Source organism: Devosia sp. BK (genome assembly GCF_032907385.1).
Classification (GTDB): domain Bacteria; phylum Pseudomonadota; class Alphaproteobacteria; order Rhizobiales; family Devosiaceae; genus Devosia.
Genome location: NZ_JAIMBX010000001.1, coordinates 2218375 through 2331287, shown reverse-complemented (window position 1 = coordinate 2331287; position 112913 = coordinate 2218375). Strand labels below are relative to the sequence as shown.

The window sequence follows — 112913 nt, the reverse complement described above, 5'->3', positions numbered from 1 at the left end:
GCTGGCCCCATTGCGCAACGACCTCGGTCTTGCCAGTTTCCTCGTTGAGAATGGGCAGGCTCAAAACCTTGCCATCGGGATCGATGGCTTCGACGACGAGATAATAATTGGTCGCGTCGGTGTTAATTTCCGGAAAGGTCCAAAAGCCCGATTGAACGTCGGAGCGATTGACGACCTGCACCACGTATTCCTGGCGGAGTTGATCGCGTAGTGCCGTAAGCCGCGCGACGATATCTTCGGCGCCAGTGCGATTGCCTTCGGCCGCAAAAGCCTTGCCGCGGCTGACGAGGCTATCGGCCTGCACGACGGCCTGCTGCACCTTGGTCTCATCGAATATGGTCTTGTAGAGAGCATCCATCTGGGCCGGTAGGCCCTCGCTCAGTTCCACCTGATCCTGATGAGCGCGACCTTCCGCGAAGGGTCGCACGACCCCGAAATAGCCAATGGCAAGGACTACAATCACGCCCACGACGATAAGGGCAGGGCGCCCCCAGCGCTTGCGGCTGACATAGAGGCGCGCCAGCGTCGTCTTGAAGCTTGGCGATGGCGGGTCATAGGCAAAGCGGCTTTCGGCCAGCGCCTCGACGCCTTGCTTGAGGATGTGATCGGGCACTTCGATGCCCTGCTGGCGATAGATCTCGCGCAGGCGTTCGATTAGCTGCGCTTCGCGCGCCGCGCCGTCGAGTTCGCGCACAGCCAGATCCTGTCGATGGCGCAGTGTGTCCACCACGTCCATCGCCAGCATGACTTCATCGAGAGGGGCAGCCGTCTTGGCCGTCGCGTCACTCATCCTCTGGGCCTATGTCTCCACCGGGCCCGATCAGTTCTTGGTTTCAAGCAGCAGGGCATTGCCCTCGGCCGCTAGCGTTGCGAGTCGGCGCTTGCCATCCTCGACGGCATCGCGGATTTCGGCCGAATTCTTGGTCGAAGCCACGCGCATCTCGTTGATGATCGTGCGGCTCTTTTCTTGGAAATTGACGACGCTATCGACGAGCTTTTTCACCGCGTCAGCGCGCACCGTCGGACCATAGCCAGCCCGAACCGCTTCTTCCTGTACCTTGTCGCCGATCTCGGAAAGCGTTTCCAGGCTCTTCGACATCCCTTCCTTCATCGCGTTCAGCGTCGCGGTCGATTCATGGAGACCAAACATGCCGGTGAACGAGGCGGAGAGGGCGGTGAGAACGGTTTCGTTGGTCGAAAAGAACGAGATCGACTGCTGATAGACGCGTTCCTTGGCATTGGTCGTCTGCATCAGCCGCGCCATCACCACTTCCGAGGTATTGTAGGAAATAGTCAGGTTGTCCGAGAGGTCCTTAGCAATCTGATAGCGCTTTTCTTCATTCTGCATGTCGCGCAGCTTTTCGTCGCGCGCCATTTCAAGACGGGCGCGATCAGCCGGCGCCGTCCCTGCAAAACCCGTCACTTCGTTCGACGCGGCCTGGAGAATGTTCTTTTTTTCCTCAAGGCGCTTTTCAGCGACCGCAAGCACTTCAAGCGCCATGACTTCCGACTGCTTCAGTGCCCCGCGGAAATCGCGATAGGCTTCCAAAATCGTCTGTTCGCGATCGATCTGATCCTTGGTGTCCTTGGTGACATCGAGATAGGTGTCGCGGATCTTGTTGAAGCGCGTCGCGATATCGCCGCGGCTGACCTTCATCCAGACGTTCGATGCGCGCTCGAGCAGGTCGAGCTTGTTGTCTTCCAACTGGTCGACCATGCCCTTGGCGTCGTCGCGAATGGAATCAAAACCCTTGGTGATCTCTTCGTAGCGCTCGCCGATCTTCATGGCGGCGACCTGTTCGCGCACCACTTCGTTGAAGGCGCTCGCCTGGGAGAGCGTGCGGCCGATCAGGATGACGCGCGTTTCGTCGAGTTCGGTAATCTGTTGCAAGAGGCCCGTGATCGGCTGCTCGCCCTGATTTTCCGGCCAGATGCCGAGGTCGCGGATGGCGTTGACGGCCTTGTCCAGATACTGCAGCGGCCGTTCCGTCACGGCACTGGTCGTGGTCTGCGGCGCGGTGGTCACTTGGTCGGTCATCGATCGCTCCCTGTGCATTTGGCGGCCCATCGAGGCCGTGGGGTGCCCATGCACCCTAGATTGCGCGGGAAGCCTCCGCTGACAATTGCATCGCCTCGCTCCCGCAACTATTTAGTCCATATTGGTGCGAAAAAGCCGCACGTAAAGACTGGGGTCCGCGACGATGATTTTGCCCAATTCTGCCAATCCACAAAAACGTCTTCGCGACGCGGTTTCTGCCTGATGGAGTTCGGTGGCCGCTATCTCATGTCCGCCCCGCGCAACCGCATCTGGGAGGCGCTGAACGACCCCGCCATGCTCAAGGCCGCCATTCCCGGCTGTAGCTACATCGACTGGTCCGGCGAAAACGCGCTCGACCTCGAGATCAAGGTCAATCTTGGCGTCATGCACCCAACCTTCAAAGGCGAGCTGACCCTTTCCAATATCGCCCCGGCGGAGAGCTATACCCTCTCGGGTCGTGGCAAGGGAGGTTTCATGGGTCTCGCCGAAGGCAGCGCCGATGTCACGCTCGCCGATGACGGCCCCAACACCATCCTCACCTTCACCGCCAATGGCGGCGCTTCGGGGCAGATCATGAAGCTCGGCAAGGCGCTGATCGGCAATTCGGCCCAGCGCATCATCGATGGCTTCTTCGAGCGGTTCGGTGCTGCGGCTGGCGTCGAGGTCACCCCGCTGCCGCGCGCTTAACGCGGCATTTACCCTAAGATTTGATTGCCGCCGCGCAGCCACAATCCAGCCCCGGCCCGTGCGTTAGAGACACGCCCATCAACCATTTGCAATTTGTCTCAAAATGAATATGACCAGCCAAACGCGTGACGGCATCGCGCTTTATCTCATTGCCGCAGTGGCCGTTCTCTGCGTGCTTTATGCCGATGTCGATCTCGGCACCCTGTTCCACGCGATCCTTGCGCGGTGGTAGTCATTTCCTCGTCGCGCTTGGGTGACAGAATATGTCCCCGAGAATTTTGACCATCCGGAAAAATAATAGCCGATCCCTCTTGCGGGGCGGGTCATTCAACGATTTTATTCTTTGTTAGGACATTGGGACTGGCCCCGAGGGGGTGCCAGGCCACACGATGTCAGACAGGGAGACTAAATCCATGAATTTCTCGACCCTCACTAAGGCTCTGTCCGGTGGTCTTGCTCTCAGCGCGATCCTGACCGGTGTGGCCTTGGCCGATCCGGCCGTGATCTATGACCTCGGCGGTAAGTTCGACAAGTCGTTCAACGAAGCGGCCTATAACGGCGCCGAAGCATGGAAGGCCGCTACCGGTGGCAGCTTCCTCGATCTCGAACTGCAGAACGACGCGCAGCGCGAACAGGCCCTCCGCCGCTTTGCCGGCCAGGGTGCAAATCCGATCGTAATGGCCGGCTTCTCCTGGACTGCCGCGCTGACCGCCGTGGCGCCGGAATTCCCCGATACCAATTTCGTCGTGATCGATACCGTCGTCGACGCGCCAAACGTGCAGTCGATCCTCTTTGACGAGCACACCGGCTCGTTCCTCGTCGGCGTTCTGGCCGCCATGAAGTCCGAAACCGGCACGGTCGGCTTTGTCGGCGGCATGGACGTTCCGCTGATCCACAAGTTCTATTGCGGCTATGCCCAGGGCGCCAAGGCTGCGAACCCGGATATCAAGCTGATCGAAAACTACACCGGCACCACGCCTGCCGCCTGGAATGACCCGGTCACCGCCGGCGAACTCGCCAAGGCTGCCGTCGATGCCGGCGCCGACGTCGTCTACGCAGCAGCCGGTGGTTCGGGCCTCGGTGTGCTCCAGGCCATGAAGGATGCTGGCAAGTTCTCGATCGGTGTCGATTCCAATCAGAACTACCTCCAGCCCGGTTCGGTCCTGACCTCGATGCTCAAGCGCGTCGACGTTGCCGTCCAGAACGCGCTGACCGAAGCTGCAGACGACGCAACCTTCAAGCCAGGCCTCACCGTTCTCGGCCTTGCCAATGACGGCGTCGGCTATGCGGTCGACGATAACAACAAGGACCTGCTCACGCCCGAAATGCTGGCCGCGGCCGAAGACTACAAGGCCAAGATCATCGCCGGTGAAGTCACCGTCCACGACTACACCACCGACTCGGCTTGCCCGCTCTAAGCGCTCGGCATGAGTGAGAACACCATGAACACGCAGCGGCCGGAAACGGCCGCTGTACCTCAACCGGCCAATGGCTGGGCGATCGAGCTTGAAAAGATCAACAAGCGGTTCGGCGCGGTTCACGCCAACAAGGACATCGATCTGAAAATTGCACGCGGCACCATCCACGGCATCGTGGGTGAGAATGGCGCTGGCAAATCCACGCTCATGTCCATCCTCTATGGCTTCTACACGGCCGACAGCGGCACGATCCGTGTCAATGGCGCCGAAGCCAATATCGCCGACAGCCGGCAGGCGCTCGCGCTCGGCATCGGCATGGTGCACCAGCATTTCATGCTGGTCGATAATTTCTCGGTCCTCGAAAACATCGTCCTCGGCGCCGAAGATTCCGGCTTCCTCAAGCCCAGCCTCAATCGCGCCCGCCAGGAGCTCGACCGGCTCGAAAAGGAATATGCGCTCGAAGTCGATCCCGATGCCATTATCGAGGATATTTCCGTCGGCCAGCAGCAGCGCGTCGAAATCCTGAAGGCGCTCTATCGCGGTGCCGAAACGCTCATTCTCGACGAGCCGACCGGCGTCCTGACGCCCAAGGAAGCCGACGACCTTTTCCGCGTCCTCGAAACGCTGCGCGCTCAGGGCAAGACGGTGATCCTCATCACCCACAAGCTGCGCGAGATCATGGCCATTACCGACAATGTCTCGGTCATGCGCCAGGGCGAAATGGTCGCGACCGTCAAGACAAGCGAAACCAGCCCCGAAGAACTGGCCGAACTCATGGTCGGCCGCCGCGTGCTTCTCCGCGTCGACAAGACCGCCGCCAATCCAGGCAAGACCCTCCTCGAAGTCCAGAATCTCGTCGTCGCCGACGATATGGGTGTCACCCGCGTCAAGGATGTCAGCTTTGCCATTCGTGCCGGCGAAATCGTCGGCATTGCCGGCGTCTCCGGCAATGGCCAGTCCGAATTGCTCGAATCCATCACCGGCATGCGCGATCAGAAATCGGGCACCGTCATCCTCAACGGCAAGCCGCTCTCGCTCGAGGGCGATGACGGTGCGGCCCGCGCCCGCCAGGCCGGCCTCGCTCACGTGCCCGAAGACCGCCAGCGCATGGGCCTCGTCACGACATTCCAGGAATGGGAAAACGCCATTCTCGGCTATCACGACAAGCCCGCCTATGGCTCCGGCGCCTTCCTCGATATCGCCGCCGCCAAGAAGGCCGCCGCCGATCAGGTCAAACTTTTCGACGTCCGCCCAGCCAATATCAATCTGAAGTCATCGCTCTTTTCCGGCGGCAATCAGCAAAAGATCGTCCTTGCCCGCGAAATGGAGCAGGACCCCGATGTGCTGATCATCGGCCAGCCGACCCGCGGCGTCGATATCGGGGCCATCGAATTCATCCACAATGAAATCATCAAGATGCGCGACGAGGGCAAGGCGATCCTCCTCGTCTCTGTCGAGCTCGATGAAATCCGCTCCCTCGCCGATCGCATCCTCGTCATGTTCGATGGCGTCATCGTCGGCGAAGCCGATCCAGCCACGGCCACCGAAGGCGAACTCGGCCTGATGATGGCCGGCATCAACAAGACCGCGCCCCGCACCATCGGCATTGCCGAACAGGGACCTCTTCCATGAGCGCAAGTAGACCTCTCCCGCGCTGGGCCGATATCGCCCTCCTGCCGGCCCTAAATCTTCTTCTCGCCTTCCTCGTCTCGGGCCTTGTCGTGCTGCTGGTCGGCGAAAATCCGTTCCATGCCATTCAGGTCATCCTTTATGGCGCCTTTGGCTATGGCGATGGTTTTGGCTACACACTCTATTATGCCACCAATTTCATCTTCACGGGGCTTGCGGTGGCTGTCGCCGCCCATGCCGGGCTCTTCAATATCGGTGGCGATGGCCAGGCCTATGTGGCCGGCCTCGGCGCCGTGGTCGTTGCGCTGGCGCTCGACCAGACCCATTGGCTCATCGCCATGCCGCTCGCCGTCATCGCGGCCGGCGCGGTCGGTGGCTTCTGGGCTTTCGTGCCCGGCTGGCTCCAGGCCAAGCGCGGCAGCCACGTCGTCATAACCACCATCATGTTCAATTTCATCGCCTCGGCACTGATGGTCTACATGGTCAATCGCGTGCTCAAGCCCGCCTCGACCATGGCTCCGGAATCCGAAACCATCGAAGTCGCCGGCCGCGTGCCGCAGCTTCGCCAGTTCTTCTCCTTCTTTGGCTATTCGCCAGTCAATCTCTCGATCGTCATCGCCATTGCGGCTCTGATCGGGGTCTATATCCTGATCTGGCACACCAAGTTCGGCTATGCCATGCGCGTCCTTGGCGCCAATCCGACGGCCTCGCGCTATGCCGGTATTTCAAATTCGAAGATGATCATGATCACTATGACCATTTCCGGCGCCCTCGCCGGCATGGTGGCGATCAATGAAGTCATGGGCGTGCAAAATCGTCTCGTGCTCGATTTCGTCGCCGGTGCAGGCTTTGTCGGTATCGCCGTCGCGCTTATGGGCCGCAATCACCCGATCGGCATTGCGCTCGCCGCCATTCTTTTTGGCGCGCTTTATCAGGGCGGGCAGGAATTGCAGTTCGTCATTCCCGGCATTACCCGCGAAATGATCGTCGTGATCCAGGCCTTGGTCATTCTCTTTACCGGCGCCATGGAAGGGCTTTTCCGCCCCTCGCTCGAGCGCGCCTTCATGCTGCTCTCGCCCGAGCAGAAATCCGAAGCCATTGCGGTCTCGACCGCCAAGCCGGAGAGCTGAGATGGATCTCGCCGTCATTCTCTCCGTCCTCGATGCCACGATCCGTCTCTCGACGCCGCTCCTCCTCGCCTGCTTGGCGGGGCTCTATTCGGAACGAGCCGGCATTTTCGATATTGGCCTCGAAGGCAAGATGCTCGCCGCGGCCTTTGCGGCCGGCGCCGTCGCCGCCATTTCCGGCTCCGCTTGGCTCGGCCTCATGGCCGGCATGGCCGTTTCGCTAGCAACGACGCTCTTGCAGGGTGCAGCCGCCATCACGCTCAAGGGCAATCAGTTGATTGCGGGCGTCGCCATTAACATGCTCGCGGCCGGCATGACGACCTTCCTCGGTCAGACATGGTTCAGCCAGGGCGGCCGCACGCCAGCACTCTCCGAAGGCGGCCGCTTCTCGCCCATCACGTTGCCCTTCGCCAATGAAGTCGCGGGCGTTCCCATTCTCGGCCCGATCTATTCCGAGCTGATTTCGGGCCATTACCTTCTGGTCTATATCGCCTTCATCATGGTCGCGGTGACAGCCTTCGTGCTCTACCGCACCCGCTTCGGCCTCCGCCTCCGCGCCGTCGGCGAAAACCCCAAAGCCGTCGACACCGCTGGCATTTCGGTGGTCAAGCAGCGCTATCAGGCCATCATCATCACCGGCCTTCTCTGCGGTCTCGCCGGAGCCTATTTCTCGATCGCGCAGGGCTCCGGCTTTGGCAACAACATGACAGCCGGCAAGGGCTATATCGCCCTCGCGGCGCTCATCTTTGCCAAGTGGAAGCCGGTCCCCGCCATGTTCACCTGTCTCCTCTTCGGCTTCCTCGATGCCCTGCAAATCCGCCTGCAGAATTTCGAGCTGCCGGTCATCGGCGTCGTCCCCGTCCAGGCCATCCAGGCTCTGCCCTATGTACTCACGGTCGTGCTCCTCGCCGGCTTCATCGGCAAGGCAGTCGGCCCCAAGGCAGGCGGCGTGCCGTACACGAAGGAGCGCTGAGGGAGGCTGGGGCGCACTTCACCTCTCCCTTGGGGGAGAGGTCGCCGCAAAGCGGCGGGTGAGAGGGCCTTAGGCACCCACATCGAAAGGCCCCCTCACCCGGTTTGCTTCGCAACCCGACCTCTCCCCCAAAGGGAGAGGTGAAAAAGCAGCAGAGGAGAACAAACAAATGACCACCACCAACGAATCCCTCTTCGCCGCCGCCGAAGCCATCCGCGCCAAGGCCTATGCGCCTTATTCCAATTTCCATGTTGGCGCCGCCATCCTCGCCGATGACGGCAAGATCTATTCCGGCTGTAACATCGAAAACGCCGCCTATCCGCAGGGCAATTGCGCTGAGACCTCAGCCATCGCCGCCATGATCGCCGGCGGCGCCCGCCGCATTACCCGCATCTATGTCACCGGCCCCGGCCAAAGCCCCGTCACCCCCTGCGGCGGCTGCCGCCAACGCATCCGCGAATTCGCCGATCTCGATGTGGAAGTGATCTCGCACGGCGTGGATGGATCGCCGCTGGTGCAGACGCTGGGGCAGCTCTTGCCGCACAGCTTTGGGCCGGAGTTTTTGGGCTTAGAGCCGGCCGCAGGCAAATTCACTCCGGTGGAGTGAATTTAGGCGAGAAGGCCGCGAGCGCTATGCGCGAGTGGCGGGGTAAACAAGCTATGCCAAAGAAGAAAGCCGAGAGGCAAAAATGACCAAAGCCGCCAAAACCATTCGCAAGATCGCCGGTGAAGAACCCATTGTCGCCGCGCTGACCCTTGGCTCTGGCCTCTCGGCCATTGGTGATCTGCTCGAAGACAAGGTCACCATTCCCTATTCCGAGCTCAAGGATTTCCCGGGTGCCGGCGTCTCCGGCCACGGCCGTGATCTCTTGATCGGCACCATGAGCGGCAAGCGCATCGCCATCCTCACCGGCCGCGAACACTATTATGAGCATGGCAATGCCGCCGCCATGCGTCCCGCGCTCGAAACCATGGCCGAGCTGGGCGCCAAGACGCTGCTCCTCACCAATTCCGCCGGTTCTCTCGACGAAAATCTGCGTCCCGGCGATCTCATGCTGATCTCTGATCACATCAACTATGCCGGCATGAACCCGCTGATCGGCGAGCCGACCGACCGCCGTTTTGTGAACATGGTCGATTGCTACAATTGCGATCTGCGCGCCAAGGCCAAGGCGGCGGGCGAAAAGCTCGGTATCAAGGTCGGGGAGGGGATCTACCTCTGGTATTCCGGCCCGAGCTTTGAAACCATCGCCGAAATTCAGATGGCCATCCGCCTCGGCGCCAATGCCGTGGGCATGTCGACCGCTCCGGAAGTGATCCTCGGGCGCTTCTTGGGGCTAAAAGTCTGGGCCTGTTCGTCCATCACCAATATGGGCGCCGGCCTTTCGAACGAAAACATCAGCCATGAGCATACCAAGACCATGGCGGTGCAAGGGGCGGCCAAGCTGCAAAAGCTGATCCCGGCCCTCGTGGAGGAGCTATGAGTCTCAAGGTCGTCGACAATAGCGGGAGCAGCCACGCGCCCGCGCACAAGCGTAATCCGGGCTACCCGCTCGATCTCGATTGGGTTGAACGCGTCCGCATGAACCGCTCGGCCCTCGAACGCCGCGCCGGCTCCATCGGCGCGCGCCGCACGGTCAAGAAGGACTACCAGCTCGCCTGGCTCCTCAAAGCCATCACGCTGATCGACCTGACGACGCTCAATGCCGACGATACACCCGGCCGCGTAGAGCGCCTCTGCGCCAAGGCGCGCAATCCGCTCCGCGCTGAAATCGTCGACAAGCTCGGGGTCGGTGATCTGCGCATCCTTCCCGGCGCCGTCTGCGTCTACCACACCTTCGTCAAGACCGCGGTCGACGCGTTGGAAGGGACCGGAATTCCAGTCGCCGCCGTCTCGACTGCCTTCCCCCACGGCCTCGCTCCCGTCGACACCAAGATCGCCGAAATCGAAGCCTCGGTAAGAGACGGCGCTCAGGAAATCGACATTGTCATCGAGCGCGGCATGGTCCTGCGCGGCGATTGGCAGGCGCTTTACGATCAGGTCCGCGCCTTCCGCAAGGCCTGCGGCGACGCGCATATCAAGACCATTTTGGGCACGGGCGAACTCGCCACCCAGACCAATATCGCCAAAGCCTCGCTCGTCTGCATGCTGGCCGGCGCCGATTTCATCAAGACCTCGACCGGCAAGGAAAAGGTCAACGCCAATCTCGTCACCTCGCTGACCATGATCCGCATGATCCGCTGGTTCAATGAAGAGACCGGCATCGAGATCGGCTACAAACCAGCCGGCGGTATCGCGACCGCGGGCGACGCGCTCAAATATATGGCGCTGATGAAAGAGGAACTGGGGACCCATTACCTGAATCCCCATTTATTCCGTTTCGGCGCTAGCGGATTGTTAACGGATATAGAACGTCAACTCGAGCACGGGTTAACCGGCCACTACGCCGCCGACTACCGCCAGCCGATGGTGTGAGGCCACAAATGAACAAGATCGCACAAATCTTCGAAACCCTCGAATACGGCCCCGCACCCGAAACTGCTGACCAGGCAAATGCCTGGCTCGACAGCAAAAATCGGACTTTTGGCCACTTCATCGACGGCGCCTGGACCGCCCGCGGCAAGACCTTTGCCTCGACCAATCCGGCAACAGGCGAAAAACTGGCCGACATCACCGACGGCACCTCTGCCGACGTCGATTCAGCTGTAGCTGCCGCCCGCGCCGCCTTCCCATTGTGGAGTGGTCTAAGTGGTTATGAGCGCGGGAAATTTCTCTATTCCATCGCCCGCATGATCCAGAAGCACAGCCGCCTCTTCGCCGTGCTCGAAACCATGGACAACGGCAAGCCAATCCGCGAAAGCCGCGACGCCGATATCCCCTTGGTAGCACGGCATTTTTATCACCACGCCGGCTGGGCCACACATCTCGAACGTGAATTCCCCGACCATGTCCCCTATGGTGTCTGCGGCCAGATCATCCCGTGGAATTTCCCGCTGCTGATGCTGGCCTGGAAGATCGCACCGGCTCTCGCCGCCGGCAATACGGTGGTCCTCAAACCCGCCGAATTCACGTCGCTCACTGCGCTACTTTTCGCTGAAATCTGTGAGCGCGTCGGCCTTCCCAAGGGCGTCGTCAACATAGTCACGGGCGAAGGCGAGACGGGCGCGGCCCTGGTAAACCATTCCGACGTCGACAAAATCGCCTTCACCGGTTCGACCGAAGTGGGAAAAATCATTCGCGCCGCCACGGCCGGAACCGGCAAGGGCCTGTCGCTCGAACTCGGCGGCAAATCGCCCTACATCGTCTTCGAAGATGCCGATCTCGACTCGGCGGTTGAAGGTTTGGTGGAAGCGATATGGTTCAACCAGGGCCAGGTGTGCTGCGCCGGCTCGCGCCTTCTGGTCCAAGAATCCATCGAGGAACGCTTCATCGCCAAGGTGAAGAAGCGCATGGTAAATCTCCGCGTCGGTGATCCCCTTGATAAATCAGTCGATATCGGCGCGCTGGTTGCCCCGGTGCAGGTCGACCGCATCCGCGACCTGATGAAAAAGGGCGTTGCCGAAGGCGCGGTGGTCTACGAGCCCGATGGCACAGTACCGGCCAATGGCTGCTTCCTGAAACCGGCCCTCGTCACCAATGTCTCCCCCGCTAACACTCTTGTGGCAGAAGAGATTTTTGGCCCCGTTCTGGTCGCCATGAGCTTCCGCACGCCCGAGGAAGCCGTGGCTCTCGCGAACAATACGCGCTATGGCCTCGCCGCGACGCTCTGGAGCGAGAACATCAATCTCGCGCTCGATATCGCACCCAAGCTCAAGGCCGGCGTCGTCTGGATCAACGGCACCAACCAGTTCGATGCAGCCGTCGGTTTCGGCGGATATAAAGAATCCGGTTTCGGTCGCGAAGGTGGCCGCGAGGGGATGGGCGCTTACTTGAAACCCAAGTGGGAAAAGGCGCTCCACCCGGCTCCTGCGGCGACGTCGGTTCCTGCCAAGGCGGCAAACCCGCTCGATGCCGAACATCTCGACCAGACAGCCAAGATGTATATCGGCGGCAAGCAGGCACGGCCCGATAGCGGCTATAATCGGCCGGTCCATGGCACTGACGGCGCGCTCGTCGGCGAAGTCGGCGATGGCAATCGCAAGGATATTCGCAATGCCGTCGAAGCGGCTCGCGCCGCGCTTGGCTGGGGCACGACTGCAGCGCATTCCCGCGCGCAGATCCTCTATTTCCTTGCCGAAAATCTCGACTATCGCCGGGACGAATTCGCGGCGCGCATCAAGGTGCAGACCGGCGATGACGGCTCCAAGGAAGTCGCTCAGTCCGTCGAGCGCCTGTTCGCCTTTGCTGGCTGGGCCGACAAATATGATGGGGCGGTGCACAACCCGCCCATGCGCGCCGTTGCCGCCGCCATGGTCGAGCCGCTTGGCGTGATCGGCGTGGTTGCTCCAACCTCGCGCCCGCTGCTCGGCTCGATCGCGCTGATCGCTCCAGCGCTCGCCATGGGGAATACCGTCGTGCTAGTGCCTTCGGAGGGCTCGCCGCTGTCGATGACCGATTTTTACCAGGTGCTCGAAACCTCCGACATGCCTTCTGGCGTCGTCAACATCGTCACCGGTGAAAGTGTCAGCCTTGCCAAGACCTTGGCTGAGCACGATGGTGTCGATGGGCTCTGGTTCGCCGGTTCTGCCGAAGGCTCTGCCATGGTCGAAAAGGCGTCGGTGAGCAATCTCAAGCAGACCTGGACGAGCCGCGGGCTCTACTATGATCTTGCCGATCAGCGCTTTGCCGGGGACTATTTCCTCGGTAAGGCGACGCAGGTGAAGAACGTCTGGATTCCATACGGGGCGTGAGCCCAAGTCACCCCCTCCCAGCCTCCCCCTGATAGGGGGAGGGGCGCGTCGGTTCTTGCCGAACCATCGAGACGACCTCTAGGCTATTCCTCCCCTAGTAGGGGGAGGTTAGGTGGGGGTAATTCTTCAGAGCTGAAAGCCATCCAATGGTCTTCCTCCCCCAAGAAGTGATCCTGAAAAAGCGCAATGGCGAGAAACTTCCCAAGGAAGACATCGCCCGCTTCATCGTCGGCTTTGCCGAAGGGACGGTGTCCCATGCGCAGGCGGCCGCTTTTGCCATGGCGGTCTATTTTCGGGATATGAGCATGGATGAGCGCGTCGCGCTGACGCTCGCCATGCGCGATTCCGGAAGCGTGCTCGATTGGTCCGATCTCGATGGTCCGGTCGCGGACAAGCATTCGACCGGCGGTGTGGGCGACAATGTTTCGCTGATGCTTGCGCCGATCCTTGCCGCCATCGGCATCTATGTGCCGATGATTTCCGGCCGCGGCCTGGGCCACACGGGCGGTACGCTCGATAAATTCGATTCCATTCCCGGCTATCAGACCCAGCCCGACAATACGCTCTTCCGCAACGCGGTGCAGCAGGCCGGCTGCGCCATTATCGGCCAGACCGCCGATCTCGCGCCAGCCGACAAGACGCTTTACGCCATTCGCGACGTGACCGGAACGGTCGAATCCATCTCCCTGATCACCGCATCGATCCTGTCGAAGAAACTGGCTGCAGGCCTTGGAGCATTGGTGCTCGACGTCAAGACGGGTTCTGGCGCCTTCATGCCGACCCTCGAAGCATCCCGCGATCTCGCCAAAAGCCTGGTGGATGTGGCCAATGGTGCCGGCCTCAAGACCGGCGCTTTGATTACCGATATGAACCAGCCTCTGGCGAGTGCTGCGGGCAATGGCCTCGAGATGCGCAATGCCGTCGAATTTCTGACGGGTAAGCACCAGGACCGGCGCCTTCGCGAAGTGACACTTGCCTTGTCGGCGGAAATTTCCCTGATGACCGGAATGGCGGAAACGTCTGCCGCCGCTCGCAAAAAAGTGGAAGTCGCCCTCGATAGCGGCAAGGCGACGGAGCACTTTTCGAAAATGGTTTCTGTGCTGGGTGGCCCGGCCGATTTCGTCGAGCGCATGGATGAGCATCTGCAGCCGGCGCCGATCGTTCGCGACGTTCTCGCGGGAGGCCGCGGCACGATCGCCGAGATCAATACGCGCGGCGTCGGCATGGCGGTTGTCGCCCTTGGTGGCGGTCGGGCAACGCCGACGGACGCCATCGATCATCGGGTGGGGTTCGATCGCCTGCTTGGTCTTGGCGCGGAAGTCGAACCAACTACCCCGATCGCCCGCATCCACGCCGCCGATGAAGCTTCGGCAGCCGATGCCGAAGCGCGTCTGCGCTCTGCCTATTTCGTCGGCTCCGGCGCGCCAAAATTCGCATTGATCGCCGACCGCATCACCGCCACGGAGTAAGCCCATGCCACGCGCAATTGTCTGCCTTCTCGACAGTGTCGGCATTGGCGGCTCGCCTGATGCCAATCAATATGGCGACCAGGGCGCCAATACGGTCGGCCATATCGCCGAATGGGCCGCCGAGGGCAGGGCGGACAGAGCCGGCCTCCGTTCCGGTTCGCTCAATGTGCCGAACATGGACGCCATGGGCCTTGGGGCAGCGATCAAACTGTCCACGGGCAGCCTGCCACCCAATCTCAGCGATGTGCCAAAGGGCGGCCGGTTCGGCGTTGGTCGTGAGATCTCGCGCGGCAAGGATACGCCATCGGGGCATTGGGAAATCGCCGGCGTGCCGGTGCCTTTCGATTGGGGCTATTTTCCACAATCCGAACCAACCTTTCCGCCGCACCTGATCGAAGAATTTGTTCGACGCGCTGAGCTCCCCGGCATTTTGGGCGACAAGCATGCTTCGGGTACGGACATCATCGCTGCGCTCGGCGAAGAGCATATCCGCACCGGCAAGCCGATCTGCTACACCTCGATCGATAGCGTCTTCCAGATAGCGGCGCATGAAAGCCACTTTGGGCTCGAGCGGCTCTACGAGATCTGCAGACAAGCCTTCGAACTGACGGCGCCGCTCAATATCGGTCGCGTCATCGCTCGGCCGTTCGTTGGCGACACCCCGGACACGTTCAAGCGCACCGGCAATCGTCGTGATTTCGCCATTCCGCCACCAGAACCAACATTGCTTGATCGCAATCAGGCGGCCGGCAATCAGGTCTATGCGGTTGGGAAAATTTCGGACATTTATGCCGGTTCCGGCGTGACCCACAAGATCAAGGGGACCGGGATTCCGCAGTTGTTCGACAAGACGCTCGACGCCATGGAAATGGCCGCAGACCGCGCTTTCATAATGACCAATTTCGTCGATTTCGATTCTGAGTATGGTCATCGCCGGGATGTGCCGGGTTATGCCGCGGCACTCGAATTGTTCGATGCGCGGCTGCCCGAACTGATCGCCAAGATGCGTTACGACGATCTGCTCGTCCTGACGGCTGACCACGGCAATGATCCGACGTGGCCGGGCACCGATCACACGCGCGAACAGGTGCCGATCCTCGTCTTTTCCCCAGCCCTCCCCAAAGGAGAGATTGGCATTCGCTCCACCTTCGCAGATATTGGGGAAAGCATAGCCGCATGGCTCGGGCTGGCGCCCGGCCGCCACGGCAGGTCCTTCCTGTAACCGAGAGAGATGATCGATATGAGCAAAGTCGTGGGCAATGTCACAGTCATCGATCACCCGCTGATCCAGCACAAGCTGACGATCATGCGCAACAAGGAGACCTCCATCGCCGGTTTCCGGCGGCTGCTGCGCGAGATTGCTCACCTGATGTGCTATGAAGTGACGCGCGATCTGGAGCTTGAAATGATTCCGATCGACACGCCCATGGCGACGATGGATTCGCCTGCCATCAAGGGCAAGAAGCTGGTTTTCGCCTCAATCCTGCGCGCCGGTAACGGTCTTCTCGATGGCATGCTCGATCTCGTCCCAGCCGCGCGCGTCGCCCATATCGGCATCTATCGCGACCACGAGACGCTCGAGCCGGTCGAATACTACTTCAAGGCGCCATCCAACCTTGAAGACCGCCTGATCATCGTCGTCGATCCCATGCTGGCGACCGGCAATTCGGCCACGGCCGCGATCGAAAAGCTCAAGGAGCGCGGCGCCAACAATATCCGCTTTCTTTGCCTGCTCGCTGCGCCCGAAGGCATCGTCAATTTTGAGAAGGCACATCCGGATGTGCCGGTTTATACAGCCTCGATCGACAGCCATCTCAACGAGAAGGGCTATATCATTCCTGGTCTTGGCGACGCCGGCGACCGCATGTACGGCACGCGATAAGCTATGGCAAAACTCGCACATTCGATGATCCGCGTGCTCGATGAAGCGCGGTCTGTGGATTTTTATCGCCGCGCCTTTGGGCTCGAAATCGTCAACCGGATCGAATTTGCCGAATTCACGCTGGTCTATATGGCCCATGAACTCGATGGCTTCGAGCTGGAACTGACCATCAATCACGGCCGCGCCGAGCCCTATAATCTCGGCGACGGCTATGGGCATCTCGCAGTCGTCGTGGACAATCTGCAGGCCGAGCACGAGCTGTTCACGGCCGAAGGATTTACTGTCGGCAAGGTGGTGGATTTCAAGAACGGCAATGTGCCCGTCGCGCGCTTCTTCTTCGCGACCGACCCCGACGGCTACAAGATTGAAGTGATCCAGAAGGGTGGTCGCTTCCAATAAACGCCACAGATGAAAAACCCCGGATCGCTCCGGGGTTTCTTGTTATTTGGCCTTGAGCGGCAAGCCGAGGGCGATTAGCTCGGCGCGGAGGGCGACGGGATCCTTGAAGTGGATGCCGTGCATGCCGAACTTGCGGGCGGCGACGATATTGGGCTCGCTATCGTCGATGAAGACGCAGGAATCTGGCGCAAAGCCGTAGCGTTCGCAGAATACGCGATAGATGCGCGGATCGGGTTTAACGAGGCCTTCGAGGCCCGAAACGATGACGCCGTCGAATTTTTCGAGGAACGGCCATTCGCCAAGGCAGCTCACCCATTTTTCCCAGGAGAAATTGGTGATGGCGAAGGTTGGGACATCCTGCTCGATCAGCTCGTTGTGGATGTCGATCGTGCCGTGGATAAAGTCGCCGAGCGTTTCTTTCCAGCGGAGATCAAAGGCCTGGATTTCGCGCCAATATTTCGGAAACCGCGTGATCAGCTTGGCGACGCCTTCGGCGTAGATTTCGCCAGCGTCGAATTCGAGATTCCAATCGCCGGTGCAAATATTCTGGTGAAACCACAGCGCATCCTCCTCGCTCTCGAAGAGCTTGCGGAACAGATACATAGGGTTCCAGTCGACGAAAACGCCGCCCAGGTCGAAGACGGGGATAATTGTGTCGTTCATGCTCTTGATCGGTTCGAGGTGAAGCTCACCGCTTCTGGCATGTCGCGCTTGGGTCGGCAACCGCAGCCTGTCGGATCGAGCCTAGCTCAGATCGATCTTGCCGCCGAAGCGGGGCATGAAGAGGGCCGAGCGATTGAGATCGAAGGTGTCTTTGAAGACGATGCCGAGCAAGGGCTTATAGGCATAGCGCGCTTCAGAAGCGATCACCGTCTGACCCTTGGCAATGGCGACGGTTTCCGCCGGCAGCGTATAGGGCTGTCCCTTGGGGTGCTCGGCCACTGTCCCCGAATACTTGCCGTCGGCAAAACGAACCGACCAGAGGACCGTCGTCTGTCCGGTTGAAGAGACGGAAACCGCCGTTACCGTCTGCGTCAGGCCACTTATAACATAGGGCGACATGATGCTGGTCGCAGCGTCGAAATAGTCCTTCAACTGGTCGCTTGTGATCGTCTTATTGGCGCGCGCAACGAGGTCGCCCATGGCGCCAGACACCGTCTGGACCTTGCGATCGGCCGTAAGAAGGGACGCTGCCTCCGAGCAACCGACATAAAGCGTCAGCATAAGTGGCACGACCAGCGCAAATTCCACCGCCGCCGTGCCGGTCTCTTTGCGCCAGAAGTGCTGCAAATATCGGGTTAGCTTACCCATCAGAACGGCTCATTTCTGAAAACCGTCGCAGCGCCCATCAGCAGCCGGCCATCACCCAGCCGGTTATTGGCAAGCGGTGTCTGTAGGATAGAGGGGTAGCGATAGTAGACCTGAACCATGACGACGCCCGAAGCGCCCCCAGGCTGCCATTCGTCCGATTTGCTCCACTTGCAATTGGTTTTGCAATTGCGGTCGAGCGGCACCTCGTAATCAGCGGATTGGAAGGTATCGATCTGCCGGACGCTGACATACATGTCCGAACAATTGCCAAAGAGCCCGAACAATCGGCCGCATACATCTTTCTTGTAATCGGCAACGGTCCAGTTGCGGCGCTGCGCTTCGCCGGTGCGGATCAATCGGCTCGTATCCTGGACGCCGCTTTCGAGCACTTGTGCTGCAAGATAAGCGACCGAGGTTTCGAGAGTCGCTCCCAACAAGGCAAAGAAGATCGGCGCGAGCAGGGCGAATTCAACCGCGGTTGCGCCGCGCGAATCGCCAAAGAAGGATTTGCGTCGAAGACGTGTCATGCCTTTTCCACCCGGGCAAGCGGACATTTTCCGCTATGCGCTCTAAGTGAACCGGTTATGGCTAAAGCGTCGTTAGGATTGGTGAACCCAAACGCCGAATTCAGCTTCAGGGTTAAGCAGGGCTAAATCTAATTGCCAGTTGTCTGGATCAGTTGCGACGACGCGAGCGCCTGGGTTGTGAAGGCATTGTCATCGCCGAGCATGACCGTCGGCTGGCAAACGGGGGCGCAGCTCAGAGTAGTGCGCGACTGCCCATGATAGACCGTGGTCACACCGGCCTGCATCTGCACCACATCGATGAGTGTGTCGGCGATTGGTTCGCCATAAGCATCAAGAACGATGAGATTGGTCTGGCCATAGCTCTTGCCGGTCAGGATCAAGGTCTGCGGATCCTGGATGGTGACGTCCGCAATCCCAGGATTTCCAACGATCACCGTGGCGGCCGGTGCGCTCATGCGCAGAACGCGCGCCATGTTCACCTTCACGTCGATCGGCGCATTATCCGTGGCAAGGGTTGGCACTGCCATCGCGAGCAGGATTGAGAAGCCTGTAAAGGCAATTTTGCGGAACATGGCACTCATCCGGCTTGAACTATGCACAACACCATCTGACGGAATGGTAAATACTTGGCAAACAGCGGTTGTTTTCCTGCTTGGATGTGCCGATGCGCTCCGCTCAAGTCGTTGATAGACGTAACAAATTGATGGCAAGTAGATCGCGGTGATGAAGGGTGTCTAAAATGCGATGTAATTCTTCAACATGTTGAAAACCATCACTTATTTTAGCCGAAAACCATGCGTTCTGAGGGGCTCGATTAACGCAATGGCAATGAGTGGGGGCTAGCTTTGCCATATCTTCGCTGTGACCGGCCGTGAGGCGTCACGAGGACGTGTAAAAGGAGCCTGGGACATGAATATTTTGGCACGCTTCGCGCAGGACGAATCCGGCGCAACTGCAATCGAATACGGCCTCATCGCCGCACTGATCTCGGTCGTCATCATCGGCGCGGTAACGACTTTGGGTGGCACGCTCAACGGTGTGTTTGAAACCATCAACTCCAAGTTGGCACCAACGCCATAATTCTAATTGTTTCTCTATCGAGAGACCGATCGAAGGGCCCGTTGGGGCCCTTCTTTTTTGGGCAATGTTTACCTCTTTGCGGCAAATTGCGTTCACAGGATGGGGTGAGATGCAGAAAAGCACCAGGCAAGGTTTTGGCAGGTTATTGCAAGATAACAACGGTGCCACTGCGATTGAGTACGGCCTGATCGCGTCTCTCATCGCGGTTGTGATTATCGGCGCCTTGATGCTCGTTAACGGCAGTATGACCGACATGTATGAGCAAATCCGGGCGGCGATCGTACCTGCTATCAGCGGAAATTGAGGGAAGCAACCATGACCAATTTTGCCGTCTTTTTGTTCCCAGCGCTGATGGCGTTTGCGGCCTCATCCGATCTACTGACCATGAAGATATCCAACGGACTGGTCCTTACGGTAACGGTCAGTTTTTTTGTTGTCGCTATCGCCGTTGGACTTCCCCTTGATCAGATTGCTATGCATGTATTCTGCGCGCTGGTTGTGCTTGCCGTCGCCTTTTTTATGTTTGCGGTAAACTGGATCGGTGGTGGCGATGCCAAACTTGCAGCGGGCACAACGCTATGGCTCGGTTTCGGTGTGACGCTCCCCTACCTGCTCTACACAGGTATGCTCGGAGGCGCCCTTACGCTTGCAGTATTGGCTTTGCGGAGTGTGCCCCTGAACCCGCTAATTTCCCGGATGCGTTGGCTTTCCCGACTTCACGATCGCAAATCTGGTGTTCCATACGGAATCGCGATGTCGATTGCAGGAATCATCGTTTACTCAAACACTTTGGTTTTCGAACGTCTGATCGGCTAAATATTGGTAAGTCCTTATTAACCTCCTCCCGTAAGGCTCGATTAACCAAACTTTGACCCTTTGATCGCATAGTTACCCGGTGGAATTGGGCATTTGCCCAGCGTAACCGGAGTGGGTCATGAGACCAGCACGTATCATCCTGGTGGTAGTGGCCCTGGTCGCTGGCGGGCTCGCCGCTATCCTTGTTCTGCGTGGCGGACAGGCACCGTCGACGACCGAAGTCGTCACGCAGGTGGTCGAGGAAGCCAAGACACAGATCCTCGTTGCCAAAGCACCGATCGGCGTCGGTGAAAGGCTCAAGCCGGAAAATGTCGAGTGGCAGGATTGGCCCGAAGGCGCCATTCGTCCCGAATATGTGACTGTCTCATCGATGCCGGATGCGCCCGCGACGCTGACCGGCGCTGTGGCGCGTTTTGAATTTTTCCCCGGCGAACCCATTCGCGAGCAGAAGCTCGTCAAATCCGATCAGGGGTATCTCTCTGCCGTTCTGGCGTCCGGCATGCGCGGCGTGTCGGTTGGCGTCACCGCCGTCTCGAGTGCCGGTGGGTTCGTCGTACCAAACGATCATGTGGACGTTGTCCTGACGACAGCGACCAATGGCGGGCAGCAGTCCGAGGTCGTCCTTTCCAATGTCCGCGTGCTCGCGATCGGCAAGCGCCTCGGCGAACTCGGTATGAGCGGCGGCGACGAGACGGGCGAGGCCGAAACTCCGGCGCCAGAGCCGTTCGACAACAGCACGATCGCGACCCTTGAACTGACCCCGCCCCAGGCTGAAACACTGATCAACGCCTCTATGCGCGGCCAATTGAGCCTCAGCCTTCGCTCGATCGTAGATTTCGGCAAGACTGCCGACGCCCAGCGGCCGGCGAGCGCCAGCCAATCGGTGCGGGTCATTCGTGCCGGCAAGGAACAGAGCGTGCTCGCAGGGGCGCTGTCGAGCAGTACGCCAATCGAAACGCAGCCGCCCGATCAGTTCGTGGCGACGGAGACAACTGCGCCCGCACTGCCTGAAATTCAGGTTGAAACCGCCCAGCCGCAGCTGATGCCGCAGTGAGGGAGAGATGGAAATGATCGCCAAATCAACGAGACTATCTCGATCCCTGCGCCATTGGCTCGTTGCCAGCGCCGTCGGCAGCTTGTCACTTGCAGCTGCGGCTCCTGCCCTGGCCCAGGCACAGATCAATGTTTCTTCGACGTCCTATGGCGGGCAGCGCGATATCGATCTTGAATTGAACAAATCGATGATCGTCGATCTCCCTGCCGGCGTTGCCGAGGTGATCGTCTCGCAGCCATCGGTGGCCGCTGCGATCATGCGCACGCGCACTCGTGCGATCGTGCAGGGCATCGGCGGTGGCGACACCAATATTTTCTTCATCGATGATGCCGGCCGCACCATTCAGGTGCTCGATCTGCGCGTGATCAAGGAGCCATCCCAGGTCGGCAATGCGCTCGAAGAGGCGCTGGCCAGGGTCATCCCCGGTTCTCATATTCGGGTGGAATCCGTCACCCTCAACGACTCGACGAACCGGGTCGTCTTGACCGGCACCGTACTGTCTTCCGACGATAAGGATCGTGCCGCCCAGGTGGCCATCCAGTTCGCGGGCGACCCGGAAAATGTTGCCAATATCATCGAGGTTGCTGGTGGGCAGCAGGTCATGCTGCAGGTCACTGTTTCGGAAATTCGTCGCACCGTCGCGCAGCAGCTCGGCATCAATCTATCGGGCACCGTCACCATCGGCTCGGCCAGTCTGGGCCTCAATAATTCAGTGACGCCAAGCACCTCGACCAATGGCTTCTCGGGCAATTTTCCGATCGGCAATACCCAGATCAACGCCTCGCTGCGGGCGCTCGAACAGCGCGGCGCACTGCGTCTGCTGGCCCAGCCGACCCTCACTGCCGTCTCGGGCCAGGCCGCGGAATTTCTCGTCGGTGGTGAATTCCCGGTCCCAACGACGAATAGCAATGGCAGCACTTCGGTCGAGTACAAGCCTTATGGCGTCGAACTGCAGTTCACGCCCACGGTGCGCTCCAATGGCGTGATCGCGCTGACGGTCAAAACCGGTGTGTCGGAAGTGCAGACCGGCAGCTATGCGTTGACACGGCGTGATGTGAACACCAGCGTCGAGCTTGGTGTCGGGTCGACGCTCGCCATCGGCGGGCTGCTCTCGGAAAACACCACGCAGAATATCGATCAGCTTCCGGGCTTGGGCAATATCCCGATCCTTGGCGCCCTGTTCCGCAGCCGCGAATTCCGCAGCGAGGAAACCGAACTGGTCGTTCTGGTGACCCCCTACCTGGTCAATCCCCCCCCGGTGAACACCATTCCCGTGCCGACCGACTATTCCGTGCCTGCGAGCGACGCCGAGGGCATTTTCCTCGGCAAGCTCGAAAAGCAATACGGCGTCGGCCCCGGCGGCATGCGCGGCAGTTTCAACGGCTCTGTCGGCTTCGCGCTCGATTGATGATGGCGGCAGGAGAAAAGTAATGAAGAGTTTCCTCAACCCCGAAGAGCCAGCTAAGCAGGAAGAGGCCGCAGCCGATATCTCGCCCGGCGCGCGTCTTGTTCCGCGCATCACCATCCAGGCATTTTGTGAGCATTCCCAGACTGCGCAACTGGTCGAAAGCGCCGTGCATGATCGGCGTATGTCCAAGGTTGCGCTGACGACGCATAACGGCGGCATCGACGGTGCGGTCGAAACCTACAAGACCAACCCAACGCCGAACCTGATCATTGTCGAGACCTCGCTGCCGCCTGAAGAGGTGCCGCAGGCGCTGGGGCGTCTCGCCGATGTGTGCGACGCGACCACGCGCGTGATCGTCCTCGGCCACGTCAATGACGTGCTGCTCTACCGTGAGCTGATCCGCTCAGGGATTTCCGAATATATCGTCCTGCCCGCGACCGCGCAGATCATCGTCAATTCCATCACTGACCTCTTTGCGGGTGAAGGCGCGGCGGCCATCGGGCGCACGATCGGCTTTGTCTCGGCCAAAGGCGGAGCAGGTGGCTCGACTGTCGCCCACAATGTTGCCTGGGCGATTGCCACTGGCCTCCGGCAGGATTGCCTGATCCTCGATATGGATCTCGGCTTCGGCACGGCCGGGTTGAATTTCAACCAGGACCCGCCGCATGGCATTGCCGATGCTCTGCTCGCCAACCAGAAGGTGGATCAGACCATGCTGGACCGGCTGATGAGCAAGGCGGCAAATCATATCAACCTGCTGACGGCCCCGGCAACGCTCGATCGCACCTGGGATTTTGAAGAGCGCGAATTCGAGCAGATCGTCGAGATTTGCCAGAAATCCATGCCGGTCATCATTCTCGATATTCCCCATTCGTGGAATGCCTGGGTGCGGCACACGCTCTCGACCATCGATGAAGTGGTGATCGTCGCCGAGCCCGATCTGGCCAATCTGCGCAATGCCAAGAACCTGGCTGACACGATCAAGGCACTGCGGCCGACGGAAAAAGCGCCGAACCTTGTGATCAACAAGCAGGGTATCGCCCGCCGCCCCGAGATCAGCGCGGCCGAATTCGCCGCCTCGGTCGAATGCACCTTGATCGGACAAATCGGCTTTGACGCCGCGCTCTTCGGCACGGCCGCGAACAATGGCCAGATGATCGCCGAGGTTTCGGCGAGCAATAAGGTCAACGACGTCTATCGCAATATCGGCATGCAGGTCACCGGCCGGCAGGTCGCGCATGGCGCAGGCAAGGCGGCGGGGCTGATGAAGCTGCCCTCCTTCCTCAAGAAGCGGGCCTAGCTCCAAGAGCTCGGCGCGAAAAATAAGAGAACAACATGTTTGGCAAGCGGACGACATTTGGCGGAAATACACCGGGCGTGGCGGAGATCGCTCGCCCTGTGCCCAGCCCAACGCGCCCTGAGCCAGCTGCCGCACCGCAACGCCGCGCTTCCGACACGGACAGCATGGCCACGCGCCAGCGAACGACGGACGAAGTGCTCGATGTGCGCAATCCCGTCGATGCGCAGCGTGATCGCGAATATTTCCAGACCAAGTCCGCGATTTTCAACGCGCTGATAGACTCCATCGATCTCAGCCAGCTCGCGACGATGGAAAGCCAGGCTGCGCGCGAGGAAATCCGCGACATCGTCGGCGAAATCATCGCGCTCAAATCAATCGTCATGTCGATTTCCGAGCAGGAAGATCTGCTTGAGGATATCTGCAACGATGTCCTCGGTTATGGGCCGCTCGAGCCGCTCCTCGCCCGCGACGACATCGCCGATATCATGGTGAACGGCAGCCAGAAGTGCTACATCGAAGTCGGTGGCAAGGTGCGCCTCACCAATGTGCGCTTCCGCGACGATGCGCATTTGATGAATGTCTGCCAGCGCATCGTGTCCCAAGTTGGCCGCCGCGTCGACGAAGGCTCACCTATCTGCGACGCACGTCTCCCCGATGGCTCGCGCGTCAACGTCATCGCTCCGCCGCTCGCCATCGATGGCGCTGCGCTCACCATCCGTAAGTTCAAGAAGGACAAGCTGACCCTGCAGCAGCTTGTCAAATACGGTTCGATTTCGCCTGAGGGCGCGGAAGTTCTCCGTATTCTCGGCCGCGTCCGGGCCAATGTGCTGATCTCGGGCGGTACCGGCTCGGGCAAGACGACGCTGCTCAATTGCCTGACGGCCTTCATCGAAAAGGATGAGCGCGTCATCACCTGCGAAGACTCTGCCGAACTTCAGCTTCAGCAGCCCCATGTGGTGCGTTTGGAAACACGCCCGCCCAACCTCGAGGGCGAGGGCGAGATCACCATGCGCGATCTTATCAAGAACTGCCTCCGTATGCGTCCTGAACGGATCATCGTCGGCGAAGTCCGCGGCCCGGAGAGTTTCGACCTTCTCCAGGCCATGAATACGGGTCACGACGGCTCCATGGGCACGCTCCACGCCAATAGCCCGCGTGAAGCCCTGTCGCGTCTTGAATCCATGATCACCATGGGCGGCTATTCCCTGCCGAGCCGCACGATCCGCGAAATGATCGTTTCCTCGATCGACGTCATCGTCCAGGCCGCGCGTCTCCGAGATGGTTCGCGCCGCATCACCCACATTTCCGAAGTGCTCGGGATGGAAGGCGATGTCATCGTGACCCAGGATATTTTCGTCTATGACATCATGGGCGAAGACGCCAATGGCATGCTGATGGGCAAGCATCGCTCGACCGGTATCACCAAGCCGCAATTCACCGAGCGCGCCCGCTACTTCAACGAAGAAGCCAACCTCGTAGAGGCGCTCGAAAAGTCCAATACCGAGCAGCACGAACTGATGGGACGCTGACCATGCTCATGCCTATCCTGCTTGTGGTTTTGGCGGTCGTGGCGGTTGGTGCAGCTGGCTTTGCGCTCGTGCCATCGGCCCTTGGCAGCAGCCGTGCGCAGAAGCGTTTGAAAACCTATCGCGGCGACATTCGCGCCAATCGCCGGGAGCTCGATGCCAATCGCACGCGCGATGCGCGCCGCAAGACGGTGCAATCGGCGCTCAAGGCCCAGTCCGATGAGCTCAATGCCAAGAAGCGCTTGACCGTATCGGACATGATCTTCCAGGCCGGTATGACGATCACGCCAGCCGCTTTTATCCGCAATAGCGTCATCTTTGGCGTCGTGCTCTTCCTCATTCTGCTCATCACGCAGGTGCCATATTATTTCGCGGCGATTTTTGCCGTCGCGGGAGGATATCTGCTGCCGCGCATTTATGTGATGCGCAAGCGCAAGCAGTATCAGAACAAGTTTCTCGACGAGCTGCCGAACGCCGTCGAAGCCATTGTGCGCGGCGTCAAGACGGGGCTTCCGCTCAACGATTCCATGCGCGTCGTTGCCAAGGATACCAAGGAGCCGGTGAAGTCAGAATTCCAGCGCGTGCTCGATCAGCAGGCGTTCGGTTTTTCGATGACGGAAGCCGTGCAAGTGTTGCTCCAGCGCGTGCCGCTCCCTGAAGTCAACTTCTTCGTCGTTGTCATCTCTGTGCAGCAGCAGGCGGGTGGTAACCTTTCGGAAGCCCTTGGAAACCTCGCGCGCGTGCTGCGCAACCGCAAGAAGATGAAGCAGAAGGTGGCCGCGATGTCGTCGGAAGCGAAGGCCTCCGCGGGCATTATCGGCTCCTTGCCTATCGTCGTCGCCATCATGGTTTCGGTCGTGTCGCCCCAATATCTGTCACCGCTGATCACGACGCCATTGGGCCAGATCTGGCTGGGTGCCGCAGCGATCATGATGTGCCTTGGCGTTTTCGTCATGAACCGCATGGTTCAGTTCGAGTTTTAGGGCAGGGCATCGCACATGGTCGAAATGCTGACATCGCGCGAATTCCTGATTGCCGTTCTGGCAGCGATTTCGGCCGCCGCCGTGGTGTTCACCTTCGGCTCTTCGATGATCGTCAAGCAGGACATGAAGACCCGCGTCAAACGCGTCGCGCTTGAGCGCGATCGGATGCGGGCCGAGGAAATGGCGCGTCTGCGGGGCGGGGGGGCGATCGATAGCCGCTCGAGCATGCGGCGCACCAAGGAAGCGCGCTCCTATATGAAGACCGCGGTGGAGCGCTTCGACCTCAAGAAGGCATTCCAAGACGACAACACCGTCGACAAGCTCGCAATGGGCGGTTACCGCGGCCAGGGGCACCTGACGTCGTTCCTCTTCCAGCGCTTCGCCACGCCCTTTGGCGTGTTCATCATCGCAGCGTTTTATCTGCTGATCGTTATTCCCGGTGACCGGCCGGTTTTCCTGAATTTGGTGTACGCGATCGGCGCTGCGCTCGTCGGGTCCTATCTACCCGTGCTGATGCTTCGGAACGCGACACAGAAGCGCCAGCAATCCATTCGTCGTTCCTGGCCTGATTGTCTCGATCTCTTGCTGCTTTGCGTCGAAGCCGGCATGTCGATGGAACACGCGTTCAAGCGCGTGGCCCGCGAAATCGGCCAGCAGAGCGCCGAACTGGCTGAAGAGCTGACCCTCACGACGGCCGAACTGTCATTCCTCGAAGACCGCACGCGCGCCTATGAAAATCTTGGCCGCCGGACCGGTCTCGATAATGTTCGCGCTGTCATGACCGCACTTATTCAGGCTGACCGCTATGGCACCTCGGTCGGTCAGGCACTTCGCGTCATGGCCGAAGAAGGCCGTGAATCGCGCATGATGGAAGCGGAAAAGAAGGCTGCGGCCTTGCCGCCGAAGCTGACCGTGCCACTGATCTTGTTCTTCCTGCCGGTGCTCTTCATCGTCATCATGGCGCCCGCCATCATCAAGGTGATGGGCAACGGCATGATGAGCGGCGGCTAACCGTCAAACAGTTGCAAGCTTCGGTTCAGCCGTTGGGAATGAGATCCCAGCGATTCTGCTGGGTCAGCATAGCCCGCACATAAGTCATGTTGGCTTCGACCTGCTCCGGCGGCAATTCTGCGGCATAGATCGCGCGCGCTTCATCGAAGCGTCCCTGGAGACCGACGACAAGGGCAAGGTTCTGGCGCGTCTGGCTTGTTGCGCCACGCATCTGCACCGCGCGCCGCAAATGCTGCTCAGCCGAAGCCAGATCGGAGGTCATTGCATAGGAGAGGCCCATATTGGCTTCGATCGCCGCCTCGCCAGGTGCAACGGTCGCCGCCTGCGCGTAGAGCGCACGAGCCTCGGCATTGCGGCCCATCTGGTCGAAGGCCGCGCCTTTGACGAGAAGGGCATTCCAGTCTGGTGCATCTGGCTGCAACGTGCGGTCGATAACGGCTACTGACTGCTCAAAGCTGCCCATCGAGACCAGAGCCTTGGCATAGGCGACGGACAATTCGACATCGTTGGGATAGAGCCCGATCGCTTGCTCGAGCGCGGCTGCGGCCTGTTGCGGCTGGCCGGCTGCGCGCAGGGCCGCGGCATAAAGAATGACGGTATCGCGGTCGCGCGGATTGGATTTGTAGCGCCCGGTCAGTTCCGCAAGCGTCTGCTGGCGCTGTTCGGCAGGAAGGCTCGAATAATCGGTCGCGCCAAGCTGTCCGCGATTGGAAGCGCAAGCCGATAGCGCGAGAGCCGCAACGCCGGCCAGCAGCAGCGCGCGCCAGGTCCGATTGGTAGCAACGACACGCTGCACGGCACGACTCCTCGGGGGACTTTCCCCTCATGCCAAGCAATAAATCATTAACCCTAATAGGCGGTTAAAGATCGCTGCCCCAGTCGTTGCGCAAGCGAGGCGAGGGGACTACGTATGGTGGCGACCACACCCCGGAGTTGCCCATGTCCGCCTCGACCACCACCCCAGTTTATCTCGTTGGCGAAGGAGGGTTGGGAGCTTTGGGCCTATCGGGAGCACAAAAGGGCTGGGCGGAAGCCAATGGCTTTTCCGGCCAGCGCGGCAAGCTGTTGCCGCTCCCGAGCGCAGGCGGTGGGCTTGATGGATATCTCTTCGGTGTCGGGTCTGCGGATGGCCGCTCCGTCTTTGTCGCCGGCCTCGCCGCCGTCTCGCTTCCAGCGGCCCACTATCGTCTCGAAGGCGATATTGGCGACGCAACGCTCGCTTCTATCGCATTCCGTCTCGGCGCCTATCGCTTTGATCGCTATCGCGACGCCAAGGCGACGCCAACACTCGAACTGCCGAGTGGCGCGGACAGCGCCGAAGTCGACCGCCAGGTGGCGGCTGCAAGCCTTGCCCGCGACCTCATCAACACGCCCTCGAGCGATCTCGGCCCGGACAATCTCCATAAGGAGATCGAACGTTTTGCGGCCGAACGCAGCATGGAATTCAAGGCCATCGTCGGAGACGATCTGCTCAAGCAGAATTTTCCAATGATCCATGCCGTTGGCCGCGCCAGCACCCAGAAGCCGCGCCTGCTTGACCTCTCATGGGGCAAGGCGAGCGATCCCAAGGTGACCTTGGTCGGCAAGGGCGTCACCTTCGATACCGGCGGCCTCGATATCAAAACGGCGGCGGGCATGCTGATGATGAAGAAGGATATGGGCGGCGCCGCGAATATCCTTGGTCTGGCCAGCGCCATCGTCTCGGCCAAACTGCCGGTGCGTCTGCGCGTGCTCATCCCCGTCGTGGAAAACGCCATCGCGGGCGACGCCTTTCGGCCCGGCGATGTCCTTCATTCACGCAAGGGTATTACGGTCGAAATCGGCAATACCGATGCCGAAGGGCGCCTGATCCTCGCCGATGCCCTGGCGCTCGCCGATGAAGAATCGCCCGAGTTGATTGTCGATATGGCGACTCTAACCGGCGCTGCCCGCGTGGCGCTTGGGCCTGAACTGCCGCCGCTCTATTCGACCGATGATGCCTTTGCCAAGACCATCACCGAAGCCGGACTTCGGGCCGAGGACCCCTTCTGGCAGATGCCGCTCTGGTCTTCTTACGATGGTCAATTAGCGTCAAAGATTGCCGACATGAACAATACCGGCGCAGGTGGCTATGCCGGTTCGGTCATTGCGGCGCTCTTTCTCAAGCGCTTCGTCAGCAATGCAAAGGCTTGGGTCCATCTCGACATTCTCGCCTGGGCGCCAGAAGCGCGACCGGGCCGGCCGGTCGGCGCAACGGACCAGGGCATCCGCGCTGTTTTTGCGGCGATCAAACAGCGGTTCGCATAAAGACAGACGGCTCCGGCAATCAGCGTGATGGCTGCCGGAGCTAAGCTCGAGAAGTGCTCCTAACCCTCTGGGTTCGGATCGACGATCTCGGCGTGGTTGGGTGTCTGGTCGATTACTGCGTCTGATTTTGGAAACAGCAGTGGCGCCATGGCAAAACCCACAATGACCAGAACGATCATGCCCCAGCCGGCCCATTTCTTGTGCCTTTCGATGAACTCGCCAGCGATAGGCCCGAAAAAGTAGAAGAGACCACAGGGCACAAAGTAGCGAAGACCCCGACCGATTAGGCCGTAGACGACGAAGGTCCAAATATCGAGCCCGGCAACGCCGCTCGTAATGGTGATGACCTTATAGGGGATGGGAGACAGCGCGCCGATCAGGATCATCAGCGGCCCATTTTCATTGAAACTCTGGCGCAGCGAGTCAAAGCCGTTGCCTGCCCCATAGAAATCGATGATGCCGCGGCCAAGCGTATCGAAGAGAAAGTAACCGATCGCATAGCCTGCAAGACCGCCGGTGACGGAGGCCACGGTGCAGATCGCCGCCAGCCGCCACGCCCGCATGCGATCGGCAATGATCATTGGCGCAAGCATGATTTCGGGGAAGATCGGCAGGATCATCGCCTCGAGAAAGCACAGCAGGGCCAGGATGGGCTCGGCCAGGCGATGTCTCGTGGCGAGCTTGAGACGGTCATAAAAGCTGAGCTTTGCAGCGGGCGCGGTGTCGGTCATTGGTCTCTTTTGTCTGGGCAGTGCAATGGCACCATTATGCGGAAAACTTTGTCAGGCCAGTGAAATTTGCGTCAGTAACCGCGATTGCGATCGACGACGTTGATCAGGGGCTTTCCGGCGCGATGATCGGCAATAATCTTTGAGAAATAGCGCACGCCGCTTTTTTCGTCTGAAATCGCCGCGATATGCGGGGTGATATAACAGTTCTCGATATCCCAGAGCGGGCTCTCCTGCGGCAGCGGTTCCTGCTCGAAAACATCGAGGCTCGCTGCGCCAAGCGTGCCATCCGCCAAAGCTTTGACGATATCGGCCTCGCGCTGATGCCCGCCGCGTGCGGCATTGATGATCACGGGGCCACCCTGGAGATTGCCACGCCGCAGCTTGGCAAAATTCTCGTAGTTGAGAATGCCCGTCGTTTCCGGGGTCAACGGCAGAAGGTTGACCAGAATGTCGGTGCCCGAAAGAAACGCATCGAGGTCTTCATCTCCCGCAAAGCAGGCGACGCCCTCGACTTCCTTGCGCGTGCGGCTCCAGCTTCGGAGCGTAAACCCAAGCGGCGCCAATCGGCGCGCAGCATCCTGGCCCAGAACGCCCATGCCCATGATCCCGACAGTGCTTTCGGCGGCAGAGGGGGGATAAAACTGGCTCCAGCGGCGCGCCTTTTGATCGGCGCGGAACCGGGTATAGACCCGGTGATGCATGGTGACATGGGCAACCACATAATCGCTCATTCGCTGGCTGAGGTCGCTGTCGACAAAGCGCACCAGAGGTGCATCGGGCAGTTTTGGATGCTTGATCAAGGCATCGACGCCTGCACCAAGCGACAAAACCGCCTCCAGCCCTGTCAGCCCATCAAAGGCGTCGGGCTTGGGCTTCCACACAAAGACATAGCGGATATCAGCGGAATCGAAATCATCGCCGCGCCCCACCACGGGATAGGGGTGAAGCGCCTTGGCAAAGGCTTCGGCCCAACTAGCTTCGTTGACGTCATTGAGATGGAGAAGGAGCATGGGCGGATGATCTTTCAATAAAAAAGCCGCGCCTTGGGGCGCGGCTCATCAATGCCTTATCGAAACCAGCTCAGTTGCCGGTGGTCGGGGCAGTTGTCGGTGTGGTCGCCGGTGTTGCAGGCGCAACCTGGGTGGCGTCTCCGCCAGCGGCCGGGGTGCCTTCGACGGCGGTTTCGGACTCGGTCGTGGTCGGCGTTTCGTTCTGTGCGGCTGGTGCGGTCTGCGTTGCGTCCGACGCCGGCGCGGTTACTTCAGCGGGGGCAACGGCGCCATCGGGAGCGGCTTCAACCGGCGTACCGGCTTCTTCCGCCGTCGCTGGCGCTTCTTCGGCAGTCGGGAACGGAACAGGGTTCGACGACAGTGTCTGGAGATAGGCCAGGATGTCGGCGCGTTCTTCGGGCGAACGGACACCGGCAAAGGTCATCTTGGTGCCCGGCGCATAGGCCTTGGGATTGGTCAGGAACGCATTGAGGTTCTCATAGGACCAGACCTGACCTTCGGCCTTTTGCTGCTGCAGAATGTCCGAATAGGCAAAGCCTTCCATATGGGCCTTGGTATTGTTCACGATATTATAAAGGTTCGGACCCTGCTTGGCCGCCTCGCCTTCGCCAAAGCTGTGGCAGGACTGGCACTTGCGCACTGCGGCAGCGCCACGGTCAACGCTCGCGCTGGCCAGCAGCGTGGCAAGCGGCACTTCCGGTGCGGCATCAGCGGCAGCGCCAGCTTCCGCGACTTCCGGCGCGGGCAGGGCATAGCCCGGACCATTGTCCTCTTTCGGGTGGTAGATGGCCTCAGCCAGAAAGCCCACGCCCATGACAAACATAAGTGTGCCAAGGACGGCGCCCATGATCTTGTTTAGCTCAAACGAATCCATTTGGTCTCTCTGCCGGTCCATCCCCGGTGGACAATAAACGAACTGGGCCCAACAATCGGTTTCCGAGGGAAACCTGCCTCAACTGACCCGGTTCGACGCGCGCGGAAGATAGTATTACGCCTCGTAGGGTGCAACAGGACAATCCCTCTTGGCGACAATTCCCCCAATCTCATGTCGTTTTAGCCCCAGAAACCTCTGATTGACACCCTTTGGTGCCGCGTCTAAAGCCCGCAGCAGGCAGATGAACGGACCTCCCATGAGCATGAAGATAGCCTTTCAAGGTGAACCTGGCGCATTCAGCCATGCGGCAGCGGCCAATGTTTTTCCCGGCGAAGAGTTCGTGGGCTGCGTGACCTTCGAAGAAACGCTCAATGCAGTTCAGTCCGGCAAGGCGGATTTCGCGGTCGTTCCCGTCGAAAATTCGCTCTATGGGCGCATCACCGACATTCATCACCTTTTGCCCGAAAGCGGTCTCTTCATCATCGGCGAGACCTATCTTCGCGTCGAAATGAACCTGCTTGGCGTGCCCGGCGCGACGCTTGACGATATCAAGGCCGTCCAGTCGCTCTCGGTCGCACTTGGCCAGTGCCGCCGCTTCATCTCCGAAAACGGCTATCGCACCATCAATGCCGTCGATACCGCTGGCTCGGCGCGCGAAATTGCGCAAAAGGCCGACAAGTCCGTTGCAGCCATCGCGTCGCGCTTTGCCGGCGAGATTTATGGTCTCAACGTTCTCGCGAGCAATATCGAGGACGCCGACCACAATACGACGCGCTTCCTCGTGCTTTCGACCACCGAAAAACTGGCGCCTCAGGCCGGTAAGGTGAAAACGACCTTCATCTTCCGCGTGCGCAACGTGCCTGCCGCGCTCTATAAGGCCATGGGCGGCTTTGCGACAAATGGCGTCAACATGACCAAGCTCGAGAGCTACATGGTCGGCGGCGCTTTCACGGCCACGCAGTTCTATGCAGATATCGAAGGGCATCCCGATGATGTCGGGGTGCAGCACGCTTTTGACGAGCTGAAATTCTTCACCGACCGGTTCCAGATCCTCGGGGTCTATCCTGCCTCCGAGCAGGTCTGATCCCAGGTCCTCGCTCCGAAGCGATTGGTAATACATCTCGGCTAATGTGCCGAAAGTGCATGTCTGCCAGCCCTTAGCGGTGCTGTCCGATTCGGTGCATTCGTGTTGTCATATCTGCGGCTTAATAGTCTGCACCCGTCGGATCCAGGGGTCTATCGTTGGAACATTTCGATCTCATCGTCATCGGTTCTGGGCCAGCCGGCCGTCGCGCTGCCGTGCAGGCAGCCAAGCTCGGCCGGTCCGTTCTCGTGGTAGAAAATCGCCTGCGTCTCGGCGGCGTTTCCGTCCACACCGGTACGATCCCCTCCAAGACCCTGCGCGAAACCGTTCTTAACCTCTCTGGCTGGCGTGAACGCGGCTTCTATGGCCTCTCCTATCGCGTCAAAAAGGACATCGAGGGCAAGGATCTCGGCGCCCGCCTGCGGATGACGCTGAACCACGAAATCGAAGTTCTCGAACACCAGTTCAACCGCAACGGCGTGCGCACCTTTGGCGGCATGGCGCGCTTTATCGATCAGAACCACATTGCCGTCGTGGCGCCCGATGGCGACGAGACGCGGTTTGGGTTTGACCATGCGGTCATCGCGGTGGGCACCGCGCCCTATCGACCCGCCAATATTCCGTTCAACGACCACTCGGTTCTCGATAGCGATAGCCTCGTTTCCGAGCCACGTGTGCCGCGCAGCCTGACGGTTGTAGGTGCAGGCGTTATCGGCATCGAATATGCGACGATCTTTTCGGCACTCGACGTGCCCGTCACCATCGTTGAACCCAAAGACACCATCCTCGATTTCATCGATCGCGAAATCATCGAAGAATTCACTCACGATCTGCGCCAGCGCGGTGTGACGTTGCGGCTCGGCACCAAGGTCGAAAAAGTCGAGATCGACGAGCAGGGGTGGGCTGTTTCCATCCTCGCCGATGGTCGGCGTATCCGCACCGATATGCTGCTCTATGCGGCCGGCCGCTCCGGCGCGACCGCCAATCTCGGCCTTGAAAATGCCGGCCTGACGCCGGTTGATCGTGGCCGTCTCAAGGTCGATCCAGTGACGTTTCAAACCGAGGTGCGCAACATTTACGCAGCGGGCGACGTCATCGGTTGGCCGTCGCTCGCTTCGACCTCGATGGAACAGGGCCGCATCGCCGCGCTCCATGCGTGTGGCGCGCAGATGCCACCGGCGCCCGAATTCTTCCCCTATGGCATTTATGCCGTTCCGGAGATTTCGACCGTTGGCCTGACGGAGCAACAGGTCAGGGCGCAGAACATTCCCTACGAAGCCGGCATTGCCCGCTTCCGCGAGACGTCGCGCGGTCACATCATGGGCCTCCAGTCGGGCATGATGAAGATGATCTTTGCGCTCGATACGCGCAAACTGCTCGGCGTCCACATCGTCGGCGAAGGCGCGACCGAACTGATCCATATTGGCCAGGCCGTGCTGAACTTGGGCGGCACGCTCGACTATTTTGTCGAAAATGCCTTTAACTATCCGACACTTGCCGAAGCCTATAAGATCGCCGCGCTCGACGCCTGGAATCGTATGCCGCGAACCAAGCCGATCGCTCCGACTGTTGAAGAGACGGTTGTTGAACTTCCGTCACTCAAGGTTGGTACAGCAAAAGGCTGATGCGATCAGTCCCGTTGTTGCAAACGGGGCCGGTACTCGAAATTAAGATAATTTTCGACGGCCTCTTGCTCTTAACCTAAGTTTGGAATTACCTCCGGAACGGGAAGATATTTCCCGGGGGACTATCATGAACAAGACTGTGGCAGGCCTTGCGCTTGTCTTTTTGGCCGCCAGCGTCGTGAACGCTTCGGCGCTGGATCGTCGCGTCCAGATCAATAATAAATCGTCATACGACATCGTCGAATTCTATGCCTCGAACACGGGCACAAATTCGTGGGAAGAAGATATCCTGGGCAAGGACATCCTGCCCGCAGGCCATAGCGTCATGATCAACATCGATGACGGCTCTGGTTACTGCAAATATGACTTCCTGGCTGTGTTCGAAGATGGCGATAAGGTCACCTCGACAGACAACAATGTCTGCGAACTGGCCGATTTCAGCTTTACCGACTGATCAAGACTATTGCGGGATCGCGCCATGAGCGCGGTCTCGCCTGGCCTGGCTAAGATCAAACTTGCCATGCTGGGTTATGAGGCGGCAACGCGTTTGCGGCTGCGCCGTTATGGGAAGCCTCCTCTTTCATAGGGCTTCCATGTCCAAATCCAGTTTTTTCGGCGCCAAGCCGACCGCTGCAGGCACCCATTTCAGACTTTGGGCGCCCGAAAAAAGCCGCGCGGCCGTCGATGTCGAGGGCGCGGGGAGTTTTGCGCTAACCCCTGAAGAAAAGGGCTATTTCAGCGCCCTTGTGCCCAATGTTGGCGTGGGCGCAAAATACAAATTTCGGCTCGACGATGGCTTGCCCATGCCGGACCTCGGCTCGCGCTGGCAGCCTGAGGGTAGCGATGGCGTATCAGTCGTCGTGTCGCCAGAGTATATCTGGACGGATGCGGGCTGGGCGGGGCCGGTGGCGCAGGATCAGGTTATATACGAACTCCATGTCGGCACCTTCACATCCGAGGGGACATGGAATGCCGCGCGCGAAAAGCTTCGGCATTTGAAAGACTTGGGCGTGACCGTGATCCAGGTCATGCCGGTTGGGTGCTTTAAAGGAACATTCGGCTGGGGCTACGACACGACGCTTCCTTATGCACCCTATGCCCCCTACGGAACGCCGGACGACCTTCGCGGCTTTGTCGACGCGGCGCACGGATTGGGGATCGGAGTCATCCTCGATGTCGTCTACAACCACACCGGCATGGGTGACTATTACCATGCCTATAGCGAGCACTTTTTTACCCACACGCATGAGAATGAGTGGGGCAGCGGATTCAACTATGACGGCGAAAATTCACGCGCCGTCAGAGATTTCATGATCGGCAACGCTGTCTACTGGATCGAGGATTTTCATCTCGATGGACTTCGGATCGATGCGGCGCAAGCCATGTTCGACACGAGCGAAACGCACATCATCGCCGAACTGACCGACGCTGTCCGCGAAGCAGCCAAACCGCGGCGCGCCTATATGGTGGTCGAGAACCAGCCGCAGGAACGGCGGATGATTGCTGACCGAGAAGAGGGCGGTTTTGGGCTCGATGGCATGTATAGCGACGACTTCCAGCACGCCATACGAGTGGCGGCGACCGGGCATAACGACTTCTATTATCGAGACTATTTGGGTTCGCCGCAGGAGATCGTCTCGGCCCTGAAATACGGATTTTTGTATCAGGGTCAGCGCTCGGACATGCGCGATAAGGCCTATGGCACATATAACCTTGAAACGCCCGCAGAGCATTTCGTGCATTTCCTCGAGAACCACGACCAAGTTGCCAATTCGGCCAAGGGCTTACGGCTTTCCGAGCTTATGTCGCCAGCGCGGCTGCGGGCGATAACACCGCTACTACTGCTTGGACCGCAGACGCCGTGTCTGTTTCAGGGGCAAGAGTTCGGATCGCGCAAGCCATTCCTCTATTTTGCCGGACGCACGGGCGAAGAAGCCGAGGCGGTGGCGGAGGGCCGGAAGAAGGGATTGATGGACTTTCCATCGGTCACCGACCCAGAAATGCAGGCAACGCTGGCGCGACCCGATGCCCCCAAAACCTTTGAACTCAGCAAGCTCGACTGGTTGGAAATGTCGAGCAATTCTGGCATCTTGGCGCTGCACAAGGACCTGCTAGCGCTCCGCAGAACCGACGCCGCCTTCTCGCAAAATTCCGTGCGGCGGGTGGATGGCGCAGTGATCGGCGAGGGTGCTTTTGTGCTGCGTTTTTTCATGGCTGACCCGAGCCAACACCGGCTTCTGCTCTGCAATCTTGGACGCGACTTGCATATGGCCGTGACGCCTGAACCGCTGCTGGCGCCACCCGACGGGCAGCGCTGGGCGCTCCAATGGTCGAGCGAGCACCCTAAATATGGCGGGGCAGGGCGGCGTCCGGTGGAGCCGGAAAAGTTCTGGATCCTGCCCGGTGATTGTACTCTGGTGTTGCGCCCGGAGAGCCGCAATCCGGCGTGACTTCGGTAGCATTCCGGTAACATCGAGCGCGGGTTAGGGCATTATTCGTCATCGTCCTGCGGGAGCGGCTCGTCGTCCCGTGCGGGGATGACATAGGAGCCGGTCAGCCAGCGGTTGAGGTCGACATCGGCGCAGCGTTTCGAGCAGAACGGCTTAAACTTATCTACGGTCGGTTTTCCGCAGATCGGGCATTTGCGTTCGGGCGCCATCAGACCCCCGACAGGCTCGACTGATTGAGCCAGTTGAAGTGAACCGGATAGCCTTCGCCCGCGAGAAGTTGCGTCACTTCGTGAAGCGGCAGGCCGACGACGCTCGGGTAGGAGCCGACAAGCTTGACGACAAAGGAACCGGCAATGCCCTGAATGGCGTAGCCACCTGCCTTGTCGCGCCATTCGGCGCTGGCGAGATAGGCTTCCATCTCGCGCGTCGAGAGGCGCTTGAAGCGGATGCGTGTCTCAACGATCCGATGCCGCTTGGCGCCGGACGGGGTGAGCAGGGTGACGCCGGTATAGACGCGATGCGCACGGCCCGAGAGAAGGCGGAGACATTCGGATGCCTCTTCCATGGTCTCGGCCTTGGGCAGGATGCGCCGGCCAACGGCGACGACCGTATCGGCAGCCAGAACCAGAGCCTCTTCGCCAAAGCCGGCGACGCGCGCCTTGTGCTGGGCGGTAAGGGCTTTCAGTTCAGAGAGGCGGCCAGCAAGCTTGCGCGGCAATTCGCCCTTCTCGGGCGTTTCATCGACATGAGCGGGCACCAAATGCTGGGGCTCGATGCCGATCTGATTAAGCAGTGCAAGCCGACGCGGCGAGGCGGAGGCCAGGATCAGGTCCGGACGGCTGGCCATAGCTATTTACTTGAAACGATAGGTGATGCGACCCTTGGTCAGGTCGTAGGGAGTCATTTCACACAGCACCTTATCGCCGGCGAGAACACGGATACGGTTCTTGCGCATGCGACCAGCAGTGTGAGCGATGATCTCGTGTTCGTTTTCCAGCTTGACCCTGAAGGTCGCGTTGGGAAGCAATTCGGTGACCACGCCCGGGAATTCGAGCACTTCTTCTTTGGCCATACTTTCTCCTGGGAAGACCCCCGCGTGCGAAATTGCTCGGCGGTGGCCGTAAATTTTGGCGGAACCTACTGCAAATCAGTGGCTTTGTGAACTACCGGAAACCAGTGGTTCCAAACGATTACGAACGCGGCGCCTGAGGCCATCGCGAAGCTCGCGATAGGCCGACAGAACCACGTCCCGACTTCCCTCGACAAGTGAGGGATCCGTAACCGTCCATTGTTCGACTTCGCCAGCCTCAAGACCCTTACGGGCCACAGCCTCCGGTGCATCGTCGGACAGGGTAATAACGAGATCGAAGCGGTTGGCCACGAGCTCATCGAGAATATGGGGCGTATGGACGCTCATATCAATCCCGATTTCTTCCATGACCTCATGGACGAACTGATCGGCCTTGCCGCCATTCACCCCGACCGACCGCGCAATGATGCGGCCGGGGAAAGCCTGGCGGGCGAGGGCCGCGGCCATGGGCGAGCGCACCGAATTCATCGAGCAGACGAACAGCACCGTCGGCAATTCGCTCGTCGCCTCGTCGATGCGGCTGGCATAGGGTTGCACGGCGCAGATGAGGGTGAAAAGACGGCGGGCGGTATTGAGATCGATGATGATCTTGTTGTTGAGCCGGGTGCGGAGGAGTTCGGCCGCCTCATTGTGGAGGCCGCGCCGCGCCATATCGACGGTTTCGATCTGGAAGGGTTGGGCCGAGCGGATCGCTTCATAATAGGCGTCGCGAATGCGGAAATAATCGCGGATCAGGCGGCGAAACGGCGTCAGCGACAGATAATGTGCCGCGATCGGCTGGAAGGTTTCGGGGTGCCGGACGTCGAGCACGATGAAATTGCCGATGATCGAAACGTGGAGCGCATAGGGCCCTTCGGCGCTGACGCGAGCGGGGCGGAAAGTGTTGTTTTCAAGGAGGTCATAAATGGCGATCCGCCATTCATGCACCTCGTCGGGATTGATCGAGGTGATGGTATTGGGGTCGAGCGTGACGGTCACCAGGCGATTGGTGCTGGGCGCCGCCTGTTCGGTCCCCATGGTGATACTCACCGATTAAGCCGAATCGAAATCGAGCGGCCATGCCCATCGAGCGCTTCCACTTCGGCGATGGTCACCGCCGCATCGGCCAGCGCGGACAGCGAGGACGGCGTGCATCCCAGGATCGAGGTGCGCTTGACGAAATCGAGGACGCCGAGGCCTGAGGCAAAGCGTGCCGAGCGGGCCGTGGGCAGGACGTGGTTGGAGCCGCCGACATAATCGCCAATGGCTTCGGGCGTGTGGTGGCCGAGGAAAATAGCGCCAGCGTGGCGAATGGCCGGCACCATCGCCTGCGGATCATCGACGGCAAGTTCGACATGCTCGGAGGCGATGCGATTGGCGAGGGCCGTGGCGGTGTCGAGCGTATCGACGGTGATGATGGCGCCGAATTCGTCCCAGCCTTCGCGAGCAATGGATTCTTTGGGGAGGAGGCTGAGCTGCCGATCAACTTCGGCTTCGACAGCGTCCGCGATGGACTCTTCGGTCGTGACGAGGATCGACTGCGCGCCGCCGCCATGCTCGGCCTGGGCGATGAGATCGGCGGCGATCCAGGCGGGGTTGGCGGAGCGATCGGCAATGACGAGGACCTCAGAGGGGCCAGCGATGAGGTCGATACCGACCTGACCGAAGACCTGGCGCTTGGCGGCGGCAACGAAGGCGTTGCCGGGGCCCATGATCTTGTCGACGCGCGGAATGGCCGCGGTGCCATAGGCGAGAGCGGCAACGGCCTGAGCGCCACCGACGCGGTAGATTTCGGTGACGCCGGCAATCTGGGCGGCACAGAGAATGGCGGCAGCAAGCTGGCCATTGGGGGTCGGGACGACCATGGCGATACGGCTAACGCCCGCGACCTTGGCCGGCACGGCATTCATCAGCACCGAGGAAGGATAGGAGGCAAGGCCGCCGGGCACATAGATGCCGACGGCGTCGATGGCCGTCCAGCGCGAACCAAGGGTGACACCGAGGGCATCGGTATAGAGATCATCTTTGGGCATCTGCCGCTCGTGGTGCGACTTGATGCGATCATGGGCGGTCTGGAGGGCTTCGCGGACTTCGGGCGAGACGCGGGCGGCAGCGTCAGCGATTTCCTCAGACGAAAAGCGCAGGGTTTGCGGGGTGACACCGGCCTTGTCGAACTTGTTGGTGAGTTCGGCTACGGCTACGTCGCCGCGGGCGCGGACATCGGCAATGATCCCGGCAACGACATCGCCCACTTCCTGCGAGGCTTCGCGCTTGCTGCCGAGAAGGTCGGTAAAGCGGGCCTCGAAATCGGCTGCGGCGCTATCGAGACGAAGGGGCATGTGCGGTCCGAACTTGGGCAGGAAAGATGGTCCGATCTATCCCGATGGGCGTGTGGGTCGCAAGGGGGAATTGGGTTTTGGGGCGTTCAGGTTGAGCTTGATTGGCGGGCAATCACCACCTCTCCCCCAGAGGGAGAGGTGGTGCCCCCCCGGTGCGTCGATGACCTGCAACGCCCGCGCGCAAGCAATTGACGCCATGTGTTTGGCGCAGTGCCGATTCGCATAGGCAAATATTGCCTAGTGGCAAGAGAAAAGGCAGAATGGCCAGTAAATCCCTTGGAGGCAGGGTCATGGCTATTGCTTTTCTGCCGATGCAGCCGGTTGAAACCGGCGAATTTATTCTGGCTGTCGACGCGCATCTGATCGATGCGATCGAGCGCTGGAAGGACATCAATGGGCTCGACGTGCCCACGAGCCAGGCGGCGGAAATGCTGCTGCGCCAGGCGCTTCGGCTCGATGGTTGCCTTGAGGAAGACCGCATGGGCGCGCAGCGGGCCAAGGCATTGCTCGAAATGTTCCAGGAAGCTGCCGGGCCGCGCGCCGACTAGGCAGGCGCGCGAGGGCGCCTTTACCGCCGCACCAGGGAAAAATTGAAGTTCGGGCCGCCGACGGCTTTTTCGATCGAAATCCAGGCTGCGGCCATATTTTCCATGGCACGACAGGCCTTGAGATCGCCGAGGTCGACAATGTCGGTCCAGCCGAAAGTCTTCAGCAGATCTTTGACTTCCGCCTTTGCCTCATCATCGTTCGAGGCGATGAAGACCGTGGTCGCCTGAGGCAGGCTGCCGGGATCGACCATCAGATGGGCGCTGATATTGTTGAGCGTCTTGACGAGCCGCGTTTTGGGATGAGCCGCCTGGATCGCCTCGCCGAGAGGCGTTTCGAGCGGTCCCTCGATCGAGCTTTCGAAATTGCCGATATCGACGAAGATCTTGCCGTCAATGGCGCAATCTTTCAGCGCCTCGAGGGCGATCGCTCCTTCCATGGCATTCACGACCCAGTCGCCATGCTGCGCCGCATCTGACGCAGAGCCGAGCGCAATACCCGGAAATTCATCGGCTTTATCTTTGGCATGGGGCGAGCCCAGCATCACTTCATGCCCAAGCGACGCCAATTTCTTGGCGATCTTGCCGCCGACATCGCCACTACCCAAAACGCCGATCCGCATCGCTCTTCTCCTGTTCGATTGGGAGAAGAGCAACGCATCAGGCGCGAAAGGGTTGGCTTAGTCTAGCGCGTGGGCCGGTTTGGCCGCTGCTGCCCAGGCGGAGCCGAGATCGCCAAGACGGGCTTCGAGGCATTCGACGGTGAGGCGGACAGTGCCGCCGCCGGCGAAGGTCAGTTCCACCACGCCGGAAACACCATCGGGTGTGGGCGTGAAGGTGAGCGCCAGAAGATTGAGCACGCCCTCGGGGGCAGCCGGATCAAAGCCCGCATAGGCGACATTTTGGACGCGATCAAAATGCAGCCCTGCGCGCTTGCGCAGGCCTTTTGAGCGCGGCTGGTCGCTCGACCAATCATAGCGGTTCATCAGCAGGGCAAAGCGCCGGTCGGCACGGGCATAACCCATATCGACGACGCGCACGACGGCATCCTGCACATGGGCGGACAGCACGTCGAGATCTTCACTATCAAGCGCAAGCAGCTTGAGATCGGTCATGGCAGGGCCTTGGTCAAACATTTTCGCCATATTTGGTCATGGCAGGGCCGATCTACAAGCTCGCCTTGTCGCGGGCAATGCTGCCGGCGGCGAAATGAGCCATCTGCGCATCATAAGCGCGCTTGAACGCAGGACGCGATGTGGCTAGCGCCACATAGGCTTCAAGTGACGGATGGGGATTGAATTGCCGGAACTTAGGCACCCGCAGCACGTCGGCCATCAGGAGATCGGCAATGGTAAAGCGCCCGCCGGCAAGCCATTCGCGGTTGGCAAGGACGGCGTCGAGGTGGTTGAGGCGCTGCAGAAGCCACGACTCCAGCGGATTTTCGGCTGGGTCCGAGAGGCCGACAAACCACCAGGAGACCGAGACAAGTTCGACGGAATTGAGCGCGGCAATTACCCATTCGAGCGTTTCCGCAGCGCCTTTGGGATCGGTCGGCATCAGCGCGGGGCTCTTTTGCGCCAGGTGGAGCAGGCAAGCGCCGCTTTCAAAGAGCGTAATATCGCCATCCTGCAATACCGGCACCTGCCCAAAAGGCTGGCGCGCATAATGCTCGGGGCTGCGATCGTCGAACTTTACCGATTTGACCGAATAGGGCAGGCCCGCTTCCTCGCAGGCCCAGCGCAGTCGCAAATCCCGGACAAAGCCGCGTGGGCCCTCGGGCACCCAGTCATAGGTCCAGATTGTGAGATCTGCAATCATGGCGGCGGTTCCTCGCTTTGCCCGATCATGCGAGCCGCGGGGAATTGCTGCAAGGTTTCGGGCAAAAGAAAAGGCCCGGCAGTGCCGGGCCTTCTGTTCTTGGCAATATCCGCCATTCGAGCGTAGCTCTCATGGCCTAGCGCGCTAGCCAGCTAGGCGCTCAATTTCCGCGCCGCAGCGGCTGAGCTTGTCTTCGAGCCGTTCAAAGCCGCGATCGAGGTGATAGATGCGGTTGACGATCGTTTCGCCCTTGGCGGCAAGGCCGGCAATGACCAGCGACACCGAAGCGCGCAGATCGGTCGCCATCACCTGGGCACCCTTGAGCTGAGATTTGCCGCGAATGGTGGCGAGCTGGCCATCGACGGCGATATCGGCCCCAAAGCGGGCAAGTTCGGCCACATGCATGTAGCGGTTCTCAAAGATCGTCTCGCGCACATGGCTCGTGCCCTGGCTCATGGTCATCAGCGCCATGAACTGGGCCTGGAGATCGGTCGGGAATCCTGGGAACGGATGGGTTTCGACATCGACAGGCTGGATGCCATTGCCATTGCGCGTGACGCGAATGCCACCAGCTTCCGTTGTCAGATCGACACCGGTCTTGGCCAAAATATCGAGCGCCGACTGCAGATGGTCAGCGCGCGCACCGCGGAGGAAAACGTCGCCACCGGTCATGGCCGCAGCCATGGCGAAGGTGCCGGTTTCGATACGGTCGGGAATGACTTCCACATTGGCGCCATGCAGCTTTTCGACGCCTTCAATGGTCAGCGTCCGCGTGCCAATGCCCGAAATTTTCGCGCCCATGGCGACGAGACATTCGGCAACATTGGTGATCTCGGGCTCCTGCGCCGCATTCTCGATCACCGTCGTGCCCTTGGCGAGCGTTGCCGCCATGAGAAGCGTATGCGTCGCGCCGACCGACACCTTGGGGAACACGATCCGCGCGCCGATGAGACCACCCTTGGGCGCCTTGGCGACCACATAGCCATCGTCGATGTCGATTTCGGCGCCGAGCTCCTTCAATCCAAAAAGGAAGAGATCGACCGGGCGCGTGCCGATGGCGCAGCCGCCGGGCAGGGAAACGCGGGCCTCGTGGCAGCGGGCGAGCAAGGGGCCGATGACCCAGAAACTGGCGCGCATTTTCGAAACGAGATCATAGGGCGCGGTGGTGTCGACGATATCGGCGGCATGAAAGGTCATGCGCTGTCCGCCATCGTCGGATTCGCCGCGACGGCGGCCATGCACCGCAATATCGACGCCATGATTTTCGAGAATGCGCTCGAGCTGCTTGACGTCGGCGAGCCGCGGCACATTGGTGAGCACCAAGGGCTCATCGGAGAGCAGTGACGCGATCATGAGAGGCAGGGCGGCATTCTTGGCGCCTGAAATGGTGATATCGCCATTAAGCGCGTTGCCGCCGACCAAACGAATACGATCCATGAAATGGTTCCTCTGAACCGGCCCGGAAAGGGGCCTTCTACCTGTGAAGGGAGGTAGGCGAGGTCTTCGTTGCCACGTAAGCCAGACCAGCCGCGCTCTTGCGAATATGTGACGTTCCTATGTCGCCCGAAAATGATTTACGGTTTCTTGACCGCGATCGTTTCGGGTGCCGGAGCATCGTCCTGGGCAGCGCGCGCCCGGGCTTGATCCTTGCGACGTTTGAGATTCTCGCGAAGCTTTGCGGCCAATCTTTGCTCACGGGCCTCAGCTTGCGCAGATTTACTCATCGCCTTCCTGGCTAACGGTGATTCACAACGGGTCCGTTGATATGCGGTTTTTGCGCTTGCGTCGAGTGAATCCCTATGGCAGTAGAGCGCCCGTCGCCGCAGAAAACCGCCAGCGACATATTTACGATGCTGCCGTAGCTCAGTGGTAGAGCACTCCCTTGGTAAGGGAGAGGCCGACAGTTCAATCCTGTCCGGCAGCACCAGTTTTCTTCTCAATATTTTTGGTTTTAAGATAGCAAAGCGACTCCAGCGGGTTTGTCGCTGCCATGCGTGATCGTCGCGGATGGTGATTAGGGCGTTTGCCTGAAGCCGCATACCAACATCCAACATTGCCCTAGTCGTCCGAAACTACTCGACGACTTTTGGCCGGCGGCCGGCTTTTAGGGGTTTGGGCTTTTGGTCTTCGGCGCTGGGCGGGGCGAAGAGTTCGGCGATGGAGACGCCGAGGGTGACGGCGACCTTATCGAGGATGCCGATGGAGGGGTTTTCCATCATGCGTTCGAGCCGGCTGACATAGGTGCGATCTACCCCGGCAAGCTCGGCAAGTTTGTCCTGCGACAGCTTCCGGTCAACCCTCAGGCGTCGCATGTTCCATGCAACGAGCTCACGACTGTCCATGGCCCCTCCCGCCAGATTCGCGGGGGCAACCTACACAATCGGCAATAGGGAAACAATCAAGCTGAGCGGCGTGTCTCTAGGAAGTCCGCGTGGGCTTCGGGCGCCAGCATCAGGCTATGCAACGAAACCGCGAGGGATTTCGCGAGGCTATCGAGCTCATCGAGGGTAATGTCGAGCCGGCCAGCTTCGAGTGCGGTAACCGCGTCGACGGACCACCCGAGCTTTTCGGCAAGGCCAGCCGCACTCCAGCCACGAGCAATGCGCAGGCTTTTGCTGTTGAGACCAAGAATTGTGCTCGCTGCAATAGCGCCCACGCCGCACCCCGAATCGTTTTTAAGAGCTGGCAAGAGGATAGCGGCATGCGGGCTTCGCGGTCCGTCTATTAAGGTAGCGTTAAATACCTCTTTCGGGGTAGGGTAGGATGATGCCGCGCTGATTGGCTTCGATAATGTTGTCTGCGCCGAGAAGGTCAGCGATCTGGGTGACGATCCTGAGGCCAAGCCCGGCCGCTCCAGGTTTTTGGGCTGCGTTTTCGGCGATCTGGTCGATAACGAAAAGACCCGTGCCTTGAACTTCTTCAGCAATCCGAACGGTGACGCGATCGCCCTTGCGGCTAAGGCGGATGGCGTTATCGAGGTGATTGCCAAGCACCTGAAATAAAAGTTCGCGATCCGACTTCAATTCCGCTTCGGGAAAATCCCATTGAAGGACAACACCCTTGCGGCTGGCAATCGGGCCGTAAAGCGCCTGTAATTGAGATATGAGAGCGACGATTTCAAAAGCCTCGGAATGCACCTGCACATCGCCGACATCGAGCCGCGCGTAGAACAGGATGCGCGTCAGAAGGCGCGAGGCGGCCTCGCCGAGTTCGCGCGCGCGATCAAGGCCTTTGCTAGCCTGCGGATCGGTGATCCTCATGCTGAGGCCCTCGATTGTGAGGTTTATAGCTTCGACCGGTTGCCTCAGATCATGACCGAGCGAGCGCACCAGGTGGCGCTGCATCTCGTGAGATTTTTCGAGCTCATGTGTACGTTGGGCGACGAGTTCGATCAGGCGTTGCGCGGTGCGCTGACGTTCTGACGTAGCGGCGCCAATGAGAAGCGCAGCGGCGGCGGCAGTGACCAGCGGAACAGCAAGGTCCGAGACCGGCAGTGGGCCTTCAAAAAGCGTTCCGAGCAGCGGCGTGATCACGCCGGCAAGCAGCACGGTTGCCGCCGATTTTTCAAAGCCGCCATAGAGCCCGACAATGATCAGAACGGGAATGATCAGATACCAAAGCGCGACGCCAAAATTCGGTCCGATGATTCCAAGCGTTACCGCAAGTGTGATGATCACACTTTGGCCCAACCAAAACAGCGGCGGCGGCCACTGCCACTCTCCGAGCGGTTGCCGGAAGCAGACCATAAGCAGGGGCACCAAAATGGGCGGCACCATCACGGCCCCCAAGGCGTGTCCAAGCCACCAGAGATGGGCGAGGCTGAGCCCATCGGCGAGCTGAAGCCGATTACCGGCAACCTGCAATGTTATGCTGGTCAGGGCGGCGATCAGCGAAGCGACGAGGCCGACGCCAAGAAAGGCTTGGACATCTCTCCAACTCTTGATGGGAAGGCTGACCCTCGTGATCTTCAACAAGATCCAGGCGGCAGCGCCATAGATCAGGTAGAGCCGAATTGCCCGGATGACATGGGTGATGGAGACTTCGTCTGACAGGGCAAAACTGTCGCGTACGGCGGGAAAATAGAGCGATAATCCGGCAAGGAGCGGAACAAGCTTGAGCCAACCTGGAGCGGCCAAAACGATGGCCAGCATGACGCCTGAGGGCAAGAACCAGATGCTGGAATAAGTTTTAAATAGAGGCAGGATGTTGGCAATACGGAAGGAAAGGAGGCATAGTGCTGCAAGCAGCACGCCTGCGAAGACCTCGCGCGCCAGACGTTTCACAGCTCTATTTTTGAAAAAAGCAGTCGAGATTTCGGTAGCCCTTGTCCAAGAAACTTCTCATCGTCGACGATCATGTGCTGTTCGCAGAATCACTGATTTACCTTCTCGATACGCTCGACGAGGCGATTGAGTGTGTGGCCTGCTCATCGGTGGGAGAGGCTCTCGACCTACTGGATGATGGACGGCCTGTCGATCTCGTTCTGCTCGACTATGCCATGCCCGGCGAGACCGGACTTCAGGGCTTGGAACGGATCAGGCAGAAACGTCCGGACCTGCCTGTCGCCTTCCTTTCCGGTCAGGATGATGCCTTGCTCGTTGCTGAAGCCATGCAGATGCAAGCGGTGGGCTGGCTGCCGAAATCCATGGGCGGCCGGGCCATGGTCAGTGCACTGCATTTGCTTCTCGCTGGAGAGCGCTTCGTACCGAGCGCGCTGATGCCGCGTCAGGATGCAACCGCGCTGACGGCGCGGGAAAAGCAGGTTGCTGCCCTTTTGGGGCAGGGCATGACGGACAAGCAGGTTGCCACTTCCCTCGGCATCGAACCGGGAACCGTCAAGGTTCACGTCAAGAACCTCTTGCGCAAGACCGGCGCCCAAAACCGCACCCAGTTCGCGCTGCGCTACCGCTTCTGAGTTCATCTTTCCATCGCAAGCGTCTGCAGCGGTTAATCCTCTCACCGCCCGAAATTTTGTTGCTTAATTGTAGGTCTATGGGCATCATTAACGCGGTTTTAATGTGATGCGTACAATCCTCTGATTTGTGAAGGGCTGCATGAAGCGGTCCATTTTTCCAGAAGGAAAGCACCACACATGGGTTCCGATGTTTCTCTCTCGAAGGCCGTTCGCGCGAACCTTCTGAGCCTCCAGAATACCGCCGGCATGATGGACAAGACGCAAAACCGTCTTGCGACCGGCAACAAGGTAAACTCTGCCCTCGACAATCCCTCGAGCTTCTTCACTGCCTCGGCACTCAACAGCCGCGCCGCCGACATGAGCAATCTGCTCGACTCGATGGCTTCGGGCATCAAGGTCATCGAAGCCGCCAATAACGGCATCACCGCACTGACCAAGAACCTTGAATCCATGCAGTCGACCCTGCGTCAGGCTCGCCAGGACAAGTCGTTCCAGACCAAGTCGTTTGAAGTCAACGACAACACCAAGATCAACCTTGGCGGCGGTCAGTTCGGCGACCTCAACGCCGACATCAGCCTGGCAACCGCAACGGTTCCTGGCGTCAAGTCGGTGCTGACCACCGAAGCCTCTGCAGCCTATCTCGGCCCCCAGTCGACAACTGCCTCGGCAACTGGCGCTGGCGCTCGTTCCGTTATCTCGCTTGCTGGCGGTTTTACTACCGGCGACGAATTCACCGTTGCTGGTGTTGACGTAACGGCGGGCGCAGACGTGACTGCAGCGGGTCTTGCAGCAACGATCACCACCGCTCTTGCTGGTAGTGCATCGACGGCTGGCAAGTACACCGTCTCGGTTGGTGCTGCAGGCAGCGACAACGCTGGCAAGATCATCATCGAAACCGTCGACACCTCGGCCGCTGCTGCCGCTATCGACTTCGATCCTGCCGGTGCAGCACAGACTGCCACCGCAGCCGTCAAGGGCACGACAGAGTTCAACTACTCGGCCGTTCCTGGCTCGATCAACGTTGCTGGCCAGAACATTGCCACCGGCGCAAACTTTGCCGACTTCGTCGACAACCTCAAGGCTGGTGCTGAAGCGGGCAAGTACACCGTCGAAGCCGACGCGGCCACAGGCAAGATCAAGCTGACCAACACCGAATATGGCGCTACCGTTCCGACGGTCACCGGTATTCCGACGGCCGTTGCTGGTTCTGCCAGCGTCGATACCATCGAGATCACGACGGGTGCTGCCATTGGCGATACCTTCAAGATCGACGATGAGACCTACACCTTCACCGCTGCTCCAGGTAGCGCTGACGCGACTGCCGCAGAACTGCGTGCGTGGATCAACAGCAACGCCACGCTCAGTGCAAAGTATGCATCGAGCGTTTCCACCGATACCATTACGCTGACCGAAAAGTCTGGCGCCAAAGGTTTCGCGGGTACCGGCCCCACCGTCGCAGTGACCGGCACGGTCGCCCAGACATCGGCCAACACCACGCCTGGTGTAACGACCGTTAACGGCCGCACTGATACCACGGGCATCGTTGGTACGTCGGTCGAAGCCGTCGCTGCTGAAAAGGCGACCTTCACCGTTTCCTATGACGGCAAGACTGCCAACGTTTCGATCGGTGGCGTAAAGGGTGGCGTAGGTTCGGCTGTCAACGCTCTCGACATCAAGAACTGGCAGGATGCGACCATCGCATCGGTCAATTCCGATCTCGAAGCCAAGGGTATCACGGGCGTTGAGGCCAAGTTCGACGAAGCTGGCAAGTTCCAGCTCGTTGCCAAGAACGCTGAAGCCAAGACCCTGGCTGTCTCCGGTGACGATGCTGTTGCACTCTTCGGCACCAATGGTGTGAACACCGGTGTTGCTGAAAAGAGCCAGCTCAACTCGACCAAGACCGTCGACAAGTTCGTCGAACTGATCAACCGCGACCATGGCGGCAAGGTTCGTGCTTCGAACGACAACGGCAAACTCCGTATCGAAAACCTGTCGACCCAGGCTCTCGATATCGGTGTCGATACCAATGGCAACGACGCCGTCACTGCCCTCAAGATCGATGGCAACAACGTTCGTGCGAACCTGTCCAAGCAGTTCAACGAACTGCGTGACCAGCTCGACAAGCTCGGTGATGACGCGTCCTTCAACGGCATCAACCTGCTCCGTGGCGACAAGCTGAAGATCACCTTCAACGAGTCCGGCACGTCGTCGATCGATATCCAGGCCAAGGATGCCAACGGCAACGTTCGCGGTATCAATGCCTCGAACCTCGGTGTTGAAAGCCTTGTGGCTGAAGACCTCGACACCGACGAGAAGATCGACGCGTTCCTCGGCAAGCTCTCTTCGGCTCTCACCGAACTGCGCTCGCAGGCTTCGGCCTTCGGTTCGAACCTGTCGTCTGTCGAAAACCGTCAGTCGTTCACCAAGAACATGATCAACACGCTCGAAACCGGCGCGGCGAACCTGACCTTGGCGGACACGAACGAAGAAGCGGCCAACCTCCTCGCTCTCCAGACCCGTCAGCAGCTGTCGTCTTCGGCTCTGTCGATGGCCTCGCAGCAGGACCAGGCTGTGCTGCAGCTCCTGCGTTAATCGCAACAAAGCAAGCATTTCGGGGGCGGCGGTGTCGCCCCCGGTCTTACCCAGAAGGAAAGACGATGGCGCTCAAACTCACTGTCAAACCCGGCGAGACGTTCTTTATCGGCACCGCCGAAATCAGCGTGCAGTGCGATGCGATCGTCAATGTTCTGGTGGGCGGTCATGCGCCCATTTTGCGTTCCGACGACCATGTTGACGCCAAAGAGGCGACGTCCCCCGCCATGCGCCTGCGCTATGCCGTGCAGCAGATGTATCTGACGAGCGATATTCCGGGACACCATATCGATTATTTCGAGGCCGCCCAGGCGCTCCTCGCCGAGGCGCCGCAGCATGCGGGGCTGGTGGCTGAGGTCAATGGTCTGCTGATCAGCGGATCGAGCTACAAGGCGATCAAGCTTTTGAAAGTTCTTTCCAATCCGGAGCTGACCGAAACCCGCGCTAAGCTCAAGCTGGTGGGTTGAGCCATGACCGCACCGGCCCGCGGCGCCGTGACGCCAAGCAATGAGTTGAACACTGCCACGCTGATCGCCCGCAATGTTTTGCGCCTGCGTAAAGAGCGTCACATGTCCACGTCGATCCTCGCCCTCCGAACGGGCTGGCCGGTATCGCGGATTGCCGCGATCGAAGCAGGCGATGCCGATGCGCTTGCGCTCGATGATATCGACGTGTTGGCCAAAGCCTTTGTTGTGAGACCAGCAGAGCTTTTTGCCTGAGCGCTAGGCCAACTCGGTTTCGGAGGCGGGCTCCGCAGTCGCCTGGCGCAAGAGGGCCATTTCGGCGGTGAACACCAAGCCATTGTCCGAGCTGAATTTGCAAGTGCCATCCATCTGCGCGACCGCGCCACGAATGATGCGCATGCCCATGCTGCGTGGGCTTGGCTCGGTGTCGAGGCCCTTGCCATTATCCCGGAAGACGAGATGCGAAACTCCGCTGGCGTCCCGCGAGAGTGACACGCGGATTTCACCCGGCCGGCCGTCGGCAAAGGCATATTTGCAGCTATTGGCGGCGAGCTCGGTGAGAAGCAAGGCGAGGGGTGTCGCGTGGTCGCGATCGACGGGGATAGCATCGAGCGCGTAGTGGACGCTCGCCGAGGAGCCATAGGTTTCGAGCGCCTTGCCGATAATGGCGGGGATGAACTCGGCAGCGTCGATATCTTCGTAGCGGTCCTGACTATAGATATGCTCGTGCATCGCGGTCATGGCGGCAAAGCGCCCTTCGAGGTCGCGCTTGGCCTCTTCGGGAATGTCCTGCATCCGCACCAGCGCCTGGATCGAGGCGAGATTGTTCTTCACCCGATGGTGGATTTCACGCAGCAGCATGGTGTTGAGATCGGCTGATTGTTGCAGCAGCCGATTGCGCTCGGCGCCGCGACGCAGAAGTTTGACGATCCACACGCAGGCAAGGATCAGCCCGATCAGCACCGGCGACACGATCAGGAGCACCGCGAGAATGGCGCCGTGGAAGGTCTGCCAGGAGGGATTTGAGGCAATTGCGGCCAGCGCAACGATATCGGCGCTTTCGACCTTGCGGTAGCTCACGATGCGGGCAATGCCATCGATGGGCGAGGCCACAGAAGCATAGGTGCCGCGGTCGCTCTGCGGCAAGTATTGGGTAAAGAGCGCATGCTGGCTGAGGTCGAGCGCAGTATCGGAGGGTGGACTGCGGCCCATCAATTGCCCATCGCCACGGATGAAGCTGACCGACGAACCTTCTGGCAGGTCGAGCGCGTCGAGAATCGTCGTGAGAAGGGATTCGGGAAACGAGATCATGATCGCGCCGGCAAAGACGCCGTTGCGCTCGACCCGTCGGCTGAAGACGAAAATCGGGTTCTTGGTGGTGCGACTGATCAGCAGTGGTGACACGTAGGATGGCGCACCGGCCTTGAGAGCGGTGAAATATTCCCGATCGGCCACCGAAACCTGCGCAGCGCCCGGCACGGTGGCAAAGATCGTATTGGCGGCAGCGTCGATGACATAAGTGTCGGCTGCATCGGGCAGGCCATCGAGCACGGATTCGATGCTGGCGTCGCTTCCGGTCAAGGCCGGGCCAAGCGCGGCATCGACGCGGCGCAGGGTCTGGTCGGCGAGTTCGGTGATCCAATAGGCATTGGTCGAGACAACCTGCGCCGCGGCCATCGAGCGCTCTTCAAGCCGCGCGCGGGTCTGTTCGGCACCGATATAGATGAAGAGCGCCAACAGGGCGACGAAAAGCCCCACCGCCGCCAGCATGGATGCTATGGCAAGCTTGATGGCGAGACCTTGATTGGAGCCTGCTTCGACCCCCACTTTTCCCCCCGGTCAATCACCACTGCGATGGGTGTTTCACCGGGGATAATGTGTGAATCGCCGTACGCTTCCAAGCCCGAACTTTTGTTGGATTTGCTCTTTCAATCGGGGCGATCGAGGAGCGCGCCAAGTTGGTTGAAGAAATTGCGCCAGCCCGCCTGCGCGCCATGGAAGGCCTGGTCCTGATCCGGGCGGAAACCGGTCTGTTCCATGCGGAGCTGAGTGCCCGATGGGATCGGCGTCAGGGTCCACGTCACAGTGCTTTCAAGGCCGTAGGCATCCCAGGTGTAGGAGAGGGTCTTGTTGGGCTCGATCTCCCGGACCTCGCAATCGACACCGCCCCAATCGGCGGTGAAGCGGAATTTATGGCCCACTGCCAGAGCGAAATTGTTCGCCATCAGCCACTCTTCGATGAGATGCGGCTGGGTCAAGGCGCGCCAGAGCTTTTCGGGGCCATGGGCGAAGTCGCGTTCAAGGATGACGGTGCGGATTTCGGGAACGGGGTCGGTCATCTCATCTCACTTGGCAAGATTGGCGGCAAGGGCGGCTTGGATCAGGGCGATAAAACCCTCTTCGTCGATCGGCTCGCCCTCACGAAAATCGATGGCGCGACGCGTGCCGCCGGTGAGGCTCGAATTGAAGATGCCCTTGGGATCAGGAAGCGATGCGCCTTTGGGGAAGGTGGTTTTGACGGTCGCCTTATAGGCTTCGCCGGTGCAGATGATGCCCCCATGCGACCAGACGGGATTATCCCATTTCCACTCTTCGACGACGTCCGGATCGGCTTGCTTGATGAGGGCGCGGAGGCGGGCGAGAGTGTCGCCGCGCCAGCCGCCAAGGTTTGCGATACGCGTGTCGATCAGCGCGCCGGCAGCGGCCGGGTCTGGCTTCTCCGTCATGGTCTTTCTCACAGCTTTCGCCGGGCAGGAGCACGGCTTGGTTGATCCAGGCAGTCAGGCGATCGGTATCGATCCCTTGGGCTTCGCCGATATCGTGATAGCGCACCCCAGACACTTTCGAAGGTTTTTCAGGCAAGGGGTCGAGTTCGGTGCCGCTAAAGAAGGTCAGGCGCACATAGGTCTTGAAGCAGTGCATGCTGAGAAACCAGGTGCTGCCATCGAGCCCATAAAGCGGCGTGTTCCATTTGACGGCTTTTTTGACGCCCGGGACGGCTGAGACGACCAACTCATCGACCGCGCGAACGATATCCTGCTTCCAGCCGGGCACTGCCGCGATATAGGCCGCGACCGGTGCATCACCAATACCCTTGGGGATTGCGGATTGTCGCCCGAAAGCAGTTTGACGCTTGAGGTAGCGCTCATTGGTCCATCCTTCCGAGCAGATCCTCGAGCGCATCGAAACGCTCGTGCCAAAAGGCATTCATCTCGCGGGTCCAATCGGCGAGGGGGCCAAGCGCAGCGGTCCGGGCGCGATAATGGGTTTGCCGCCCGTTGACGCGCCCTTCGACGAGGCCGGCATCGCGCAGAATTCCGAGATGTTTCGAAACCACCGGCTGCGACACGCCCGCACCGCTGGTCAAAATGACGACCGTGCACTCGCCCTCACGGCAGAGGCGCTCGAAAAGGGCGCGCCGCGTCGGATCCGCCAAGGCCTTGAAGAGAGTGTCAGTCGCGAGCTGCAAAATACATATCCATTTGGCTATGGATTATTCATAGCCTCGTGGCTATTAGTCGTCAAGGGCACGACGGTGATGCCAGGCCAGTGCAAAATTACTTAGCTTAATGTGACGTCCCGCCGAAATATCGCAGTCACTATCCTCCTGACAGCAAGAGAAGAAAAATAGAAATTGATGTAATTGAGGGTGGCTGCTGAACATCTCATTTACATCCTTGCCGCATTCTTTGGCTGAGGCTGGGGTGCTGAAATGACGGGCGGGGAAACAGAGCAGCTATTGCGGCTGCAGACCGAGGTTCTGGAGGCGGTGGCGCAAGGCGAGACTTTGCCCGCAATTGCCCGGATGCTTTGTCTGCGTGCAGAGCAATTGGCGCCCGGTGTCATCTGCTCGATTTTGCTGGTCGAAGACGGTGTGGTGCTTCGGCCTCTGGCGGCGCCTACTTTGCCACAGGTCTATACCGATCAGATCGATGGCTTGAAGGCGGGGCCCAAGGCTGGTTCGTGCGGCACGGCGGTCTATCACAAGACGGAAGTCGTCGTTTCCGACATTGCAATCGATCCGCTCTGGGACAGTTTTCGTGCCCATGCCGAGCCGCATGGTTTGCGCGCCTGTTGGTCGAACCCCATTATCAACCACGCGGGCAGGGTCGTCGCGACATTTGCCTTTTACTATCGCGAGCCGCGCGGGCCATCGGATCTGGAGCGGGACATCGTTGCGACCTGCGTGCATCTTTGCGCGCTCGCCATCGAACATGAACGCATCCGCGAGCGCAATTTCCGGCTCGCTTATTTCGATGTCTTGACCGGGCTCGCCAATCGCGGCCGTTTCAACCAGCTCCTGTCCGACGTTATCGACGACGAACAGCCTTTTGGCTTGATCCTTCTCGATATCGATCATCTCAAATCGGTCAATGACACCATTGGCCACGCTGCAGGCGACCGGCTGATCGCGACGGTGGCGGCGCGCCTCAATTCGGTGAACGACAAGCTGGTGCCGTGCCGGCTCGGCGGCGACGAATTCGCCGTTATCGTGCGCGGTTGCGATAGCCATGAGCTGCTTGAACACTGGGGCAGTCTACTATGCGACGCGGCAACCGGCATGGTGGAGATGGGGGGGCAGACCTTTGAAGCGCATGTCACCATGGGTGGCGCGCTGTTCGGGGTAGATGGCATTACGGCCAGCACGCTGATCCAGAATGCCGATTTCGCGCTCTACCACGCCAAGCAAGCCCGTCGCGGCGGCTACATGGCTTTCCATTCCGACCTTCGCACTCAGATGACGCATCGCCATGCGATGGTTCGGGAGGTCGATCAGGCACTGCTCGAGAACCGCATCGAGCCGCACTATCAGCCCATCGTCAACATCACGACCAATCAGATCGTCGGGCTCGAAGCCTTGGCGCGCTTGCGCATGCCGGATGGAGCGGTGGTCTCGGCGGGTCAGTTTCATACCGCGCTCAGCGATCCGCGGATTGCCTATGAGATGACAGGACAGATGCTGACGCAGGTGGCGCGCGATATGCGCCATTGGCTCGATGTCGGGCTCAATTTCCAGCATGTCGGGGTCAATGTCACGACCGGGGATTTTCTCCGCGGCGATCTGGCCGACCGCATCATCGACATATTCGGCCGCGCTTCGGTGCCGCTCAGCCATATCGTGCTCGAGGTCAATGAAGCCGTCTTCATGGGCGGCAGCGACAAGATCGTGCCCAATGCCGTCGAAGCCTTGCGGGCGCGCGGCATTCTCGTGGCGCTGGACGATTTCGGCACTGGTTTCGCGTCGCTGACGCATCTTCTCAGTTTTCCGGTCGACATCATCAAGATCGACCGGTCTTTCGTCACGCGGCTTGGGGTCGATGGACCGAGCGAGGCACTTGTGTCGGGGATCGTCGATATCGCGCACAAGCTCGATATGCGCACGGTGGCCGAAGGGGTCGAGCGTGAGGAGCAGGCCGAGATGCTCCGCCGTCTCGGCTGCAATCTGGCACAGGGCTATCTATATGCAAGGCCGGTCCCGGCGCGGGTCTGCACCGGCATGCTCGAAGCCTATGGGCAAACTCCGGGCGACAACCGCAAGACCGCCTGAAGCGCCAAACTTGTCCTCCAGAAGCTGGTGACAGGACGATGACAGGGAGTAGCGCATAGACTGCCTCTCACGAACGCAACGTCGTTCGCCTTTGTTCTGGGAGGATCTATGAACAAGCTGCTTCTCGCGGCGCTGGTTTCCGGCGCCCTGTCCGTGTCCGCATTCGCGGCCGACTACACCATCATGGCCCCTGCGGCCCCCGGCGGCGGCTGGGATCAGACCGCCCGCTCCATGCAGGAGGCCATGACGGCCGATGGCATTTCGGGCAATGTGCAGGTGACCAACGTTCCTGGCGCCGGCGGCACGATCGGTCTCGCCCAGTTCGCAACGCAGGATGCCGGCAATCCGGATGCCCTGATCGTCGGTGGTTATGTGATGGTTGGCGCCATCCTGACCAATATGGCCCCCGTCACTCTCAACGACGTGACCCCGATTGCGCGCCTCACCGGCGAAGCCGTCGCCATCGTTGTGCCCGCCGCTTCCGACATCCAGACGCTTGATGATCTCATCGCCAAGCTCAAGGAAAATACCGGCGCCGTTTCCTGGGCTGGTGGTTCGGCTGGTGGCGTCGACCACATCACGGCTGGCCTCATCGCCAAGACCATCGGCGTCGATCCGACCCAGGTCAACTACATCGCCTATTCCGGTGGTGGCGAAGCGCTCGCGGCAATCCTCGGCAATCAGGTGACCGTCGGCATTTCGGGCATCAGCGAATTCTCCTCGCAGATCGCGGCCGGTGAACTGCGTCTCCTCGCCGTCTCGTCCGAAGATCGCGTGCCGGGTATCGATGGGCCGACGCTCAAGGAAGCAGGTGTTGATCTCGCTGTGCAGAACTGGCGCATGGTCGCCGCTGCGCCTGGGATCACCGAAGAGCAGAAGGCGTCGATCACTGCCGACATCAAGAAGATGGCTGAATCGGACGCCTGGAAGAAGACGCTCGAAACCAAGGGCTGGGTCGATACCTATCTCGATGGCGAAGCCTTCGACACGCAGCTTGCAGCGGATATCTCGGCCACCGAGGCTATCCTGAAAGACATTGGCCTGGTGCAATGAGCGCTGGCAGCACCAATAGCACGCGCCGCCCCGATGGGGCGGCGCTCGTCATCGCGGTCATTCTGGCCGCCATTTCGATCATCATCTTCTGGCAAACCAGCCAGATGCGCGTGCCCCCCGTGCAGCAGCGCGTCGGCCCGACCGTCTTCCCCTATGTGGTAGCAACCGGTCTCGCATTCCTTGCCATCGGCACGGTTGTCTCCGCCTTCCGCAATGGTTTTCCGGCGCGCAGCAAGGACGAGTTCGGTCCGATCGCATGGATCGTCGGCGGCCTTGTTGCGCAGATCCTGCTGCTTTCGATCGCAGGCTTCTCGATTGCGACGGGCGTTCTGTTCGCGCTGACCGCCAAAGGCTTTGGCCGCGGCCCGCTTTGGCAGACCATCCCGATCGGTGTCGTCTTTGCGTTTATCGTCTGGTTTCTCTTTGCTCGCGGGCTGCAGCTTTCACTGCCGCAGGGGCCGCTCGAGCGCTTGCTGACCACGGGGAGTTTCTAAGAAATGGGAACTTTCGAACTTCTCGCCCAGGGCCTTATGGCGGCTCTGCAGGTCCAGAACCTCCTTTATGCGTTGATTGGCGTGACCCTCGGCACGGCCGTCGGCGTTCTCCCCGGCATCGGGCCGGCGCTGACCGTGGCGCTGCTTCTGCCCGTCACCTATAAGCTTGATCCGGCCGGTTCGCTGATCATGTTTGCCGGCATCTATTACGGCGGCATGTATGGCGGCTCGACAACCTCGATCCTCCTCAACACGCCCGGCGAAAGCGCCTCGATCGTTACCGCGCTAGAGGGCAACAAGATGGCCCGCAAGGGCAGGGGCGGCCCGGCTCTCGCCACAGCCGCCATCGGCTCCTTCGTCGCCGGGTTGATCGCCACGCTTGGCCTTGCCTTCGTAGCGCCCTTCGTCGTCAAATTTGCGCTGGCTTTTGGTCCCGCTGATTATTTCGCGCTGATGGTCTTGGCCTTCATCACGGTCTCTGCTGCCTTCGGCGACAGCGCGCTGCGGGGGCTGACCGCGCTCTTTATTGGGCTTGGCCTTGGGATCATCGGCATCGACCAGCAGACGGGCCAGACGCGCCTGGCCTTTGGCGTGCTCGATCTACTCGACGGCATCGAAGTGACGACGCTCGCCGTGGCGCTCTTTGCCATCGGTGAAACGCTGAAGACCGCGACCGACCCCGAGCAAATCAAGGCCGAGGTCATGGCGGTCAAGGGTTCGGTCTGGATGACGATCGACGACTGGAAACGCTCCTGGGCTTCCTGGCTGCGCGGCACCTTCATCGGCTTCCCGATCGGCGCCATGCCGGCCGGCGGCGCCGATGTCGCAAGCTTCCTCTCTTATTCGGCCGAAAAGACCTTTGCCAAGAATCCAGAGGAATTCGGCCATGGCGCCATCGAAGGCGTCGCAGGTCCGGAAGCCGCCAACAATGCTTCGGCCGCCGGGACGCTCGTGCCGCTCTTGACCCTCGGCCTGCCGACGACGGCAACCGCGGCGATCATGCTCGCCGGTTTCCAGCAGTTCGGCCTCCAGCCCGGACCATTGTTGTTCGCCAACAATGCGCCGCTCGTCTGGTCGCTGATCGCGAGCCTGCTCATTGCCAATTTCATGTTGCTGGTGCTCAACCTGCCGCTGATCGGACTTTGGGTAAAGCTGCTCACCATTCCAAAACCCTGGCTCTATGCTGGCATTCTGGTCTTTGCGACGCTCGGTACGCTGGGCGCCAATGGGGCCATGTCCACGGGTTTTGGCCCAGTGCGCATTTCGTTTGAACTGGTGCTGCTGCTGGTCTTCGGCATTCTCGGCTATCTCCTCCGCCGCTTTGGCTATCCGATCGCGCCGGTGGTCGTGGGACTGATCCTTGGGCCCATGGCCGAGCAGCAGTTGCGCCGCGCGCTCTCGATCAGCCAGGGTGATCCCGGCATTCTCTTCCACTCGCCGATCTCGCTGGTGCTCTATGCCCTGGCGATCATCGCCGTGACACTGCCCTTCATCCTCCGCATGCGCGGTAAGGGTGATGTGCTGAACCAGTTGGCGAGCGACGAAGATTGATCACTTAGGCTCGGCCTTCCTGGCCGGGCTCTCTCAGATGTGCTCTGATGCTACCACCAACGCGGTTGTCACACCGGGCTCGACCCGGGGCCTATCCTAAGATCTCAAGCTGGATCCCGGCTCAAGGCCTGGATGACAGCGGTGGGCTGCTGAAGCTTCTGCAATCTCTTCCCAGCCATGCACCTAACGCATGGGTGAATTGCCCCAAACACCCGCAAAAAAACAAAAGCCCGGACGCCAGGGAGGGAGACTGGCGTCCGGGCTTTCTATTACGGCTGCTTGCGCAGCAGGGCCCTTGGCGATTTACCGAAGTAAATTGCCAGGGAGGAGGTCAGCGCCCCGCGCGGCTTAGCGGCCGTTGGATGGGAAGTCGGTCGGATTGATACCAAGGGTCCGCAGGTGCTTGGCCTTGGGCGCCCGGCCTCCTTCGACGGCAGCCGAAACCGCGACGGCACTGCCGAAAACGGTGACGAAGGTGTCGAGGGTCGCAAAGAACTTGTTCTTGCGCGGGGTGCTCATGGTGGTCTCCTGTAATGGACCCTGGATCATCCCGGGCCGCTTCCATGACACCTAAATGAGCCTTGATGGCCTCAAGCGGTAGTGCGGCTAACCTCAGTCCAGCTATGCGCTGGGCGAATGGGGAAAGAACCGGCTGGCGCGAGGCGCTTGTTGAGATAGACCGTCGTGCCGCCCATGAAGGCTTCGGTCTGCTCCACCTCGTAGCCGAGCTTCTGATAGAGCGCGACATTGCTCGTAAAGGCGGCATTGGTCAGCAGGCGAATGGTATCGAGCTCGGCGTGGCGCGCGAGCTGTTCAGCAAGGATCATCAGCGACTGGCCATGGCCGCGACGCTGGTGGTGCGGATGAACGGCAAGGTTTTCGATCCAGAGATGATCGGCGCAGGGGCAGGTCTGGAGGAGGCCGGCAAGCTGGCCGTCCACGGTCAGCAGATCGAAACGGAAATCATGGATGGCTTCGCTATAGTCGGCGAGCATTGGACGCGGTTCGCGGCCGATAACGGGTGTCCACTTGGCATAGGCGGCCCGAACGAGCGAGCGAATAGCCGGTGCGTCTTCCGGGGTGGCCGTTCTGAAGGCGACGAACTGAGGAGGCATAAAGCAAATTCCGAAAACTAACGACTTGCCGAACGGTTGGCGCCTCTATGCATGAGTCGAATGACGGGGTAACGAACCCCGCCTTTTCGCGCCTGCACACGCCTCAGTTCGACTTGAACTCGGAAGTGAAACGCCGAAGTTCAAAACCGGATGCATGTTGACAAATATTTGTTTCAGTTGATGTTTTTGCAGTTTTGAGGGCTTGACCAGAGTTCGGGTCGTTCTGGAAATGCGGGATTCGAGAAGGGCCGCCCAAAAGAAAATCCCCGCTTTCGCGGGGATTGCTGCAAACCGGAGAGACGTGGAGGCTATTAGCCGCCAAGGCTGGGCAGGGTCAAATCGCCCGAGGTCAGCTTGCTGGCCGTGATCGCGGCATCGGCCTTTTCGCGCGGCAGTTCGAGGCTGGTCCAGACGCTCACGAGCGCATGGCGCAACTCGAAGATCATCTCATCGGTGTGGAGCGGGGTTGGCGTGATGCGCAGGCGCTCCGTGCCCTTGGGGACCGTCGGGTAGTTTATCGGCTGGATATAGATATTGTGCTTGTCGAGCAGCATGTCGCTCGCAGCTTTCACAGCCCGCGCATCGCCCACGATCAGCGGCACGATATGGGTCGAAGTTTCCATGACCGGCAGGCCGGCATCGGCAAGGATCGCCTTGGTCAACCGCGCCTGACGCTGGTGCATCATACGCTCCTGGCCATTGCCTTTGAGATGCTCGATCGAGGCGCGCGCGGCGGCGCAGAGCGCGGGGGGCAGGGCAGTGGTAAAGATGAATTCGGGCGCATAAGAGCGCACGGCGTCGATAATGGCCTTGTTGGCAGCGATATAGCCACCCATCACGCCAAAACCCTTGGCCAATGTGCCTTCGATGACGTCGATACGCTCCATCAACCCGTCGCGCTCGGCAATGCCGCCGCCGCGCGGGCCATACATGCCCACGGCATGGACTTCGTCGATATAGGTCAGCGCTCCGAATTCCTCGGCGAGATCACAGATGTCCTTGATCGGGGCGATATCCCCATCCATCGAATAGACGGATTCAAAGGCGATCAGCTTTGGCCGCTTGCGATCAACTTGGGCGAGCAGTTCGCGAAGATGGGCGACATCATTGTGCCGGAAAATCTTCTTTTCCATACCGGACTGGCGCACGCCCTGGATCATCGAGGCGTGGTTGAGCTGATCGGAAAAGATTACGCAATCGGGGAGAAGCCGCGCAATGGTCGAGAGCGCTGCTTCATTTGAGACGAAGCCCGAGGTGAAGACGAGGGCCGCTTCCTTGCGGTGAAGGTCCGCGAGCGACCGCTCAAGCTCGACCAGCGGGCGATTGGTGCCCGAAATATTGCGCGTGCCGCCGGCGCCGACGCCGAGCTTGCCCGCCGTTTCCTGCATCGCCTTCACGACTTTATCGTGCTGGCCCATGCCGAGATAATCGTTGGAGCACCAGATGGTGATTTCGCGCGCATTGTCGGCATCGTCGCGATAGAGCGCCTTGGGGAAGCGACCGGCGATGCGCTCGAGATCGGCAAAAACGCGATAGCGCTTTTCCGCCCGCAGCGTGTCCACTGCATCCTCGAAAATACCGCGATAGTCCATGGGTCGTTCCTTTACGCCTGCCGGTGGGGTCGGCAGGAATGCCATTCTGGCTCCGTCGCACCTTCACTAAAAGCGCCAAGCCTTATTTGACATAGGTCAATTCGACGCGCGGACTAAAGACACATGTCCGCTATTCGAGAACCATTCTAAAGTTTTGAGGGTGATCTGCCAACTGGTGAATTGCCCCGTTGACGCAGTTTGGCCAGAGCGCTTTTTCGCGATGCGATCACTCCTTTTATGGTGCTCCAGCCACCCCGTTGCAGGAACGTCCGGACTGCGCTTAAATCCCCTCTGTGCCAAGGGGGAACGGCACGGAGGGGACATCGTGAAAAGCTTCTCGTCGTCAAGCTTTGCCGGCCAGCATGCCGATGCGCTGACACTGGCCCATGCCGCAGTCAGACGCGATCCGCAGGCCCTATTCACCGACTTTCAGTGGTTCCTGTACGAGGGCCGCGACACGGTGTTTTTCACCGCCTTTTCGACCGAGACTTACGACAAGGACGGCCTTGCCAATATGGTCGCCGAAATGGTGGCGCTGGCACCGCAACTGACCCACGGCTTTGTCGGCGCCGAGCCCGGCCAACCTTTCCCAAAGCATCTGCTCGATGCTATCACCTCGCTTGAAATCGTCGACGATTTCGACGGCTTTCCCAACAAATGGCTCAGCAAATCGACCGACATTTTCGAGCGGGACGACCTGCCACTGTTCCGTGTCATGGCGGCTGTGCGCCGTGATGGGCCGGATGCGCAAGGCCGCGCGGCGGTATTGCAGGTGCGATCGAGCCACGCCCTGCTCGAAGGCTCGGATTCAGCGCTCCTGACCCGCTCGTCTGCCGCCGGGCACGGGGTGCAATCGGACAAGACCAACAAGCTGCCCTTTGGGACCCGGCTCAAAAGCGCGCTGCGCGGTGGCATGACCGCCTTCATCTATCTGGTCCTCGCCAATATCCTCGCGCCCAAGGAACAGCCCTGGGGTTTCAAAACCCTCGCCATCGAGCGGCACCGGCTGCGGCTTCTCGCCAATAAGCTCGGCGTGCGCCAGCGCTCGCTGATGTTCGCGCTCGTCACCCATGCGCTCAATGGCGAGGGCGCTGAAAAGCTGATGAGCAAGAAGGTGATCGGCGCGGCCTATACCATGCTCGACACCAAGCGGAACAATACCGACGACGACTTCTTCCGCGTCCGCGCGCTCGAAGCCAAGTTCCAGGTCATGGACGATTTCGTCGACTATGTTCGGGCCGTTGACAACACCGTCGCCGGCATCGAGCAGAAGGATATCACCTCGTTCCAGGTGATGATCATGGCTATGTTCAAGGCCATGCGCACGCTCAATCGGTTCATTCCGGCGCTGCCCAACAAGCGCTTCTGGCGCTTTAACGGCGGCATGCACATCGTGCTGACCCTGGTGCCGCCGCACCGCACCTATGGCCCCATGACCCACGGCATGATCGAGCCGCTCTATTGCGGCGCCTGGCATGCGGCGGTCAATATCTGCACCTTCTGCCCCGGCCGGGACTATGTGACGCTCAACTTCTCGATGGAACAGCGCCACCTCGCAAATGTGGAGAAGATCCTTGCGCTGCTCGATCATGTGGAGCGGCGGGACGTGACGCCGCATCAGATGGCGCCAAGCGTCGAGCGGTTGCGCTGAGGGCTTGGTTTAGAAGGGAAGAGCATTTGGGGGATTGGAGAGCGAACCTAGGAAGGGTAGCGCTGACATTGCGCATCTTTCTTGTCGCGGTCGCCATTGGCGTCTTCGTTCATTTCGCACTTTGGTTTTGGTTTCCGGGTCCGGCCTTCATCTTCAGGCCGGAAGTGTTGGTGCCAATGCTTGGCCCGGCCTTGCTGCCGGCCGCCGTCGTTACACTTTTCGTCGCAGCATCCGACCGGTTCGACGAATGGCTCTGGGTCGTCGGGCTAAGCGTTTTAATTTTCGCCATTGAACAGGCCGTCTTCTGGACGTGGCGTAGCATTCTCGACGACACTTACGGATTTGAGTTCATTTATCTCACGCCGATCCTCGGCGGCCTTCCACTCGCGCTGATCAGCTATGCCGTGGCTGTCGGCTGGTCGGAACACTAGAGAGAGCGGAGACAATGCAAGGCATCGCGCTTTCTCGGGCGTTTTACGAAGAGATCGTCGCGCCCTTTCTGGCAACGGCGGCGCCGGGTCTGTCTTATGCGGCCGCACTGATCGGCTATGGCTCGGAATTGCTGAGCTTTGATGATGAGCAATCGAAGGACCACAATTGGGGTCCGAGGGTGCACATTCATCTCTCGGAAGCGGATTTTCGCGTTCAAGCCCAGCCGCTGCTCGCTGCATTTGCCGATGTAGTGCCCGAGACATTTGCCGGCGAGCCGATCGGCTGGCGGGCGCGGCCGCATCCGGCGGCCAATGGTCCTGATGCTGCTGGGGCAATCGAGCACGGGCTTGGATTTCATACACTTGAGGGGCGGCTCGATGCTCATTTCGGCCTTCGTTCGCTCGAAAACCTGACGCCATTAGACTGGCTCGGCTTTCCCGAACAAAAGCTGCTGGCCTTTACGGCTGGCGCAGTTTTTCATGATGGCGATGGCCGGCTGACGGCGGCGCGCCAGGCGCTGGCCTATTTCCCCGACGATGTCTGGTACTATCGCATCGCTTGCCAGTGGCTGCGGATTGCCGAGGAGCAGGCCTTTGTCGGGCGCGCGGGGCAAGCGGGCGATGATCTGGGCTCGCGCCTCGTCGCCGGCCGGTTGGTCCGAGATGTCATGGCGCTGGGTTTTCTCCTTGAGCGGCGCTATGCGCCTTATGCCAAATGGTTCGGCACGGGATTTTCTCGCTTGCCGATCGCAGCGGCGCTGACGCCGGACCTCGACGCGGCTCTGAAGGCGGCAGGGTGGAAAGAACGCGGCGAAGCTCTAGCCCGAGCCTATCTCACGCTCGCCAATGTGCAGAACGAGCGAGGCATCGCACCTTTTCCGCCTGTCATCGGCCCATATTTTGACCGCCCCTTCGTCACCATCAATGCCGACGACGCGGTGGAAGCGGGGATGGCGGCGATCAAGGATCCAGCGCTGCGATCGCTGCCGATCATGGGCGCGATCGACCAAGCCAGCGACCTGACCCCGCTCCTCGTTGATGCGGCGCGGTCGCAACAGGTGACGCGGCAGTTGCTGGGCTGACGTCGTCTAGCGGCCAAACTTGGTCGGCGTTCATCCAATGTTCAGCATCTTCGCCCCATCACGCTCCTGCCGTATTCCACAGCCAATCAAGGCCAGATTTAGATTCCTTCGGGGGAAAAGATGAAGTCCAAGGTTCTCGTCGCGCTTGCAGCCACCCTGGCGCTCAGCGCTTGCACCACCACCAATCCCTATACCGGCCAGTCCCAGCTTTCGAACACGGCAGGCGGCGGCCTGATCGGTGCCGGCGGCGGCGCCATTGCGGGCGCCATCGTCGGCGCGGCAGTCGGCGGTGATCCGCGCGTTGGCGCGCTGATCGGCGCTGGTGTCGGTGGCCTCAGCGGCGCGGCTATCGGCTCCTATATGGATCAGCAGGAAGCCGAGCTTCGCGCCCAGCTTCAGGGTACCGGCGTTTCCGTAACCCGCGTCGGCGATCAGGTCATCCTCAACATGCCGTCCAACATCACCTTCGCGACCGACCAGTCGACGGTGCAGCCACAGTTCAACCAGACCCTGGTTTCCGTGGCGCTCGTGCTCAAGAAGTTCGACAAGACCATCGTCGACGTTTACGGCCACACCGACTCGACCGGCAGTGCGCAGCACAATAACGAGCTCAGCCAGCGCCGCGCCGTTTCGGTGGCGACGATCCTGTCGAGCCAGGGCATCGACCAGCGCCGCTTTTATATCGAGGGCAAGGGCGCTTCGAGCCCGATCGCTTCGAACGCAACCGAGGCAGGCAAGGCGCAGAACCGCCGCGTCGAAATCCAGATTTCGCCGATCCGCGGCTGATCGGTTCTACTCAAAAAGAAAACGCGGCCCGGTGGGCCGCGTTTTTGTTTGTGGTTACGGAGTGCTTATTGCGTCGTAACCTGTTCGGCGACGGGCTCGGCGGTCGGCGTGCCCGGCTGCACATCGGTGCCCGGTGCGCCCGAAAACATCTGCATGGCGAGAACCAATGCGATGACGATACCTAGGCCGATCAGGCCATAAAGCCACCAGTTGGTTGGGCTAGTGCCGCCGATGGCAGCTTCCGCATCGCCAGTGGCATGAATGGCTGAATCGGGGGGCACATCGATGCGCGATCCCTTTTCATCGACGAGAAAATCGACATTGGCGCTGCTTGCAACCGGCGGAACGTCCTGGCTGGCCATCAGAAATCTCCCTTGAGCACGGTTTCGGTGCCAACGCCGTCCTGCACGCCCTCGCGCACATGGGTGATGGCTTCATCTACTTCGCCGGCGGTAAAGCCGAATTCCTTGCCTTCGGCCGCGGCGCTCGTCGCGTCGGCCTTGAGCTGATTGAGCAGGTCTAGCTTTTCACGCGCGGTGAAGAGGCTGTGCTGGGCAATCTGCATGGGGGTCAGGTTATCGCGTCCAGTCATCTGGGCGATGAGACTACCGAGAACCATGTCCTTCCTCCGCAAACAATTTGAGTGTTGCCAAGGAAATGTTTTGGCGTGGCGGACAGTTCCATGCAGTCAAAGTGCCGGCCCGGATTAACTGGGCTTTGAGACTCTCTTGGGCATGCTTTGATCGGGCAGGGGCGCAAGAATGAGCAGCTTCGTAAGCTTTCTGATTTCGGCGGAGCAGCAGCGCAGGGTGAGAACCGCGCTGTGGGTGCTGAGCTTCGTGCTGCTCTTTGCCATGACCATGCTTCTCGTCTTCCGCGATCTGCGCCAGGGCATGGGAAACGAAGTGGCCCGCGCCATGGAAAGCGTAACCCGCGCGCGTTCGGCCTCGACCCAGACGCTTGGGGTGATGAACGAGGAACTGACGGCCGATATCTGCTCGGATGCCTATATTTCTCAGCTCCGCCGCGTCGCCTTCCTGCCCGATGGCATCAACGAACTCTTCTATTTTGAGAATGGCCGGATCCTTTGTTCGGCCAATAATGGGCGCCTTGAGACGCCACAAATGGTCGAAATGGCCGACATTCCGGCAACCAATGATATGCCGACCCTCTGGATCGATCGCGACCTCGGACTGCTCGGCCTTCCAGGCATGCGCGGCATTTTTGCCGTAGATGGCAATTTCGGGCTCGTCCTCCCCATGAGCAAGCCGGCGCGGGTTTCGACCGATGCGCTCGATATGCAAGTGGTGATCCACGCAACCGACGGCCGCTATTGGCCAATCGGCGGGACTGACGGGCTTTATGCTCAAGCGGTGGCTGAGAGGACCGGGCCCTTCGCGCTGATCGAGGCGGGGCTGACGGACGTGCAGTGCGATCTTGGCGGGCTCAACTGCATCGCCGCGCGAGCGGCGCCGGCATATGTCATTGCGCGCGGTGCCCCCATGCTGGCACTCGGCGCCTTGGTCAGCGCTATTCTGGCGACCTGGCTTTCCGGCAGGGCCTGTCAGTTGCTTGCGCACCGCTGGTCCTTCGAGCAGCGCTTTCTCCGCCAGCTCAAGGCAGGGCAGGGGCTCGAATGCGCCTATCAGCCGCTTTATGGTCTCGATGATGATCGGATCGTCGGCTGCGAAGTGCTCGCGCGCTGGCGCGATGTCGATGGCGCTATGGTCTTTCCCGACCGGTTCATTCCACTGGTCGAAAAACACCGGCTGACCATGCCATTCACAGCCAACATCGTCGCTCACGCCTATGCCGATCTCTTGGCGATCATGGCGCCTGGCCAGCGCCTGCAGGTCAATTTCAATATCTTCCCGCAAGATCTCAACGCTGCGCTGCTGCTCGAAATCTTTGCGCCATTTCTGATGCCCGATTCCGCCTTCGATCTCGTCATCGAGATCGTCGAAACCGGCGCCATCGATCTGAGCACGGCACAGGCCGAAATCGAGCAATTGCGCCGCTATGGCGCCCGCATTTACATCGATGATTTTGGCTCGGGCTATTCGTCCATGCATACCCTTGCCGGGCTTTCGGTCGATGGCGTCAAGCTCGACCGCAGCTTTGCCATGGCGCCGGAAGGGTCGGTCATGGCCAATATGCTCGATCACGCGATCGATCTCGTCCAGGCGGCTGGGCGCAAGGTCGTTGTCGAGGGCGTTGAAAGTGCAGTTTGTCTCGCTCGCCTCAAAAATACCGGCAAAGTCGATATCGCTCAGGGCTACTATATCTCGCGCCCGCTCAATCCGCCGGCCTTTGCCCATTTCCTTGCCGAAGAAGAACGCTTTTGCGACAAAACCACCCGGCTTGTCGCGTGATCACAAATCCTTTTGTCTGCAACTCCACGCGATAGGTCGCGTTTTCCGGTCTCATCCGAACCAAGGAGGACCAAAATGGCCTATGATGACGTTCGCACCGCAGACGCCAATGTCAAAGAAACCCATGACCTGATCGCCTCGGACAAGGTTGAAGGCACCAAGGTCTATGACCCCAATGGCGAGCATATCGGCTCGATCGAACGCATTCTCGTCGAGAAGCGCTCGGGCCAGGTATCCTACGCTGTTCTCAGCTTTGGCGGCTTCCTCGGCATCGGCAACGATCACTATCCGCTGCCCTGGTCCAAGCTCAACTATGATGAAGGTCTCGGCGGCTACCGCGTCGATGTGACCAAGGACCAACTCGAAGGCGCACCGCGCTATGAGCGTGAAGACGACGAGTACTGGACCGAAGAGAATGGCCGTCGCGTCTACGACTATTATGGCGTGACGCCATACTGGATCTAAATTTTTCTCCTGGCGGCCGGAACCTTCCGGTCGCCTCGCCCGTTTAATGACTAGTCCCTTTGTTGAAGATTTTTCACCGAATTTATATTGCGGCCGGCACCCCTGGGTTCCGGCCTTTTTATTTGGTCGGTCGCGTGCTGCGGCCCGATTGGTTGGCAAGCCCACTGATCGTCGCGCGCAGCGCTGCGGGCTTAACAGGTTTCGTGACAACGAGAATGCCGCGATCCTCGGCGAGAGCCCGGACGGCCGGGCTGCGATCAGCGGTGACGAGCGCCGCCGGCAGATGCCCGCCGAGATTGTGCCGCAGCCATTCGATAGCATCGAGGCCCGACGTTTGATCGAGATGGTAGTCCATCAGGACAAGATCAGGATACCAGCCTTCGAGGAGCCGCTCGCGGTCGATCTGCTTGAGCGATAGAGCGACGCGCACATCGCAGCCCCAATGTTCGAGCAAGCCCTGCATGGCTTCGAGAATGGCCTTTTCATTATCGACGCAAAGCACTTTGAAATTGAGCGTGCCGACCTGGTCCTCATAAGACAAGCGCCGTTCGCCCTGTGCCGGGCGCGCATTGCGCACGATGGGCAGATAAAGCGAAAAGCGCGACCCGCGACCCTCGCGGCTGTCGAGTTCGAGCGTCAGATCGAGTGCCGTCACGAGGCGCTGCACGATGGAAAGGCCAAGGCCCAGCCCCTGCGCCATGCGGGCCGCTCGGTCGAGCCGGGAGAATTCGGCAAAGACCAGGCGATGCTGGTCTCGGTTGAAGCCGATGCCGGTATCGACGACGTCGAGCCTGAGGCGATTGCTCCGGCGCCGCAGGCCGACCAAAACCTTGCCGCCCGCCGGAGTATATTTGATGGCATTGGACACAAGGTTCTGGACAATACGGCCAACAAGCGCGCGATCGGCCATGACCGTTGTGCGCGTCGGCACGATCCGCAGCTTCACATTATGCTCCCGGGCAAGGGGCGCGAATTCCACCTCGGCCTTGCGCAACAGTTCCTGGACGGCGACGGGCGTCGGCGCGGGTTTGAGATTGCCGCTGTCGATGCGCGAAATATCGAGCAGCGCCGACATGATTTCTTCGACTGCCGTGAGCGAGGCTTCGATCGACGTCGCGAGTTCGGCAAAGGCGGTGGATTTGGCGCGCTCGATCAGTGTCGAGGTGTAAAGCCGCGCGGCATTGAGCGGCTGCAAGAGGTCATGGCTGGCGGCCGCGAGAAAGCGCGTCTTGTCATGATTGGCTGCGTCTGCCTTGGCGCGGGCAACCTCGAGCTCGCTATTGAGCCGGGTCAGGTCTGCCGTGCGCTGCTCGACACGACCCTCGAGCGTCTGGTTGATCCGCTCAAGTTCCCGCTCGGCTTTGACGCGCGCCGTGACCTCGGTGAAACTGACGACGAGACCGCCATCGGGCAGGCGGCTCGAGTGAAATTCCAGCACCTGACCGCCATTGCCCATGCGCTGGGTCACGGTGATCGGTGCTGACGTCAGCACATTGATGCGCTCGATGGCGAGCCGTGCCGCATCGCCGATCCCGAAATCCCCCCGCTCCGCCAGGAAGAGAGCGATGTCGAACAGCGCTGTCCCGGCACGCACCAGATCCTCGGGCACGCCAAGCAGCATATTGTAGCGCCGATTGGACACGACGAGCCGTAGGCCCGGATCAAACACCGCGACGCCTTGCGGCAGATAGTCGATGGCAAGCCGGATGCTGGCCGAACTGTCGGCAAAGGAGGGCGTCATGGGGGAACCGAAAGCTGAAACTGCTGGCTGTTTATCGGCCTCCACAGCACAGCGTGCAAGTTCGACAGACGGACCATTGCAAAACGGCGCAGGCTCGGAAATGCTGGCACTCCTGCCGCGTCATGCAGAAGCGGCTCTTTGAGGGATCGGGAGGGTCGAACCCATGAGCGTATTGAAGGAATTCCGGGATTTTGCCGTCAAGGGCAATATGATCGATCTCGCCATCGGCGTGATCATCGGCGCCGCCTTTGGCGCCATCGTCTCATCCATCGTCGACGATATCTTCATGCCGCTGATCGGCTTGATCATCGGCGGCATCGATTTTTCCAATCTCTTCGTTGTCCTTTCCAATCCCGACAATGTTGCCGTGCCGTCCGTCGCTGCTGCCAAGGCCGCTGGCGTTTCGACGCTCAATGTCGGCCTCTTCATCAATGCGGTGGTGAAGTTCACCATCATCGCCTTCGTGCTCTTCCTCGTCGTCAAGGGCATCAATAGCCTCAAGCGCGAAGCAGCCAAGGAGCCGGTCGAAACGACGCCTGCGCCGACCAAGGAAGAAGTGCTGCTCACCGAAATCCGCGACGCTCTGCGCGCGACGCCGCGCCTCTAGCCGTCCTTCCGGCTTGGCCCGAATGGAGGCGCATTCCGTTCGGGCCGCACCACCAAAATCGCTTGCGTCTTGGAACTCTGAGAGAGGGCAGGATTTTACATAGATCATATCGGCTGAGGTGCAGACATCCCTGGGGGATGGGCAGCCGGTTTGCGAGCGTCGATGTTCAAACCCTTCATCATCAATCCGCCGGTTTTCTTCGGCGCGTTGATCATCATCTTTCTCTTCCTCGCCGTCGGCGTACTCTTCCCCGCCAATGCCGAAGAGATTTTTCGTTCGCTTCAGGCCGGCATTCTCAACCAGTTCGGCTGGTTTTACCTGCTCTCCGTCGGCATCTTTCTCGTCGCTGTTCTCCTCATGTGCCTCGGACGCTTCGGGCGCTTGAAGCTCGGGCCGGATGACGCGACGCCCGATTTCAGCTTCGTCTCCTGGATCGCCATGCTGTTTGCAGCGGGCATGGGCATTGGCCTCATGTTCTATGCCGTCGGCGAGCCGATGACGCATTATATGGCGCCACCGACGGCCGATCCGCGCACTGCCGCGGCGATCCGCGAAGCGATGACGGTGACGTTCTTTCATTGGGGGCTCCACGCCTGGGCCATCTATGCGGTCGTCGGCCTCTCGCTCGCCTATTTCGGCTATCGCTACAATCTGCCGCTGACCATTCGCAGCGGCCTCTATCCGCTGCTCAAGGAGCGCATCCACGGGCCGATCGGCCACGCCGTCGATATCTTTGCCGTGGTCGGCACCATGTTCGGGCTCGCCACCTCGCTCGGTACCGGCGCTTCGCAGATTAGCGCCGGATTCAACTATCTCTTTGGCTGGCCGATCGGACCTGAAGTCCAACTTCCGGTCATTGCTATCGTCACTGCGGCTGCCACGCTGTCGGTCACCACCGGACTTGATAAGGGCGTCCGCATACTCTCCGAACTGAACCTCGTCGTCGCGATATTGCTTATGGTGTTCGTGCTGGCAGTTGGGCCTACTTCAGACTTGCTGCGCGACTTTGTCCAAAATCTTGGCCTTTATCTCGACACCTTGGTGCTGCGCACTTTCAACATCTATGCCTATAGTCCTACGCCGTGGATTGACGCGTGGACGCTGTTCTATTGGGCGTGGTGGATTTCGTGGTCGCCATTTGTGGGCATGTTCATAGCCCGCATCTCGCGCGGGCGCACGGTGCGTGAATTCGTCACTGCGGTGCTTTTCATCCCGGCCGGTTTCACCTTTATCTGGATGACGGTGTTTGGAAATACCGCGATTACCGTAGACATGGGCGTTGCCGCCGGCCAGCTTGGCACTGCCATCTCAAACGATATTTCGGTTGGGCTTTTTCAGTTCTTCCAATATCTGCCTTTCCCGCTGATCACATCAACTTTGGCCGTCATTCTCGTCGCTATTTTCTTTGTGACCTCGGCAGACTCCGCCTCGCTCGTGATCGATGCCATCTCGGCAGGCGGGGAAACGGAAACGACAATAGGACAGCGCATTTTCTGGTGCGTTCTCGAAGGCGTGGTTGCCGCAACGCTGTTGCTGGCCGGCGGTCTCAGTGCCCTACAGGCGGTGACGGTCGCCAGTGCCTTGCCGTTCAGCATCGTGATGCTTGCTCTTGTCTGGTCGCTCTATGTTGGTATGCGGGCCGATCTTGCCCAGCAGGAAGCTCATGGCGGAAATGCACATGTTCCAATGGCACAACCTGCCTCGGGGCTGACCTGGCAGAGGCGCCTGGGGCTGATGATGCATGCTCCAACCAAAGTACAGGTCGAAAAATTCATTGCCAACCAAGTGCGGCCAGCGCTCGAACAAGTTGCAGCCGAACTGAGCTCCCGTGAACGCGAAACGCAGGTGGTGGAAGAAGCCAATGGTGCCATCGCCTTGCGCTCTCCGGCAGAAGGCGTACGCGATTTCGTCTACGGCGTAAGCTTGGTATCGCACCCGCAGGCCACACTGTCTCCCATGAGCGCGAAAATGCCCGAACAGCGCTACGAGGCCCGAACCTATTTTTCGAGCGGCGGGCGCGGATACAACATCATGGGCATGAATCGCGATCAGTTGATCGGAGATGTGCTTGTTCAGTTCGAGCGATATCTCGCGCTGGTGCAATCTCCGGAGGTGCAACTCATGCACGCCGCACCCGAGCACGAATCAGGAGTGTGATCGGCCACCAGAGCTAGGTAGCTGCTTTCGATTGCCGCCCACCGGAGGAGAGATTCCGTACATCCAATTTAGGAATATCGTCATTGACAGATTAATAATAGGCAAATATACCTAAATATATAGGTAGTGGCCCCTACGTATTCATCCCAGATCGAACGGCATCACCACCTAGAGCAAAATACCGGGGTGACTTGGGACGGAGGGCGGTGGAAACGTTTGCTCCCTGCCAGTGCGGCTCCGGCCCGGAAGGTATTCGAACCTGCCAAAGGGGCTTTGGGCACGATGAACGACGACACCTATTATCATTCATTTCTAAACCGGGACCGGTTGATCCACATCGTGGACGACGACCCCGTTATCTGCGAGGGCCTGAGCGTTCTGTTCAGGCTCGAAGGGTTTCAGACGGCGTTTTCGCTCGATGCGGCCCATTTCTTTGCCATGCTCGAGCGACGGCGTATCGATGTGGCGGTGATCAATCTGGCCGTCGGGCAGGATAGTGGCCTGCCGCTGCTGCGGCGGATCAAGGCGCTCCACGCCGGTATTCCGGTCGTCATGCTGTCCAATGCGCCGCAGCTCGAAGCGGCTGTAACGGCGATGAAGCTGGGCGCCACTGATGTGGTTTCCAAACCCATCGACAGCGAGCATCTGCTTACCGTCATCCGTGATGCCCTGCGCCGGGACGTCCATCTCGGTGCCATGCAAGCCGGTCGACGGCCGGTGGAGGTGCGGGGCTTTTCCCAGCTCACGCCGCGTGAGCGCGAAGTGCTGCAATTGATCACCAATGGTCAATCCAACAAGGAAGCGGGCCGCAATCTCGGCATATCCCCGCGCACCATCGAGGTGCATCGGGCCCGCGTCATGGAGAAGCTCGGCGCCAAGAATACCGCCGATCTCATGCGGATCGTGTTGACGAGCTAGACTAAACTGAAGTGCCTGCTGCCGGGATATATTCCTAGCAGACGACTTGCCTACTGGCTGTGCCCTTCGGCCTTAGGTAGCTCGTAGAATGCACGAACCACATCCCATCCTTCTTCAGCCGTATCGACGATAGTGAAGAGCTCAGGATCGGTCGGCGCGATTGTCCCGGCTTCGGCCAGGGCCTCAAGATTGATCACCCTGGTCCAGAATTCCTTGCCGAACAGCAAGAGTGGCACTTTCGCCATGCGCCCAGTCTGGATCAGCGTCAGTGTTTCAAAGAACTCATCGAGCGTCCCGAACCCGCCGGGGAATACGGCCACTGCCTTGGCGCGCAGCAGGAAATGAATCTTGCGCGTCGCAAAGTAGTGGAAGTTGAAGGAGAGATCGGGCGTCACGTAAATATTCGGCGCCTGCTCGTGCGGCAAAACGATATTGAGCCCGATCGAGGGCGCGCCGACATCAGCCGCACCGCGATTGCCTGCCTCCATGACGCCCGGGCCGCCGCCGGTCACCACCACATATTCCTTGTAGTCCGACTGCGCCGAGGTTTCGCTCGCCAGCTGCGCGAAACGCCGTGCCTCCTCATAATAGCGCGAAGCCGCTTCGAGATTGCGCTTTTGCGTTTCGTTCTTCGCCGCCCATGCCGGCTTGCCCGGCTCGGGAATGCGCGCACCGCCAAAGAGCACAACCGTCGAGAGAATCCCGCGCTCGCGCAGGCGATGCTCGGTCTTGAGGTATTCGAGCTGGAAGCGAATGCCACGCGTGTCTTCCGAGGTCAGGAATTCATCGTCGGCAAAGGCGAGCCGATAAGCCGGATTCTCCGTCTGCGGCGTTGATGGAGCCTTCTTCGCGGCTGCAATATCCTGCTCGGACGTGCGCAAAGGTGTCGGGTGACGTCTGGCCAAGAAGCTTCTCCGTTCCGATCCGGCCCAAGCCGGCGCGCCACAATTCTGCGCATTTGATCAGGGCATATCCAGTGCTGGGGCAGGGGGCAAGGGCGGAGCGTGCCATTCACTTCACGAGTGTGGAAGCCAGGATCGATGCGGCCGCCCGCGTTTTGCTCTCACGCTTGCCGCGCGGCAAGGTCGGCGATGGCGCTGTCGAATTCCTCGTCTTCGGTCTCAAACAAGCGTGGGCGTGTCTGTTCGGTGGGCTGATGCTGGGCATGATCATCATCACCCGCCTGTGGTGGCCAGAAATCGGGGTCAACCGTTACGACCTGTGGTTCCTCGCGGCTATCGCCATTCAGGTCGGCATGGTCCTATTCAAGCTTGAAACGCTCGATGAAGCGCGCGTCATCCTGATCTTCCATCTCGTGGGCACCGGGATGGAATTGTTCAAAACCTCTGTCGGGTCCTGGATTTATCCCGACGATGCCCTCTTCCGCATTGGCGGCGTACCGCTCTTCTCCGGCTTCATGTATGCCTGCGTCGGCTCCTATATGGCGCGCATCCAGCGCATTTTCGACATCACCTTTACCCGCTATCCGCCGGTGTGGATGACAGTGCTCGTTGCGGTTGGCATCTATGTCAACTTCTTCACCCACCACTATTTTTATGATCTCCGCTGGCTGCTCTTTGCCGCGGTGGTGGTTCTCTACAGGCGCAGCTTCATGCACTACCGCGTCTTTCGCTTCCGGCACCGCATGCCCATGCTCCTTGCATTCCTCGTCGTCGCCCTGTTCATCTGGATTGCGGAAAACATTGGCACGTGGAGTAGAGCCTGGATCTATCCAAACCAAGCCGACGGCTGGTCACTGGTCAGTTGGGAAAAGCTTGGCTCCTGGTACCTGTTGATGCTGATTTCGGTTGTGTTGGTCACGCTCGTTCACCAGCCACGTCAATATTCCAAAGATGGAGTTCTCCTGAACTGATCAAGCTCTGTGCCGTCGCACATAGTCAAACGGCATCACAAATTTGCTGCCTCGATTGGTGACTTCGGGATGGCCTTACCTGGGTAGACGCCTCTTGCATCTTGCACCAAGAATCCGCATATAGCCCATCGGGAGGTTGGCGCGGACGTGTTCCTCGCCAACCGGGTCAGGTCCGGAAGGAAGCAGCCCCAACGAGATCCTCACGGGTCGATGCCAGCCTCCTACTTCAATTCCCTGTTTGAATCCGATGTTTTCGTGCCCATGCTTTTGCGGGTTGCGTGCCATTGCCCTATGGTTGCGCCATGACTTCACGCAGATTCCACCGAGCACCGACAATGGAGGGCAAAAATGGCTGACGCTCAGACCACGCCCTATCTGGTGCTGGCCCGCAAATATCGCCCGCGCGATTTCTCGACGCTCGTCGGGCAGGACGCCATGGTGCAGACGCTGGGCAATGCCTTTGCGCAAAACCGCATCCACCACGCCTTCATCATGACCGGGGTGCGCGGCGTTGGTAAAACCACGACGGCGCGTATTCTGGCCCGTGCCTTCAATTATGAGGATGAAAACGGCCGCCGCCCGACGCTCGATCTCGAAACCGAAGGCCTGCACTGCCGCGCCATCATCGAGGGCCGGCATGTCGACGTCATCGAAATGGACGCGGCCTCCAATACCGGTATCGGCGATATCCGCGAGATCATCGACTCGGTCAAATACGGCCCGGCTTCGGCGCCCTACAAAGTCTATGTCATCGACGAAGTGCACATGCTCTCGACGGCGGCTTTCAACGGCCTCTTGAAGACGCTCGAAGAGCCTCCGCCCTACGTCAAATTCATCTTCGCGACGACCGAGATCCGCAAAGTCCCGATCACCATCCTGTCGCGCTGCCAGCGGTTCGATCTTCGCCGTATTCCGGCGGATGTGATGACGGCCTATCTAGAAAAGATCCTCGGGCTCGAAAACATCGGGTTCGAAGCCAACGCGCTCGCCATGATCGTCCGCGCCGGCGAAGGCTCGGCTCGCGATTCTTTGTCACTGCTCGACCAGGCCATTGCCCATGGCGGCGGTTCGGTGACGGCGGCAACTGTCAAAACCATGCTGGGCCTCGGCGATCGCGCACGCATCATCGATCTCTTCGAAGACGTCATGGGTGGCCGTGTCGCTGAAGCGCTGACGGCTTTGCGCGAACTCTATGATCTCGGCGCTGATCCGCAGACGCTGCTCGCGGACCTCGCCGAATTCACCCATCTCGTCACACGCATAAAAGTCGTGCCTGCGGCGGCCGACGATGCTTCGCTGACACCCGACGAAAAGAGCCGTGGCCGCGATCTGGCCCAGCGCCTGCCGATGCGCGCGCTGACCCGCGCCTGGCAGATCCTCCTCAAGGGCAATGAAGAAACCGGTCGCGCCGGCAATGCGCTGCAAGCGGCTGAGATGACGCTAATCCGGCTCGCCTACGCGGCGGATTTGCCAAGCCCCGACGAAGTCATCGCCAAGCTTTCCGGCCAGGTGCTTTCCAATGCGCCGCTCAGCCCGCCCGCTCCGCGCGGCCTGCCGTCCGGTGGCGGTGGCGCCTCGGCAATGCGTGTCGAAGCGCCCATGACTATCGCCGTTGCCGAACCGCAGCCTGTCACGCGCCCACAGGCGGTCACCACGGCGCAGCCTCAGGCTGTTGTTTCGGTAGAGCCTCGGGTGGTCACGCCGCAGCCCGTGCCCCAGCCGGCGCTGGCGACTGTCGCGACCTACAAGGACCTGATCGCCCTCGCGACCGCCAAGCGCGATGTCCTCGTAAAACTCGCGCTCGAATCCCAGATGCGCCCGATCTCTTTCGAGCAGGGCCGCATCGAAGTGGCTTTGGCCGAAAATGCCGATCCCGGCATGATCGCAACGCTTTCGGCGCGTCTCCAGACCTGGACGGGTCAGCGATGGCTCGTGATGGTCTCAAGCAAGCCGCCCGAAGGTATGACCATCCGGCAGGAGCGCGATCAGCGCAAGGTCGAGGCGACGGCGGCAGCGCACGAAGATCCACTTGTCAAAGCCATTCTTGAAACCTTTCCCGGGGCCAAGCTCGTTAACGTCACCGTCAGGGACGAAGACGCCGCCCTGCCAGAAATCGCCCCCGCACCCACCGAAGAGGACGACGAATGAAAGACATCATGGGCATGATGAAGGCCGCCAGCGAAATGAAGGGCAAGATGGAGGCCATGCAGGCCGAACTTGCCGACATGGTCGTTGAAGGCCGCTCCGGTGGTGGCCTCGTCACCGTGGCACTCTCCGGCAAGGGCGATTTGAAGGGTCTCAAGATCGATCCGTCTCTGGCCAATCCGTCAGAGATTGAAGTGCTAGAAGACCTGATCGTCGCTGCCTTTAACGACGCCAAGGGCAAGAGCGAAGCCGAAGTCCAGCGCCGGATGAGCGAAGTAACCGCCGGCCTGCCGATCCCGCCCGGCATGAAGTTTCCGTTCTAAAGCTTTCCCAACCACAGCGTCATTTCCGCGAAAGCGGGAATCCCGTTCTGAGATCCCCGCTTTCGCGGGGATGACGCCGTGGCTGGTTTAACCTCTGAGCCAAGTCGCAAAAATGTCCGGCGGACCTGAAATCGAGCAACTGATCCAGCTTCTGGCCCGCCTTCCGGGCCTGGGACCGCGCTCGGCCAGGCGCGCTGTGCTGCATATGATCAAGAAAAAAGAGCAGCTCATGCTGCCCCTTTCGGCGGCGCTCGATCGCGCTGTCGCGGCGGTCCGCACCTGCGAGATTTGCGGCAATGTCGATACAGTCAGTCCCTGCTCGATCTGTTCCGACCCGCGGCGCGGCGAAAGCGGCATTCTGATCGTTGTCGAAGACGTGTCCGACCTCTGGGCGCTCGAACGCGCCGGGGCAGGGCAGGTACGCTATCACGTGCTCGGCGGCGTGCTCTCCCCGCTCGACGGCATCGGGCCCGATGATCTCAATCTCGATAGTCTGGCGCGACGGGCGGGCGATTATTCAGAAATTGTCCTCGCAATGAATGCAACGGTCGATGGGCAAACGACGGCGCACTATATCACCGACCGGCTGGGTGAGGGCGCGAAGGTCACCCGACTTGCGCACGGCGTGCCGATTGGTGGCGAGCTCGATTATCTGGACGAAGGCACGCTGAGCCAGGCGTTGCGGGCGCGGACGCAGATTTAGCTTACGCCACCGTTGAGTGCCGCTTTGTCACCCCAATCACCGTTCTTCCCTCGGACTTGATCCGAGGGCCTATTGGGGGGGGCCACAAGCCACGTGGCGTGGTCAGAGAGACCCTCGGGTCAAGCCCGAGGGAAGAGAGGCGAGACAGGGCTCGTCGCCGTCATGCTTCAGGCAGCTCCAACACCGCCCGCACCCCCGGCCCGTTATCCTCGATCCTGAACGTCCCGCCGTGCAATCTTGCCACGGCATTGACCAGCGCCAATCCTAGCCCGGAGCCGGGTTCGGATCGGCTCTTTTCGAGCCGCACGAACCGTTCCAGCACCCGTAGGCGATCTGCTTCTGGAATTCCCGGCCCATTATCCACCACGGCTAGGACCACCTGCGTCCCCTCGCGCCGGAGATCCACCGTGATCTTGCCATCGCGTCCGTCTTCGGGCTTGGCATATTTCATGGCGTTTTCGAGGAGATTCACCATGGCTTGGCCGATCAGTTCGCGATTAGCGCGCAGCATCACCCCCTCGGCAATAGTGGCCTCGATGGTAATGCCTTCATCCTCCGCTACTGGAGTATAAAGCTCGGTCACGTCGGCGACGATGGTGCTGACATCGATCTCGGACAAAGCGCCCGAGGGCGCGCCGGCTTCGACACGCGCGATCATCAGCAGCGCATTGAAGGTTTGGATCAGCTTGTCGCTTTCGGCAATAACCGTTTCAAGCGCTTTCTCCTTGGTTTCCGGGCTCGCCGTATCGCGCAGCGCACCCTCTGCTTGGTTGCGAAGGCGGGTCAGTGGCGTCTTGAGGTCATGCGCGACATTGTCGGTGACTTCCTTGAGCCCCTGCAAAAGCTGTTCGATGCGATCGAGCATGGCATTGAGATTGCGCGCCAGCCCATCGAATTCGTCATTGCGCTTGGTGATCGGCACGCGTTCGGAAAGATTGCCCGACATGATCTTGGTCGAGGTATCGCGAATGGTGTCGATGCGTTTGAGCACGCGCCGCGCCGTCAGCCCGCCGGCAAAAATTGAAAAGACGATGATGCCGACCACGCCGACCAGAAAACTCTGGAGAATGATGGCCGAATAGCCGCGCCGCTCGACGACATCGCGCCCGACCACGAGCCGCATGCCATTATTAAGCTCCACCGAACGCACCAGCGCCACACCCGCCCGCTTCGGCGGATCAGGCGGCCCACCGGCAGGGCCGCCGGGAGGGCCCGCTTCTGGGCCAAGCGGATCGGGCCGGTCATAATCAAAGCTATAAACGCCGGGATCGATCAGCACATCGGGCGGCACTTCGGTCATATTGCCGAGGAGATATTGGCCCGATGCATCACCGAGATAATAAACGCCCGGCCCCGGCTGGCTCGACAGGCGGTTGAGCGCAAAGGCGAGCGCGCGAATGCCCTGCGTCGCCTCGATGCGCTGGAAAAGCCGCACTTCGCGGTCGATATCGTCGGCCTGCTGGCGTTGGATCGTGACGCTCGATTGCCAGCCGATGAAGCCCATCAGCAGAATGGCAAAGAGCACGAAAATAGCGATGAAGGTCGCGGTGAGGCGAACCGTCGAGGTGCGCCAGACCTGCGCGAAACGGCTCACCGGTCTACTCGCGGATCATATAGCCCGCGCCGCGCACGGTGTGGAGGAGGGGGCTGTCGTGACCCTTGTCGATCTTTGAGCGCAGACGCGACATATGGACGTCGATGACATTGGTCTGGGGATCGAAGTGATAATCCCAGACATTTTCAAGCAGCATGGTGCGGGTTACGACCTTGCCGGCATTCTTCATCAGATACTCGAGCAGGCGAAATTCGCGCGGCTGTAGGAGAATGGATTCCCCGTCGCGCTCGACCTTGCGGCTCAGCCGATCGAGCGAGAGGCCTGCAACGCTATAACTTGTCGCTGCTTCCGCCGGGCTCGAGCGTCGCGCCAAAACTTCGATGCGCGCCAGCAGTTCGGTAAAGGCATAGGGTTTGGTGAGATAATCGTCGCCACCGGCGCGCAGACCCGTCACCCGGTCATCCACTTCGCCGAGGGCGGAAAGGATCAGGACGGGGGTCTGGTCGCCCTCGGCGCGGAGGCTTTCGACGATGGAAAGGCCGTCGCGCCGCGGCAGCATGCGATCGACGATCAGCACATCGTAGTCCATGCCCGACGCCATGGCATAGCCGGTTTCGCCATCGGCGGCGTGGTGGGTGACATGGCCCGCCTCGTCCAAAGCCTGGATCAGATAGCTGGCCGCTTCGCGATCGTCTTCAATCAATAAAATCTTCACGCCGACGCTCCGCGCTCAACTCAACAAGCAGTAATGGGCAAATGCAAAATCGCAAAGATCGCATCGCGACCCAGTTTGAAAAACGGCCCCGGGAATGACCCCGGAGCCGGCAGAAGCGCGCTGGATGCAGGAGGGAACCGCCTCCAGGCGCGGTGGGAAGAAGAGAGCCTTAGCCCTCTTCGTTGATCGGCAGGCCGATGAAGCGGGCTTCACCGTCGCGCGAAACCTTGACGAGAGCCGTTGCGAGCCCCTTTCCCTGAACAGCAGAGACTGCGCCTTCAAAATCGGCAACCGAATTGATCGGCTTATTGTCGATTTCGAGCACGACATCGCCAACGGCAAGGCCACGCTGGGCAGCCGAGCTATCGGGCTGCACGTCCTGGATCAGGAGGCCGCCCGAACCGTCGCCATTGGGCACGAGGGTCATGCCGAGCATCGAGGTGCTTTCCGGCACATCAGCCGGAGGCGTCGGTTTGCTCGGGGCAGTCTGGCCAGCATCTTCCTTGAGCTGGGTCAGCTTGACGCTCACCTTCTGCTCGGCGCCATCGCGCCAGATGGTCAGCTCGACAGTCGAATCCGGGGCCTTGCCGGCAATGGTGCGGCTCAGATCAAGCGCATCATCGATGCTGTCGCCATCGACGGCGGTGATGATGTCGCCGGATTTGACGCCCGCAGCGCCTGCAGGGCCATCGGCAGCCGGTTCACGCACGATCGCGCCCTTGGCCGTGGTCAGGCCAACGCTATCGGCAATGTCCTTGCTGACGTCCTGGATGGAGACGCCGAGATAGCCTCGGGTCACCGTACCGGTGTCGATCAACTGGTTGACGATCTGCTTGACCGTGTGTGCAGGGATGGCGAAGGCGATACCGACATTGCCGCCATTTGGCGAGTAGATGGCGGTATTGACGCCGACCACTTCACCCTTGGTATTGAAGGCCGGGCCGCCCGAATTGCCGGTGTTGACGGCAGCGTCGATCTGCAGGAAGTCGCCATAGTTCGAGCCGCCGATATTGCGGCCAGCACCCGAGATGACGCCCACGGTTACGGTACCACCGAGGCCGAACGGGTTACCCACGGCAACCACCCAATCGCCAACACGGCTTGGTTGGTCCTCGAAGGTCACGAAGGGCAGGTCCTTGCCTTCGATCTTGAGAACGGCAAGGTCGGTCCGCTCGTCGGTGCCGACAACGGTCGCCACCTGTTCGGTGCCGTCTTCGAAGATCACGGTGACCTTGGTCGCGTCGGCAACGACGTGATTGTTGGTCACGACATAGCCATCAGCCGAAACGATGAAGCCCGAGCCGGCTGCCATGAACTGACGTGGCTTGGCTTCGCCGCCACCAGGGGCGCCGGGAGCACCACCGAACTGGTCGAAGAAGTCACGGAAAGGATGGCCTTCCGGAAGATCGGGGAAATTGAACTGGAAATCACGGCCGCGCGGGCCGCCGGGACCAGCAGGGCCGCCGCTTGGGCCGGACGCCGGTTCCTGAGCTTCAACGAGAATGGAGACCACAGCCGGCTTGACCGCATCGACGAGGTCGGCAAAGCCCTGCTGGTTCACTTCGGGAACCGCGATCTGGGCGACATTGCGCACCTGAGCATTGGCAGCCTGACCCGTCAGCACGAAGGCTGTGGATACGCCGCCGACACCGACCAGAAGCGCCAGGGCCGATGCTCCAAGCCAACGGCGCGTACGCGAAAGAAGAGTGGGACGCATAAGGAATAGTCTCCTTCGAAAAAGCTCTCAACAGCTTGTGGGATTACATATGGAACGTCGCGCCTTTCTGTGAAGTTGCGCCGACATTAAGCTTTCGCAATGTTGCAGGCAGCATTGCGGCAGGGGGGCGCTACGAGACGTGATCAGCCCCATTTGGGCCACAAGGAACATTTGCGCACCATTTTCCATTGCTCCGAAAACGGAGATGAAAATGGCATTTCGCAAGGGTTCGAAAGTCAGCTGGAAGTGGGGCGCCAATACGGCCGAGGGCAAGATCGTTGAGCGCTTTACCGAGGACGTCACCAAGACCATCAAAGGCACCAAGGTGACACGCGAAGCGAGCAAGGCCGAGCCGGCTTACCTCATCGAGCAAGACGACGGCGATAAGGTGCTCAAGAGCAAGAGTGAATTGAGCGCGGTTTGAAGGTAGTGTCGCGGGGCCCCCTCCCAGCCTCCCCCATCAAGGGGGAGGTGTTTGGCTAGTGGCCTTGAATAGATCGTGCCTCATACTCGGTGCGCCACCTCCCCCTTGATGGGGGAGGCTGGGAGGGGGTGAAGCCCCAATCACCAGCCTCTAATTCCGATCCCCCGGCTCATCCACCACCAGCCGCAAGGTCGGTTGTTCCTCGCTCCCGCCGTCCCAACCCGCCGGCAAGCTCTTGCCCGATTTCGCGCCCAGCTCGCGCAGCATCTCCACCTGCCGCACAACGTTGCCGCGGCCCGTCGAGAGCTGATCCTTGGCCTTGGCGAAATCCTGGCTGGCGCGCTCGATGCTCGCGCCGACCTTGTCCATGGTCGATAAGAACCCGGCCACCTTCTCGTAAAGCGCCCCGGCGCGTTCCGCGATTTCCTCGGCGTTCTGGTGGCGCTTTTCGATGTCCCACACATTGCGGACCGTGCGCAGCACCGTCATTAGCGTCGTCGGGGTCGTCAGCATGACACCCTTCCCCATGCCAAATTCGACGAGCTTGGCATCGTGCTGGATGGCTGTTGCGAGCGCGGATTCGATCGGCACGAACATCATCACGTAATCAAGGCTCGACTTTGCGGCGCGATGATAGCTTTTGTCCCCCAGCGTTGTGATGTGCCCACGCACCGAGGTGATATGCGCCCGCAAATGCTGGTCCCGATCCAATTCGGCGCTGTTTACGAAGGCTTCGAACGCCGTCAGCGACACTTTCGAGTCGATCACCAGTCGATCGCCATTCGGCATCAGGATTTCAACGTCGGTCCTGACGCGCTGCCCATCCTCGCCGCTATGGCTCTGCTGGACGAAATACTGCTCACCTTCGCGCAGGCCCGATTGCTCGAGGATGGTGGAGAGGATCATCTCGCCCCAGGCGCCCTGGGTCTGCGAATTGCCCTTGAGCGCGCGCGTAAGATTCTGTGCCTCGGTAGTGATCTGCAAATTGCTCTCGGCCAGCGCGCGAATGCGCTCGCCCATGGCAGAGCGATCTTCGACGAGGTTCTTGTGGAACTCGGTGATCTTGTCCTGCAGCGGTTTCAAGAGCGTATCGACCTGCTCGCGGTTTTGCCGCGTAAACGTCTCGCCATGACTTTTGAGCACGTCGCCGGCAATGGCCTTGAACTCGTCGGTCATCTGCTGGCGCGCATCCATGAAGCGTTTAAGGTTCACTTCGTTCTGCCGCGCCTGCTCGTCGAGCCGGGTCCGCATGGCGGCCAGTTCCGCCGTCAACCCGCTTGATTTGTCCCGCTCGCTGTCGAGAAGATCCGCGGCCCGCTCGCGCTCGCGCGCCAGCGCCAAGTCGAGATCCCGAATGCGCATGTCCCGCTGTGCGATCTGTTCGAGAAAACTCGCCTTGAGATTGTCGCTTGCCGAGCGCGCCGCATCCTCCGCGCGCTCGGCATTGGTCCGCGCATTCCCGACCAGCAACACAAAGGCCAAGCCGACGAGCAGCAAAAAACCAATCGCCAGCGCGAGGCCCAAGGTCACCGGCACCGAGCCGGCCACAAACAAAATCGTGTCGAATTCACTCATTGCGCCAGTCTAACCGATTCTTCCGTTCTTAAAATGTTCTATTCTGCGCCGGGCGTAAACGACCTCGACTGTTGACCGATTGGTCTCGAGACGCCATATCACTGGCAAATCCAGATATCGCCGGACCTTTGCCATGGCCATCCGCCCTATTCTCATCATTCCTGACGCGCGCCTGCGCGCCGTTGCCGATCCGATCGTTGAGGTCGACGACGAGATCAAGACGCTGGCCAAGGACATGCTCGACACCATGTATGACGCGCCGGGCATCGGCCTTGCCGCGCCGCAGATCGGTGTCTTGAAGCGCATCGTGGTCATGGATCTGGCTGGCGAAAAGGAGACGCCCGAGCCGATCGTCATGATCAATCCCGAGATCACCAGCTTCGGCGACGAAATCCAGGTGACCGAGGAGGGGTGCCTGTCGATCCCCGAACTCTATTACGAAGTCGAGCGCCCTTCGACCGTGACGGTCAAATACACCGATCTCGACGGCAAGGAAGTCACCAAGGATGCCGATGGCAAGCTCGCCGTTTGCATCCAGCACGAACTCGATCACCTCGATGGCGTGCTCTACATCGACTATCTCAGCCGTTTGAAGCGCGACCGCGTGATCAAGAAGTTCGACAAGCAAGCTAAGCTGGCCGCGCGCTAAGAATTTTTCCCTGCGCCGGCGCGGAGAAAATTGCCCAGGAGTAAAGCCAATGCGCGTCGTCTTCATGGGCACGCCCGAATTTTCAGTGCCGACGCTGACCGAGATCGTCTCTGCCGGCCACGAAGTGCTCGCCGTCTATACACGCGCACCAAAGCCTGCCGGCCGCGGCCAGGCCGAGCGCAAGAGCCCGGTGCATGAAGCGGCCGAAAATTTCGGCATTCCCGTCTTCACGCCGAAAAGCCTTCGCAATGAGGCCGAGCAGGCTCAATTTGCCTCGCTCGGCGCCGATGTTGCCGTCGTCGTCGCCTATGGCCTGATCCTGCCCAAACCCATTCTCGATGCGCCGGTTGAGGGCTGCCTCAACCTCCACGGCTCCTTGCTCCCGCGCTGGCGCGGCGCCGCGCCTATGCAGCGCGCCATCATGGCCGGCGACAAGCAGACCGGCATCGTCGTCATGAACATGGATGAAGGGCTCGATACCGGCGCAATGGGCCCAACCGAGATCATTCCCATCGGCCCCGATATGACGGCGGGCGAACTCCACGACCAGATGATGCGCCTCGGCGCCGATCTCATGGGCCGTGCCCTGGCGGCGCTGGAACGCGGGAGCCTTGATTTCACGCCCCAGCCCGAAGCAGGCGTCACCTATGCGGCAAAGATCGAAAAGGCCGAGGCCAAACTCGATTTTTCCAAATCCGCCGAGGAAGTTCACAACACCATCCGCGGCCTCTCGCCCTTCCCGGGCGCCTGGTTCGAACTGGAACTGGCGGGCAAGCCGACGCGCGTCAAAGCCCTGCGCTCGACGCTCGCTTCCGGCAGCGCTGCGCCCGGCAGTCTGATCGGCCCGGACCTCACCATAGCCTGCGGCACCGGCGCCGTCCGCCTCACCCAGGTGCAGCGCGAAGGCAAGGGTGCCATGGACGCAGCGACGTTTTTGCGCGGGGCCGGGGTATTGCCGGAGCGGGTGGTTTGATTGGGCTTACCCCCTTTCACCGCGTCATTCCCGCGAAAGCGGGAATCTCTGCTTCAGTCGAATTGGATTCCCGCTTTCGCGGGAATGACGCCGTGCTTAGGAAACCGGCTCGGTGTTCCAAACTCGATATGATCCCTCCCCCTAAGAGGGGGAGGCTAGGTGGGGGTCACTTTGCCCCGCTATAAACTCACCCTCGAATACGACGGAACCCCCTTCTGCGGCTGGCAGCGGCAAGCCGATCGGATGAGCGTTCAGCAAGCCCTCGAAGAAGCCATTTTTCGCTTCTCGGGCGAAACCGTCGTGACCCAAGCCTCCGGCCGCACCGATGCTGGCGTACACGCCCTCGGCCAGGTCGTGAGCTTTGACCTCTCGACCGACCGCGACCCGTTTCGCGTGCGAGAGGCCCTCAACTATCACCTGCGCCCGCATCCCGCGGCAGTCATTGCCTGCGAACTTGCGCCCGACACCTTCGAGGCCCGCTTCTCGGCCCTCGCGCGGCACTACGAATATCGCATCCTCAATCGCCGCGCCCCCGCCGCGCTTGAGCGCCATCGGGTTTGGCACGTGCCCATGCCGCTCGATGCTGACGCCATGCATGCCGCCGCGCAAAAAATCCTCGGCCGGCACGATTTCACGACGTTCCGCTCGTCCGAGTGCCAGGCCAATTCGCCTATCCGTACGCTCGACCATTTCGCGGTGCGCCGCGAGCTCGACCATGTGATCGTCACCGCCAGCGCGCGCAGCTTCCTCCACCATCAAGTGCGCTCGATGGTCGGTTCGCTCAAGCTCGTGGGTGAAGGCAAGTGGAGCCCCGATGATTTCCGCGCAGCGCTCGACGCTGCGAACCGCAGCCGCTGCGGCGCCATGGCGCCATCGGCCGGGCTCTATTTCTTCAGGGTCGATTACTCCTAGGGCATAGGCGGCGCGGGCAGGATCAGCGTCACCAGCCCCAGCGCCAGGAACACGCCTACCGCCTGCGACAGGAACAAAAGCCCGATCTGCAGCGGCGCCAATGTCACGATGAACCGGCCGATATTGACGAAAGTCAGGATCGCTATGACCGCTGTGCCGAGAAGCACTATGACGCCGAGCGGCCCGAAAATCGTCGCGACCAAGAGCAGGATTGCCGACAGCAGCGTCACCCAATTGCTCGCGACGAGATAGGGAATGAAACCATCCTGCCGGCCCATCTGGCGCAAAGCGAGATATGCGGTAAACGCCTGGGCGACGAAGAGCACGGCATTGATCACGATCGATTGCGTCGCAGCGCCCGACGGCATCGGCGCGCCGAGGAGCAGCGGCCCGAAACCAGCAAGGATCATGGCCGCGAGAACCGCGATCAGGCTGCCGACGAGGCCGCGCTGGGAGAAATCGAAATAGCTCGATGAGTCGCGCTTGCCCATGACGAGGGCGATGCAGCCTCGGATGGCATTGGCGGCTTCGTCGAAAAAAGCGGAATTGGGCTGGGCCAAAAGCGTGGGTCTCGTCTCAAGGGGTGGGCGCGGCCACGGGGCCAAGAGCCATGTAGAGCGTCACGGGCATGCCGACAAGCAGGACCATGGTCAAAACTGCAAAGGCGGCTGCAACGCCGATGCTCCAGCCCCCCGCCTGCCGCCCCAGGCAAAAGAGCAGAAAGGCGAGCCCAATCCAGAGCAAAATCAACACCGGCCCGGCGATGAGCGAGAGAATAGTGCCGGCGATCAGATAGGCAATGAGCGCGTAAATCCCTGGGACCATCAGCCGCATCAGGCTGATCTCGCCCGGCATGATTTTGCGCGTGATCAGAATGCCGCCAAGCAGCGCGAGGATCGAGAGGCCCTGAACCACGAGCGCGATGATCAGTCCAAAAAAACTCGGAATGCCCACATCGGCCGTCGCCAGGGCAATCGAGAGCAGCGCGAAGAAAAAGAACAGGACCAGCGCGGTCGCGAGCCCCGCTGCAGAAATGGCAAAATGCCGCGCCCAATCGGCATCGCCGCAGACAATGGCGATCCAGCCTTTCAAGGCTTCGCTCATGGTCCCCCAGATCTTCATGGCGTCTCCGCCGCAAAGAACCGGCCCATAAAGGTCTCGTAGATCGCCGTCAGCCCGACCAGATCGGTGATGGAAATATGCTCGTCGGCCTTGTGCATGGAGGGGCCGACCAGCCCACACTCCACCACCGGCCCATATTGCGCGATGAAGCGCGCGTCCGATGTGCCGCCGCCGGTCGAATATTCCGGCCGCCGTCCCGTCACATCCTCGATGGCGTCGGAGAGCGTGTCGATATCCTCGCTCAGCGGCGAGAGGAAGGAGCGTGATGGCACGCCGGCAATAGCGAAATCGACGCTCGTACCCCTAGCATCGACCGCAGCGATCCGCGCCTTCACCCAGTCGGCCAGCGTGTCCGGCGTCCAGGTGTCATTATAGCGGATATTGAATTTGAGCGTCCCTGCCCCTGGAATGACATTGCCCGTCGGATTGCCGACATCGACCGTCGTCACTTCGAGATTGCTGGCCGGAAAATGCTCGGTGCCGTCATCGAGCTTGGTCGTGCTCAGCGCCGTCACGATCGCCGCAAGCACGGGCAGGGGATTATTGGCCTTGTGCGGATAGGCAACGTGCCCCTGCACCCCTCTCACCGTCACGGTGCCCGAAAACGAGCCGCGCCGGCCGATCTTGATGCTATCGCCGAGAAACTCTGCCGCACTCGGCTCGCCCACCAGGGCGAAATCAAAGTTATGGCCATTGTCCGCCATCCAGCGCACCAGCTTTTCGGTGCCGTTGATGGCGTCGGCCTCTTCGTCATTAGTTATGGCAAGCTGGATCTTGCCGGCATCGGCCGGAATAGCCGAACAGGCCGCGACAAAAGCTGCGATGCCCGATTTCATATCCGCAGCGCCGCGCCCAAACAGTTTTCCATCCGCCACGCGCGGCTCGAAGGGATCGCTCGTCCATTGAGCCAAATCGCCGGGCGGTACCACATCGGTATGCCCGGCAAACAGCAGTTTCCGCCCACCGGTCCCGCGCGTCGCAAAGAGATTATCGACGGGATAAGACGCATCGCCCTCAAAGCGCAAATGCGTCACCGCAAACCCGATCGCCTCGAGCTCGTGGGTCAACAACTCCAGCGCCCCCGCCGCCTCCGGCGTCACCGAAGGGCAGGCAATCAAGCGCTCGAGCAGGTTTTGCGGGTCGATGGTCATGATCAGTCGCGCAGCAACTCGTTGATCCCCGTCTTAGAGCGCGTCTGCGCGTCGACGGTCTTGACGATGACGGCGCAATATAGGCTCGGGCCGGGTGTGCCATCGGGCAGGGGCTTGCCGGGCAGCGAGCCGGAGACGACGACGGAATAGGGCGGCACCTTGCCCATATGCACTTCGCCGGTCGCGCGGTTGATGATCTTCGTCGAGGCACCGATGAAGACGCCCATGGAGATCACCGAGCCTTCGCCGACGATGACGCCTTCGACGACTTCGGAGCGTGCGCCGACAAAGCAATTGTCTTCGATGATGGTCGGATTGGCCTGCAGCGGCTCAAGCACGCCGCCGATGCCGACGCCGCCTGAGAGGTGTACATTCTTGCCGATCTGCGCGCAGGAGCCGACGGTCGCCCAGGTGTCGACCATGGTACCTTCATCGACATAGGCGCCAAGATTGACAAAGCTCGGCATCAGGATCACGCCCTTGCCGATAAAGGCCGACTGACGCACGACGGCGCCCGGCACGGTGCGGAAACCGGCAGCGCGATACTGGTTGTCGCCCCAGCCGACGAATTTCGATGGCACCTTGTCGAACCAATTGGCTCCGCCCGGCGCGCCTTCGATAAGCACATTGTCATTGAGGCGGAAGGACAGCAGCACGGCCTTTTTCAGCCATTGATTGACCTGCCAGTCGCCGCCGACCTTTTCGGCCACGCGCGCTTCGCCGCTATCGAGCAGTTTGAGTGCCGTTTCCACGGCATCGCGCACTTCTCCCTTGGTCGAGAAATTGATCTCGGTCCGGTTCTCGAAGGCGGTCTCGATGATGCTGGAAAGCTGGGCGTGCGACATTGGCAATTCCTCGGATAGACTGGCGCGGACCATAGCGGGGCCGGGTTCTGTGTCAACGGCACTCAAAGCTTTGGCGACACGATCTCTTTCCACGTATCCAAAAAGCGCTGCCGCCTGAGCGTATCGAGCGCCACCATGAGGCTTGGCCCCAAGGAAATCGCTTGGATGACCCCGCGCCCGCGCGCTGCGATGGCTTCGCTCGTCCATGTACCCGCCGATCCCGGCACCACCGACCCCAGCGCCGTCCCGCCCGCCGCAATGGCCTGGCCTTCGGGCGATAGCGCAAAGTCGATGAAATCTTCGGCGAGACCCACGGCCTTGGCCTCGCGCGGAATGAGCATCGAGCGCGTCAGCACCAGCACATAATCGTCGGGGACGATGATCTCGATATCGGCTCCCTCCGCCTGCCGCGCAAAGGCATAGGACCCGAGGACATTATAGCCGAGCGCCAGAGTGCCATCGGCCACACCATTGAGAATGGCCGGGCTCGACCCCGAAAACTGCGCATTGACCCGCCCGAACGCTGCCGCGAGGCGCCAGAAGGTCGAGGAAATCGTCTGGTCCTGCGAGGCGAGCAGAAAGCCGACGCCCGAAACGCCGATGTCATAGGTCGCGATCTGCCCGTGAAAGCGCTCAGTCTGCGTCTCCAAGAGCTCGGCTAGCGTCAGATGCGTGCGCGGCACTTCGTCGGGCGCGATGCGGTCGGGATTGTAGATGATCACCGCCGGCTCGAAGGTGAAGCCGAACACCTCATTGCGCCAATGCGCCCAATCCGGCAGATCGCCGAGATAGGGGCTGTCATAGGCCAGCGCATGCCCATCATTGGCGAGCTTGAGCTGCAGGTCCGAGGCGGAGGAAATCAGGAGATCGGGCGCGACGGGCAGTGTCCCGGCGAGAAACTGATCGTAGAGCGGCAGCGAATCCATCTCTTGATAGACAACGCTGACCGCAGGATGCTGGGCTTGAAACCCGGTGATGAAAGCCGCAAAGAGCGGTGTGTCCGTCACGCCGACAATGGTAAGCACCTGAGCTTCCGCCCCGCTCGGCGCCGGATAGGTCGTGCTCCGCGCCTCCGCTTGTCCGGGCATGAGCAGCATGGCCGCAACGAACAATCCTGCCAGCGCCGCCACGCCTTGCCGCCATGATCCGCGCGGCAGCGGCAAGGCCACTTCCACAGTCAACCCGCCCCCCTCGCGATCGATAAACCGCAGCGTGCCCCCATGGCCCGTCGCCACGCGCGACACGATCGCCAAGCCCAGACCCGATCCCACCGTGCCCCCGCTCGCCTTGCCGCGCTTGAACCGTTCGAGCACCGTCTCTTTATCCTCCGCATCTATGCCCGGGCCCCGATCCATCACTGACACGAGAAGGCTTTCGCTAGAAACCCGCATGTCGATCTCCACCGCCCCGGCAGAATATACCAGCGCATTGTCGATGAGATTGCGCAGCATTTCGCGCAAGGCCACCCGATCGCCGCGGATCTGCGCCATTTGCGCGGCTTCGTCGGCCTCGAGCGAGAGCCGGCCCAATTGCTCCATGTCGAGCCGCTGGCAGATTTCCTCGACGAGGCTCCAGGGCATCACCATCTCGCTTTCCTGTGCTTCGAGCCGGTGGGAAATGGTCGCGTCCATGAGAAGCTGGCTGACCAATTGGCTCGCCTGCACCGCGCCACTATGGATGCGCTCGATGCGACGCCGCAGGGCCGCCGGCTCCTGCTCGTCCATCGCCACTTCCGCCTGCGCGCGGAGCGAGGCCAGCGGCGTCCGCACCTCATGCGCCGCCTCGGCCACAAGCCCGCTGACCCGCTCCATGGTCTTTTGCAACCGCCCCATGAAGCCGTTGAGCGCGGCGACGAGATGATCGACCTCGGCCGGCACGGGCACTGTTAGCGGAGACAGATCGTCAGGCGACCGCGCCAGGAGATCATGCTCCAGCTCGGTCAGTGGCGCAAACATGCGCGAAATCCCGAACCAGACCAGCCCCACGGCGAGCAATGTCAGCGCGATCACCGGCACGATGGCATTGGACAAAATTTCATTGGCCAGCGCCTGTCGCTGGTTCTGCGTCTCGGCCACATGGATCGTCACCCAACCGGTATCGCTCGCTGTCGAAATCAACCGCCCGATACTCGCAACGCGAACGAGCTCACCGCGATAATCGAGATCGCGAAACCGCGGCTCGGCCGATGTGGTCTCGTCCATGGCGAGAGCGAGGTCCTCATAGCCGGTCACCGTCACTGCATCGGGCCCTTCGACGGCATAGAAGACCCGGTCAGCCCCCGAAAACATGGCAAAGGCAGCGACGGGCAATTCGACGAACACCGTCTCGTTCTCGACCTGCACCGCCCCCGCAATGGTGAAGGCCGAGGCGGCGAGCAACCGGTCAAACGCACTATCGGCGGCGCGCTCAGCATAATCGCGGATGAAGACGATGAGGACCACGGCCGCGGCCAGCAAGAGCGCAACGGCCAGCGCCAGAATGCGGCGGCGGATGGAGAAGGGTTTAGCGGACATGGGCGGTCACCCCCTCCCAGCCTCCCCCATCAAGGGGGAGGTGCCGCATCGCGTTTGGGGCAGTGTAAGTGCCAAACCCACCGGCCCAGCACCTCCCCCTAGATGGGGGAGGCCGGGAGGGGGTGACGGCAAACACGATCGTCAGGCTACCCATCCACCGCCCGCGCCACATACCCCACCCCGCGCACAGTCCCAATCTCCACCCGCGCCGGCTCGAGTTTCTTCCTCAGCCTCGAAATATGCAGCTCCAGCGCATTGATCGAGACAGCCTCGTCGAAATTGAAAAGCTGGTTCATCAGCCGCTCCTTGGCGACCACTTTGCCCGCATGGGTCAGCAAAATCTCGAGCAGCCGAAATTCCCGCCGCCCCAGCTCAAGCGGCCTGCCGCCAACGCTGGCATTGAGCCCGGCCAGATCGAGCTCGAGATCGCCCAGCGCCAAGACGCTGCTTGTCTGCCCACCCGTCCGCCGGATCAGCGCACGCAATCGCGCCTCGAGCTCCCGCAGATCGAACGGTTTTACGAGATAGTCATCGGCGCCAAGATCGAGAAGGCTCACCTTGTCGTCGATTTCCGAGCGCGCCGTCATCACGAGGATCGGCGCCGAAAACTTCTCGCGCCGCAGTTCGGCAATGAGGCTAATCCCGTCGCGATTGGGCAGCATCAGATCGAGCGCGACGGCGTCAAAATCCTCGCCCTTGGCTGCGGGCACCACATCGGCACCATCGCGCACCCAGTCGACCGAATGTCCGGCCGTGCGCAGGCGCTTTTCGATCGCCTCGCCCAGGTCTTCATTGTCTTCGACCAGAAGAATTCGCATGCAGAAGTATGTCTCCCCAGAGGGATACTACAGCATGTTAGGCCAAAAGTGGGCGCGCGTTTTTCTAGAGCACCTGGCCGAGGAAAACCCCAGCCACGGCGACGACGCAAAGCGAGGCGAGCCCCGCCGCCACCAGCATTTGCTGCGCCCTTTGCACATGCGCATCGCGCCGCGCCCGGGTCCGCACGATTTTGACTGCGCGCGTGTCGAATCCAAGATTGGCCATCTCAATCCCCTCATCTTTTGCCGGTCGCTCTGGACCTGAACCGAAGATTGGGCAGCCGCCTTGAAAGTGCTGTTTCTTACCCGCGACAAGAGGATAAGCCCGACCGGCTTTTTCCCGAACGGGTGACTGAAGACGCGGTTAATTTGTCTTAAATTTTAACAGACCCAATCTTGTATGGAAGTTGTTGAACGCCTCGCCGGTTCATGGCACAAACCCCTTCATGACCCAGTCCGCTCATCTTCATCCCGATCGTCTCTTTCCCGCCAGCGAGCCGCAGAAGTCCATTGCGCGCGAGCTCTATCCGGCGGTCAAAGACCTGCCCATCGTCAGTCCGCATGGCCATACCGATCCGTCTTGGTTCGCGACCAATGGCCGTTTCGCCAGCCCCACGGCTTTGTTCCTGACGCCGGATCATTATGTGCTGCGCATGCTCAAAAGCCGCGGCATCGACTATGATGCGCTGGGCATTCCGCGGAAGGATGGCAAGCCGGTAGAGGCCGACAACCGCAAAGCCTGGCGCCTATTTGCCGAGAATTATTTTCTCTTTGCCGGCACTCCGTCAAAAACCTGGATCGACCATTCGCTCGACGCCGTCTTCGGCATCACCGAAGAGCTTTCGGCAGAGACCGCCGACAGCATTTTCGATGCGATCGACGCCAAGCTTGGCTCGCCCGATCTTTTGCCCCGCGCCATTCTCGATCGCTTTAACGTCGAAGTCATCGCCACCACCGAATTCGCGCTCGATCCCTTGACCCATCACCAGTCGATGGAAGGACAGGGCCTGATCGGCCAGGTCCGCACCACCTATCGCCCCGATGATGTCACCGACCCCAGCCGCCCCGCCATCGTCGATAATCTCAAGAAATTCGGCGAGCTGACCGGCGAAGACATCTCCAACTGGAACGGCCTCATCAACGCTCACCGCAAGCGCCGCGAATATTTCAGGCGTTTCGGCGCCGTCGCGACCGACCATGGCGTGCCGACGGCCAATACCGCCGATTTGCCTTTGGTTGAGAAGCAGGCTTTGCTCGACAAGATTTTGGCCGGCAAGCACGACGCCCATGACGCCGAACTCTTCCGCGCTCAGATGATGACCGAAATGGCGCTGCTTTCGGTCGAGGACGGCATGGTCATGCAGATCCATGCCGGATCGCGCCGCAATACCGATCCGCTGCTCTTCGGTGAACGTGGCCCCGATCTCGGCGCCGATATTCCCGGCCCGACCGATTATGTCGGCGGCCTCCGCGCGCTCCTCTCGCGCTGCGGCAATGAGCCGAACCTTCGGCTGATCATGTTCGTCCTCGACGAAACCACCTATGCCCGCGAGCTCGCCCCAATGGCCGGCTATTGGCCATCGCTGATGATCGGTCCGCCCTGGTGGTTCCACGATAGCCCGCAGGGCATCCGCCGCTATCTCGACCAGGTGGTCGAAACCGCCGGTTTCTACAACCTCGCCGGCTTCAACGACGACACCCGCGCGCTTCTCTCCATCCCCGCCCGCCACGACGTCTGGCGCCGCGAAGTCTGCCACTTCCTCGGCACCTGGGTCGGCGAAAACCGCATCAGCAAGTCGAGTGCCGAAGAGATCGCGGTCCACCTGAGCTATCAGGCGGCCAAGGACGCGTATCGGATCAAGTAGGGGATTGCCTCGCCCCCCTCGAAGCTCGTCAAAAGCCCGGCGTCATTCCCGCGAAAGCGGGAATCTCTTTTCGGCGCAATGGGATTCCCGCTTTCGCGGGAATGACGCCGGGAGTTATTGTGGGCTCCAGTGACTCACCGTCATCGCGGCAACCTTGACATATCCCTCCCCTTTAATGGGGGAGGGGGTGGCCCCCCAAGCCCCAAAACCCCTGGACACCACCACACTTTCATCACCTTCTCGCGCCAACTGCGAATCGCCCGTCGAATCGGACGACGCCTTCTGCTCTAATGGCGCCATGATGAATCAGTCTCCCGTCGAAACCGCTCTCAGCCGCGCTATGATCCGCTGGTCCCTGACCAAGTCGACGCCGGTCAAGGAAACCCCGCGCAGCTGGATTTACCGGGTCGAGCAGAATGGCCGCAATTTTGCGGCTCTGAAGATCATCAAGCCCGAAGCCTCGCGCGAAGAGGGCAGGGGCGTGCGCCTCCTTCAATGGTATGAAGGCGATGGCGCTGCCACGGTCTTCGATAGCCATGGTGATACGATATTCATGGAATGGCTCGATGGCGGCACGCTGGGCGATCCGGTCCGCGCTGGCAAGGATGACGAAGGTACCATCGCCATGGCGACTGTCATCGCAAGCCTGCACCGTCCGCGACCCGACGCTCCAGAAGAGCTCCAGCCACTCCGCGATCGCTTCCAGACCCTTTTCGATACCGATGTCCGTGCGTGGCCGCACACGGCGCGCGATCTCTATGCCCGCTCGACCGGCATTGCCCTAAAACTCTTTGATCGCCCCAGCGCCATCGTGCCGCTTCATGGCGATCTGCATCACGACAATGTCCTCAGTTCCGATCGTGGCTGGCTCGCCATCGACCCCAAGGGCCTGCTCGGCGATCCGGCCTATGAGAGCGCCAATATCTTCATCAATCCCGAGCGCGCCGACAAGATCGCCTCCGACCCCAAGCGCATTGCCGCCCGCGCCGATATTCTCTCCCAGCGCCTCGGCTATTCCCGCAAGCGCATCCTCGGCTGGGCAGCCGCTCACGCCGCGCTTTCGGCCTGTTGGGATCTCGACGAGGGCAAGCTCATCACCGGCCAACTCGCCGTGCTGCCCAATCTGCTCACTGCCTATGATCTCGCCTGATCGAACCGGATTTTTCTGATGACGCACTTTTCGCGACGCATGGTTCTCGCCCTTGGCGCTGCCGGCCTGCTCTCGGCCTGTTCGGCCACCATCCCCCCGCTACCGGCCGCCACCTCCGATCGTCCGGAAACCTTGACGCGCGACGAAATCATCGCCGCCATCAATGCCACGCGCAAAGCCAATGGCGCACCGGCCTGGAGCTATAATCCGCGCCTCGAAACGGCCGCACTGTCCCAAGCCCGCCTGATGGCGCGAAAAGATACGCTCAGCCACGATCTCGGCGTCACCCTCCGCCAGCGCGTCACCGAAGCGGGCTATCTCGGCGCCGTCGGCGAAAACGTCGCCAAGGGATATAAGACGCTCCCGACCGTCATCGAAGGCTGGCTCGCCAGCCCCGGCCACCGCAGCACTTTGCTCTCGCCAAAATTCGTGGAATTCGGCCTCGCCACCGCCCGCACCAGCTCCGGCAAACTCTATTGGGCCATGATCGCCGGCGGCAGTTTCGATGCGTGGCGCGCTTAACTCACACGCGAAAACACCAGCACCGTTTCCCGATTGCCATCCCCGCCGGCAATCGGGGATTCGACGCTCACCCGATGCACAAAGCCCTGCGCTTCGACAAAGGCGATCACTTCGGCCATAGCCCGGGCCGACGCCTCCGCGTCGCTGACAATCCCGCCCTTGCCGACAAAATCCCGACCGACTTCGAACTGCGGCTTGAAGAGAATAACTGCCTGCGCCTTCGGCCCACAGAGCCCCAGCGGCGCTTCGAGCACCTTGGTCACCGACACAAAACTCACATCGGAAACGAGAAGATCGACGGGATCGGATATTTCCGCCCGCGAAAGCTCCCGCGCATTGAACCCCTCAAGGCTCACGACGCGCGGATCACGCCGCAAGCTCTCATGCAACTGCTCATGCCCCACATCGACGGCAAACACCTTCGCCGCACCGCGCTCAAGCAAGACTTGCGTGAACCCACCAGTCGACGATCCGATATCGAGGCACACCTTGCCGCCGACATCGATATCGCCCGCATCGAGCCCGGCAATCAGCTTAAGCGCCGCCCGCGACACATAAGCCGCCGCTGGATCGTCGAGCACGATTTCATCATCCGGCCCCACCATCTGGTTCGGCTTTTTCGCCGGCGCGCCATTGATCTGAACCGTCCCGCGCAAAATAGCGTCGCGCGCCCTTGCGCGGCTCGGCAGCAGCCCGCGCTGCTCCAGCGCCAGATCGAGCCTGATGCGCTCGCTCACCCCTCGACCAGCCGCTTGACCTTGGCGAGCGCGGTATCCTGCGCTTCTTCATAGGCAATGGTGCTCTGGAAGGCGCCGTTTTTGTCGATGAGGAAGGTCAGCGCCGTGTGATTGACGAGATAGAACTCGCTCTCGACATCGCCCGCCTTTTCCGAAAAGACCCCAAATGCCGCCTTCACCTGATCGGTCGCCGCCTGATCCCCCACGAGCCCGATAATCGACGGATCAAACCCTTCCACATAGGACTTCACCGCCTCGAGCGTATCGCGCTCGGGATCGACCGTGACGAAAACAATCCGCAATTGCTCAGGCGTCAGTCCCAATTGCACGCGCCATGCCGTAGTTTCGGCCAGCGTCGTCGGGCACACATCGGGGCAAAACGTATAGCCGAAGAACAAGAGCGTCGGCGTGCCGACGAGATCCTTCTCGGTAAACGCCCCGCCCTGCGTCGAATTAAGCGCAAAGCTCTGCCCATTGATCCCGAGCGGTCGAGCGGGCGGCCGATAAAGATAGAGCCACGTCGCCCCCAGCGCCGCCACCGCAACCAGCGCCCACAGCACGATCCGCACATTGCGCAGGGTTTTGTTCGTCGTCATGTTTTTGGGCCTTTAACCCCCACCCGACCTCCCCCTGGTAGGGGGAGGAGCAAAGCCGGTGGCTATGAAATCATCTTGCCCCACGCACCGAAACGTCCCTCCCCCTCTCAGGGGGAGGCTAGGTGGGGGTCGTCGCAGAAAAAACTAATTCGCGTCGAGCGGCTCAGTGCCCACGGCCTTACCCTCACGGCTCAGCGTAATCTTCTCAATTCTTGCTTCCGCAGTCTTGAGCAGCATTTCGCAATGCGCCTTCAGCGCTTCGCCGCGCTCATAGATGGCGATGGATTCAGCTAGCGGGGCGCGGCCGCTTTCGAGCTTTTGCACGATCTGTTCGAGCTGCTCCAAAGCCGCCTCGAAGCTCAGGGCTTTGACGTCGTCCGCGTTCATTTCGGCCATGGTGCATCCTACTCGTTAAATCGTCCTGCCGTGCCGCCCATCAGCATGGCGACGTGCTGGCGCACGCCTCCGGCAAGGCCCGTGAGGTCATAGCCACCTTCGAGCAGCGACACAATCCGATTGGCGCAGCGCCTTTCGGCGACATCCATCAACTTCCCCGTGATCCAGCTATAGTCCCCGTCTTCCCATTCGAGCTGGGCCAGAGGATCGAGTGCATGGGCATCGAACCCAGCTGAAATGAGGATCAGATCCGGCGCGAAATTATCGAGCGCCGGCAGGATCACCTGATTATAGGCTTCGCGCATGGCGAAACCATCGGTTTCGGGTTTGAGCGCCGTGTTGACGATATTGCCGACCCCGTGCTCGCTCGGGTGCCCCGTGCCGGGAAAGAGCGGCATCTGATGGCTCGAGGCGTAAAAGACGGTTTTGTCGGTCTCGAAAATATCCTGTGTGCCATTGCCGTGATGCACGTCGAAGTCGATGATCGCGACGCGCTCCGCGCCATATTTCCGCTGCGCCTCGCGCGCCACGACGGCCACGGTGTTTATGAGGCAAAAGCCCATCGGCCGATCGATCTCGGCATGGTGCCCCGGCGGGCGAATAGCGCAAAAGCCATTGTCGACCTCGCCGAGCAATACCGCATCAAGCGCTGCCAGCGCCCCGCCGAGCCCGGTCGCCGCCGCAGAGAGAGACTTGGCCGAGATGAACGTATCGCTATCAAGCTGCCCCATGCCCTCGGCCGGTCGCGCCGCGCGAAGCTGGGCCATATAGCGCTCGTCATGCACGAGTTCAGCCAATGTTATGTCGCCATAAGGCGCATCGCGCCGCACCAGCGGCGCAAAATGCTCATGCGCTAGCGCCTCGTTGACCGCCGCGATACGCTCCGCCCGCTCGGGATGGCCCTGCGGCGTCTGGTGGTCGGCAAAATTGGGCTGGCTGACGAGAAGCGTTGTCACTTGTGGCCTTCGGGGTTTTCAGAAAAGCGGCATAGCACTTTTCCGTTCCGAATGCGCGCCGCTTGACGTTGGGATCGCCACTTGCCAAACACCGCCCATGAGCACCATTTCCGATGAAGAGGCTATCGCCACCGCCGCCGCGCGCCTGCGCTCGGGCGGGCTTGTCGCCTTCCCCACCGAGACCGTCTATGGCCTCGGCGCCGATGCGACCAATGCCGATGCGGTGCTCTCCATCTACGAAACCAAAGGCCGCCCACGTTTCAATCCATTGATCGCCCATGTCGCCGATCTGGATATGGCCGAAAAGCTCGCCGTGTTTTCCCCGCTCGCGCGAAGATTGGCCGAAAAATTCTGGCCCGGTCCGCTCAGCATCGTCCTGCCGCTACGCCCCGGTCACGGCCTGTCCGATGTCGCTACGGCCGGCCTTGATACCGTCGCGCTGCGCATGCCCGATCATCTGATCGCCCTCGCCTTAATCCGCGCCACCGGAAGACCACTCTCGGCGCCCTCCGCCAACCCTTCCGGAAAACTCTCGCCTACCACGGCCGAGCAGGTCACCCGCGGCTTTGCCGGCAAAGTCCCGGTGCTCGATGGCGGCCCCTGCCAGGCCGGCGTTGAATCAACCATCGTCGCCGTCGATGGCGAAACTATCATCCAGCTCCGCGCCGGCGCACTCGCCCGTCGCGATATCGAACAAGCCTTTGGCCTAAAAGTCGCCCTCGCCGAACAAGGCGCCAAAATCTCCGCCCCCGGCATGCTCCTCAGCCACTACGCCCCCAACGCCCACATGCGGCTCAACGCCACGCCTCAGCCCGGCGACGCCTTTTTGGCATTTGGCGATGCGCCGGATTTCGCGGGCGAAACCCGCAACCTCTCCCCCGCCGCCGACCTCCACGAAGCCGCCCGAAATCTCTTTTCCATGCTGCATGAATTGGATGGCACGGGCGCAAAAATGATCGCCGTGGCGCCGATACCGGATGAGGGCTTGGGCGAAGCGATCAACGACCGCCTGCAAAGAGCCGCCGCGCCGCGGGGATAGGGACGCCCACCCCTTCCATCCTCACCCCACCCACGCCGTCATTCCCGCGAAAGCGGGAATCCCCTCTCCGTGCCGCGATGAGATTCTCGCTTTCGCGGGAATGACGCAGTGCTAGTGTCGAAGCGTCAGGAGGCAGTCGTGCAGAAGGAATTCTACGTCTACATCCTCACCAACAAGACCAAGTCGGTTGTCTATACCGGCGTGACCAGCGATCTCGTCGGCCGGGTCTATACCCATCGCAACGACTTGGTTGCAGGCTTCACCCGCCGATACCGCGTGCATAATCTCGTTTGGTATGAACATCAGGGATCGGCGGATGGCGCCTTTGCGCGCGAAAAGCAGATCAAGAAGTGGGAGCGCGCCTGGAAGGATGAGCTGATCTCGGCGATGAATCCCGAATGGCGGGATCTCTACGACGAAATCGCAGAGCACTGGGGCTGAGCGCGTTACATCCCGTTATGCACCGACCAGCCCACCTCCACCGCGTCATTCCCGCGAAAGCGGGAATCTCAATCTGCCAAAGAGGAGATCCCCGCTTTTGCGGGGATGACGCCGTGATGGAGGTTCCGCTTGCTATACAGCCGCCCCCTAATCCCGAACCTTATAAGGCTTCTGATCCCGCATGAATCGTGCGAGCGCCTCAAGGTCCGGATCCCCGCCAGGCGGCAAGACCACCCGCAGGTTCACATAGAGATCGCTATCGCCATAAAGCCCCTTGTTCTTGAGGCGCAGGGCTTTGGCCGTATCCACCCCGGGCGGCAGGTTCAGTTCCACCGAACCATCAAGCGTCGGCACGCGCACCTTGGCCCCAAGCACCGCTTCATACAGCGTGATCGACACATCAGTGCGCAGGTCATTCCCGTCGCGGCGGAATACCTTTGATTTCTCAAAGCGCACCGTGACCAAAGCGTCGCCTGGCTCGCCAAAGGCATTCGGCGTGCCCTGGCCCTTGAGCCGGATCTGCTGGCCTTCCTCGACTTTTTCGGGAAGCTTTACCGACAGCATCTTTCCCGTCGGCATGCGCACCGGCACCGAAGCCGCCTTGTGCGCGTCTTCGAGCGAAACCGCGACGGTAACAACCACATCGTCGCCCTTCATCCGCGCCTGCGCACCAGCGCCAGCACCGCCAGCGCCCATTCCGCCGGCAAACGGGTCCCATTGTGCGCCGCCAGCGCCCGGCCTTGCGCCGCCCGTCCCGTTGCGGGGCTGGCCGCCAAAGCCGCTCATGAATTCCTTCAAGATGTCTTCGGCCGAAAAGCCTCCCGCGCCAGCGGCACCGGGCCGGGCGCCGCGCGCGCCGCCGCCGAAGCCGCCATTGCCGAAGCCGGCAAAGCGCGGATTGCCGTCGCCATCGATCTCGCCGCGGTCGAATTGGCCGCGCTTTTCGGTGTCGTTCAACAGGTCATAGGCATGGGTCGCCTCGGCGAACTTGTTGTGCGCCGAAGGATCATCCGGATTCTGGTCGGGGTGATATTTCTTGGCCAGCTTGCGATAGGCGGACTTGATGTCCTTCTCGCTTGCGGACCGCGGCACCCCAAGCACGGTGTAAGGATCGCGCATTTGGTCCAATCTATCTGGGTCGGGCGTTGCTTCGCCCACAATTGCAGTCCTATATGGCGACGCCCCATGGCCTTGTCCAGTTTTGCGGGGCGCAAAAGCGCGGGAATATGACGATGTTGCAGACGCTCACCGAACGCCTTTTCGATGATGGCAATCGCGAGGACCTCGATCCCTTTGCCGTTTTCGAGGAATGGTTTGCTTTGGCGCATGAAAGCGAACCCAACGATCCCCACGCCATGGCCATTGCCAGCGCCGATACCGATGGCCTGCCCGATGTGCGCATGGTGCTGCTCAATGCGCGCGACGAGCGCGGCTTTTGCTTCTTCACCAATTTCGGTTCCGACAAGGGAAGGCAATTGCAGGCCAATCCCAAGGCGGCCGCCGTCTTTCACTGGAAGTCGCTGCGCCGCCAGATCCGCCTCCGTGGCCCAGTCGAAGTCGTCAGCCCGGCTGAAGCCGACGCTTATTTCGCCTCCCGCCATCGCGGCAGCCAGATCGCCTCGGCCGCCTCGCTGCAATCCCGTCCGCTCGAAAACCGCGCTACGCTCGAAAGCCGCGTCGAAGCGCTGACCGCCGAAATCGGCGATGGCCCCGTCATCCGCCCCGATCATTGGTCCGGCTTCCGCATCAAGCCGCTGATGATGGAATTTTGGAAGGACGGCCAATACCGCCTCCACGATCGCGTCCGCTTTACCCGCGAAGCCGTCGACGGAACCTGGCAGAGCAATCGGCTTTATCCCTGATAGTGGGAAGCCGTTCCGTTCAGGGTCGCGAAACACCTTTGCCGTAAACATAGCGCCAGCAAGGGAATGGCCTCTTCGTGCGCATATTGATCAGAACGTCGAAAACGGCAATCTGGGCTCGCCGCTTGGGCAGCCTTGCCATTCCGCTCGTCGTGCTGCCGGTGGCTATGCACCATCTGGGCCTGATCGATTCCCCGAGCTTTCTGATCGTCATGATGGCGGCGCTGGCGGTTTCGGCGCTGGCGGTGCTCGTCGCCGTTTTGGCGCTGATCCGGCTGTGGTTTTCCGGCGATCAGGGTTGGATGAAGGCGCTGTCGGGCCTCTTCCTCGGGCTCATCTGCCTCGCGCCTTTCGGCTACTATGGCTATCTCGCCTATCGCTATCCGCCGGTCACCGATATCGCGACGGTGGCGCGCGGCGAACTGCCGCTGCTCTTCCTGCCAGACACGGCAAAAATGCAGCCGCCGATCCTCCTTACCCCGGACGATCAGGCCCGCATCTTCCCCAATGCCACGACGCGCACCTATCCGCTCGATGCCACCCAACTCTTCGGCATCGTCGACAAACTCGCCATCGCCCAGGGCTGGGACATCCGCCGCAAGGTCGAGCCGACAGCCGACGCGCCTGGCCGCATCAATGCACGGATCACGACCATTCCCGGCTGGCGCGAAGAAGCGGTTCTTCGTGTGTCCTCAACGCCCGGCGGCGCCAGCGTCGATATGCGCTCGGCCTCGATCAATGCGCCGCACGATTTCGGCTCGAATGGCTCGCGCATCGAAGATTTCATGATCGCGCTCGATAATGAAGTCACGACGCTTCTGCGCGATAACCCAACCGCTAATCAGCCGACGCCCGCCGATGACGACGAGCCCGCGCCCGCCGTCGAGGGCGAATAAGGTCTAGCGCTTCCGCACGAATTCGGTGCGGAGGACCAGGCCCTTGATCGCGTCATGGCGGCAATCGATTTCTTCGGGATTGTCAGTCAGCCGGATCGATTTGATCACCGTGCCCTGTTTCAGCGTCTGCCCGGCGCCCTTGACCTTGAGGTCCTTGATCAGCACCACGGCATCGCCATCGGCGAGCACGGTGCCCGACGCATCGCGCACCACGGCCGGGCCCGCCGCAGCAGAACTCACCTCCGAAGCCGGCCGCCATTCGCCTGTCGCTTCGTCATAAATATAGTCGTCATTGTCTTGGGTCATGCCCGGCCTATGGCATTTCGGTGCCGCCCTATCAAGCGGTCAGCACCCGCCGCACTGCATCGTCCCAGCCGGCCACCTTGGCATCACGCTCCGCTGCGTTCATTTCCGGCTCAAAGCGCTTGTCCCGCGCCCAGCTCGCCGCAAATTCATCCATGCCCGGCCAGACGCCCGCCTTCATGCCCGCAAGCCAGGCCGCACCCAGCGCAGTCGTTTCCAAAATCGTCGGCCGATCGACCGGTGCATCGAGCACATCGGCGAGAAACTGCATGGTCCAGTCCGAAGCGACCATCCCGCCATCGACGCGCAGCACGGTTTCTTCGTCCGCCGTCCAATCCTTGCGCATGGCTTGAAGCAAGTCCCGCGTCTGGTAGCAAACCGCTTCGAGCGCCGCGCGGGCAATCTCGGCCGGCCCGGTATTGCGGGTAATCCCAAAAATCGCGCCCCGTGCCTCGGCATCCCACCAGGGCGCCCCAAGCCCGACAAAGGCTGGCACCATATAGACGTGCTGCGAGGGATCCGCTGTCCGCGCCAGCGGCCCGGTTTCACTCGCGTTCTTGACCAGCTTCAGCCCATCGCGGATCCACTGCACTGCCGCGCCCGCAATGAAAATCGAGCCCTCAAGCGCATAAATGGTCTCGCCATTGAGCCGATAGGCAATTGTCGTCAGCAGCCGGTTTTCCGACCGCACCATGTCTTTGCCGGTATTGAGCACCGCAAAGCAGCCCGTGCCATAAGTCGATTTGACCATGCCCGGCTCGAAACAGGCCTGCCCGATCGTCGCCGCATGCTGGTCGCCCGCCACCCCGAGAATCGGGATTTCCGCGCCCAGCAGCGCCTTGTCGGTCACGCCGAAATCATCGGCGCAATCCTTGACCTCCGGCAACAGCGCTGCCGGCACGCCCAGGATATCGAGCAGTTCATCATCCCACTGATTGCGCCCGATATCGAACATCAGCGTCCGCGCCGCATTGGTCGCGTCGGTCGCATGCATCTTGCCCCCTGTCAGGCGCCAGATAAGGAACGTGTCGACCGTGCCAAAAGCCAGCTTGCCTGCCTCCGCCTTTTCCCGCGCCCCATCGACATGCTCGAGCAGCCATTTGACCTTGGTGCCGGAAAAATAGGGGTCGAGCAGCAGGCCGGTCCGCTCGGTAAACAGCGCCTCATGCCCCGCATTGCGCAAATCCGCACAGATCGCGGAGGTGCGCCGGTCCTGCCAGACCACGGCATTATGGATAGGCTTGCCCGTCTCCCTTTCCCAGATCACCACCGTCTCGCGCTGATTGGTAATGCCAATCGCCGCGATCGCATCCGCGCCGATCTTGGCCTCGCTCAGCGCCGTCTTGATCGACCACAGCACAGACTCCCAGATTTCCTCCGGGTCATGCTCTACCCAGCCATCCTGCGGAAAGATCTGCGTAAATTCCTTCTGGCCAACGCCGACAATTTTTCGCGCGCCGTCGAATACGATAGCCCGGCTCGACGTCGTGCCCTGGTCGATGGCTAGAATGAATTTGGTCATAAATTTCTCCTCCGCACGGTCTACCCCTCGCCCCTTGTGGGAGAGGGACAGATTTTCTGCGTTCAGCAGAAAATCAGGGTGAGGGGTATTCTATCCTCCGCAGAGGAGTTAGTGGCGAAATAGCGGACCCCTCATCCGCCCTTCGGGCACCTTCTCCCGCAAGGGGAGAAGGAGGGCCGGTGATTAGTTCCGGCTCCCGAGATAGTTCTCAAGCCCCGCAATGTCGTCTTGCCCAACCCTCAGCCCCAGCTTCGTCCGCCGCCAGAGCACGTCCTCCGCTTTCCGCGCCCATTCGTGCTCGACGAGATAATCCACCTCCGCCGCATAAAGGTCAGCCCCAAAATGCTGCCCGAGTTCGCCAGTGGTCTTGCGGTCCGCCAGCAAAATCCGCGCCTTGGTTCCATAAAGCCGCATCAACCGCCGCAAGAACGACTTCGGCAGGTCGGGATAATCGAGCCCCAGCCGGCGCACTTCTGCGTCAAAACTCTGCGGCCCGAAGTCGCCGCCGGGCAGGGTGCTTTTCTTGGTCCAGGCCGGGCGCTTCTTGCCCAGGACATCTTCGATCTTTTCAAGGACCGATTCCGCCAGCCGCCGCGAGGTCGTCAGCTTGCCGCCAAAGACGTTGATCACCGCGCCCGTCGCCTTGTCGCCCTCGGTCTTGAGCACATAATCGCGCGTCGCTTCCTGCGCTTCGCTGGCGCCATCGTCGAACAGCGGCCGCACGCCCGAATAGGTCCAGACGATCTGGTCCCTGGTTACCGGCTGCGCGAAATATTCGCTCGCCGCCGAGAGCAGGTAATCGGTCTCCTCGGCCGAGATTTTCACATCTTTCGGATCGCCCTTATAGTCGCGATCCGTCGTGCCGATCAGGGTGAAGTCATTCTCATAGGGAATGGCAAAAATGATCCGCCCGTCGCCATTCTGGAAAATATAGCAGCGGTCGTGGTCATAGAGTTTTTTGACGACGATATGGCTGCCCTGAACCAACCGCACATTATGCGCGCCGTTTTTGCCCATCACGCCATTGATGACGCTATCGACCCACGGGCCCGCCGCATTGACGATCATTTTGGCGCGCACGGTCTGCATCCCGTCTTCGCCATCGAGCACAATGGTCCAGGCGCCGTCCTCGCGCCGCGCACTCGTCACCTTGGTGCGCGCATAGACCTTGGCCCCACGATCTGCCGCGTCGCGCACATTGAGCACCACGAAGCGTGCATCGTCGACCCAGCAATCGGAATATTCAAAGCCCAGGCGATAGCCGGGTTTTAGTGGCTTGCCCGTCGCGTCCCGCGTCAGGTCGAGGGTCTTGGTCGGCGGCAAAAGCTTGCGCCCGCCCATATAGTCGTACATCGCAAGGCCCGTGCGCAGCACGAAGGCAGGCCGCAATCCCTTGTGGTGCGGCAGCACGAAACGGAGCGGCCAGATGATGTGCGGCGCCGCAGCCCAGAGGATTTCGCGCTCCGCCAGCGCTTCATGCACGAGCCGGAATTCGTAATGCTCGAGATAACGCAATCCGCCATGAATGAGCTTGGTCGCCGCCGAGCTGGTGCCCGAGGCAAAATCGTTCATTTCCGCAAGGCCAACGGTATAGCCGCGCCCGACCGCATCGCGCGCCACACTCGCCCCATTGACGCCGCCGCCGATGACGAACAGATCCAGCACCGCATCACTCATGGCCATCTCCTGCATTATGTTTCGTATATAATGCTTTTACTTTCGTTTTAAAACCGAAATTGGTTCGCTTTAACCTGTGAAACTTCCATACAAGTTCGCAGTTGACCCAGGGATTTTGGGAGCGTACGGCTCGCCCAATCCCTGCGCCAGGATCGGCTGGACGAATGCTCGACATCATCTATGTGATCCTGCCCATTTTCGCGTTGATGGCCCTTGGCTATATCGCGGTCTTGCGTCGCCTTTACCCGGCTGAAGGCGTCAAAAGCCTGATCGCTTTCGTGAACAATTTTGCGACACCCTGCCTACTCTTCCACTCGATTTCGACCAGCGATTTCCGCTCGGCCTTCAATCTCTCGATAATCGGGCCGTTCTACCTCGGCGCCTTCGTCTGCTTTGCCCTCGGCATCCTCATCGCCCGTCGCGGCTTCAACAATCGCCCCGGCGAAAGCGTCGCCGTTGGCTTTTCCGGCACCTTTACCAACACAGTGCTTGTCGGCCTCCCCATCATCACCCGCGCCTATGGCTCCGACGCGTTGCCCGTCATCCTTTCCATCATCGGCCTCCACGGCGCGATCCTTCTCACGCTCGGCATGGTCACGATGGAATTGGTCAAGCGCGATGGCCAGCCGCTCGGCAAGACGCTCCTCGTCGCCATGCGCCGCGTCGTCTCCAATCCGCTGATCTGGGGCATTGCCGCGGGGATCATCGGTTCACTGCTTGAAATCCAGCTCATCGAACCGGCCGAAGCCTTCTTCGTCATGATGAGCCAGGCCGTCGTCCCCGCCGCCCTTTTCGGCATTGGCGGGGCCTTGGTCGAATTCAAGCTCTCGGAAAACTGGAAGCAGGCGCTCTTCGCCTCGCTGATCAAACTGATCGTCCACCCCGCCATCGCCTATGTGCTGATGATCTGGGTTTTGCACGTCCCGATGGACATCGCCCGCTACGGCATCTTGCTATCTGCCATGCCGGCGGGGGTGAACATCTACGTCTTCGCAACCTATTACGATCGTGGCGTCAGCGTTGCCACCAACACGATCCTGATTGCCACGGTGCTCTCGGCCCTGACGATTTCGGGATGGCTGTTTATTCTGGCGCTGTGAGGTTAGTCGAAACACCCCCTCCCAGCCTCCCCCATCAAGGGGAGGTGCCGACCTGTGAAACTGGCAAGATCGCGCCCCAAAACTCGATCCACCACCTCCCCCTAGATGGGGGAGGATGGGAGGGGGGGGGCCCACAAACGCGAGCTAAAGTGCTCGCGCGCTATCATCCCGCCTTCAGCGCCCGCTCCGCCAGCCTCACCCAATAGCTTGTCCCCACCGGGATCGCCTCGTCATTGAAATCATACGTATCCGTATGCAATTCCGATGATTCCCCATTCCCGACGAAAATGTAGGCCCCCGGCCGCTCGTTGAGCATGAAGGAAAAATCCTCCCCGCCCATCGATGGCGCAACGTCGCGGTCCACGCGCTCTTCGCCCGAAATTTCCGCCGCGACGTCAGCCGCAAAACTAGCCTCGCGCTCCGAATTGACCGTCACCGGATAGCCGCGCGCATAGCGGATCTCGGCCGTCGCGCCAAAGGCTAGCGCGAGCTGCGGCACCATGTCGTTGAGCCGGGCCTCGATAAAGTCCTGCACTGCGCCATCGAGCGTGCGCACCGTGCCGGTGATCTTGGCGGTCTGGGAAATCACATTGTCCGCTTCGCCCGCCTCGATCATCGTCACGCTCAAAACGGCATTATCGAGCGGGTCGAGATTGCGCGAGACGATCGTCTGCAGCGCCGTTACCAATTGCGCAGCAACGATGATCGGATCGATCGTCTGCTGCGGACGCGCCGCATGCCCGCCTTGGCCGGTGATGGTGATGTAAAAGCGATCCGTCGCGGCCATGATGCCGCCGGCGCGAATGCCGAAATGTCCGACCGGCATGCCCGGCCAATTGTGCATCCCATAGACTTCGGCAATGTCGAATTTTTCGATCAGCCCGTCCTCGATCATCACCTTGCCGCCACCGCCGCCCTCTTCGGCCGGCTGGAAGATCACAGCGACGCGCCCGTCAAAATTCCGCGTTTCGGCGAGATATTTCGCGGCGCCCAAGAGCATCGCGGTGTGCCCATCATGTCCGCAGGCATGCATCTTGCCCGGAATGGTCGAGGCATAGGCAGCGCCGGTCTGCTCGGTGACGGTCAGCGCATCCATGTCGGCGCGCAGCCCAATAGTCCTACCGCCTGAATTGGTTCGGCCATTGATGATGCCGACAACGCCGGTGCGCCCGAGCCCGGTGACGATCTCGTCGACCCCGAACGCTTTGAGCTTTTCCGCAACGATCCCCGCCGTGCGGTGCACATCGAACAGCACTTCCGGATGCGCATGCAGATCCCTCCGCCAGGCGGTGATCTCGTCATGAAATTCGGCAATGCGGTTGAGGATAGGCATAAGACGTCCAGAACAATAAACGATGCGACAGTGTCTCTGCCCCAAGGATTGGCGTCAACCACTGTTCCAGTACGAAACGAACGCCCCCTCATCCGGCGCTTAGCGCCACCTTCTCCCCGAGTGGGAGAAGAATAAGAGGCGCCTCTTTCTATTCCTCTCCCACTTGGGGAGAGGGTGGATCGGGCAAAGCCCGAGACGGGTGAGGGGGCCCAGCCTCGCAAAACCCCTCAGGCACCCCTTTCTAACATTCCCTCCACTACCGAACCGAATTTCCCCATCCGCGCCTTGCCCCATTCGCCCCTTTTTGTCATTGAACCGGCAACTTCGGAGCCGCTCATGAAAATCCTCGTCGCAGTCAAGCGCGTGGTCGACCACAATGTCCGCATCCGCGTCCGTCCCGATGGCACCGGTGTCGAAACCACTGGCGTCCGCATGTCGATGAACCCATTCTGCAAGCACGCGGTCGAAGCCGCAGTGCAGCTCGCGGAAAAAGGCGATGTCAGCGAAATCGTCATCGTCTCGATTGGCCCGAAGCAGAGCAACGACGTCATCCTCACCGCTCTCGCCATGGGCGCGCATCGCGGCATCCTCGTCGAAACCGATGCCGCCCTCGAAACCCTGACAATTGCAAAGCTCCTCGCCAAGGTCGTCGCCGAAGAGCAGCCCGACCTGATCCTTCTCGGCAAGCAGGCCGTCGATGATGACAGCAACCACGTCGGCCAGATGCTCGCGGCCCTGACCAACCGCCCGCAAGCGACCTTCGCCTCCGAAATCGTCGTCAAGGGCGCCGAACTGGAAGTCACCCGCGAAGTCGACTATGGCCGCGAGACAATTTCCGTGCCGCTGCCGGCCGTCGTAACCGCCGACCTCCGCCTCAACACCCCGCGCAATGCCGCATTGCCCATGGTGATGAAGGCGCGCTCAAAACCTCTCGCCGTGCGACCCGCCGCCGAATTCGGCGTCGATCTCGACCCGCGCCTGAGAACAGAAAAGATATCCCCGCCCGCCGAACGCGTTCCCGGCAAGACCGTCGGCTCGGTTTCCGACTTCGCCGCGGCCGTCGCCTCGGAAGTCAACGAGATGGAGGCGCTCTGATGTCGGTTCTCCTGCTTGCCGATCATGACAACGGCGTCCTCTCGCCCGCCACCGCCCGCCTCGTTGCCGCTTCGAGCGCGTTGGGCGTGGTGGACATTCTCGTCGTCGCCGAAAATCCCGCTTCCATTGCTGCGGAAGCTGCAAAAATCGCCGGCGTCCAGAAGGTGATCACCGTCACCGCCACCCCGATTGCCGAAACCATCACCAATTCGCTCGAAGACCTTACTCAACGTTACCGGAATGTTGTCGCAAGTGCGTCCTCTGTGGGCAAGGATGTCATCCCGCGCCTAGCCGCCAAGCTCGATATCCAGCCAGTCACCGACGTCGTCGAAATCCTCGGCCCCAACCGTTTCACCCGCCCGATCTACGCCGGAAATGCGCTCGAAACCGTCGAGGATCCGCAGGCAACCCATCTCCTCACCTTCCGCGCCTCAGCGTTCCGCCCGGCCGCCTCTGGCAACAATGCGCCAGTGGAATCGTTAGATATTTCAGTGACTTCCGCGGCAAAATTCCTCGCCGCGCATCGCACCGATAGCGATACGCCCGACCTCGCGAC

General features: G+C 60.6%; 115 protein-coding genes, 1 tRNA gene, 1 other RNA gene and 4 pseudogenes (2 of these 121 only partly in view). 66 read left to right on the top strand and 55 right to left on the bottom strand.

Annotated features, from left to right (window positions below):
* Together DevBK_RS11415 and DevBK_RS11410 are read right to left on the bottom strand one after the other, a co-directional pair.
* Positions 1–790, bottom strand: partial view of a DUF6384 family protein gene (locus tag DevBK_RS11415; protein ID WP_061907630.1) — the 5' portion only. The gene continues 149 nt to the left of window position 1, outside the view; 790 of the gene's 939 nt are visible here — the first part of the coding sequence; the start codon lies at positions 788–790; its stop codon lies beyond the left edge, outside the window.
* Between the two features lie 30 nt (positions 791–820).
* Positions 821–2038 (bottom strand): cell surface protein, encoded by a 1218-nt coding sequence (locus DevBK_RS11410; protein ID WP_317185506.1) that lies wholly within the window; start codon positions 2036–2038, stop codon positions 821–823.
* A 222-nt stretch (positions 2039–2260) separates the two neighbouring features.
* Between DevBK_RS11410 and DevBK_RS11405 the strand changes: the two genes are divergently transcribed.
* From DevBK_RS11405 to DevBK_RS11340, 14 genes and pseudogenes are all read left to right on the top strand, one after another.
* Complete coding sequence (locus DevBK_RS11405) at positions 2261–2725, top strand: carbon monoxide dehydrogenase subunit G (RefSeq protein WP_317185505.1); 465 nt, start codon at positions 2261–2263, stop codon at positions 2723–2725.
* A 109-nt stretch (positions 2726–2834) separates the two neighbouring features.
* Positions 2835–2957: a hypothetical protein gene (locus tag DevBK_RS11400; RefSeq protein ID WP_280137162.1), complete on the top strand. Its 123-nt coding sequence runs from the start codon at positions 2835–2837 to the stop codon at positions 2955–2957.
* A gap of 181 nt (positions 2958–3138) precedes the next feature.
* Complete coding sequence (locus DevBK_RS11395) at positions 3139–4143, top strand: BMP family ABC transporter substrate-binding protein (protein WP_317185504.1); 1005 nt, start codon at positions 3139–3141, stop codon at positions 4141–4143.
* Between the two features lie 24 nt (positions 4144–4167).
* Complete coding sequence (locus DevBK_RS11390) at positions 4168–5775, top strand: ABC transporter ATP-binding protein (protein WP_317185613.1); 1608 nt, start codon at positions 4168–4170, stop codon at positions 5773–5775.
* Entirely contained in the window at positions 5772–6902 is a 1131-nt protein-coding gene (locus tag DevBK_RS11385; protein WP_061907635.1) for an ABC transporter permease, read from the top strand. The genes DevBK_RS11390 and DevBK_RS11385 overlap by 4 nt, the downstream gene beginning before the upstream one ends.
* A gap of 1 nt (position 6903) precedes the next feature.
* Complete coding sequence (locus DevBK_RS11380; RefSeq protein ID WP_317185503.1) at positions 6904–7872, top strand: ABC transporter permease; 969 nt, start codon at positions 6904–6906, stop codon at positions 7870–7872.
* A 148-nt stretch (positions 7873–8020) separates the two neighbouring features.
* A pseudogene (locus DevBK_RS11375) lies at positions 8021–8479 on the top strand (cytidine deaminase); the annotation flags it as partial.
* Between the two features lie 82 nt (positions 8480–8561).
* Positions 8562–9356: a purine-nucleoside phosphorylase gene (locus DevBK_RS11370; protein WP_317185502.1), complete on the top strand. Its 795-nt coding sequence runs from the start codon at positions 8562–8564 to the stop codon at positions 9354–9356.
* Positions 9353–10348: a deoxyribose-phosphate aldolase gene (gene deoC / locus DevBK_RS11365; RefSeq protein WP_061907639.1), complete on the top strand. Its 996-nt coding sequence runs from the start codon at positions 9353–9355 to the stop codon at positions 10346–10348. Before DevBK_RS11370 ends, deoC begins: the two co-directional genes overlap by 4 nt.
* An 8-nt stretch (positions 10349–10356) precedes the next feature.
* Positions 10357–12723, top strand: coding sequence for an aldehyde dehydrogenase family protein (locus DevBK_RS11360; protein WP_317185501.1), 2367 nt, complete (start codon positions 10357–10359; stop codon positions 12721–12723).
* 146 nt (positions 12724–12869) lie between these two features.
* Positions 12870–14192 (top strand): thymidine phosphorylase, encoded by a 1323-nt coding sequence (gene deoA / locus DevBK_RS11355; protein WP_062629331.1) that lies wholly within the window; start codon positions 12870–12872, stop codon positions 14190–14192.
* Positions 14193–14196: 4 nt separating this feature from the next.
* On the top strand, positions 14197–15414 hold the full coding sequence (locus DevBK_RS11350; RefSeq protein ID WP_061907642.1) for a phosphopentomutase: 1218 nt from the start codon (positions 14197–14199) through the stop codon (positions 15412–15414).
* 18 nt (positions 15415–15432) lie between these two features.
* Positions 15433–16074, top strand: coding sequence for a uracil phosphoribosyltransferase (gene upp, locus DevBK_RS11345; protein WP_061908069.1), 642 nt, complete (start codon positions 15433–15435; stop codon positions 16072–16074).
* A gap of 3 nt (positions 16075–16077) precedes the next feature.
* Positions 16078–16473 carry a VOC family protein gene (locus tag DevBK_RS11340; protein WP_317185500.1) on the top strand — a complete coding sequence of 132 codons (396 nt, stop codon included), beginning with the start codon at positions 16078–16080 and terminating at the stop codon, positions 16471–16473.
* A gap of 42 nt (positions 16474–16515) precedes the next feature.
* On the opposite strand, the gene DevBK_RS11335 is transcribed toward DevBK_RS11340, so the two are convergent.
* From DevBK_RS11335 to DevBK_RS11320, 4 genes are all read right to left on the bottom strand, one after another.
* A complete protein-coding gene (locus tag DevBK_RS11335) occupies positions 16516–17136 on the bottom strand; it encodes an HAD family hydrolase (RefSeq protein WP_062629333.1) in 621 nt (206 codons plus the stop codon).
* Between the two features lie 81 nt (positions 17137–17217).
* Positions 17218–17784 carry a TadE/TadG family type IV pilus assembly protein gene (locus DevBK_RS11330; RefSeq protein ID WP_062629334.1) on the bottom strand — a complete coding sequence of 189 codons (567 nt, stop codon included), beginning with the start codon at positions 17782–17784 and terminating at the stop codon, positions 17218–17220.
* Positions 17784–18311 (bottom strand): TadE/TadG family type IV pilus assembly protein, encoded by a 528-nt coding sequence (locus DevBK_RS11325; RefSeq protein WP_062629335.1) that lies wholly within the window; start codon positions 18309–18311, stop codon positions 17784–17786. The genes DevBK_RS11330 and DevBK_RS11325 overlap by 1 nt, the downstream gene beginning before the upstream one ends.
* Positions 18312–18439: 128 nt before the next feature.
* On the bottom strand, positions 18440–18883 hold the full coding sequence (locus DevBK_RS11320) for a pilus assembly protein N-terminal domain-containing protein (protein ID WP_317185499.1): 444 nt from the start codon (positions 18881–18883) through the stop codon (positions 18440–18442).
* A gap of 337 nt (positions 18884–19220) precedes the next feature.
* Here DevBK_RS11320 and DevBK_RS11315 point away from each other — a divergent pair, with 337 nt between their 5' ends.
* The 9 genes from DevBK_RS11315 to DevBK_RS11275 all read left to right on the top strand — a co-directional run bounded on the left by DevBK_RS11315 (position 19221) and on the right by DevBK_RS11275 (position 27489).
* Positions 19221–19391, top strand: a complete 171-nt coding sequence (locus DevBK_RS11315; protein WP_317185498.1) for a Flp family type IVb pilin — start codon at positions 19221–19223, stop codon at positions 19389–19391.
* 109 nt (positions 19392–19500) lie between these two features.
* Complete coding sequence (locus DevBK_RS11310) at positions 19501–19695, top strand: Flp family type IVb pilin (protein WP_317185497.1); 195 nt, start codon at positions 19501–19503, stop codon at positions 19693–19695.
* Between the two features lie 11 nt (positions 19696–19706).
* Entirely contained in the window at positions 19707–20207 is a 501-nt protein-coding gene (locus DevBK_RS11305) for a prepilin peptidase (protein WP_317185496.1), read from the top strand.
* A gap of 118 nt (positions 20208–20325) precedes the next feature.
* Positions 20326–21261, top strand: a complete 936-nt coding sequence (gene cpaB / locus DevBK_RS11300) for a Flp pilus assembly protein CpaB (RefSeq protein ID WP_317185495.1) — start codon at positions 20326–20328, stop codon at positions 21259–21261.
* Positions 21262–21274: 13 nt separating this feature from the next.
* On the top strand, positions 21275–22669 hold the full coding sequence (locus DevBK_RS11295; RefSeq protein WP_317185494.1) for a type II and III secretion system protein family protein: 1395 nt from the start codon (positions 21275–21277) through the stop codon (positions 22667–22669).
* 22 nt (positions 22670–22691) lie between these two features.
* Positions 22692–23969, top strand: a complete 1278-nt coding sequence (locus DevBK_RS11290) for a CpaE family protein (protein ID WP_317185493.1) — start codon at positions 22692–22694, stop codon at positions 23967–23969.
* A 35-nt stretch (positions 23970–24004) separates the two neighbouring features.
* A complete protein-coding gene (locus tag DevBK_RS11285; RefSeq protein ID WP_062629343.1) occupies positions 24005–25498 on the top strand; it encodes a CpaF family protein in 1494 nt (497 codons plus the stop codon).
* Positions 25499–25500: 2 nt separating this feature from the next.
* The gene (locus tag DevBK_RS11280) at positions 25501–26478 is read left to right on the top strand and encodes a type II secretion system F family protein (protein ID WP_317185491.1); all 978 of its coding nucleotides are present in this window, start codon (positions 25501–25503) and stop codon (positions 26476–26478) included.
* 15 nt (positions 26479–26493) lie between these two features.
* Positions 26494–27489: a type II secretion system F family protein gene (locus DevBK_RS11275; RefSeq protein ID WP_061907655.1), complete on the top strand. Its 996-nt coding sequence runs from the start codon at positions 26494–26496 to the stop codon at positions 27487–27489.
* Between the two features lie 25 nt (positions 27490–27514).
* Here DevBK_RS11275 and DevBK_RS11270 read toward each other — a convergent pair whose 3' ends face one another.
* Positions 27515–28285, bottom strand: coding sequence for a tetratricopeptide repeat protein (locus DevBK_RS11270; RefSeq protein ID WP_317185490.1), 771 nt, complete (start codon positions 28283–28285; stop codon positions 27515–27517).
* A 143-nt stretch (positions 28286–28428) separates the two neighbouring features.
* On the opposite strand from DevBK_RS11270, the gene DevBK_RS11265 reads away from it, so the two are divergent.
* A complete protein-coding gene (locus tag DevBK_RS11265; protein WP_317185489.1) occupies positions 28429–29775 on the top strand; it encodes a leucyl aminopeptidase family protein in 1347 nt (448 codons plus the stop codon).
* Positions 29776–29834: 59 nt separating this feature from the next.
* On the opposite strand, the gene DevBK_RS11260 is transcribed toward DevBK_RS11265, so the two are convergent.
* From DevBK_RS11260 to DevBK_RS11250, 3 genes are all read right to left on the bottom strand, one after another.
* Positions 29835–30506, bottom strand: coding sequence for a YqaA family protein (locus tag DevBK_RS11260; RefSeq protein ID WP_317185488.1), 672 nt, complete (start codon positions 30504–30506; stop codon positions 29835–29837).
* A gap of 71 nt (positions 30507–30577) precedes the next feature.
* Positions 30578–31516 (bottom strand): glyoxylate/hydroxypyruvate reductase A, encoded by a 939-nt coding sequence (locus DevBK_RS11255; RefSeq protein WP_317185487.1) that lies wholly within the window; start codon positions 31514–31516, stop codon positions 30578–30580.
* A 70-nt stretch (positions 31517–31586) separates the two neighbouring features.
* On the bottom strand, positions 31587–32390 hold the full coding sequence (locus tag DevBK_RS11250) for a c-type cytochrome (RefSeq protein ID WP_082460906.1): 804 nt from the start codon (positions 32388–32390) through the stop codon (positions 31587–31589).
* A 256-nt stretch (positions 32391–32646) separates the two neighbouring features.
* Between DevBK_RS11250 and DevBK_RS11245 the strand changes: the two genes are divergently transcribed.
* From DevBK_RS11245 to treZ, 4 genes are all read left to right on the top strand, one after another.
* Positions 32647–33474 carry a prephenate dehydratase gene (locus DevBK_RS11245; RefSeq protein ID WP_317185486.1) on the top strand — a complete coding sequence of 276 codons (828 nt, stop codon included), beginning with the start codon at positions 32647–32649 and terminating at the stop codon, positions 33472–33474.
* Positions 33475–33632: 158 nt separating this feature from the next.
* A complete protein-coding gene (gene sthA / locus DevBK_RS11240; RefSeq protein ID WP_317185485.1) occupies positions 33633–35099 on the top strand; it encodes a Si-specific NAD(P)(+) transhydrogenase in 1467 nt (488 codons plus the stop codon).
* Between the two features lie 127 nt (positions 35100–35226).
* Complete coding sequence (locus tag DevBK_RS11235; protein ID WP_061907660.1) at positions 35227–35553, top strand: hypothetical protein; 327 nt, start codon at positions 35227–35229, stop codon at positions 35551–35553.
* Positions 35554–35692: 139 nt separating this feature from the next.
* A complete protein-coding gene (gene treZ / locus DevBK_RS11230) occupies positions 35693–37549 on the top strand; it encodes a malto-oligosyltrehalose trehalohydrolase (protein WP_317185484.1) in 1857 nt (618 codons plus the stop codon).
* A gap of 41 nt (positions 37550–37590) precedes the next feature.
* Here the strand turns inward: treZ and yacG are convergent, their stop codons facing one another.
* From yacG to hisD, 6 genes and pseudogenes are all read right to left on the bottom strand, one after another.
* Positions 37591–37758, bottom strand: coding sequence for a DNA gyrase inhibitor YacG (gene yacG / locus DevBK_RS11225; RefSeq protein WP_317185483.1), 168 nt, complete (start codon positions 37756–37758; stop codon positions 37591–37593).
* Positions 37758–38396 carry a Maf-like protein gene (locus tag DevBK_RS11220; RefSeq protein ID WP_317185482.1) on the bottom strand — a complete coding sequence of 213 codons (639 nt, stop codon included), beginning with the start codon at positions 38394–38396 and terminating at the stop codon, positions 37758–37760. The genes yacG and DevBK_RS11220 overlap by 1 nt, the downstream gene beginning before the upstream one ends.
* Before the next feature lie 6 nt (positions 38397–38402).
* A complete protein-coding gene (gene infA, locus DevBK_RS11215; protein WP_035082742.1) occupies positions 38403–38621 on the bottom strand; it encodes a translation initiation factor IF-1 in 219 nt (72 codons plus the stop codon).
* A 75-nt stretch (positions 38622–38696) separates the two neighbouring features.
* Positions 38697–39125, bottom strand: a complete 429-nt coding sequence (locus DevBK_RS11210; protein ID WP_317185612.1) for a hypothetical protein — start codon at positions 39123–39125, stop codon at positions 38697–38699.
* Positions 39126–39182: 57 nt separating this feature from the next.
* Positions 39183–39656 (bottom strand): annotated as a pseudogene (locus DevBK_RS11205) (UPF0262 family protein); the annotation flags it as partial.
* A gap of 8 nt (positions 39657–39664) precedes the next feature.
* Positions 39665–40957, bottom strand: a complete 1293-nt coding sequence (gene hisD, locus DevBK_RS11200; RefSeq protein WP_317185481.1) for a histidinol dehydrogenase — start codon at positions 40955–40957, stop codon at positions 39665–39667.
* Between the two features lie 290 nt (positions 40958–41247).
* On the opposite strand from hisD, the gene DevBK_RS11195 reads away from it, so the two are divergent.
* Entirely contained in the window at positions 41248–41505 is a 258-nt protein-coding gene (locus tag DevBK_RS11195; RefSeq protein ID WP_061907665.1) for a hypothetical protein, read from the top strand.
* Positions 41506–41525: 20 nt separating this feature from the next.
* Here the strand turns inward: DevBK_RS11195 and DevBK_RS11190 are convergent, their stop codons facing one another.
* The 4 genes from DevBK_RS11190 to murA form a co-directional block, all read right to left on the bottom strand.
* Complete coding sequence (locus DevBK_RS11190) at positions 41526–42158, bottom strand: NADPH-dependent F420 reductase (RefSeq protein ID WP_410494053.1); 633 nt, start codon at positions 42156–42158, stop codon at positions 41526–41528.
* Positions 42159–42182: 24 nt separating this feature from the next.
* Positions 42183–42617 (bottom strand): DUF2948 family protein, encoded by a 435-nt coding sequence (locus DevBK_RS11185; RefSeq protein WP_061908071.1) that lies wholly within the window; start codon positions 42615–42617, stop codon positions 42183–42185.
* A gap of 52 nt (positions 42618–42669) precedes the next feature.
* A complete protein-coding gene (locus DevBK_RS11180) occupies positions 42670–43317 on the bottom strand; it encodes a glutathione S-transferase family protein (RefSeq protein ID WP_317185611.1) in 648 nt (215 codons plus the stop codon).
* A 147-nt stretch (positions 43318–43464) separates the two neighbouring features.
* Positions 43465–44757: a UDP-N-acetylglucosamine 1-carboxyvinyltransferase gene (gene murA, locus DevBK_RS11175; protein WP_062629356.1), complete on the bottom strand. Its 1293-nt coding sequence runs from the start codon at positions 44755–44757 to the stop codon at positions 43465–43467.
* Between the two features lie 415 nt (positions 44758–45172).
* Here murA and DevBK_RS11170 point away from each other — a divergent pair.
* A tRNA-Thr gene (locus DevBK_RS11170) sits at positions 45173–45247 on the top strand.
* A gap of 145 nt (positions 45248–45392) precedes the next feature.
* Here the strand turns inward: DevBK_RS11170 and DevBK_RS11165 are convergent.
* The 3 genes from DevBK_RS11165 to DevBK_RS11155 all read right to left on the bottom strand — a co-directional run bounded on the left by DevBK_RS11165 (position 45393) and on the right by DevBK_RS11155 (position 47603).
* Positions 45393–45662 (bottom strand): helix-turn-helix domain-containing protein, encoded by a 270-nt coding sequence (locus tag DevBK_RS11165; RefSeq protein WP_061907669.1) that lies wholly within the window; start codon positions 45660–45662, stop codon positions 45393–45395.
* A gap of 56 nt (positions 45663–45718) precedes the next feature.
* Positions 45719–45976 (bottom strand): helix-turn-helix transcriptional regulator, encoded by a 258-nt coding sequence (locus tag DevBK_RS11160; protein WP_317185480.1) that lies wholly within the window; start codon positions 45974–45976, stop codon positions 45719–45721.
* Between the two features lie 79 nt (positions 45977–46055).
* The gene (locus tag DevBK_RS11155) at positions 46056–47603 is read right to left on the bottom strand and encodes a histidine kinase dimerization/phospho-acceptor domain-containing protein (protein WP_317185479.1); all 1548 of its coding nucleotides are present in this window, start codon (positions 47601–47603) and stop codon (positions 46056–46058) included.
* A gap of 41 nt (positions 47604–47644) precedes the next feature.
* Between DevBK_RS11155 and DevBK_RS11150 the strand changes: the two genes are divergently transcribed.
* The 4 genes from DevBK_RS11150 (at position 47645) to DevBK_RS11135 (ending at position 51546) form a co-directional block, all read left to right on the top strand.
* Entirely contained in the window at positions 47645–48235 is a 591-nt protein-coding gene (locus DevBK_RS11150; protein WP_061907672.1) for a response regulator transcription factor, read from the top strand.
* Positions 48236–48412: 177 nt separating this feature from the next.
* Positions 48413–50827, top strand: coding sequence for a flagellin (locus tag DevBK_RS11145; RefSeq protein WP_317185478.1), 2415 nt, complete (start codon positions 48413–48415; stop codon positions 50825–50827).
* Positions 50828–50892: 65 nt separating this feature from the next.
* Positions 50893–51294, top strand: a complete 402-nt coding sequence (locus DevBK_RS11140; protein ID WP_062629360.1) for a flagellar biosynthesis repressor FlbT — start codon at positions 50893–50895, stop codon at positions 51292–51294.
* A gap of 3 nt (positions 51295–51297) precedes the next feature.
* The gene (locus tag DevBK_RS11135) at positions 51298–51546 is read left to right on the top strand and encodes a helix-turn-helix transcriptional regulator (protein WP_317185477.1); all 249 of its coding nucleotides are present in this window, start codon (positions 51298–51300) and stop codon (positions 51544–51546) included.
* Between the two features lie 3 nt (positions 51547–51549).
* Here DevBK_RS11135 and DevBK_RS11130 read toward each other — a convergent pair whose 3' ends face one another.
* From DevBK_RS11130 to DevBK_RS11110, 5 genes are all read right to left on the bottom strand, one after another.
* Positions 51550–53118, bottom strand: a complete 1569-nt coding sequence (locus DevBK_RS11130; protein ID WP_317185476.1) for a sensor histidine kinase — start codon at positions 53116–53118, stop codon at positions 51550–51552.
* 101 nt (positions 53119–53219) lie between these two features.
* Positions 53220–53630, bottom strand: a complete 411-nt coding sequence (locus DevBK_RS11125; protein WP_317185475.1) for an SRPBCC domain-containing protein — start codon at positions 53628–53630, stop codon at positions 53220–53222.
* Positions 53631–53636: 6 nt separating this feature from the next.
* Positions 53637–53966 (bottom strand): DUF1801 domain-containing protein, encoded by a 330-nt coding sequence (locus tag DevBK_RS11120; RefSeq protein ID WP_317185610.1) that lies wholly within the window; start codon positions 53964–53966, stop codon positions 53637–53639.
* Entirely contained in the window at positions 53866–54474 is a 609-nt protein-coding gene (locus tag DevBK_RS11115; protein ID WP_317185474.1) for a DUF1801 domain-containing protein, read from the bottom strand. Before DevBK_RS11115 ends, DevBK_RS11120 begins: the two co-directional genes overlap by 101 nt.
* On the bottom strand, positions 54437–54760 hold the full coding sequence (locus DevBK_RS11110; RefSeq protein ID WP_317185473.1) for a metalloregulator ArsR/SmtB family transcription factor: 324 nt from the start codon (positions 54758–54760) through the stop codon (positions 54437–54439). The genes DevBK_RS11115 and DevBK_RS11110 overlap by 38 nt, the downstream gene beginning before the upstream one ends.
* A 243-nt stretch (positions 54761–55003) precedes the next feature.
* Between DevBK_RS11110 and DevBK_RS11105 the strand changes: the two genes are divergently transcribed.
* The 4 genes from DevBK_RS11105 (at position 55004) to DevBK_RS11090 (ending at position 59937) form a co-directional block, all read left to right on the top strand.
* A complete protein-coding gene (locus DevBK_RS11105; RefSeq protein ID WP_317185472.1) occupies positions 55004–56839 on the top strand; it encodes an EAL domain-containing protein in 1836 nt (611 codons plus the stop codon).
* 108 nt (positions 56840–56947) lie between these two features.
* The gene (locus tag DevBK_RS11100; protein ID WP_317185471.1) at positions 56948–57892 is read left to right on the top strand and encodes a tripartite tricarboxylate transporter substrate binding protein; all 945 of its coding nucleotides are present in this window, start codon (positions 56948–56950) and stop codon (positions 57890–57892) included.
* Entirely contained in the window at positions 57889–58386 is a 498-nt protein-coding gene (locus DevBK_RS11095) for a tripartite tricarboxylate transporter TctB family protein (RefSeq protein ID WP_062629368.1), read from the top strand. The genes DevBK_RS11100 and DevBK_RS11095 overlap by 4 nt, the downstream gene beginning before the upstream one ends.
* Positions 58387–58389: 3 nt before the next feature.
* A complete protein-coding gene (locus tag DevBK_RS11090) occupies positions 58390–59937 on the top strand; it encodes a tripartite tricarboxylate transporter permease (protein ID WP_317185470.1) in 1548 nt (515 codons plus the stop codon).
* Positions 59938–60285: 348 nt separating this feature from the next.
* Here the strand turns inward: DevBK_RS11090 and DevBK_RS11085 are convergent, their stop codons facing one another.
* From DevBK_RS11085 to hemA, 3 genes are all read right to left on the bottom strand, one after another.
* Positions 60286–60456, bottom strand: coding sequence for a hypothetical protein (locus DevBK_RS11085; protein WP_317185469.1), 171 nt, complete (start codon positions 60454–60456; stop codon positions 60286–60288).
* Positions 60457–60527: 71 nt separating this feature from the next.
* Positions 60528–61052, bottom strand: a complete 525-nt coding sequence (locus DevBK_RS11080) for a GNAT family N-acetyltransferase (protein ID WP_082460914.1) — start codon at positions 61050–61052, stop codon at positions 60528–60530.
* Between the two features lie 311 nt (positions 61053–61363).
* Positions 61364–62644, bottom strand: coding sequence for a 5-aminolevulinate synthase (gene hemA / locus DevBK_RS11075; RefSeq protein ID WP_317185609.1), 1281 nt, complete (start codon positions 62642–62644; stop codon positions 61364–61366).
* Positions 62645–62969: 325 nt separating this feature from the next.
* Between hemA and DevBK_RS11070 the strand changes: the two genes are divergently transcribed.
* From DevBK_RS11070 to DevBK_RS11055, 4 genes are all read left to right on the top strand, one after another.
* Complete coding sequence (locus tag DevBK_RS11070; RefSeq protein ID WP_317185468.1) at positions 62970–64295, top strand: hypothetical protein; 1326 nt, start codon at positions 62970–62972, stop codon at positions 64293–64295.
* A 68-nt stretch (positions 64296–64363) separates the two neighbouring features.
* The gene (locus tag DevBK_RS11065; RefSeq protein WP_317185467.1) at positions 64364–64726 is read left to right on the top strand and encodes a hypothetical protein; all 363 of its coding nucleotides are present in this window, start codon (positions 64364–64366) and stop codon (positions 64724–64726) included.
* 14 nt (positions 64727–64740) lie between these two features.
* Positions 64741–65808 carry a DUF4037 domain-containing protein gene (locus DevBK_RS11060; protein WP_317185466.1) on the top strand — a complete coding sequence of 356 codons (1068 nt, stop codon included), beginning with the start codon at positions 64741–64743 and terminating at the stop codon, positions 65806–65808.
* A gap of 120 nt (positions 65809–65928) precedes the next feature.
* The gene (locus DevBK_RS11055; RefSeq protein ID WP_061907690.1) at positions 65929–66594 is read left to right on the top strand and encodes an OmpA family protein; all 666 of its coding nucleotides are present in this window, start codon (positions 65929–65931) and stop codon (positions 66592–66594) included.
* A 65-nt stretch (positions 66595–66659) separates the two neighbouring features.
* On the opposite strand, the gene DevBK_RS11050 is transcribed toward DevBK_RS11055, so the two are convergent.
* Both DevBK_RS11050 and DevBK_RS11045 read right to left on the bottom strand, forming a co-directional pair.
* Positions 66660–66956, bottom strand: coding sequence for a hypothetical protein (locus DevBK_RS11050; protein WP_061907691.1), 297 nt, complete (start codon positions 66954–66956; stop codon positions 66660–66662).
* Complete coding sequence (locus tag DevBK_RS11045) at positions 66956–67213, bottom strand: hypothetical protein (protein WP_061907692.1); 258 nt, start codon at positions 67211–67213, stop codon at positions 66956–66958. The genes DevBK_RS11050 and DevBK_RS11045 overlap by 1 nt, the downstream gene beginning before the upstream one ends.
* 142 nt (positions 67214–67355) lie before the next feature.
* Between DevBK_RS11045 and DevBK_RS11040 the strand changes: the two genes are divergently transcribed.
* Together DevBK_RS11040 and DevBK_RS11035 are read left to right on the top strand one after the other, a co-directional pair.
* Positions 67356–68966 carry an EAL domain-containing protein gene (locus tag DevBK_RS11040; protein ID WP_317185465.1) on the top strand — a complete coding sequence of 537 codons (1611 nt, stop codon included), beginning with the start codon at positions 67356–67358 and terminating at the stop codon, positions 68964–68966.
* A gap of 75 nt (positions 68967–69041) precedes the next feature.
* Positions 69042–69431 carry a PRC-barrel domain-containing protein gene (locus DevBK_RS11035; protein ID WP_062629375.1) on the top strand — a complete coding sequence of 130 codons (390 nt, stop codon included), beginning with the start codon at positions 69042–69044 and terminating at the stop codon, positions 69429–69431.
* Between the two features lie 118 nt (positions 69432–69549).
* Here DevBK_RS11035 and DevBK_RS11030 read toward each other — a convergent pair whose 3' ends face one another.
* Positions 69550–71172, bottom strand: a complete 1623-nt coding sequence (locus DevBK_RS11030) for a hybrid sensor histidine kinase/response regulator (protein ID WP_317185464.1) — start codon at positions 71170–71172, stop codon at positions 69550–69552.
* Between the two features lie 163 nt (positions 71173–71335).
* Between DevBK_RS11030 and mscL the strand changes: the two genes are divergently transcribed.
* From mscL to DevBK_RS11015, 3 genes are all read left to right on the top strand, one after another.
* A complete protein-coding gene (gene mscL / locus DevBK_RS11025) occupies positions 71336–71779 on the top strand; it encodes a large conductance mechanosensitive channel protein MscL (RefSeq protein WP_317185463.1) in 444 nt (147 codons plus the stop codon).
* Positions 71780–71941: 162 nt separating this feature from the next.
* Positions 71942–73936, top strand: a complete 1995-nt coding sequence (locus DevBK_RS11020) for a BCCT family transporter (RefSeq protein ID WP_317185462.1) — start codon at positions 71942–71944, stop codon at positions 73934–73936.
* Between the two features lie 282 nt (positions 73937–74218).
* Positions 74219–74854, top strand: coding sequence for a response regulator transcription factor (locus DevBK_RS11015; protein ID WP_062629378.1), 636 nt, complete (start codon positions 74219–74221; stop codon positions 74852–74854).
* Between the two features lie 50 nt (positions 74855–74904).
* On the opposite strand, the gene DevBK_RS11010 is transcribed toward DevBK_RS11015, so the two are convergent.
* Complete coding sequence (locus DevBK_RS11010) at positions 74905–75759, bottom strand: LOG family protein (protein WP_061907699.1); 855 nt, start codon at positions 75757–75759, stop codon at positions 74905–74907.
* A 119-nt stretch (positions 75760–75878) separates the two neighbouring features.
* On the opposite strand from DevBK_RS11010, the gene DevBK_RS11005 reads away from it, so the two are divergent.
* The 5 genes and pseudogenes from DevBK_RS11005 to recR all read left to right on the top strand — a co-directional run bounded on the left by DevBK_RS11005 (position 75879) and on the right by recR (position 79898).
* Positions 75879–76727: a DUF817 domain-containing protein gene (locus tag DevBK_RS11005; protein WP_317185461.1), complete on the top strand. Its 849-nt coding sequence runs from the start codon at positions 75879–75881 to the stop codon at positions 76725–76727.
* 130 nt (positions 76728–76857) lie between these two features.
* Positions 76858–76953: signal recognition particle sRNA small type (ffs, locus tag DevBK_RS11000), an RNA gene on the top strand.
* Between the two features lie 110 nt (positions 76954–77063).
* Positions 77064–78875, top strand: a pseudogene (locus DevBK_RS10995) (DNA polymerase III subunit gamma/tau); the annotation flags it as partial.
* Positions 78872–79195 (top strand): YbaB/EbfC family nucleoid-associated protein, encoded by a 324-nt coding sequence (locus DevBK_RS10990; RefSeq protein ID WP_061907701.1) that lies wholly within the window; start codon positions 78872–78874, stop codon positions 79193–79195. The pseudogene DevBK_RS10995 and the gene DevBK_RS10990, both read left to right, overlap by 4 nt.
* 112 nt (positions 79196–79307) lie before the next feature.
* Positions 79308–79898, top strand: a complete 591-nt coding sequence (gene recR, locus DevBK_RS10985) for a recombination mediator RecR (RefSeq protein WP_317185460.1) — start codon at positions 79308–79310, stop codon at positions 79896–79898.
* Positions 79899–80058: 160 nt separating this feature from the next.
* On the opposite strand, the gene DevBK_RS10980 is transcribed toward recR, so the two are convergent.
* The 3 genes from DevBK_RS10980 to DevBK_RS10970 all read right to left on the bottom strand — a co-directional run bounded on the left by DevBK_RS10980 (position 80059) and on the right by DevBK_RS10970 (position 83885).
* Positions 80059–81492 (bottom strand): HAMP domain-containing sensor histidine kinase, encoded by a 1434-nt coding sequence (locus DevBK_RS10980; RefSeq protein ID WP_317185459.1) that lies wholly within the window; start codon positions 81490–81492, stop codon positions 80059–80061.
* Positions 81493–81496: 4 nt separating this feature from the next.
* Complete coding sequence (locus tag DevBK_RS10975; protein WP_317185458.1) at positions 81497–82168, bottom strand: response regulator transcription factor; 672 nt, start codon at positions 82166–82168, stop codon at positions 81497–81499.
* Positions 82169–82337: 169 nt separating this feature from the next.
* Positions 82338–83885 carry a Do family serine endopeptidase gene (locus DevBK_RS10970; RefSeq protein ID WP_317185457.1) on the bottom strand — a complete coding sequence of 516 codons (1548 nt, stop codon included), beginning with the start codon at positions 83883–83885 and terminating at the stop codon, positions 82338–82340.
* A gap of 211 nt (positions 83886–84096) precedes the next feature.
* On the opposite strand from DevBK_RS10970, the gene DevBK_RS10965 reads away from it, so the two are divergent.
* Complete coding sequence (locus tag DevBK_RS10965) at positions 84097–84309, top strand: DUF2945 domain-containing protein (protein WP_410494052.1); 213 nt, start codon at positions 84097–84099, stop codon at positions 84307–84309.
* Positions 84310–84459: 150 nt separating this feature from the next.
* Here the strand turns inward: DevBK_RS10965 and DevBK_RS10960 are convergent, their stop codons facing one another.
* A complete protein-coding gene (locus DevBK_RS10960) occupies positions 84460–85884 on the bottom strand; it encodes a DNA recombination protein RmuC (protein ID WP_317185456.1) in 1425 nt (474 codons plus the stop codon).
* Between the two features lie 133 nt (positions 85885–86017).
* Here DevBK_RS10960 and def point away from each other — a divergent pair, with 133 nt between their 5' ends.
* From def to truA, 3 genes are all read left to right on the top strand, one after another.
* Positions 86018–86533: a peptide deformylase gene (gene def, locus DevBK_RS10955; RefSeq protein WP_317185455.1), complete on the top strand. Its 516-nt coding sequence runs from the start codon at positions 86018–86020 to the stop codon at positions 86531–86533.
* 49 nt (positions 86534–86582) lie between these two features.
* Positions 86583–87506, top strand: coding sequence for a methionyl-tRNA formyltransferase (gene fmt, locus DevBK_RS10950; protein WP_317185454.1), 924 nt, complete (start codon positions 86583–86585; stop codon positions 87504–87506).
* Positions 87507–87677: 171 nt separating this feature from the next.
* Complete coding sequence (gene truA, locus DevBK_RS10945; RefSeq protein ID WP_317185453.1) at positions 87678–88418, top strand: tRNA pseudouridine(38-40) synthase TruA; 741 nt, start codon at positions 87678–87680, stop codon at positions 88416–88418.
* Here the strand turns inward: truA and DevBK_RS10940 are convergent.
* The 7 genes from DevBK_RS10940 to DevBK_RS10910 form a co-directional block, all read right to left on the bottom strand.
* On the bottom strand, positions 88415–88978 hold the full coding sequence (locus DevBK_RS10940) for a hypothetical protein (protein WP_317185452.1): 564 nt from the start codon (positions 88976–88978) through the stop codon (positions 88415–88417). The genes truA and DevBK_RS10940 overlap by 4 nt on opposite strands.
* Positions 88979–88994: 16 nt before the next feature.
* Positions 88995–89540 carry a hypothetical protein gene (locus DevBK_RS10935; protein WP_317185451.1) on the bottom strand — a complete coding sequence of 182 codons (546 nt, stop codon included), beginning with the start codon at positions 89538–89540 and terminating at the stop codon, positions 88995–88997.
* Complete coding sequence (gene dapE, locus DevBK_RS10930; RefSeq protein WP_317185450.1) at positions 89537–90691, bottom strand: succinyl-diaminopimelate desuccinylase; 1155 nt, start codon at positions 90689–90691, stop codon at positions 89537–89539. Before dapE ends, DevBK_RS10935 begins: the two co-directional genes overlap by 4 nt.
* Before the next feature lie 2 nt (positions 90692–90693).
* Positions 90694–91536: a 2,3,4,5-tetrahydropyridine-2,6-dicarboxylate N-succinyltransferase gene (gene dapD, locus DevBK_RS10925; RefSeq protein ID WP_317185449.1), complete on the bottom strand. Its 843-nt coding sequence runs from the start codon at positions 91534–91536 to the stop codon at positions 90694–90696.
* Positions 91537–91598: 62 nt separating this feature from the next.
* Positions 91599–94049: an extracellular solute-binding protein gene (locus DevBK_RS10920; protein WP_317185448.1), complete on the bottom strand. Its 2451-nt coding sequence runs from the start codon at positions 94047–94049 to the stop codon at positions 91599–91601.
* Positions 94050–94195: 146 nt separating this feature from the next.
* Entirely contained in the window at positions 94196–94867 is a 672-nt protein-coding gene (locus tag DevBK_RS10915) for a response regulator transcription factor (RefSeq protein WP_061907717.1), read from the bottom strand.
* A 64-nt stretch (positions 94868–94931) separates the two neighbouring features.
* The gene (locus tag DevBK_RS10910; protein ID WP_317185447.1) at positions 94932–95093 is read right to left on the bottom strand and encodes a hypothetical protein; all 162 of its coding nucleotides are present in this window, start codon (positions 95091–95093) and stop codon (positions 94932–94934) included.
* A 220-nt stretch (positions 95094–95313) separates the two neighbouring features.
* On the opposite strand from DevBK_RS10910, the gene uxaC reads away from it, so the two are divergent.
* The 3 genes from uxaC to DevBK_RS10895 all read left to right on the top strand — a co-directional run bounded on the left by uxaC (position 95314) and on the right by DevBK_RS10895 (position 98404).
* Positions 95314–96732 (top strand): glucuronate isomerase, encoded by a 1419-nt coding sequence (gene uxaC / locus DevBK_RS10905; RefSeq protein ID WP_317185446.1) that lies wholly within the window; start codon positions 95314–95316, stop codon positions 96730–96732.
* A gap of 301 nt (positions 96733–97033) precedes the next feature.
* Positions 97034–97882 carry an aminoglycoside phosphotransferase family protein gene (locus DevBK_RS10900; protein ID WP_317185445.1) on the top strand — a complete coding sequence of 283 codons (849 nt, stop codon included), beginning with the start codon at positions 97034–97036 and terminating at the stop codon, positions 97880–97882.
* Positions 97883–97900: 18 nt separating this feature from the next.
* A complete protein-coding gene (locus tag DevBK_RS10895; RefSeq protein WP_317185444.1) occupies positions 97901–98404 on the top strand; it encodes a CAP domain-containing protein in 504 nt (167 codons plus the stop codon).
* Here the strand turns inward: DevBK_RS10895 and DevBK_RS10890 are convergent.
* The 4 genes from DevBK_RS10890 to DevBK_RS10875 form a co-directional block, all read right to left on the bottom strand.
* On the bottom strand, positions 98401–99141 hold the full coding sequence (locus DevBK_RS10890) for a TlyA family RNA methyltransferase (RefSeq protein WP_317185443.1): 741 nt from the start codon (positions 99139–99141) through the stop codon (positions 98401–98403). The two genes, DevBK_RS10895 and DevBK_RS10890, sit on opposite strands and share 4 nt — an antisense overlap.
* Positions 99138–99737, bottom strand: a complete 600-nt coding sequence (locus DevBK_RS10885; RefSeq protein WP_317185442.1) for an SCO family protein — start codon at positions 99735–99737, stop codon at positions 99138–99140. The genes DevBK_RS10890 and DevBK_RS10885 overlap by 4 nt, the downstream gene beginning before the upstream one ends.
* Positions 99738–99881: 144 nt before the next feature.
* Entirely contained in the window at positions 99882–100133 is a 252-nt protein-coding gene (locus DevBK_RS10880) for an exodeoxyribonuclease VII small subunit (RefSeq protein WP_061907722.1), read from the bottom strand.
* 8 nt (positions 100134–100141) lie between these two features.
* The gene (locus tag DevBK_RS10875; RefSeq protein ID WP_317185441.1) at positions 100142–101089 is read right to left on the bottom strand and encodes a histone deacetylase family protein; all 948 of its coding nucleotides are present in this window, start codon (positions 101087–101089) and stop codon (positions 100142–100144) included.
* A 97-nt stretch (positions 101090–101186) separates the two neighbouring features.
* Here DevBK_RS10875 and DevBK_RS10870 point away from each other — a divergent pair, with 97 nt between their 5' ends.
* Together DevBK_RS10870 and DevBK_RS10865 are read left to right on the top strand one after the other, a co-directional pair.
* Positions 101187–102128, top strand: a complete 942-nt coding sequence (locus DevBK_RS10870) for an L-threonylcarbamoyladenylate synthase (RefSeq protein ID WP_317185440.1) — start codon at positions 101187–101189, stop codon at positions 102126–102128.
* 138 nt (positions 102129–102266) lie between these two features.
* Entirely contained in the window at positions 102267–102569 is a 303-nt protein-coding gene (locus DevBK_RS10865) for a GIY-YIG nuclease family protein (protein WP_317185439.1), read from the top strand.
* 147 nt (positions 102570–102716) lie between these two features.
* On the opposite strand, the gene DevBK_RS10860 is transcribed toward DevBK_RS10865, so the two are convergent.
* A complete protein-coding gene (locus tag DevBK_RS10860; RefSeq protein ID WP_062629400.1) occupies positions 102717–103688 on the bottom strand; it encodes a DnaJ C-terminal domain-containing protein in 972 nt (323 codons plus the stop codon).
* A 113-nt stretch (positions 103689–103801) separates the two neighbouring features.
* Between DevBK_RS10860 and pdxH the strand changes: the two genes are divergently transcribed.
* On the top strand, positions 103802–104431 hold the full coding sequence (gene pdxH, locus DevBK_RS10855) for a pyridoxamine 5'-phosphate oxidase (RefSeq protein ID WP_317185438.1): 630 nt from the start codon (positions 103802–103804) through the stop codon (positions 104429–104431).
* A 77-nt stretch (positions 104432–104508) separates the two neighbouring features.
* Positions 104509–105327, top strand: coding sequence for a DUF1499 domain-containing protein (locus DevBK_RS10850; RefSeq protein WP_317185437.1), 819 nt, complete (start codon positions 104509–104511; stop codon positions 105325–105327).
* Between the two features lie 3 nt (positions 105328–105330).
* Here the strand turns inward: DevBK_RS10850 and DevBK_RS10845 are convergent.
* From DevBK_RS10845 to glpD, 3 genes and pseudogenes are all read right to left on the bottom strand, one after another.
* Positions 105331–105645, bottom strand: a pseudogene (locus DevBK_RS10845) (alkylphosphonate utilization protein); the annotation flags it as partial.
* A gap of 19 nt (positions 105646–105664) precedes the next feature.
* Positions 105665–107152, bottom strand: coding sequence for a glycerol kinase GlpK (gene glpK / locus DevBK_RS10840; RefSeq protein WP_317185436.1), 1488 nt, complete (start codon positions 107150–107152; stop codon positions 105665–105667).
* Between the two features lie 183 nt (positions 107153–107335).
* Positions 107336–108829: a glycerol-3-phosphate dehydrogenase gene (gene glpD / locus DevBK_RS10835; protein ID WP_317185435.1), complete on the bottom strand. Its 1494-nt coding sequence runs from the start codon at positions 108827–108829 to the stop codon at positions 107336–107338.
* Positions 108830–108993: 164 nt separating this feature from the next.
* Here glpD and DevBK_RS10830 point away from each other — a divergent pair, with 164 nt between their 5' ends.
* Complete coding sequence (locus tag DevBK_RS10830) at positions 108994–109929, top strand: AEC family transporter (protein WP_317185434.1); 936 nt, start codon at positions 108994–108996, stop codon at positions 109927–109929.
* A 163-nt stretch (positions 109930–110092) separates the two neighbouring features.
* Here DevBK_RS10830 and DevBK_RS10825 read toward each other — a convergent pair whose 3' ends face one another.
* Positions 110093–111262 carry a M20 aminoacylase family protein gene (locus DevBK_RS10825; protein ID WP_317185433.1) on the bottom strand — a complete coding sequence of 390 codons (1170 nt, stop codon included), beginning with the start codon at positions 111260–111262 and terminating at the stop codon, positions 110093–110095.
* A gap of 336 nt (positions 111263–111598) precedes the next feature.
* Between DevBK_RS10825 and DevBK_RS10820 the strand changes: the two genes are divergently transcribed.
* Both DevBK_RS10820 and DevBK_RS10815 read left to right on the top strand, forming a co-directional pair.
* The gene (locus DevBK_RS10820) at positions 111599–112357 is read left to right on the top strand and encodes an electron transfer flavoprotein subunit beta/FixA family protein (RefSeq protein WP_317185432.1); all 759 of its coding nucleotides are present in this window, start codon (positions 111599–111601) and stop codon (positions 112355–112357) included.
* Positions 112357–112913, top strand: the 5' portion of a protein-coding gene (locus DevBK_RS10815; RefSeq protein ID WP_317185431.1) for an electron transfer flavoprotein subunit alpha/FixB family protein. 373 nt of this gene lie beyond the right edge of the window; 557 of the gene's 930 nt are visible here — the first part of the coding sequence; it begins with the start codon at positions 112357–112359; its stop codon lies beyond the right edge, outside the window. Before DevBK_RS10820 ends, DevBK_RS10815 begins: the two co-directional genes overlap by 1 nt.

What these genes read in the sequence shown, in the direction of transcription:
- DevBK_RS11410 (WP_317185506.1), bottom strand. Translation starts at nt 2,038, where the DNA reads ATGACCGACCAAGTGACCACCGCGCCGCAGACCACGACCAGTGCCGTG.
- DevBK_RS11405 (WP_317185505.1), top strand. Translation starts at nt 2,261, where the DNA reads ATGGAGTTCGGTGGCCGCTATCTCATGTCCGCCCCGCGCAACCGCATC.
- DevBK_RS11400 (WP_280137162.1), top strand. Translation starts at nt 2,835, where the DNA reads ATGACCAGCCAAACGCGTGACGGCATCGCGCTTTATCTCATTGCCGCA.
- DevBK_RS11395 (WP_317185504.1), top strand. Translation starts at nt 3,139, where the DNA reads ATGAATTTCTCGACCCTCACTAAGGCTCTGTCCGGTGGTCTTGCTCTC.
- DevBK_RS11390 (WP_317185613.1), top strand. Translation starts at nt 4,168, where the DNA reads ATGAACACGCAGCGGCCGGAAACGGCCGCTGTACCTCAACCGGCCAAT.
- DevBK_RS11385 (WP_061907635.1), top strand. Translation starts at nt 5,772, where the DNA reads ATGAGCGCAAGTAGACCTCTCCCGCGCTGGGCCGATATCGCCCTCCTG.
- DevBK_RS11380 (WP_317185503.1), top strand. Translation starts at nt 6,904, where the DNA reads ATGGATCTCGCCGTCATTCTCTCCGTCCTCGATGCCACGATCCGTCTC.
- DevBK_RS11370 (WP_317185502.1), top strand. Translation starts at nt 8,562, where the DNA reads ATGACCAAAGCCGCCAAAACCATTCGCAAGATCGCCGGTGAAGAACCC.
- deoC (WP_061907639.1), top strand. Translation starts at nt 9,353, where the DNA reads ATGAGTCTCAAGGTCGTCGACAATAGCGGGAGCAGCCACGCGCCCGCG.
- DevBK_RS11360 (WP_317185501.1), top strand. Translation starts at nt 10,357, where the DNA reads ATGAACAAGATCGCACAAATCTTCGAAACCCTCGAATACGGCCCCGCA.
- deoA (WP_062629331.1), top strand. Translation starts at nt 12,870, where the DNA reads ATGGTCTTCCTCCCCCAAGAAGTGATCCTGAAAAAGCGCAATGGCGAG.
- DevBK_RS11350 (WP_061907642.1), top strand. Translation starts at nt 14,197, where the DNA reads ATGCCACGCGCAATTGTCTGCCTTCTCGACAGTGTCGGCATTGGCGGC.
- upp (WP_061908069.1), top strand. Translation starts at nt 15,433, where the DNA reads ATGAGCAAAGTCGTGGGCAATGTCACAGTCATCGATCACCCGCTGATC.
- DevBK_RS11340 (WP_317185500.1), top strand. Translation starts at nt 16,078, where the DNA reads ATGGCAAAACTCGCACATTCGATGATCCGCGTGCTCGATGAAGCGCGG.
- DevBK_RS11335 (WP_062629333.1), bottom strand. Translation starts at nt 17,136, where the DNA reads ATGAACGACACAATTATCCCCGTCTTCGACCTGGGCGGCGTTTTCGTC.
- DevBK_RS11330 (WP_062629334.1), bottom strand. Translation starts at nt 17,784, where the DNA reads ATGGGTAAGCTAACCCGATATTTGCAGCACTTCTGGCGCAAAGAGACC.
- DevBK_RS11325 (WP_062629335.1), bottom strand. Translation starts at nt 18,311, where the DNA reads ATGACACGTCTTCGACGCAAATCCTTCTTTGGCGATTCGCGCGGCGCA.
- DevBK_RS11320 (WP_317185499.1), bottom strand. Translation starts at nt 18,883, where the DNA reads ATGTTCCGCAAAATTGCCTTTACAGGCTTCTCAATCCTGCTCGCGATG.
- DevBK_RS11315 (WP_317185498.1), top strand. Translation starts at nt 19,221, where the DNA reads ATGAATATTTTGGCACGCTTCGCGCAGGACGAATCCGGCGCAACTGCA.
- DevBK_RS11310 (WP_317185497.1), top strand. Translation starts at nt 19,501, where the DNA reads ATGCAGAAAAGCACCAGGCAAGGTTTTGGCAGGTTATTGCAAGATAAC.
- DevBK_RS11305 (WP_317185496.1), top strand. Translation starts at nt 19,707, where the DNA reads ATGACCAATTTTGCCGTCTTTTTGTTCCCAGCGCTGATGGCGTTTGCG.
- cpaB (WP_317185495.1), top strand. Translation starts at nt 20,326, where the DNA reads ATGAGACCAGCACGTATCATCCTGGTGGTAGTGGCCCTGGTCGCTGGC.
- DevBK_RS11295 (WP_317185494.1), top strand. Translation starts at nt 21,275, where the DNA reads ATGATCGCCAAATCAACGAGACTATCTCGATCCCTGCGCCATTGGCTC.
- DevBK_RS11290 (WP_317185493.1), top strand. Translation starts at nt 22,692, where the DNA reads ATGAAGAGTTTCCTCAACCCCGAAGAGCCAGCTAAGCAGGAAGAGGCC.
- DevBK_RS11285 (WP_062629343.1), top strand. Translation starts at nt 24,005, where the DNA reads ATGTTTGGCAAGCGGACGACATTTGGCGGAAATACACCGGGCGTGGCG.
- DevBK_RS11280 (WP_317185491.1), top strand. Translation starts at nt 25,501, where the DNA reads ATGCTCATGCCTATCCTGCTTGTGGTTTTGGCGGTCGTGGCGGTTGGT.
- DevBK_RS11275 (WP_061907655.1), top strand. Translation starts at nt 26,494, where the DNA reads ATGGTCGAAATGCTGACATCGCGCGAATTCCTGATTGCCGTTCTGGCA.
- DevBK_RS11265 (WP_317185489.1), top strand. Translation starts at nt 28,429, where the DNA reads ATGTCCGCCTCGACCACCACCCCAGTTTATCTCGTTGGCGAAGGAGGG.
- DevBK_RS11260 (WP_317185488.1), bottom strand. Translation starts at nt 30,506, where the DNA reads ATGACCGACACCGCGCCCGCTGCAAAGCTCAGCTTTTATGACCGTCTC.
- DevBK_RS11255 (WP_317185487.1), bottom strand. Translation starts at nt 31,516, where the DNA reads ATGCTCCTTCTCCATCTCAATGACGTCAACGAAGCTAGTTGGGCCGAA.
- DevBK_RS11250 (WP_082460906.1), bottom strand. Translation starts at nt 32,390, where the DNA reads ATGGATTCGTTTGAGCTAAACAAGATCATGGGCGCCGTCCTTGGCACA.
- DevBK_RS11245 (WP_317185486.1), top strand. Translation starts at nt 32,647, where the DNA reads ATGAGCATGAAGATAGCCTTTCAAGGTGAACCTGGCGCATTCAGCCAT.
- DevBK_RS11235 (WP_061907660.1), top strand. Translation starts at nt 35,227, where the DNA reads ATGAACAAGACTGTGGCAGGCCTTGCGCTTGTCTTTTTGGCCGCCAGC.
- treZ (WP_317185484.1), top strand. Translation starts at nt 35,693, where the DNA reads ATGTCCAAATCCAGTTTTTTCGGCGCCAAGCCGACCGCTGCAGGCACC.
- yacG (WP_317185483.1), bottom strand. Translation starts at nt 37,758, where the DNA reads ATGGCGCCCGAACGCAAATGCCCGATCTGCGGAAAACCGACCGTAGAT.
- DevBK_RS11220 (WP_317185482.1), bottom strand. Translation starts at nt 38,396, where the DNA reads ATGGCCAGCCGTCCGGACCTGATCCTGGCCTCCGCCTCGCCGCGTCGG.
- infA (WP_035082742.1), bottom strand. Translation starts at nt 38,621, where the DNA reads ATGGCCAAAGAAGAAGTGCTCGAATTCCCGGGCGTGGTCACCGAATTG.
- hisD (WP_317185481.1), bottom strand. Translation starts at nt 40,957, where the DNA reads ATGCCCCTTCGTCTCGATAGCGCCGCAGCCGATTTCGAGGCCCGCTTT.
- DevBK_RS11195 (WP_061907665.1), top strand. Translation starts at nt 41,248, where the DNA reads ATGGCTATTGCTTTTCTGCCGATGCAGCCGGTTGAAACCGGCGAATTT.
- DevBK_RS11185 (WP_061908071.1), bottom strand. Translation starts at nt 42,617, where the DNA reads ATGACCGATCTCAAGCTGCTTGCGCTTGATAGTGAAGATCTCGACGTG.
- murA (WP_062629356.1), bottom strand. Translation starts at nt 44,757, where the DNA reads ATGGATCGTATTCGTTTGGTCGGCGGCAACGCGCTTAATGGCGATATC.
- DevBK_RS11165 (WP_061907669.1), bottom strand. Translation starts at nt 45,662, where the DNA reads ATGGACAGTCGTGAGCTCGTTGCATGGAACATGCGACGCCTGAGGGTT.
- DevBK_RS11145 (WP_317185478.1), top strand. Translation starts at nt 48,413, where the DNA reads ATGGGTTCCGATGTTTCTCTCTCGAAGGCCGTTCGCGCGAACCTTCTG.
- DevBK_RS11140 (WP_062629360.1), top strand. Translation starts at nt 50,893, where the DNA reads ATGGCGCTCAAACTCACTGTCAAACCCGGCGAGACGTTCTTTATCGGC.
- DevBK_RS11135 (WP_317185477.1), top strand. Translation starts at nt 51,298, where the DNA reads ATGACCGCACCGGCCCGCGGCGCCGTGACGCCAAGCAATGAGTTGAAC.
- DevBK_RS11125 (WP_317185475.1), bottom strand. Translation starts at nt 53,630, where the DNA reads ATGACCGACCCCGTTCCCGAAATCCGCACCGTCATCCTTGAACGCGAC.
- DevBK_RS11115 (WP_317185474.1), bottom strand. Translation starts at nt 54,474, where the DNA reads ATGCGCTCGAGGATCTGCTCGGAAGGATGGACCAATGAGCGCTACCTC.
- DevBK_RS11105 (WP_317185472.1), top strand. Translation starts at nt 55,004, where the DNA reads ATGACGGGCGGGGAAACAGAGCAGCTATTGCGGCTGCAGACCGAGGTT.
- DevBK_RS11100 (WP_317185471.1), top strand. Translation starts at nt 56,948, where the DNA reads ATGAACAAGCTGCTTCTCGCGGCGCTGGTTTCCGGCGCCCTGTCCGTG.
- DevBK_RS11095 (WP_062629368.1), top strand. Translation starts at nt 57,889, where the DNA reads ATGAGCGCTGGCAGCACCAATAGCACGCGCCGCCCCGATGGGGCGGCG.
- DevBK_RS11090 (WP_317185470.1), top strand. Translation starts at nt 58,390, where the DNA reads ATGGGAACTTTCGAACTTCTCGCCCAGGGCCTTATGGCGGCTCTGCAG.
- DevBK_RS11085 (WP_317185469.1), bottom strand. Translation starts at nt 60,456, where the DNA reads ATGAGCACCCCGCGCAAGAACAAGTTCTTTGCGACCCTCGACACCTTC.
- DevBK_RS11080 (WP_082460914.1), bottom strand. Translation starts at nt 61,052, where the DNA reads ATGCCTCCTCAGTTCGTCGCCTTCAGAACGGCCACCCCGGAAGACGCA.
- hemA (WP_317185609.1), bottom strand. Translation starts at nt 62,644, where the DNA reads ATGGACTATCGCGGTATTTTCGAGGATGCAGTGGACACGCTGCGGGCG.
- DevBK_RS11060 (WP_317185466.1), top strand. Translation starts at nt 64,741, where the DNA reads ATGCAAGGCATCGCGCTTTCTCGGGCGTTTTACGAAGAGATCGTCGCG.
- DevBK_RS11055 (WP_061907690.1), top strand. Translation starts at nt 65,929, where the DNA reads ATGAAGTCCAAGGTTCTCGTCGCGCTTGCAGCCACCCTGGCGCTCAGC.
- DevBK_RS11050 (WP_061907691.1), bottom strand. Translation starts at nt 66,956, where the DNA reads ATGGCCAGCCAGGACGTTCCGCCGGTTGCAAGCAGCGCCAATGTCGAT.
- DevBK_RS11045 (WP_061907692.1), bottom strand. Translation starts at nt 67,213, where the DNA reads ATGGTTCTCGGTAGTCTCATCGCCCAGATGACTGGACGCGATAACCTG.
- DevBK_RS11040 (WP_317185465.1), top strand. Translation starts at nt 67,356, where the DNA reads ATGAGCAGCTTCGTAAGCTTTCTGATTTCGGCGGAGCAGCAGCGCAGG.
- DevBK_RS11035 (WP_062629375.1), top strand. Translation starts at nt 69,042, where the DNA reads ATGGCCTATGATGACGTTCGCACCGCAGACGCCAATGTCAAAGAAACC.
- DevBK_RS11030 (WP_317185464.1), bottom strand. Translation starts at nt 71,172, where the DNA reads ATGACGCCCTCCTTTGCCGACAGTTCGGCCAGCATCCGGCTTGCCATC.
- mscL (WP_317185463.1), top strand. Translation starts at nt 71,336, where the DNA reads ATGAGCGTATTGAAGGAATTCCGGGATTTTGCCGTCAAGGGCAATATG.
- DevBK_RS11020 (WP_317185462.1), top strand. Translation starts at nt 71,942, where the DNA reads ATGTTCAAACCCTTCATCATCAATCCGCCGGTTTTCTTCGGCGCGTTG.
- DevBK_RS11015 (WP_062629378.1), top strand. Translation starts at nt 74,219, where the DNA reads ATGAACGACGACACCTATTATCATTCATTTCTAAACCGGGACCGGTTG.
- DevBK_RS10990 (WP_061907701.1), top strand. Translation starts at nt 78,872, where the DNA reads ATGAAAGACATCATGGGCATGATGAAGGCCGCCAGCGAAATGAAGGGC.
- recR (WP_317185460.1), top strand. Translation starts at nt 79,308, where the DNA reads ATGTCCGGCGGACCTGAAATCGAGCAACTGATCCAGCTTCTGGCCCGC.
- DevBK_RS10970 (WP_317185457.1), bottom strand. Translation starts at nt 83,885, where the DNA reads ATGCGTCCCACTCTTCTTTCGCGTACGCGCCGTTGGCTTGGAGCATCG.
- DevBK_RS10965 (WP_410494052.1), top strand. Translation starts at nt 84,097, where the DNA reads ATGGCATTTCGCAAGGGTTCGAAAGTCAGCTGGAAGTGGGGCGCCAAT.
- DevBK_RS10960 (WP_317185456.1), bottom strand. Translation starts at nt 85,884, where the DNA reads ATGAGTGAATTCGACACGATTTTGTTTGTGGCCGGCTCGGTGCCGGTG.
- def (WP_317185455.1), top strand. Translation starts at nt 86,018, where the DNA reads ATGGCCATCCGCCCTATTCTCATCATTCCTGACGCGCGCCTGCGCGCC.
- fmt (WP_317185454.1), top strand. Translation starts at nt 86,583, where the DNA reads ATGCGCGTCGTCTTCATGGGCACGCCCGAATTTTCAGTGCCGACGCTG.
- DevBK_RS10935 (WP_317185451.1), bottom strand. Translation starts at nt 89,540, where the DNA reads ATGAAGATCTGGGGGACCATGAGCGAAGCCTTGAAAGGCTGGATCGCC.
- dapE (WP_317185450.1), bottom strand. Translation starts at nt 90,691, where the DNA reads ATGACCATCGACCCGCAAAACCTGCTCGAGCGCTTGATTGCCTGCCCT.
- dapD (WP_317185449.1), bottom strand. Translation starts at nt 91,536, where the DNA reads ATGTCGCACGCCCAGCTTTCCAGCATCATCGAGACCGCCTTCGAGAAC.
- DevBK_RS10920 (WP_317185448.1), bottom strand. Translation starts at nt 94,049, where the DNA reads ATGTCCGCTAAACCCTTCTCCATCCGCCGCCGCATTCTGGCGCTGGCC.
- DevBK_RS10915 (WP_061907717.1), bottom strand. Translation starts at nt 94,867, where the DNA reads ATGCGAATTCTTCTGGTCGAAGACAATGAAGACCTGGGCGAGGCGATC.
- DevBK_RS10910 (WP_317185447.1), bottom strand. Translation starts at nt 95,093, where the DNA reads ATGGCCAATCTTGGATTCGACACGCGCGCAGTCAAAATCGTGCGGACC.
- uxaC (WP_317185446.1), top strand. Translation starts at nt 95,314, where the DNA reads ATGACCCAGTCCGCTCATCTTCATCCCGATCGTCTCTTTCCCGCCAGC.
- DevBK_RS10900 (WP_317185445.1), top strand. Translation starts at nt 97,034, where the DNA reads ATGAATCAGTCTCCCGTCGAAACCGCTCTCAGCCGCGCTATGATCCGC.
- DevBK_RS10895 (WP_317185444.1), top strand. Translation starts at nt 97,901, where the DNA reads ATGACGCACTTTTCGCGACGCATGGTTCTCGCCCTTGGCGCTGCCGGC.
- DevBK_RS10885 (WP_317185442.1), bottom strand. Translation starts at nt 99,737, where the DNA reads ATGACGACGAACAAAACCCTGCGCAATGTGCGGATCGTGCTGTGGGCG.
- DevBK_RS10880 (WP_061907722.1), bottom strand. Translation starts at nt 100,133, where the DNA reads ATGGCCGAAATGAACGCGGACGACGTCAAAGCCCTGAGCTTCGAGGCG.
- DevBK_RS10870 (WP_317185440.1), top strand. Translation starts at nt 101,187, where the DNA reads ATGAGCACCATTTCCGATGAAGAGGCTATCGCCACCGCCGCCGCGCGC.
- DevBK_RS10860 (WP_062629400.1), bottom strand. Translation starts at nt 103,688, where the DNA reads ATGCGCGATCCTTACACCGTGCTTGGGGTGCCGCGGTCCGCAAGCGAG.
- pdxH (WP_317185438.1), top strand. Translation starts at nt 103,802, where the DNA reads ATGTTGCAGACGCTCACCGAACGCCTTTTCGATGATGGCAATCGCGAG.
- glpK (WP_317185436.1), bottom strand. Translation starts at nt 107,152, where the DNA reads ATGACCAAATTCATTCTAGCCATCGACCAGGGCACGACGTCGAGCCGG.
- glpD (WP_317185435.1), bottom strand. Translation starts at nt 108,829, where the DNA reads ATGAGTGATGCGGTGCTGGATCTGTTCGTCATCGGCGGCGGCGTCAAT.
- DevBK_RS10830 (WP_317185434.1), top strand. Translation starts at nt 108,994, where the DNA reads ATGCTCGACATCATCTATGTGATCCTGCCCATTTTCGCGTTGATGGCC.
- DevBK_RS10825 (WP_317185433.1), bottom strand. Translation starts at nt 111,262, where the DNA reads ATGCCTATCCTCAACCGCATTGCCGAATTTCATGACGAGATCACCGCC.
- DevBK_RS10820 (WP_317185432.1), top strand. Translation starts at nt 111,599, where the DNA reads ATGAAAATCCTCGTCGCAGTCAAGCGCGTGGTCGACCACAATGTCCGC.